Source organism: Mesorhizobium sp. CA10 (assembly GCF_020165285.1).
Lineage (GTDB): Bacteria > Pseudomonadota > Alphaproteobacteria > Rhizobiales > Rhizobiaceae > Mesorhizobium.
The window spans coordinates 1-112872 of the sequence record NZ_JAIUHV010000008.1 but is presented as its reverse complement, the minus strand read 5'-3'; the positions used below and the strand labels follow the sequence as shown (position 1 = coordinate 112872).

Here is a 112872-nt window from a genome sequence, read left to right as displayed (position 1 = left end):
AGGAATGGTAAGCGAGTACATCACCGACTTGCCGCTCTTGAAGAGCTCCATGATGTCGCGCATCGAGGCGCGCGGCTTGATGGCGTATTCGCCGGCCTTAAGCGCCGATTCATTGCCCGTGGCGCGCACGCCGAGCCGGAAGATGCGGGCATCGCTGATCAGGCTGCGGCGTTCCAGCTGGTCCGCGATCTCCTGCACGCCGGTGTTCGGCTTGATCATGAAGGTGTCGCCATTGGCGGACGGGCCGGGCTCGACGAAAGCCTGCATGCCGAAATAGAGCGCGGCACCCGAGGCGATGACCGCAAGGATAACCATGGAGAGGAAGAAGTTCAGGAACACGACGAACTGGCTGCGCGAAGCGCGCGAGCGCTTCGACGGCGGCGGCGTGCCGGCTTCCGGGCGCAACGCCTCGGCCGCAGTCTTCGGCATGATCGGCACCTTTGTGCCCTGCCGTGCGAAATCCCCGTCGCCGCCCGGATTTGTGCTCCCAGGATTTGTGCTCATGGCGCCCTACCGTCTGATCTTGCAACGAATCCCCTAGCTACAAACTAGGGGAGAATTTGGCAAAAATGACGGCAGGTGGCGGGACTGCCGGCTGGTTGTCTTTTTCTGAGCAATCCCGGGGCGGAAAGCGCTGAGCACTCTTTCCGGGATTGCTCCCGTTGGCCTTTCAGCCATTGTAGCGCTGGAACACGAGCGAGGCGTTGGTGCCGCCGAAGCCGAAGGAATTCGACAGCGCGACATCGATCTGACGCTGGCGCGGCTTGTTCGGCACGAGATCGATCGCCGTCTCGCGTTCCGGATTGTCGAGATTGATGGTTGCCGGCGCGACGTTGTCGCGGATGGCGAGGATCGAGAAAATCGCTTCCGCGGCACCCGCGGCGCCCAGCAGATGGCCGATCGACGACTTGGTCGACGACATCGAGATCTTCGAGGCGGCATTGCCGACCAGCCGCTCGACGGCGCCGAGCTCGATCGTGTCGGCCATGGTCGAGGTGCCGTGCGCGTTGATGTAGTCGACGTCGGCCGGCGAGAGTTTCGCCCGGTTCAGCGCCGCCATCATGCAGCGGAAGGCGCCATCGCCATCTTCGGCCGGCGCGGTGATATGGTGGGCATCGCCGGTCAGGCCATAGCCGGTGACCTCGGCATAAATCTTGGCACCGCGGGCCTTGGCGTGCTCCAGCTCTTCCAGGACGACGACGCCCGCGCCCTCGCCCATGACGAAGCCGTCGCGGTCGCGATCATAAGGACGCGACGCTGTTTCGGGGCTGTCATTGCGCTCGGTGGACAGCGCGCGGCAGGCGGCGAAGCCGGCAATCGACAGCCGGGTGACCGGCGCCTCGGCGCCGCCGGCCAGCATCACATCGGCATCGCCCCACATGATCAGCCGGGCGGCGTCGCCAATGGCGTGCGCGCCGGTCGAGCAGGCAGTGACCACCGCATGGTTCGGGCCCTTCAGGCCGTGGCGGATGGAAACCTGGCCCGAGACCAGATTGATGATCTGTCCGGGGATGAAGAAGGGGCTGATGCGGCGCGGGCCGCGTTCCTTCAGGATCATCGCGTTCTCGGCGATGCCGTCGATGCCGCCGATGCCGGAGCCGATCAGAACGCCGGTGGCGCACTGGTCCTCATGTGTCTCAGGCTTCCAGCCGGAATCGGCCAGCGCCTCGTCGGCGGCCGCGATGCCGTAGAGGATGAACTCGCCGATCTTGCGCAGTTCCTTCGGCTCGAGCACAGCCTCCGGATTGAAGGTGCCGTTCGAGCCGTCGCCGCGCGGAATGATGTGGGCGATCTTGCAGGCAAGATCGTCCACCTCGAATTCGGTGACGCGCCGGCAGGCGCTGCGGCCGGAGAGCAATTCCCGCCAGCTATGCTCGACGCCCATGCCGAACGGCGAAAGCAGGCCAAGGCCCGTGACGACGACACGCCTCATCGCAGGTCCTCCCCGGTTATGCCTGCGAAAGAACTCAGGCCGAGGCCTTGTCGATATACTTGACGGCGTCGCCGACGGTGAGGATGGTCTCGGCCGCATCGTCCGGAATCTCGACGCCGAACTCTTCTTCGAACGCCATGACGAGTTCAACCGTGTCGAGGCTGTCCGCGCCCAGATCGTCGATGAAGCTCGCCTGCTCCGTCACCTTGTCGGCATCGACGCCGAGATGCTCGATGACGATCTTCTTGACGCGCTCTGCGGTGTCACTCATTTGGGGCAATCCTCGTCTTAGGTTGTCTATCTTCGTTAGCGGGCGGAATGCCGCTAATCAAGCTGAAAGATGGTCTTGCGGGCAACGCAACGCCACAGGACCGGTTTTTGCCCGAACCGCCGGGTTGCGGGCCGCATTACACGAAAAATGACGGGCGTCCAAGCCGAAATGGCTGTTTTCACAGGCGCCCGCCCCACCTCAGATCATTGCCATGCCGCCGTTGACGTGAATGGTCTGGCCGGTGACATAGGCCGCCTCGTTGGAGGCGAGATAAGCGACGGCGGACGCCACTTCAACGCTGGTGCCCATGCGCCGGGTCGGGATCGCGGCCATGATCGTCTCTTTCTGCTTGTCGTTGAGCTTGTCGGTCATGGCCGATTCGATGAAGCCCGGGGCGACGCAGTTGACGGTGATGTTGCGGGTGGCGATCTCCTGCGCCAGCGACTTGGAAAAGCCGATCATGCCTGCCTTGGAGGCGCAGTAGTTGGTCTGGCCGGGATTGCCGGTGACGCCGACCACCGAGGTGATGTTGATGATGCGGCCATGGCGGCGGCGCATCATCGGATGGGTCAGTTCGCGGGTCAGCCGGAACACAGCGGTGAGGTTGACCTCGATCACCGAATCCCAGTCGGCGTCCGACATGCGCACGAACAGGCCGTCCTTGGTGATGCCGGCATTGTTGACCAGGATGTCGACGCCCTCGAGATCGGCCTCCGCTTTCTGGCCGAGCGCCTTGACCGCGTCGCGGTTCGTCAGGTCCGCCGGAAACAGTTTTACGCGGTCGCCCAATTCGCCCGCCAAGGCTTCCAGCTTCTCCACACGGGTGCCGTGCAGGCCGACGATCGCGCCCTGGCTGTGCAGCACCCTGGCGATCGCCTCGCCGATGCCCCCCGATGCGCCGGTGACGAGCGCCTTGCGGCCGGTCAGTTCGAACATATCTTCAACCTCATTTTTCCAGACGGCTGCAAGCAGTCGCGTTCCGTATACGTCATATCGTCCAAGTCACGCTAGACAAGCGTCGGACATTGGCGAAGGCCTCCTTCCCGTCGTCATCCACGGGCGGAGCGGGAGCGAAGCGGACGCGTAGACCCGAGGATCCATGCCGTGACATTGGCCGAAGGATGCAACGGAGCAGAATTCTGCACCGCGGCGGCACTTCCAAGTCACGGCATGGATTCTAGGGTCTGCGCTGCGTCGCTTCGCTCCTTGCTCCGCCCTAGAATGACGAAAACGGGGCCTCACCCCAAAGCCGCCAGCGCGGCCTCGACTTCCGCCGCCGTGCCCACGGCGCCGGTGGCGATGTCGCGGTTGATGCGGCGCGCCAGGCCCGACAACACCTTGCCTGCGCCGACTTCGTAGAGGCTCGCAACGCCGTTGGCGCCAAACCATTCCACCGTCTCTCGCCAACGCACGCGGGCGACCACCTGCTCGACCAGGCGGCGGACGATCTCATCGGGGTCGCTGGTCGGGGTTACGGTGACGTTCGAGACGATCGGAACCACCGGCGCGGATTTCGCGACACCGGCCAGCGCCTCGCGCATTATGTCGGCGGCAGGCGTCATCAGCGCCGAATGAAAGGGGGCGGAAACCTGCAGCATCAGCGCCCGCTTGGCGCCTTTTTCGGTGCACAGCTTCGCCGCCAGCTCGACCGCCGGCCTGGCGCCGGAGATCACCAGCTGGCCGCCGCCATTGTCGTTGGCGACCTGGCAGACGGAGCCGTTGCCGACCTCGCGAGCTGCCTCGGCGCAAGCGGCCTCGACGTCGGCCTGTTCCAGCCCGATGATCGCGGCCATGGCGCCCTCGCCGGCCGGCACCGCCGCCTGCATGGCGTTGCCGCGGGTCCGAAGCAGCCGCGCCGCGTCGCCGACCGAAACGAAGCCGGCCGCAGCAAGCGCGGAATATTCACCAAGCGAATGGCCGGCGACATAAGCCACCTTGTCCTTCAGCGAGAAGCCGCGCGCTTCGAGCGCGCGCATCGCCGCCAGCGACATCGCCATCAGCGCCGGCTGGGCATTGGCGGTCAGCGTCAGCGTCTCTTCCGGCCCTTCCCAGATGAGTTTCGACAGTTTTTCGCCGAGCGCTGCGTCCACTTCCTCGAAGACGCGACGCGCTTCGGGGAATGCATCGGCGAGGTCCTTGCCCATGCCGACGGCCTGGCTGCCCTGTCCCGGAAAGGTGAATGCGACGGCCATTTGAGGTCTCTCCAGAGGCTGGTTTTGTCTGCCTCTGGCGCAAGGCGGACAGCCAAGTCAAGCCCGCAGGCGTCTCTTCGGCCTGCATTTCGGTCGGAAACCCTGCTGACTGCCTGTTCCAAAAGGCCTTTTACTTGATCACACCTGATGAAAACCGCTCACGTTTATTTTGCTGGCTCTTCTTATTTCCGCCACAGGCGCTAGCTTTGCGTGACATTTCGATGACAGTGGCGTGACGCGAGTGGAAGACGCGTGACAAGGGCCGGGGAAGCAAAGTGGCAAGGATCAGGAAAGGCGCGGCCAAACCCGCGCCGCAATTTTTGGAAGACGATCCGTCCACCGGCTATCTGCCGGGACGAGCCTGGCCGACCGTGCGCTACGGCCTGTCGACGCTTCTTGCCTCAGCCCTGCTTGTATTCGCGATCGAGCTGATCGTACGCGGCGATTTCTTCGGCACGGTCGATTTCTTCATGCAGCCCTTCAAGCCCGGCTGGACCACCATCATCGTCTTCGCCCTGGTGCTGCTCGGGTTGGACGCCATACTCGGCCGAAGCCACCAGAGCCTGATGATCGTGGCGCCGCTGACGCTGGCGCTGGCCTTTGTCGGCCACCAGAAATCGCGTTACCTCGGCGACCCGCTCTATCCCACGGATTTCCTATTCGCCCGCCAGATCATGGCGCTGATGCCGCTCCTGGTGCGCGAGCGCCCGTGGACGGCCGTCATGCTGGCGGTCGGCATCGTCGGCGGTCTGACGCTGCTCGTCTACGGCTGGCGGACCTGGCGCCGGCGGGTGCCCATCCTCAGCCGCAAGGGCCGCCTGGCGCGGCTGGCGCTTGCCGTGCCGCTGCTCGCCTTCTTCGTCTCGATCATGGACTACGCCACCTTCTCGTGGACGCGCGACCGGCTGCAGATCATCCCGATTATGTGGGACCAGAAGGAGAACTACGCCTCCAACGGCTTTGCGCTGGCCTTCGCGATGAACGTGCCGATGGCGCATGTCGCGGCGCCGCCCGGCTATTCCGAGAAGACGATGGCCGCGATCCAGCGCCCCGACGTCGCCGCTTCCATGCCGGACGAGAAGCCGGATATCGTGGTGGTGATGAGCGAATCCTTCTGGGATCCGACGCACCTGCCCGGCGTCACCATCAAGCCCGACCCGATCCCGACGGTCAGGGCGTTGCGCTCCGGCTCGATGTTCTCGCCCGAGTTCGGCGGCATGACCGCCAATATCGAGTTCGAGGCGCTGACCGGCTTTTCCAACGCCTTCCTGCCGGCCGGCTCGATCCCCTATCAGCAATATGTGCGCACCCCGACCCCGTCGCTGGCGACCTTCCTGAAGAGCCAGGGTTACCGGGCGCGCGCCATCCATCCCGGCACCAACTGGTTCTGGAACCGCGGCGCCGTCTATGCCGATTTCGGCTTCAACGACTTCCGCTCCGAAGAGACGCTGCCGCCGATGGAAAAGCGCGGGCCGCTGGCTTCCGACGCGGCGATGACCGACGAGATCATCCGCGAGGCCGACACCAGCGACGATCCGGTGTTCCTGTTCGCCGTCAGCCTGCAGAACCACGGTCCTTACGAGCCCTACCGCTACTACAACCCGACGCATTCGATCGACGCGCCGATCAGTTCCTGGGCGCGGGAATCGCTGCTTTCCTATGCCGAGGGGTCGGCCGACGCCGACCGCGGCCTGCAGCGCCTGATCGACTGGGCGAAGGCCCGCCAGCGGCCGACCATCATCGCCTTCTTCGGCGACCATCTGCCGCCGCTCGGACCCGTCTATGTCGAGACCGGCTTCCTCAAGGACAATGTCGCGCCGCGCAAGGAGCCGGCGGTCGCCGCGCTCGAACACCACGATACGCCTTTGGTTATCTGGTCGAACCGCTCCGGTCCGGTCGAGAACATCGGCTCGGTGAGCCCGGCCTTCCTGCCCTATCATATCCTGACCACGGCAGGCATCAGCCACCCCTATTACACCGGCTTCCTCGGTGCGCTGCGCGAACACTACCGGGTGGTCGACCGCAACCTGCTCCTGTCGCCCGTGGGCGAAGCAACGCCGGATTGGGCGAGGCAGAAGCAGATCGATCCGAAGATCAACGATTTCCGGCTCATTCAATACGACATGATGTTCGGCAAGCGGCTCTCGGCGCCCGACTTCTTCCCCGAGACGGTGAACAGGCTGGTCGCGCATACAAGCTGAGCTGACCGGCGGTCACAGCCGATCGCGGCTATCGCAGTCCGTGGCGGGAAACGATGCTTCGATGCCGGGCCTTGGAAAGGTTTTGTCGCTGCGATTTAGACTAGACGTCAAAAGCCTGGAACGGGCTGGACCTTTCCACTCAGCCGAGCGCCAAGCGTCAAAGCGGCCGGAAAATTCTTGATCACGGCGCGCATGGCCGACGCGCCACCTGGCCCAAGCGCTATTTTCGCAATCAAGGCCGCGGCACGCAGACGGGTCGAGAATTGCCGACGCCATTCGCGTTCGTAGCGATGCCCGGCGGCGTCGCGGTCCTCGCGACGTTTGCCCGATACGATCAGTTCTCGCGCAAGCAGCCAGCCCGATTGCAGCGCCATCGAAATCCCTTCGGCGATGACAGGATGCGACTCGCCCGCGATGTTGCCGACACGGAAGATGCCCTGATCGTAACCGGCCCGGATGCCCGGATGAATCGGTCCCGCAGCCAGCCATGGGCCATCCAATTCGGCACCTGCCAGCGCAGTTCGCACGCCTCGGCACGAGGCCAGGACGTGGCGCGATACCGCATCCGCCGCCGCAATATTCCCAAAGCGCCGGCGCAGCCCGGATAGAACATCGCGGCGGATACAGCAGGAGATTGAAACCCGACCATTGTCCGCAGTTACCATCCCGCCATATCCGCCTGGGAATACCAGCAGCGGCATCAGATCGGGCGCCAGCGCGGCGCCGGTAAAATGCGCCTTGAAGCCGAAAAGGTCGGAGGGTTGGCTGGTTCTTTCAAGTTGGCTCGGAAGTTTCCCGGTTTCCCAGGATCCGTGCGCGGCAATGATGACGGGTGTGCTGAGCAGCTTCTGTTGCTGGTCGGATTCCACAGTCAGAAATTGCAAGTCATCGCGCCGGCAGATGGCGACTGCCTTGCAAGGCTGGAGGATCTCGACACCCGCACGTTCGGCAGCCTGCAGCAGGATGGTGTCCAGACGATCGCGGCCGAGCGCGCGGCCGAGACCCGTCTTGGCGCTCGGCATTCGCGCCTGCGCCGAGACATCGCCCGAAAAGAACCCGACGCGCCTTATCTCGGGGCCGGCTTCCGCGCGCCAGCTCTCGCCGACGCCCAGCTGATCGAGCAAGGCAAGGCTGGTGCCCGACATGAATTCGCCGCAGACCTTGCGGCGAGGAAATGCCACCTTCTCCACCATTGCCACCGACCAACCATGTTGGGCGAGTGCAATGGCGGTGGAACTTCCGGCAGGACCGGCACCGATGACAATTGCGTCGTGCATCATTTCGTATCGAGCGTGCTCGCGCCAACAAAACCTTGCGTAAACAGGCCTCTGCGGCCCTCCATCACGGGCGTTCCACCTGACAGTTGCCACAATTGTGAAAGTTCCGTGCCACGAAAACCGGCGCGCACACTTTGCGCTGCATCATTCAGCGTTACCGCACAGGCGCCGATCAATCGCAGAAACCCTGTCGCCAAAAGCGGCACCTTGGCTCTCAACGGCTCCGTGGCGACGAGCATCGGGGCCATCGTCATCATCCGAGAAAACAGCTCCTGCAGGCGCATGTCGTCGAAGTGGTGGAGGATAAGGTTGGCGCAAACAAGGTCGAAGGGCCTGTCCTGGGTCCAATCGAACAGATCCGCAGTCACGGGCTGCGCCTGCCAGCCCAATTCAGCGAAAGAGCTGCGCAAGTCCTCGCCTATCAAGCCGATCCTGTCGACCATGACGATCTCGACGTCGGGCCAATGGCGCGCCATCAGCCGCGCCACCGCCAGCATGAACTTTCCGTCGCCGGCGCCTATTTCGAGGATGCGCAGCGGCGGCTTTTGCACGTTTTGCCGCATCAGCGATGCCATGATCCTGGCCTGGAACATCAATGCATTGATGCGAACGAGATCGCGACGGGATGCAATTGCACGGGGATCGTCGGCCGGGAGGCCGTCAAGGAGTTCTGGCTCCAGATGCCGGATGTCCATGTCGGTCATGCGATGGATCGGAAATCTAGGCTTCAGCCGGCAATCCGGCAAATAGAATTCGGTCGTATCTTCATGGCCGCGCGCTGCCGGTCGCGGAACCCGCATTTGAACCCAACCCGGATAGCGAAGAAAGTCGGTCCCTTCATGCGAGATCGGAGGCTGATATCACAGTTTGCTAATGAGAAATATCGGCACCGCGCAATAAAATGCTCTATGCAGGCGTTTACCTTAGGAACGCTTCTCCAATTCGCAGACCTTATGAGCCCGATTGCGCTCATGCTCGGAGCTATTTTGTCCCCTCAAGCGTATCTGAACGGCATTGTCACGTGTGTCCCCGAACATGACGTGCATCGGTTCTTCCTCGGCTATGGAGCCTCGCTGCTTGAAAACGACGCGCAGCGCCTTGCGCTCTTCGAGCGAATGGTCGCTCTGGCCGGGATCGAACATCGTTATTCCTGCTTTGCGCCTGCCGACGATCCGCGCGGCGGGGCAATCGACCGCGACGGCACCTCGGTCAGAGGCTCGTTCGCCAGCACCGCAATGCGTATGCGGATGTACGAAGCCGCCGCACCGGAACTCGCGCAAAGGGCCGTCGACAGACTTCTGGCCAACGACGACCGCTCGCTGATCACGCATTTGATCGTGACGAGCTGCACCGGCTTTTCGGCGCCCGGCATCGACCTCGAGCTGGTGCAGCGATGCGGCCTGTCGACGTCGGTTGAGCGCACCATCATCGGCTTCATGGGATGCTATGCCGCCATCAACGCCTTGAAGCTGTCGCGCCACATCGTGCGATCGGATCCGAAGGCCCGCGTGCTGATCGTCAACATCGAATTGTGCACGCTGCATTTCAAGGAGGCCACGGAGCTCGAGAAGCTGATCTCGTTCTGTCTATGGGGCGACGGGTGCGCGGCCTCGCTGGTGACAGCCGAGCCGCACGGCATCCTGCTCGAAAGCTTCCACGCGATCGTGGCGGCGGAGCGCAAGGAGCTGATGAGCTGGAATATCCGCGACGACGGCTTTGACATGGTGCTGTCCGGGCAGGTTCCCGGTGCCGTCCGTGAGACGCTGCGCAACGAGCATCCGGCCATCCTCGGCGGCAGGCCCGCCAAGGAGATCGATTTGTGGGCGGTGCATCCCGGCGGCCGCTCGGTGCTCGACGCGGTCGAGCGGGCGCTCGAACTGAAGCCGGCCGCGCTCGCCGCATCGCGCGAAGTGCTCCGGCAATACGGCAACATGTCGTCGGCCACCGTAATGTTCGCGATGGCCGAAATGCTGAAGGAGCCGTCGGGCTTGCTCGGCTGCGGCATGGCGTTCGGGCCGGGATTGACCACCGAGACCATGATGTTCCGGACTGCCTGATGAAGTCGAATGCCATGCGGCACCGCGTCCGTGCTTTCGCAGCCCGTTGGCTGGTGCCCTATCTGCCGTATCCGCACTTCATGTGTGTGGCACCTCTTGACGCCGTGTTGCGCGTCCTATGGCGTGCGGGAGGCCGGCTGCCTCCCGTTTATTGGCCGCGCCTGATGCTCCTGTTCCTGATTTCGGGCATCAACACGATCGCCTCCCTGCCGGAGCGCGTGATCCTTGGGGCATGGCTGCGGCTGCGACCTCCCCGGATGGAACCGGATAACGCGCCTGTGTTCGTTCTTGGCTACTTCCGCTCCGGGACGACTTTTTTGCAGAACCTGCTGTCGGCGGACCCGGACCTGAGATCGCCGGGCTGGCCGCAGGTCCTGGCGCCTCAGACATTCGTCCTTGGCTGGGCCCTGCTGCGCTATCTTTTCGTGCCCTTGCTGCCGTTGACGCGCCTCGACGCGGTCGTGCCGGTTGGCGCCAGGCTGCCGGCGGAGGACGACTTCGCATTGAACAATCTGGGTGGAATGTCGATCCTGGCGGGACGCGCCGTGCTTCCCCGCCGGCAAACCTTCTTCAATCGATATCAGGATCTCGACTCGCTTTCGGCGCAAGAGCTGAACCGCTGGCGCTCACATCAGCTCGCTTTCGTCCAGAAGCTCACGCTCGTTGCCGGAGGGCGGCGACTTCTGCTCAAGTCGCCGAGCCACACGGCGCGCGTTCGTCACCTTTTGGAGCTGTTCCCTGGCGCCAAGTTTGTCCACATCTCGCGTTCGCCGGAAGCGGTGTTCCGGTCCAACCTTGTTCTGACGCGCGAGTTGCAGCGTGCGTTCGCCCTGCAGCCGCCGCTGCCCGAGCACGAGCAGGAAGAGATCATCGCCTGCGAATATCTCGCGACGGAGATGCACTATCTGGCTGATAGAACCCGGATTCCAGCCGCCGACCTCGCCGAGGTGCGGCTGCAGGATCTCATTGCCGATCCGACGGGCGAGATGAAGCGGATCTACCGCGAACTGGGCCTGCCATTCTCCCACGGCTGCGAGGAGCGCATGCTGCAAGTAGCCGCGACGTTCGGCAAACAGCCGCGCAACCGCCATCCCGACCTGACGGAAGGGCAGAAAGCGCGCGTAGCCCGCCTCGAACCGCTCGCTTCCAATTTCGGGCATGTGCCTGCGCTGCCTCCCGGGGCGCTCAATATTGACAGCCAACCGCGCATTGGATGACATGGCATCATGACGGCAGGCCCATGGTCATACGCAAGCTGGGCAGGTTTGGCCCGGCTGTTGCTCGTCCCTCTGTTGCTCAGCATCTGCGCCCCGCCGATCTCGGCGGTTGCCGACGAGCAAGGCGATGCGATCAAGCTGGTTGAGACCGTGCGCCAGGCGGCGCTCGTGCTCGGGCGCGGCGGGCCCGCCGAGGCGCAGCTCCGCTCGATCTCAGCGGCCTTCGACGGAAAGGGAATTGCCCAGGCTGTGCTCGGGACGCGTTGGCGCAGCGCGAGCGCCGACGACCGCGCCGCGGTGGTCGATGCGCTTCTTTATGCCATCGCACACGGGCTGGCCGACAAGCTGGAACGGACGCAGGACAAGACTTTCACCGTGCTCGGCACAAAGGCCCTGGCCAACGGCGACATACTGGTGCGCAGCGAATTCCGCCGGCAGCTCCGCGGCCCAACGTCCGTGGACTGGCGTGTCCGCCGCTGCCGCGGGCAACTCTGTATCGGCGATGTCTTTATCGACGGCGGGTCGGTGACCGTGCGGCAGCGGGACCGCATCGGCCAGATCCTCGCCGGCAATGGCGGCTCGATCCCCGCGCTTGTCGTCGATCTCAGGAAAGGCCGGGTATGACTCCTCGCCGGCGCTCATGTCCCTCCTCGTCGAATTGAGCAATGTCGGCCGCGATTTTGACGGCGGCCGCATCGTCGCCGTTGACGACGTGTCGCTCGCAATCGGGAATGACGAGACCGTCGCGATTGTCGGCCGCAGCGGCAGCGGCAAATCGACGATCCTGAACCTGGTCTGCGGGCTTGACCGGCCGACCCGCGGCGAAGTTCGGTTCGAAGGACGGGCCGTCAACGGAAGCGCTGCGTGGGCAGCAGTCCGGGCCAGCAGGATCGGCATCGTGTTCCAGAACTTTTGCCTGCTCCCCTCCTTGTCGGCGCGCGAAAACATCGAGGTGGCCCTGCTGGGAAACCTCGGCGGAGCGCAGCAGCGTCGCGCTCGCGCGCTGGAACTTCTGGCGCATTTCGGTCTTGCCGATCGCGCTATGCTGCAGCCGGCCGAGCTTTCCGGCGGCGAGCGCCAGCGCCTTGCAATTGCGCGGGCGCTCGCCAACCGTCCGAAGCTTCTTCTTGCCGACGAGCCGACAGGAAGCCTCGACGTGCAGACAAGCCAATCCGTCATGGACATCATCGGCAATGCGCATCGCGAGTTCGGGACCGCAGTGATCGTGGTGACCCATGACGAGGACGTGGCCGCGTTGTGCGGACGCCGGGTCGAGATCTCGGATGGCCGCATCCGCTCGGACAGCCGGATGGCGGCAATCTCAGCGCCCGCACCGGCATCGCGGATCGGCTAGCCCATGACGGAGCTGACCCTGCCCTTGCGCGGTCTCATCGCACGTCCGCTGCGCACTTTGCTCACGGTGCTCGGCATAGCCTTGGCGGTCGCCGGCTTCGTGGCGCTTACCGGCCTGACCGCCGGCGTCCAGCGCTCATTTGCATCGGGAATCGATGAGAACGGCGCGGATCTGGTGGTTAGCCAGCGCAGCACCTTCAATTTGGTGAGCAGCACTGTGCCCAGAGCGCTCGGCCCGGCGCTTTCGGCGGTGCCGAATGTCGAAGCGGTGTCGGGCGTTCTCCTCAACATCACCACTGCCGACGAGGACGCCAATATCGTCATGGCCGGCTGGCCAAGCGGCAGCTTCCTGTGGAAAGACGTGCCGCTCGTAGCGGGGCGGCTCCCTGTGCCGGGGGACCAGTGGCCGGTGATCCTTGGCCAATCGATCGCCGGCGCATTGGACAAGCGGGTCGGCGATACCGTCGAGCTGCAGTTCCAGCCCTATCGGATCGTCGGCATCGCGTCGTTCTCGTCCATGCTGAACCAGAACAGCGCCATCGTTCCGCTCGAGGGGCTGCAGCAGCTCCTGTCGCGGGAGGACGCCTTTACCTTGTTCGAGGTAAGACTGAAGCGCCCGCTCGACGCCGACGGCATCGCCGCTGCCCGAACCCGGCTCGTTGCAGCCGCGCCGGGATTCGTGGTCGTCGACACCGAGCAGTTCGCCAACAGCATCCGCATCTTCGATGTGCTTCGGGCGATCGCCCGCACGATTTCGCTGGTCGTCATGGCGATGGCCTCGGTTGCGGTCGCCAACACGCTGCTGATGGCCGTGAACGAACGAACGTTCGAGATTGGTGTTCTGGCGGCGCTTGGCTGGGCGCCGCGGCGGATTCTTCGGCTCATCCTCATCGAAGGCGTCTTCATGAGCGCAGCCGGCGGCGTTATCGGCATCGTTCTCGGCGCCCTGACCATGGAAGCGGCGGCGAAGACAAGGGTCGCGGCGGGGCTGATCGTGCCCTATCTGTCAGGCTGGTCGATCGCCCAGGCGCTGATCTTCGTCTTCATCGCCGGGCCGCTCGGCGCACTCTACCCGGCTTGGCGCGCCACGCGCCTTCTCCCCGCTGAAGCGCTCCGCAGGATCTGACTTGCCGTGTCGGCCGGGCAGCGCTCCGGTGCCAGCAAAAGCATCGATCTGTCGTGTAAACGAAACGGCCGGTTCGCACGTCCGCGGCATCGGCGACGCAGGCCGGGCCTTGCCTTCCTGGCGAATTGCTATATAGACCCGCGCAATCTGCCGGTCCTTGCTGGGGGCTGAACGGAGGGCCGCGGCCTTTTCGAAGGTCGCGACACGAAGCCGGAAGGGCTTCCAGCCTCCCGTGTCTCCGCTCTCGACCGTCTCGTGATGCTCCTTTCTTCCCCGCTCTTTCGCGATCGGGTCAGACAAGTTGCAGAGGCTTAGCCGCGAGGGCCGGTGAGAGAAACGAAGAAAGGCACTTAAACATAATGGCTCTTTACGAACATGTGTTTCTTGCCCGGCAGGACCTGTCGCAACAGCAGGTTGATGCGCTTGTCGAACAGTACAAGGGCGTCATCACGGCGAATGGCGGATCGGTCGGCCGGATCGAGAACTGGGGACTGAAGTCCCTCACCTACCGGGTCAAGAAGAACCGGAAGGCTTACTATACGCTGATGGACATCACCTGCCCGCCGGCCGCGCTCAACGAAATGGAGCGCCAGATGGGCCTGTCGGAAGACGTCCTTCGCTTCCTCACCATCAAGGTGGAAGCGCATGAGGAAGGCGCCTCGGCGATGATGCAGAAGCGCGAAGAGCGCTCCGAGCGCGGCGGCTTCGGCGACCGCGACCGTGGCCCGCGTTCGTTCGGCGACCGCGGTGACCGCGGCCCGCGTTCGTTCGGCGACCGTGACGGCGGCGACCGTGGCCCGCGCCGTCCGCGCGAAGGCGTTGAAGGAGGTGCAGAATAATGGTCGACATCAACCAGATCCCGACCCGGCGTCCGTTCCATCGCCGCCGCAAGACCTGCCCGTTCTCCGGCGCCAACGCGCCCAAGATCGACTACAAGGACGTGCGTCTCCTGCAGCGCTACATTTCCGAACGCGGCAAGATCGTGCCCTCGCGCATCACCGCCGTCAGCCAGAAGAAGCAGCGCGAGCTCGCCAAGGCGATCAAGCGTGCCCGCTTCCTCGGCCTGCTGCCCTACGTGGTTCGCTGAGGCCTGAAACTTCGATGCGGGCGCTTGGCGCCCGCATCCCCACCCACGGCGACGGGCGCCGCGGTTCAAGTCAAATCCCGAGTTGGGGCCGGATGGCCTCTAACTGCCAGGACAGGCAGGACAGCGACAAGAGCGGCGAGCGCCGCAAAGAGCTTCCTGACCTGTTCCAGATCATTGCGCCAGCCTTCCGGCCGGCGCCAACCGAAGGAACGAAACCATGGAAGTCATTCTCCTCGAGCGCATTTCCCGCCTCGGCCAGATGGGCGAGACCGTCAAGGTCAAGGACGGGTTCGCCCGCAATTTCCTGCTGCCGCAGGGCAAGGCGCTGCGCGCCAACGAAGCCAACAAGAAGAAGTTCGAGGGCCAGCGCGCCCAGCTCGAAGCCCGCAACCTGGAGCGTAAGTCGGAGGCCGCGCAGGTCGCCGAGAAGCTCGACGGCAAGAGCTTCATCGTGGTGCGCTCGGCCGGCGAGACCGGTCAGCTCTACGGCTCGGTGTCGACCCGCGACATCGCCGATCTGCTGATCGCCGAAGGCTTCACCGTCAACCGCAACCAGGTCGAGCTCAACCAGCCGATCAAGACCATCGGCCTCTCCAACGTGGCGATCGCGCTGCATCCGGAAGTCGAGGTCACCGTGACGCTCAATGTCGCCCGTTCGGCCGACGAGGCGGAGCGCCAGGCCAAGGGCGAGACGCTGACCACCGCCGAAGCCATCTATGGCGAGGACATCAACGACAACGCCCGGCCGGAGAATTTCTTCGACCCGAACGCCGAATTCGAAGGCGGCGAAGAGAACGCCTGATCTCTGGGCCTGATTTGGCATATCCTCCGAAGCTTCGCTTCGGTTCGCAGACGTCCAGGATTTCTGGACCAACGCCCGGGTCTTCGACCCGGGCTTTTTTGTGCCAAAAGGAACTTTTCGACACCCCATATCTTGTGCACATTACAGCGTGGCGCGTCGATTGGACGCGGGCGAGGCATTTTCGATCTGGCATTCCAGTCCGATTACCGGGTGATCCGACTGAGGGGACATTTGGTCATGAATATCCTGTTGAAACACGTTCTCGAACGCCTGGTGCGCGCCGGCGACCTCAAGGTGACCGGACCGAAGGGCGCGACGCACAAGTTCGGCGACGGCAGCGGCGAGCCGGTGCATATCCACATCAAGACCACGCATGCCGAGCGCGCAATCACCTTCGATCCGATGCTGGCGGTGCCCGAAGCCTATATGGACGGCGAGCTCGACGTGATCGAGGGCGGCGTTCTCGGCCTGATGCGCATCGCGTTCCAGAACATGGGATCGAGCGGCATCGACGTAACCTGGTCGAAGGCGATCGAGGGGCTGCGCCACGCCTTCCGCCGGCTGCAGCAGATCAACACCGCCGCGCGCTCGCGCCGCAACGTCGAACGCCACTACGATCTCTCGGGCGAGCTCTACAAGCTCTTCCTCGACGAGGACATGCAGTATTCCTGCGCCTATTTCGAACAGCCCGACATGACGCTCGACGAGGCGCAGCTTGCCAAGAAGCGCCACATCGCCGCCAAGCTGAGGCTCAAGGCCGGCCAGACGGTGCTCGACATCGGCTCCGGCTGGGGCGGGCTGGGCCTCTATCTCGCCAAGGTCTTCGACGTCGACGTGCAGGGCGTCACCCTCTCCACCGAACAGCATGGCGTCGCCACCGACCGCGCGCATGCGCAGGGCCTGCAGGACCGCGTGCATTTCGAACTCAAGGATTATCGCCACATCAACGAACGTTTCGACCGCATAGTCTCGGTCGGCATGTTCGAGCATGTCGGCGTCAATCACTACCGCACCTTCTTCGACAAGGCCGCGACGCTGCTCAAGCCCGACGGCGTGATGCTGCTCCATACCATCGGCCGTTCCGGCGTGCCGTGGGCGACCAGCGCCTTCGTCCGCAAATACATTTTCCCGGGCGGCTACATCCCGGCGATGTCGGAGGTGATGCCGGCGATCGAGAAGTCGGGCCTCGTCGTCACCGATATCGAAATCCTGCGGCTGCATTACGCCGACACGCTCAAGCATTGGGGCGAGCGCTTCGCCGCCAACCGCGACAAGGCGAAAGCGATCTATGACGAGCGCTTCTGCCGCATGTGGGAGTTCTATCTCGCCGCCTCCGAGGCGGCCTTCCGCTGGCAGGACCTGGTGATCTTCCAGTTCCAGATCGCCAAGAAGAACGACACGCTGCCGATGACGCGCGACTACATGGCCAAATGCGAGAAGGCGCTGGAGCTGCGCGATATCGGCCACCAGGAGCCGGCGGCGCCGGCGCCCTCCAAGCCGACCCGCCGCAGGAAGGTGGGGTAGCCGCGCAATGCCGCTTGCCATTGCGGCCTGACGCCACGAAAAAGGTCTCGTTCGCGAGACCTTTTTTCATGACCTACCTCATCTACACCGCAGCCGCTCTTGCCGAGATCGCCGGCTGCTTTTCGTTCTGGGCGTGGTGGCGGCTGGAGAAGTCGGCGCTCTGGCTTCTCCCCGGCCTCGTCTCGCTGGCGCTGTTCGCGTCGCTGCTGTCGCTGGTCGGCACGGATGCGGCGGGCCGCGCCTACGCCGCTTATGGCGGGATCTACATCGCCGCCTCGCTCGGCTGGCTGTGGCTGGTCGAAGGGGTGCGTCCCGACCGCTGGGATCTGGCCGGCGCTGCGCTCTGCATCGTTGGCGCCTCGGTCATCCTGTTCGCTCCAAGGGGAGCCTGAGATGGAACTGCCCGCCCCGCTCCGGCAAGGCGTCGACAGCCTCTTGGAGAAGGTGCCGCTTTCGGCGCTGAAGCAGGCGGCGCGGACGCTCTCGGAGCGCTACCGCGCCGAGCTGCGCGACGGCCGCCTGCATATGGGCGAAGACATGGCCGTCAAGGCCTATCTGGCGACGCGGCTGCCCGCCACCTATGCCGCCGTGCGCGCCAGCCTCGATGCCTTGATCGAGGTTCGCCCAGACTTCCGGCCGGCGAGCCTGCTCGATGTCGGCGCCGGACCTGGCACCATGCTTTGGGCCACGACTGACACCTGGCCTGAGCTGGAACGGGCGGTGCTGGTCGAGGCAAGCGCTGCTGTGCGCAAGGTCGGCCAGGCGCTCGCGGAAGGCGCGATCACGGCCCGCGCCGACTGGATCGCCGGGGACGCGACCATCGATCTCGACGGCATCATGCCCGCCGACCTCGTCAGCGCCGCCTATGTGCTGGACGAGATCGTGCCTTTATCCCTGCTGAGGCTCATCGACCGCCTCTGGCGGCTCACGGTCGACACATTGCTCATCGTCGAGCCCGGCACGCCCGCCGGCTGGCAGCGCATCCTTGCCGCGCGCCGCCAACTGATTGCGGCCGGCGCGCATGTTTCGGCACCCTGCCCGCACGCGGCGCCATGCCCGCTTGCTCCGCCCGACTGGTGCCATTTCGCGCGCCGCGTCGCCCGTTCGCGCCTGCATCGCCTGGTCAAGGAGGCCGAGGTGCCATGGGAGGACGAGAAGTTCATCTACCTCGCCGCCTCCCGGCAGCCCGCGCCTGCGCATTCGGCGCGGGTGATCGCGCCGCCAAAGGGGGGCTCCGGCAAGGTGGTGCTAAAACTCTGCCAGCCGGACGGCAGCGCCGGCGAGCGCCTGTTCAGCAAGCGCGACGGCGAGTTGTTCAAGGCGGCGCGACGGGCTGACTGGGGCGACACGCTGGACTGAGGGAGCGTAGGCCGATGAAATCGGGAGAAGACGTATCGTCGATGCCCGTCGCTACTTTGGAGATCAGCCGACGCGCGCGAACTTCGTCATCCACGGGCGGAGCGACGCGAAGCGGCGCGCAGACCCGAGGATCCATTCCGTGACGTTGCGCGAAGAATGAAGGCGGCGCAGAACGGAGCTCGTTCTGGCTCGCCGCGACGCTCACAGGTCACGGAATGGATCCTCGGGTCTGCGCGCGTCGCTTCGCTTCTTGCTCCGCCCGTGGATGACGACTTCACCAACGTTTCGGCTAATCTCAAAGGTGAACGCCCAAAAGAAGCAACTCGCTACTTTGGCGATCAGCGAGGACGTCCGCGATTCTTTGCGCGAGCGGATACGGCTGGTCGGTTGTGAGCGAGCGTCGGACGACAATCGGTCCCCCAAAATGTTCTTGCTTCGTTCCATAATTGCAACTAAGAATCGCCGCTTGCCGAGTCAACTGGAATCGGGCCCCCGGAATACTGTCCTGTGGATGGTTTGCCGATCCTGTGAACATTGGGGCGTCAAGCTGGTTGGACCGAGGGTGTTGCAGAAAGGTCAGCATCGAATCTTCCCGTTCTGATATCGAGGACAGCGGGATCGAAACCGGGGATATCATGGCAGAGGCGGCACTGAAATTCGGCGCGGCGGAAACGCCGCTCTATCGCGAGGCACCGAACAACATCGAGGCCGAGCAGGCGCTGCTCGGCGCCATCCTCGTCAACAACGACGCCTTCTATCGTGTCTCCGATTTCTTGAAGCCGGCGCATTTCTACGAGCCGCTGCACCGCCGCATCTTCGAGATCGCGGCCGAGCTCATCCGCATGGGCAAGATTGCGACGCCGATCACGCTCAAGACCTTCCTGCCGGCCGACGAGAAGGTCGGCGACATGACGGTGGCGCAATATGTCGTGCGCCTCGCCGTCGAGGCCGTCACCGTCGTCAACGCCACCGATTATGGCCGCGCCATCTACGACCTTGCGACGCGCCGCGCGCTGATCACCGTCGGCGAGGACATGGTCAACATCGCCTATGACGCGCCGGTCGACATGTCGCCCTCCGACCAGATCGAGGATGCCGAACGGCGGCTGTTCGAGCTTGCCGAAACGGGCCGCTATGACGGCGGCTTCGAGAGCTTCAACGATGCGGTCAAGACCGCCGTTGACATGGCCAACGCCGCCTATATGCGTGACGGCCACCTGTCGGGCATCGCCACCGGATTGCGCGACCTCGATCGCCGCATGGGCGGCCTGCAGCCCTCCGACCTGATCGTGCTCGCCGGACGTCCGGGCATGGGCAAGACCTCGTTGGCCACCAACATCGCCTTCAACATTGCCGAGGCTTACGTTCCGGCGCAGCAGGCCGATGGCAGCTTCAAGGCCGCCAATGGCGGCGTCGTCGGCTTCTTCTCGCTCGAAATGTCGTCGGAGCAGCTGGCCACCCGCATCATCTCCGAGCAGACCGAGATCTCGTCCTCGAAGATCCGCCGCGGCGAGATCACCGAGATGGATTTCGAAAAACTGGTCGCCTGCTCGCAGACGATGCAGAAGATCCCGCTGTTCATCGACCAGACCGGTGGTATCTCGATCGCGCAGCTTTCCGCCCGCGCGCGGCGTCTGAAGCGCCAGCGCGGCCTCGACCTCATCGTCATCGACTATATCCAGCTGATGCAGGGCTCCTCCGCGCGAGCCTCGCAGAACCGCGTGCAGGAAATCACCGAGATCACCACGGGTCTGAAGGCTCTGGCCAAGGAGCTCGGCGTGCCGATCATCGCGCTGTCGCAGCTGTCGCGTCAGGTCGAAAGCCGCGACGACAAGCGCCCGCAGCTCTCGGACCTGCGCGAATCCGGCTCCATCGAGCAGGACGCCGACGTGGTGCTGTTCGTCTATCGCGAGGAATATTACCTCAAGAACCGCGAGCCGAAGCTCGGCACCGAGGAATACATCAAGTGGGAAAACGAGATGAATGAAGCGCGCGGCAAGGCCGAGTGCATCATCGCCAAGCAGCGCCACGGGCCGACCGGCACCGTCAGCCTGGCCTTCCACGGCGAATTCACGCGGTTCTCGGATCTGGCGGAAGAGCATCATCTGCCGGAGAGGTTCGAGTGAGTTGAGACAGGTCTCACTCCGTCACCCCCCTCTCTGTCCTGCCGGACATCTCCCCCTCAAGGGGGGAGATTGGATGTCGCATCGGCTTTCGCCAATCGCCGACGTTGCAAGATGGGCGCCGTCGGCGAAACTGCCGATCTCCCCCCTAGAGGGGGAGATGTCCGGCAGGACAGAGGGGGGCGCTGTCCCGCCGGCCTATCCAATGTTGGGCCGTCCCTAATGGCCAAATCGCGCGTTCAGTTCATCTGCCAGAATTGCGGCTCGGTGCATCAGCGCTGGGCCGGCAAATGCGATGCCTGCGGTGAGTGGAACACGCTGGTTGAGGAAGGCACGTCCGGCGGCATCGGCTCGGGGCCGGCCAACGCGCGCAACGCCCGCAAAGGGCGTGCCGTGGTGCTGACCAGCCTGTCGGGCGACATCGAGGACGCGCCGCGCATCGTGTCGGGCATCGGCGAGCTCGACCGCGCCACCGGCGGCGGCTTCGTGCGCGGCTCGGCCCTTCTGGTCGGCGGCGATCCCGGCATCGGCAAGTCGACGCTCTTGACGCAGGCAGCCGCCGCGCTCGCCTCGAAAGGCCACCGCATCGTCTATGTCTCGGGCGAGGAAGCGGTGGCGCAGATCCGGCTGCGGGCACAACGCCTCGGCGTCGCCTCGACGCCGGTCGAGCTTGCGGCCGAAACCAATGTCGAGGACATCCTGGCGACCATCGCCGACGGCAAGCGGCCGGACCTCGTCATCCTCGATTCCATCCAGACGCTGTGGACGGACCTTGCCGATTCGGCACCGGGCACCGTCACCCAGGTGCGCGCCGCCGCCCAGGCGATGATCCGCTACGCGAAATCCACAGGCGCGGCGATCGTGCTCGTCGGCCATGTCACCAAGGAAGGCCAGATCGCCGGCCCTCGCGTCGTCGAGCACATGGTCGACGGCGTGCTCTACTTCGAGGGCGAAGGCAATCATCACTTCCGCATCCTGCGCACGGTGAAGAACCGCTTTGGGCCGACCGACGAGATCGGCGTGTTCGAAATGTCGGACAAGGGGCTGCGCGAGGTTTCCAATCCATCCGAGCTTTTCCTCGGCGAGCGCCACGCAAAGTCCGCCGGCGCCGCGGTTTTCGCGGGCATGGAAGGCACAAGGCCGGTGCTGGTCGAGATCCAGGCGCTTGTCGCACCCTCCTCGCTCGGCACGCCGCGCCGCGCCGTCGTCGGCTGGGACGGCGCGCGGCTGTCGATGGTGCTCGCCGTGCTGGAGGCGCATTGCGGCGTCCGCTTCGGCCAGCACGACGTCTATCTCAACGTTGCCGGCGGCTATCGGATCTCGGAGCCGGCGGCCGATCTCGCGGTCGCCGCGGCGCTGGTTTCGTCACTCACCGGTCTTGCCCTTCCCGCCGATTGCGTCTATTTCGGCGAAATCAGCCTATCGGGCGCCGTGAGGCCGGTTGCGCATGCGCAGCAGCGCCTCAAGGAAGCCGAAAAGCTGGGTTTTGGAAGCGCGGTGCTGCCGCTCGGCAGCGAGGAACTTGCCGGGGGAATCGGGGCCGGCGCTTTCCAGCCCACCGAGCTTGCCGACCTTGTGGCGCGCATAGCCGGCTCACGGCGCGGTCGTGCCGACGACGGGGAGTGATGCGGCTCGTCGGGCCGCAAGACAGGAAGTGGGGCGAGAACCATGCCGATTACGCTGCTTGACGGAATCCTCGTCGGCTTCACCCTGGTCTCAGCAATGCTCGCCATGGTGCGCGGCTTCTCGCGCGAAGTGCTGTCGGTGGTTTCCTGGGCAGCGGCCGCGGCTGCGGCGTTCTTCTTCTACAAGCCGGTGCTTCCCTATGTTCAGCCCTATGTCGACAACGACAAGATCGCGATGGCGGCCTCTGCCGGCATCGTCTTCCTCATCGCGCTGATCGTCGTCTCCGTCATCACCATGAAGCTCGCCGACTGGATCATCGATTCCCGCATCGGCGCGCTCGACCGCACGCTCGGCTTTCTCTATGGCGCGGCGCGCGGCATCCTGGTGGTCGCGGTGGCGCTGCTGTTCTTCAACTGGCTGGCCGGCGCCAAGGCGCCTGCCTGGATCGCCAACGCCAAGTCGCGGCCGTTGCTGGAGACGATCGGCGCCAAGCTCGAAAGCGTGCTGCCGGAAAACACCGAGGAACTGGTCAACAAATACACCCATAAGGGCACGCCGCAGGCCGGCGCACCGGCCACGACCGACCAGCCCGCGGCCGAGCCGCCGGCAGGCGACGACAACGCGCCGGCGCCTGACGACAGCGAGGGCGAGGCGCCTGCCGACAACGAGCCGGCGCCGGCCACGCCAGCGCCCGCACCGGCTCCAGCGCCGGCAAACTGATCGCGAGCCGGCCTGGCGCCGGTTGTGAATGCAAAAAAGCGTGCGTTGCGTTCGGCGATAGATCGCCTTATATGGCGGCTTTAGCGGAGCTTGAGCACCAGATGGCAGACTCAACGGCAGATGAAGGCAAGGTCCTTTCCGCCGAGGCCGACGATCATTTTCATGACGAATGCGGCGTGTTCGGCATCTTCGGCCGGCAGGACGCGGCGGCCATCGTCACACTCGGCCTTCATGCCCTGCAGCATCGCGGCCAGGAAGCGGCCGGCATCGTCTCCTATGACGGCACCCAGTTCCATGTCGAACGCCATGTCGGCCTGATCGGCGATACCTTCACCAAACAGCGCGTCATCGACAGCCTGCAAGGCAACCGCGCCATCGGCCACACGCGCTACGCCACCACCGGCGGCGCCGGGCTGCGCAACATCCAGCCCTTCTTCGCCGAGCTCGCGGAAGGCGGTCTTGCCGTGGCTCACAACGGCAACCTCACCAACGCGCTCACCGTGCAGCGCGCGCTGCAGAAGCAGGGCTCGATCTTCTCCTCGACCTCCGACACAGAGACGCTGCTGCATCTGGTCGCGACCAGCAAGGAGCGCGATTTGAATTCGCGTTTCATCGATGCGATCCGCCAGGTCGAAGGCGCCTTCTCGCTGGTGGCGATGACCGCCAAGAAGATGATCGGCTGCCGCGATCCGCTCGGCATCCGCCCTCTGGTGCTTGGCGACCTCGACGGCGCCTGGATCCTCGCTTCCGAAACCTGCGCGCTCGACATCATCGGCGCCCGCTTCGTGCGCGACATCAAGCCCGGCGAGATGGTGGTGGTCACCGCGAAGGGCATCGAAAGCATCTTCCCGTTCGAGCCGCAGAAGACGCGCTTCTGCATCTTCGAATATGTCTATTTCGCGCGGCCGGATTCCTCGGTCGAAGGCCGCAACGTCTATGATGTGAGGAAGCGCATTGGCGCGGAACTCGCGCAGGAAAGCCCGGTCGAGGCCGACATCGTCGTGCCGGTGCCGGATTCCGGCACGCCGGCCGCGATCGGCTTCTCGCAGGCCGCCGGCATTCCCTTCGAGCTCGGCATCATTCGCAATCATTATGTCGGCCGCACCTTCATCCAGCCAGGCGATTCCATCCGCCACATGGGCGTGAAGCTCAAGCACAACGCCAACCGCCGCATGATCGAGGGCAAGCGCGTGGTGCTGGTCGACGATTCGATCGTGCGCGGCACCACCAGCCAGAAGATCGTCCAGATGGTGCGCGACGCCGGCGCCAGGGAAGTGCATATGCGCATCGCCTCGCCGCCGACCAGCGCGTCCTGCTTCTACGGCGTCGACACGCCGGAGAAGTCGAAGCTGCTTGCGTCGCGCATGTCGGTCGAGGAGATGGCGGAGTTCATCCGCGTCGATTCGCTCGGCTTCCTGTCGATCGACGGGCTCTACCGCGCCGTCGGCGAGGCCGGCCGCGACAACGACCAGCCGCAATTCTGCGACGCCTGCTTCACGGGACAGTACCCCACCCGCCTGCTCGACTTCGAAGGCCACGACAATGTGCGCACGCTGTCGCTGCTGGCGAGCGGCGGGGCGTAGGCGCCCGGACTATCATTTGCCATCGCCGAGCTGTCTCGCGCCTTATGGAATCTCTCACATGACCCTCGACCTTTCCGGCCGCGTGGCGGTCGTAACCGGCGCCTCGCGCGGCATCGGCTATTTCATCGCCAGGGAGCTGGCGGCAGCAGGCGCGCATGTGATCGCGGTGGCGCGCACGGTCGGCGGGCTGGAAGAGCTGGACGACCAGATCAAGGCCGACGGCCGCGGCCAGGCGACGCTGGTGCCGCTCGATCTTGCCGACATGGCCGGCATCGACCGGCTGGGCGGCGCGATCCATGAGCGCTGGGGCAAGCTCGATATCCTGGTCGCCAATGCCGGCGTGCTCGGCGTCATCTCGCCGATCGGCCATGTCGAGGCCAAGACCTTCGAGAAGGTGATGACCATCAACGTGACGGCGACCTGGCGGCTGATCCGCTCGGTCGATCCGCTGCTCAGGCTCTCCGACGCCGGCCGCGCCATCATCCTGTCGTCCAATGCGGCGCATTCGGCGCGCGCCTTCTGGGCGCCCTACGCGGCCTCGAAAGCGGCGGTCGAAACGATGATGCGTTCCTGGGCCCATGAAACCGAGAGCCTGGCGTTGCGGGTGAACGCCGCCGATCCCGGCGCAACCCGCACCGCAATGCGCGCGCAGGCCATGCCCGGCGAAGACCCGGAGACGCTGCCGCATCCGTCCGAGATCGCCAAGCGCATCGTGCCCCTGGCAAGCCCGGAACTGAAGGAGACCGGCCTGATCTTCCAGGCCAAGCACAACCGCTTCGTCGCCTACCGGCAGCCGGAATAAAGCCTGGGTGCCTGAGGCGTCGCGACCCCTCTATTCACGGGTCTGTGAACGGGGCGGCGAAAGCGTGTGCCGCCTCGCTGCTTTCGCTGCTCCATGGGAGTTGCTAGGATCGGCCCGACTCCGACATTTCAAAGCGAGGAATTCCCATGGCTGCTACTCCCAGCGTAGCGTTGGTCTGGTATCTGGTGATCGCCGGCCCGCAGGGCGGCATGGTGGTGCTGCCCAGCACCTTCGACACCCGCGAACAATGCACCAACGCCATCACCGAATATCAGAAGCAGCCGACCCCTCAGGGCTGGGCCGTACAATGCGTGCCGAGCGCCTCGCCGTTTACCGATGAAGGGGATGCGGAAACGCCCTCGGCGCAGTAGCGCGAGGCGTCGCCTCAGCGCTGTGCGCTCACGCTCAACGCCGGCTTGCTGTTGATCGTCTGGAACACCACGCAGTAGCGCTCGGTGAGCTTGAGGAGCGAATCGATGCGCTCCTGCGGCTCGTCGGTGTCGAGATCGAATTTCAGCCTTATCTCGCGGAAGCCGACCGGCGCGTCGCGGGCGACGCCCAGCGTGCCGCGAAAATCGAGGTCTCCCTCGGCCTCGACGGTAGCGTTGCCGAGCTTGAACTCCAAGGCGGTCGCCACCGCTTTCAGCGTCACGCCGGCGCAGGCGACCAGCGCTTCCAGCAGCATGTCTCCCGAGCATAGCTCGAGGCCCGAGCCGCCGGTGGCCGGATGAAGCCCGGCGACAGCAAGCGCCCTACCGGTCTCCACCTTGCAGGCGATCGACTGGTCGTCGAGCGTGCCGCGGGCCTTCAGCGTGATCAGCGCTCGCGCGGCGTCTTCGCGATAGGCGTCCTTCAACGGGGCCTGCACGGCCTTGAGCGCGGTTGCGTCCATTGTGTTGTCCTTCCGATCAGCCTTTGATGCTTTGATAGCACTGATATGCCAGCGGAACAGCGCCCCCCTCTGTCCTGCCGGACATCTCCCCCTCTTGGGGGGAGATTGGCAGCTTCTCCGGCGGCGCCCTTTCTGCAGCGCGTGGGAGATTAGCGAGCGTGGGAGAATGGCGAAGGCCGACGCGACATCTGATCTCCCCCCTTGAGGGGGAGATGCCCGGCAGGGCAGAGGGGGGCGCGAAGGATCGCAACGTTTGCGATTGTTGTTTTGACTTCACACGCCCAGGCCATACCTATTCCGAGACCATTTCCGGAGCCCACATGCGATCCAAGCTCGTCCCCCTCGTCCTGCTGGCGCTCGCCGCCTTCGCTCAGCCCACCTTCGCCGAAGCACCCGAGCGTCCAGCCCCGACCGGCGGCGTGCTGTCGCTGCTGCCGCCACCGCAGGTGACGGAGCATTCCATCACGCTCGGCGGGCGCAAGCTGGATTACCAGGCCAAGGCCGGCACGCTGTCGCTCCTATCCGGCAAGGGCGAGGTGACGGCCGAGATCTTCTATGTCGCCTACTCGCAGCAATCGCCCGCCCCGGCGAAGGAGCGGCCGATCACCTTCGTCTTCAACGGCGGGCCCGGTGCTGCGTCAGCTTACCTGCATCTCGGCGCGATCGGGCCGCGCATCGTCGAGACCGCCGCCGACGGCGAGTTCCTGCGGCCGCCGCAGAAGCTCATCGACAACCCCGACAGCTGGCTCGACATGAGCGATCTCGTCTTCGTCGATCCGGTCGGCACCGGCTACAGCCGCGAGGCGCCGGGGCACGAGCCGAAGGAATTCTGGAGCGTCGATGCCGACGCCAGCTCGGTCGGCGCCTTCATCCGCCTTTATCTGGCGCAGAATGGCCGCACCGGATCGCCGCTCTTCCTTGCCGGCGAGAGCTATGGCGGCTTTCGCGCGGCGCTGCTTGCCCGCACGCTGCAGGAGGATGTCGGCCTCAGCCCCAGCGGCATCGTGCTGATCTCGCCGGCGCTGGAATTCATGCTGGTGCGGCCCGACCAATTCGACCAGTTGCACTGGGCGCTGGAGCTGCCTTCGCTGGCGGCAACGCGGCTGAAGGGCGACGGCGTGAGCGGCGACGCGTTGCGCGACAGGCTGGCCGAGGTCGAGCATTATGCGCTCGGCGATTACCTGACGGCGCTGAACAGCGGACTGGAGCAAGGCAGCAAGCTCGCCAGCGGGCGCATTTCGGAGATCACCGGCCTGCCGCTGGAGCTCGTTCAGCGCAATTTCGCCCGCATCCCCATCGGGCTTTTCGCCAAGGAATTCCAGCGCGCCACCGGCAAGGTTCTGAGCCCTTACGACGCCACCATCGGCACTGCCGACATCGCGCCGCAAAGCGCCCGTGAGGCCGGCCCCGACCCGGTGCTCGACCGCAGCGTTCCGGTGCTGACCTCCGCCTTCGTCGCTTACGCCCGCGACGAGCTGAACTACCGCACCGACGTCAGCTACCGGCTGCTCAATGGCGAGGTCAGCCGCACCTGGGATTACGGCACATCAGGCCAAGGCTATGCCGGTGTGATGAACGACCTGCAGCGCGCCCGCTCGCTCAACCCGGCGCTGGGTGTCGTCATCGTCAACGGCTATACCGACCTTGTCACTCCCTATCTCGCCTCGCGCTATCTGGTGAACCAGCTTCCTTCGCTGTCAGATGCCAAGCCGATCCGGCTCGACGTCGTCGAGGGCGGCCATATGATGTATCTGCGGCCCGATGGCCGACGCGCGCTGAAGGATGCGGCCTCGGAGCTTTATCAGGCGACGCAGTAAGGCCGACCGGCCTCCGGCGAACGACCTGCGCCAACGCAAGCGCTACGCTGGAGCAGCGCAGTGCAAGCTTTCGCCCCTATAGCTGGAGGAGCGGTCCCGACCGAGGCGGAACCGCCTCACGCAAACACGCTGAGCCCTTATGGCCGATGTCGTCATCCTGGAAAGCCGCGAAAGGGTGCTGGCCGGCATCCTGTTTACGGCCGCGGCCTATTTCCTGTTTTCGGCGCAGGATGCCTCGATCAAGCTCCTGGTCGCTGGCATGACGGTCTGGCAGATCATGTTCGTCCGCTCGATCACCGTGCTCCTCGCCTGCGGCGCGATCGGCGGCAGGCGGCTGTTCGCTGACACGATCGATTCGCCAATCGTCAAACCGATGCTGGTGCGCAGCGCCTTCACGCTCGCCGCCTGGCTTTGCTACTACAACGCCGCGCGCTCGCTGCAGCTTGCCGAGCTCACCACCATCTATTACGCCGCGCCGATCATCGTCACCGTGCTGTCCGTGCTGATCCTGGGCGAGACGGTGCCGCTGCTGCGCTGGCTGGCGGTGTTCATCGGCTTCGCCGGCGTCTTCATCGCCTGCGATCCGACCCGGCTCGGCTTCTCCGTGCCGGTGCTTCTGGTGCTGGCGGCCGCGGTTTTGTGGGGCATCGCCGTGGTGCTGCTGCGCAAGACGGCGCTTCAGGAGCGCACGACGATCCAGCTCGTGCTCAACAATTTCTATTTCCTGCTCTTCTCGGCCGTGCCGGCGCTGCTTTGGTGGCGCATGCCCGATTGGCGGCAGCTTCTTTTGCTTGTCAGCGTCGGGGCACTCGGCGGGGTGGCGCAATATGCGCTGTTCGAAGGCATGAAGCGCGCGCCGGTGTCGATTATTGCGCCGTTCGAATACACCTCGCTGGTCTGGGCCTTCGCGCTGGGCTACGCCATCTGGGGCGACGTGCCGCGCACGGAAGTGTTCATGGGCGCGGCGCTGATCATCGGCGCCGGCCTGCTCATCGTCGGCAACGAGCATTTCCGCAGACGGGAGCAGGCCTCATGACGGAAGGCTGTCAGGAGCAACCGGGTAGGCTGGCGCCATGACGGACACGCTCGACATGCCGGAAAAGCTTGCGCCTGCCGCCGCCGACGTGGCTGCCGAGCGCACGCTCGGCATTATCCTGGTGTCGGCATCGGCGATCGCCTTCGCGCTCACTGGCGTGCTGACCAAGTCGATCCATGCCGATCCGCTGACGATCACCTGCTGGCGCGGTTTTTTCGGCTCGATCCTGATCAGCTTCTACGTGCTGTGGCGACGGCGCCGCTCGGGCGGGCGCGAAAGCCTGAAACTCGGCTGGCGGGGCTGGCTGCTTGCGGTCGAGGGCGCCGCCGCCAGCATCGCCTTCATCTCGGCCTTCAAATTCACCTATGTCGCCAATGTCGCGGTCATCTACGCGACCTCGCCCTTCATCGCCGCACTGCTCGCCTTCCTTCTGGTGCGGGAAAAATTCCGGCTGCAGACGATGATCGCGGCGGCCATATCGCTTTGCGGCGTCGCCATCATGGTGGGCGCCGGCCTCGGCAGCGGGCACCTGTTCGGCGACGCGCTGGCGCTGCTGATGACCGCCGGCAGCGCGCTCTACATGATCATGGTGCGCGCTTTTCGCGACTCGCCGGTCGTCTGGGCGGGCGCTGTCTCGGCCTTCCTGCTTTTCGTGCTCGGCTGGTTCGTCACCGATCCGCTGGCCGTGTCCGCCCGCGACGTGGCGCTGCTTGCCACCTTCGGCTGCTCTTTCGCGCTCGCCTCGATCCTGTGGACGGAAGGCTCGCGGCTGATCCCGTCGGCGGAAGCCGGCCTGCTCGGTTCCGCAGAGGTGCCGTTCGCCATCCTGTTTGCCCTGCTGTTCCTCGGCGAAGTCCCACCGAGGGCCAGCATCATCGGCGGCGCCATCGTGCTTTGCGCGGTCTTTGCGCATGCCGGACGCGACTGGCTGAAGGTGAAATCGGCGGGTTCATAAAAATATTTCGCCGGTCACGGAACCATCATCCGCGTGGAGCATTATTGGATCGACGGGTCACCCCCCAAGTCCCCCCAAACCCCTCGACCCGTCCGACTAGAAGCCGACCCTCAAAAAGGTCGGCTTTTTCTTTGGGCGACCGGCCTCAGGACGGAAGGGCCAGGCCGCCGGCAAGCAGCTCCGCCAAGTCCCGCGCCGGGCGGGCGGCTTCGCGGCCGAGCCGGATGGCGAAATCGGCCATCGGCAGCGGCGGGAGGTCGAAATCGTCAGATACCTCGACGATGCCGGAATGGGCGAAACGCCGGGTGCGAGGCGTCAACGCGATGCCGGCGTTGACTGCGGCGCGCAGGCCGGCAAGGCTGGCGCTGCCGGCGGCGATGCGATAGCGGCGGCCGGCTGCGTCGAGCGCATTGAGCCCTGCCTCCCTGAAGCCGCAATAGGAATCGAGCAGCGCCAGCGGCACCACCTCCTGTCGCGCCGCCAGGCCTTTTTCCGAGCAGAGCCACAGCATCGGCTCGCTGATCAGGGCCGCTTCATCCGGCGATGGGGCATGGCGCATGGTGATCGCGAGGTCGAGCTGGCCTGCCTGCAACGCCGACCCGAGCTCCAGGGAGCGGCCAACGCGCAGCTCGACCCTGACGCGCGGGTGGCTGGCAGCGAAGGCCCGGAGCAGGTCCGGCAGGCCCTGATCGGCGAAATCCTGCGTCGTGCCGATGGCGATGCGGCCGCCGGCGCGCGCGCCTTTCAGCGCCAGCCAGGCTTCGGTGTGGACGGTAAGGATGCGCCGCGCATGGCCGACAAGATCCTCGCCGGCCGGCGTCAGCCCGCGTCCCCTGCCCTGCGGGATGAGCAGCGGCTCGCCGACGATTTCCTCCAGCCGCTGCATCTGCGCGGTCACCGCCGACGGCGTGCGGCCGACGGTGGATGCGGCCTTGGCGAGCGAGCCGCCGTCGACAAAGGCAAGGAAGGTTTTCAGAAGATCCGGATCGAGCGTTTCCATACTTCAATGCTATCGAACTATTTATCAAAAACAATTCGATTTTGTTGATGCTATGCCGGTGGCATGGTCCTCTCATCGTCGGCGCGAGGCGCCCAACTCGGAGGATAGAAAATGCCGATCATCAATATCAGCGTCACCGGTAAGCCGGACGCCAAGCTGTCCGCGGCAATCGCCAGGGAGGCCACCGATATCACCGCGAAACTGTTGCACAAGGATCCGACGATCACCGCGGTCGCCGTCAACTACATCGATCCGCAGCACTGGTTCGCCGGCGGCAAGTCGCTGGCCGAGCACGGCACCAACACGTTCTGGCTCGACATCAAGGTCGTCGACGGCACCAACACAAAGCTCGAGCTGGAAGCCTATCTCAAGGCGATCTTCGGGGCCTTCGGCCGGCTGCTGGGCGGAGTGCATGAGGAAAGCTACGCCTTCGTGCATGAGGTGCCGGCGGCGGCCTATGGCTATGGAGGCAAAAGCCAGGAGTTCCGTTTCATCAGCGGAAGGTTGAAGGCGGCGTAGCGCCGTCTTCCCCTTCTCCCCTTGTGGGAGAAGGTGGCCGAGCGAAGCTCGGTCGGATGAGGGGTGTTGGACGGAGCGCGGCGTCGCAAGCTAAGCGCCTCAAGAGCTGGATTTTCCAGCGCCTCATTTCTTCCAACACCCCGCATCCGTCTCGGCGCTGCGCGCCGATCCACCTTCTCCCACAACAAGGGGAGAAGGGAAAGCTCTCCGACCCCGCATTGACCTTGCCCGCACTTCCGCTACCCTCTGCCACCGAAGCGGTCGCTCAAGAGCCGCGCCCTGGAGGAGACTGGGAGAGAGCGGCATGATCCTGACCCTGGCGCTGCTGGCGGGCCTTGTCTTTGCCTGGCTGCTGATTGCCGTGATCGAGCGGTTCCGGCTCGACCTGCGCTTCACCCAGGCGCTGCTCTATGTGCCGTTCAAGCTCGCCTACCGCATCGCCGACAATCGCATGCGCATCGCCCGCAGCGCCAAGACGCCGGTCATCTATGTCGTCTGGCACCAGTCGCGCATCGAGCCGGCGCTGATGCTGTCGCTGCTTCCCGACGACACGCTGCATATCCTGGACGAGGCTTCGGCGCGCTCGCCCTGGCTGGAGCCGTGGCGCGAGCTTGCGCGTACCATCGCCTTCAACGCCGAGCATATCTTCGTCAGCCGCCGGCTGGTGCGCGTGCTGAAGGGCAAGGGGCGGCTCGCCGTCTACCTGCCGGACAATGTCGAGCCGGACGTCAAATCGTTCCGGCTGTTTCGCGCCATCACCCGCATCGCCATGCAGGCCGATGCACGCATCGTGCCGATCTTCGTTGCCGGCACGCGTGACCTGCCGGTGTCGCTGACGCCGAAGGAAAAAGCGCCGCGCCACTGGTTCCCGCGGCTTTCGATGAGTGTGCTGGAGCCAATGACCATCGCCGAGCTGGTGGCGCGCAACCCCGACATGGCATCCAACACCAACGCGCTGTTCGACCGGTTCGCCGAGGCACGGCTTTACGGCACCAATCTCGATCGCGGGCTCTTCCTCGCCATGCGCGACGCCGCCGACCGCATCGGCCCTTCGCGCCCGATCATCGAGGATGTGATTTCCGGTTCGCTCAGCTGCCGCAAGCTGTTCATCGGCGCGCGCGTGCTGGGCCGCCATTTCGAGGCGGTGACCGCGCCCGGCGAAGCAGTCGGCGTGCTGCTGCCCAATGCCAATGGCGTGGTGCTTACCTTCGTCGGCGTGATCTCCGCGGCCCGCGTGGCGGCGATGATCAACTACACCGCCGGCCCGGCGAGCGTGACCGCGGCGGTCCGCACCGCTGTGATCCGCACCGTGATCTCGTCCCGCGCGTTCATCGAAAAGGCCGGCATCGACGACATCGTCGCAGCGGTCGAGGCGGGTGGCGCCAAGATGCTGTGGCTGGAAGATGTGCGCGCCAATGTGACGACCCTGGACAAGGTTGCCGCCGCGCTTCTGTGGCGTTTGCCACTGCAGCGGCAGCAAGCCTCGAAGCCCGCTGTCATCCTGTTCACCTCCGGCTCGGAAGGCACGCCGAAGGCGGTGGTGCTGTCGAACCGCAACCTGCTTGCCAATGTCATGCAGGCCGAGGCGCGCGTCTCCGTCTCGCCGGCCGACATCCTGCTCAACGTGCTGCCGGTGTTCCATTCCTTCGGATTGACCGGCGGCACCATCCTGCCGCTGGTGCTGGGCGTAAAGCTGTTCCTTTACCCCTCGCCGCTGCACTACAAGATCATCCCAGAGATCGCCCGCAAGGTGAAGCCGACCGTGATGTTCGGCACCGACACTTTTCTGGCCAACTACGCCCGCACCGCCAAGGACGGGGACTTCTCCAGCCTGCGCTTTGTCGTGGCTGGCGCCGAAGCGGTGAAGCCCGAGACCCGGCGCACCTATCGCGACCGTTTCCAAGCCTCGATCGTGGAAGGCTTCGGGCTGACCGAGGCCGCGCCCGTGGTGGCGGTGAACACCGCCATCCACAGCCGCGACGGCACAGTCGGGCGGCCGCTGCCGGCGATCCGCATGAAGCTGGAGCCGGTCGAAGGCATCGCCGAGGGCGGCCGGCTGTGGCTCGACGGACCGAACATGATGATGGGCTATATGACCGCCGATCGTCCCGGCGAATTGCAGCGGCTGGAAAGCTGGCACGATACCGGCGATATCGTCTCGGTCGACCGCGAGGGCTTCATCACCATACGCGGGCGGGCCAAGCGCTTCGCCAAGATCGCCGGCGAGATGGTGTCGCTGGGCGCCGTCGAGATGCTGGTGCAGTCGCTATGGCCGGAAGAGCGCCACGCGGCGGTGGCAGTGCCCGACAAGAGGCGCGGCGAGCGCATCGTGCTGGTCACCACCGCTGACGAAGCCAATGCCGAGGAGCTGCGCCAGTTCGGCAAGAAGGCTGGCGCGGCCGAGCTGATGGTGCCCAACGACATCATCAAGGTGGAAGAGATCCCGGTGCTGGGCTCGGGCAAGACGGATTACATCTCGGCAAGAAAGCTGGCGATCGACCGGCTGGGGCTGAGTGCGGCGGCCTAGGGCGCAGCGCTACCCGATATCCGACGGCGGCACCTTCTCGCCTTCGCGCATGGCCCGCTTGGAATAGGCGCGCACCGACAACGGCAGGAAAAGCAGGTACCCAGCGACGGAAGCCGTCAGCGTGTACCAGGGATAGGTCATCAGCAAGAGGATGTAGAGCACGACGCCGAGGATGACCGGCAGCACCCTGTCGCCCGGCACCTTGACGCTCTTGCCCGAGTAGACCGGCAGGCGGCTGACCAGAAGGAAGGCGACCAGCACGGTGAAGCCGGTGGCGACGAAGGCGGCCGGCCGGCTGGGCTCCAGACCGAGCCGCAGGAAATAAAGATAGAGCGGCAGCATGACCAGCACAGCACCCGCCGGGGCCGGCACGCCGACGAAATATTCGGTCTGCCAGGCCGGCTGCTCGGCGTCGTCGGCCAGAACGTTGAAGCGGGCCAGCCGCATGCCGCAGGCGATGGTGAAGAGAAGTGCGGCGATCCAGCCTGGCGAGCCGGCGCGGTCGAGCAGGAAAGCATAGAGCACCAGGGCCGGCGCCACGCCGAAATTGACGATATCGGCCAGCGAATCCATCTGGGCGCCGAATTTCGAGGTCGCCTTCAGCATGCGCGCCAGTCGCCCATCGATGCCGTCGAGGAAGGCGGCAAGCAACACCATGACCACAGCGATCTCGAAGCGGTTCTCGAAGGCGAAGCGGATGCCGGATAGGCCGGCGCAGATGGCAAGCACGGTGACCAGGTTGGGCAGCACCATGCGCATCGGGATCTCGCGGATGCGCGGACCGCCGCTGGCATGGGCTTCGAATTTCTTGAACGGCGCGCCCAACGCTCAGGAAACCCTGACCAAAGGCATGACCGCGGTGCCGCCGAATTCGGCAAGCACGGTCTCGCCGCCAACCGCCGTCTGGCCGACCGCGACGCGCGGCACGGCGCCCGACGGCAGGAAGACGTCGACGCGCGAGCCGAAGCGGATCAGGCCGAAACGCTCGCCGATCGCGATCGTGCCGCCGGCCTCGGCCCAGCAGACGATGCGGCGCGCCACAAGGCCGGCGATCTGCACGGCGGCAATCGTGCCGTTCGGGCTGTCGATGACCAGGCCGTTGCGCTCGTTCTCCGCGCTTGCCTTGTCGAGCTCGGCATTGAGGAATTTGCCGGGCTTGTGCTCGATGCGCGTGATCCGGCCGCGAACCGGAGCGCGGTTGATGTGGCACGAAAACACATTCATGAACACCGAGATCCGGGTCATCTCGCCGGAGCCCAGCCCAAGCTCGCTCGGCGGCACGGCGGGGCCGACCGCCGAGACCACGCCATCGGCCGGGCTCACCACCAGCCGGTCGTCGACCGGGGTGACGCGCTCGGGGTCGCGGTAGAAATAGATGCACCATGCGGTCAGGATCAGTCCGATCCAGAACAGGATCGAGGAGAAATAGCCGAGGAACAGCGTCGCCGCGGCGAAGGCGGCGATGAAGGGGTAGCCTTCGCGATGGATCGGAACGAACGTATTCTTGACCGAGTCGAGAAGCGTCATAGGGCTTGGGGCGGTCCCTGTTTCAGGTTGCGCCTCAATAGCGGAAAGCCCCCCTCCCCGCAACGCAACAATGGGGGAGGCAGCAACGCCGGCGTGCAAGCCTAAATTTTGCTCCGGGTGTCGGAACTCGGCTCCGTCGCGCGTCCTTGGCGAGTGGACACCCAAGGAGCCCGCCAATGCCTTCGCCGAAACCGTCTGCAATGAGTGCCAAGGTCGTCACACAAGGCCTAGCCTTCGGCGAGTCGCCGCGCTGGCATGACGGCCGGCTCTGGCTTTGCAACTGGGGCACCGGCGAGATCGTCGCGGTGAACGACAATGGCCGGTGCGAGGTGATGCTTATCGTGCCGGCCGTCCTGCCCTATTCGATCGACTGGTTGCCGGATGGCCGGCTTCTGGTGGTCTCGGGGCGGGAAGGCCTGCTGCTCCGGCAGGAAGCAAGCGGGACGCTCGTCACCCATGCCGATCTGAGGCATCTGTCGAAGAACCCCTGGAACGAAATCGTCGTCGATGGGCGCGGCAACATCTATGTCAATGGCGGCGGGCCGGCACCGGCGCCGGGCGAGCATTTCGGACCGGGCACCATTGTGCTGCTCAGGCCGGACGGCGGCGTGCGGCAGGTCGCCGAGGATATCGCCTTCGCCAACGGCATGGCGGTGACGCCGGACAACAATACACTGGTCGTCGCCGAATCCCACGCGAACCGATTGACCGCCTTCGATATCGCCGAAGATGGGGGCCTTTCCAACCGTCGCGTTTGGGCCGATCTCCGGAACGACTATCCCGACGGGATCTGCATCGATGCCGAAGGCTGTGTCTGGTATGCCGACGTGCCGAACCGCCACTGTGTGAGGGTCCGCAAAGGCGGCGAGAAAATCGACAGGGTTGAGGTCGATCGCGGCTGCTTTGCCTGCATGCTGGGCGGCTCCGACGGCAGGACGTTGTTCATCGCCGCCGCCGAATGGCGTGGGTTCGAAAACATGGTGAGCGACGCCCGCACCGGCCAGGTGCTGAGCGCCGCTGTTTCGGTGCCCGGAGCCGGGTGGCCTTCCTATAGTTCGGGCACGCGCCGATAGTTGGCTATGTCGGCCTTGACGCCGAGGCGGGCGATCGTTTCCTGCGCGCTGAAGGCGATGCGCTCGTGCGCTGCCTTGACGATCGGCACCACCTTGTCGACCGCGGCCTGGCTTTCCCATTCGACCATGGTGACAAGGTTGAACTCGCCGGGGCCGGAGAATTGCTCGAGCAGGAAGTCCTGCACAAAACCCTCCTGCTGGCGCAGCAATTCATGCGTCATCCTGGCCTTGCTGAGGATTTCGTCGCGCGCTTGCGCCGGCACGACGAATTTGTCGACGCGGAAGACGCTGCCGGTGCGTTGATTGTTGGTGCTCATTTCGATCTGTCTCCACTCTTGTACGAGTTGCTTCGCAGGGGCTCAGAGACGGTTTGCAAGCTCAAGATAGGTTGAGGTCAAGGGGATTTTGCGCCTTTCCCTTCTCCCCTTGTGGGAGAAGGTGGATCGGCGCGAAGCGCCGAGACGGATGAGGGGTGCTGGAAGGAATGAGGCGAGAAAAGAATAGATGCTTCAAGCGCTTAGTCTTGTCGTGCGGCGATCCTTCCAACACCCCTCATCCGACCTCGCTTCGCGAGGCCACCTTCTCCCACAGGGGGAGAAGGGGAACAGGCGCTAGCTCACCTCCGACGTCCTTCTCCTCACAATCACCCCAAGCTCGTCGCCCTCGCGCGCGATGCGCAGGCGCTCTTCGGCTTCGGTTGCCTCGCGCTGGCGGTCCCACATCGAGGCGTAGAGGCCGTGCTTGGCAAGCAGCGCCGCATGGGTGCCGCGCTCGGCGATCTGGCCGTCCTTCAGCACGATGATCTCGTCGGCCGAAATCACCGTGGACAGCCGGTGGGCAATCACGATCGTGGTGCGGCCCTTGCTGACCAGGTCGAGGGCTGCCTGGATCTCCTGCTCGGTCTGGGTGTCCAGCGCTGAGGTCGCCTCGTCCAGCATCAGGATCGGCGGCGCCTTGAGGATAGTGCGGGCGATCGCCACGCGCTGCTTCTCGCCGCCCGACAATTTCAGCCCGCGCTCGCCGACCATCGACTTGTAACCCTCGGGCAGCTTCTGGATGAACGGGCCGATCTGGGCGAGCTCGGCCGCTTTGCGCACCTCCTCCTCGCCGGCGCCGACACGACCGTAGCGGATGTTGTAGGCGATGGTGTCGTTGAACAGCACGGTGTCCTGCGGCACCATGCCGAGCACCGCCCGCAGGCTCTCCTGCGTGACGTCGCGGATGTCCTGGCCGTCGATCAGCACCTGGCCGCCCTGAACGTCGTAGAAACGGAACAGCAGCCGGGAGATGGTCGACTTGCCGGCGCCGGACGGGCCGACGATGGCCACGGTCTTGCCGGCCGGCACCTCGAAGGAGACGCCTTTCAGGATCTTGCGGCTGGGATCATAGGAGAAATGGACGTCGCGGAATTCGACCTTGCCGGGCCCGACCTTCAAAGGCCTGGCATCCGGCTTGTCGACGATCTCCTGGGGCACGTCGAGCAGGTCGAACATATGCTCGATATCGGTCAACCCCTGCCTTATTTCGCGGTAGATGAAGCCGATGAAATTGAGCGGCACCGAAAGCTGGATCAGCATGGCGTTGATGAAGACGAAATCGCCAACCGTCTGCCTGCCGGCCTGCACCTCCAGCGCCGACATGCACATGACGATGACCGTGCCGAGGCCGAAGATGAGGCCCTGGCCGAAATTCAGCCAGCCGAGCGATGTCCAGGTTTTCGTCGCGGCGAGCTCGTAGCGTGCCATCGAGCGGTCGAAGCGCTCGGCCTCCATGCGCTCATTGGTGAAATATTTGACCGTCTCGAAGTTGAGCAGCGAGTCGATCGCCTTGGTGTTGGCGTCGGTGTCGCTGTCGTTCATGTCGCGGCGGATCGAGATGCGCCAGTCGCTCGCCTTGACGGTGAACCAGACATAGAGGCTGACGGTGACGGCGACCACCGCGACGTATTTCCAGCCATAGGTGAAGGCAAATATGCCGGCCGTGAGCGCGAATTCGAGGATGGTCGGCGCCGTGTTCAGCATAATGAAGCGCACGATGGTCTCGATGCCCTTGGTGCCGCGCTCGATGATGCGCGACAGGCCGCCGGTGCGGCGCTCGAGATGGAAGCGCAGCGACAGCTGATGCATGTGGACGAAGGTGCGGAAGGCGAGCTGGCGCACCGCATACTGGCCGACACGGGCGAACAGCGCGTCGCGCAGCTGGTTGAAGCCGAGCTGGATCAGGCGCAGCACGTTATAGGCGATGACCAGCGCCACCGGCGCCAGCAGGAAGGATGGCAGCGGCGGCGGTGTCTTCGAGCCATGGGCCAGCGCATCGGTCGCCCATTTGAAGAAATAGGGGCCGGCGACCAATGTGACCTTGGCGACGACCAGAAGCAGCGTCGCCCAGGTGACGCGGGCTCTGAGATCGGCGCGGTCGGCCGGCCACATATAGGGCCACAGATTGCGCAAAGTGGTGAGGGTGCCGGCTTCGGCGGATACGGTCTTTTCGGCCACTAGTCTTGCCTTATGGGTGAGAGGCTGGGGCAGCAGGAGTTGACGAGCTGGGTGAGCGAAGCGGAGACGCCCGCGAGGGCGTCGTGGTCGACCGCGTAGCGCGAGCGCTGGCGGTCGGTCTCGAAGCGGACGAGTCCGGCCTCGACCAGGATCTTCAGATGCTGCGAAACGGTCGACTGTGCGAGATCGAGGTGATCGACCACCTCACGGCAGGAGCAGCAGCGGCTGGCCGAGAGATGTTTCAGGATCTCGATGCGCGCCGGATGCGACAGCGCCGCCAGCCGCGCGGCAATGGCACGGCTTTCGGTGCAGCGGGTCTCGGGGGATTCGGACATCGTTCATCGGCGATAGACGATGAACGGTGAGAGGGCAAGCTAGGCGCATGGGTAGCAGCGTAATCTCCCCTTGTGGGGGAGATCAGCTAATCGCCTACTCCGTCTTCGCCGGCGCGGCTGTCATCTGCTCGCCCATGGCCTTCATGTCGGCGGCCTCGCCTTCCTTCGAAGTCGAGGGCACCTTGAACACCTGGCCTGGCCAGATGCGATCGGGATCGCGGATCTGGTCCTTGTTGGCCAGATAGATCGTCGAGAAGCGCGTGCCATGGCCGTAGACGCGGCGCGAGATGCGCCAGAGCGTGTCGTTGCGGCGGATGATGACGGAGCTGTCGGCATGTTCGAGCTTTGGCGCGACCGTTTCGGGCACGTCGGTCGAGGGCGTCGCCTCGGCAACCTTGGCAGCGCCCCCGGCGGCCGGGGCGGGCTTGGCCGCTTCGGCCGTTGCTGTGTCGGTCGTGATTTCGGCGGTCTTGGTCTCGGCCGGCTTGGCCTCGGCCGGCTTTGTCTTGCTTGGGGCGACGGCGGCGACCGACGCGCCGGCCTCGCGCTCGAACGGGACGGCAGCGCGGGCGACGACCTTGACGCCGTCATTGTCCAGGCCGTCGACATGGATAGTGTAGCTGCCGACCGGAATGTCGCGCGTCGCTTCGATCAGGAAATGCCCGTCGGCCGAAGTCTTGGCGTCGCCGAGCAGGATGGCGTCGGCATAGGCGCGCACCTTGCGGCCGGGATCGGCCGTGCCGGCGACGAAGATCTTGCTGCCGTCGATTTCGACCGCTTCGACCGCGATCTTGGGCTCCGCCGCGGCGGCCGCAGCCGGCGCGGTCGCCTGGTCTGTGGCGGCCGGCGCGGTCGCGGCCGGCGCCGAGGCCGTGCCCGATGCCGCCGGTGCGGTCGGTGCCTGGGTCGCAGGCGCCGCTGCCTGATCGGTCGCGGCCGGCGCCGCCGGCTTGCTCTCGGTCTCAGGAACGGTGATCAGTTGCGAGGCCTTGCCTGGCTCCTCGACCATGGCCAGCACCTGGCCGGTCGGGCTCTGCGGCACCGACACGACGGCGGTCTGGACCGAGGCAACGGCAATGCCGCCAACCGTCTGGCGCAGCGTGATCGTATAGTCGCCGGGCTTCAGCGGATCGTCGAGCACGACGGCGAAGGCGCCGTCGGGTCCGGACTCGGTCGAGCCGAGCACCGTGCCGCCATTCAAGATCTCGACCTTCGCGTTGGGCGCGGCGTTGCCGGCGACGACGATCGAGCCATTGCCCTCGACGCGCACGACATCGAAGGTCGGCAGTGTCGGGCCGGCGGCGGGCGCCTGGGCGGCCGGCGCCATGGCGTTGTTGGCCGGCGCCATCTTATTGGCGGGCGCCATGGTGTTGGCTGGCGCCATCGTGTTCGCCGGAGCCATTGTGTTTGAAGGAGCCTGGGGCACGCGCGCCTCTGTGCCGGTGCTCGAGGATTCAGCCGGTTTCGCATCGGTCGGCGGCAGCGTCGCGACCTGCGCCGGCTTCTGGTCGTTGATGTAAGGATCGAGCGCGCCCGAGCCGTAGGCGACCGCCGCGACGGCGACAACGCCGCCCGCCGCGAACAAAAACGCCTTAGAAGGATTGATCGCCATAATTCCGTATTGCCCCCTTAGCCACCTAACGCCCGGTCTAGCGTGTTTTCCCGAGTCCGACAAGAAAAAGCCCGTCCGCGGGCTTGACCCGGCCGACCGTCCCCATCACCAATCATCGCCATGAACACGATTCGATCCGTCTGCGTCTATTGCGGCTCGTCTCCGGGCCGCGACGAGGCCTATATCAAGGCCGGCCACACACTTGGCCGCTCGCTTGCCAAATCCGGGTTGCGCCTCATCTATGGCGGCGGCACCAAGGGCATCATGGGCGCTGTCGCCGACGGCGCGCTCAAGGCCGGCGGCAAGGTCACCGGCATCATCCCGCGCTTCCTGATCAACAAGGAGGCGACCGAGACCGCGCTCGACAAGCTCGACGAACTCTTGATCACCGACAACATGCACGAACGCAAGCACAGCATGTTCGAAAAATCCGACGCCTTTGTGGCGCTGCCGGGCGGCATCGGCACGGTCGAGGAGATCGTCGAGATCATGACCTGGGCGCAGCTCGGCCACCACCGCAAGCCGATCGTCTTCGCCAACGTCAAAGGTTTCTGGGACCCGATGCTGACGCTGATCGAGCATATGTCCGAGGAAGGCTTCATCCACACCGCGCATAAGGTGAAGCCGCTGGTGGTTGACGACCCGGAAGCGATCGTCGCCGCCATCATGGTGGCGGGCTCGTCGGTCGACGCGCCGACTGAAGGGGTGCAGTCGGTGATCGACAAGATGTAAGGGCGCGCTTAGCGGCGCTCGACGCCCTTTGCAGCCAAGATGTCGTCAACGGCCATCGACGTCAGAAATCCTGATAGCTGCTTGGCGGCTTCTGCACGCGTTGGATCGGTACTGAGGCCAATGGCGAATTCAACGTAACTTTCGAGTTCCGCCGGAAACAGACCGACAAGCGTGACCTCGGGAGCGGCGGCGAGAATCGAAGTCACGGGAATGACCCCCAACTCAGCTTCCCCACGGCCTACGGCCGCTGCTGTCTGCCCTCCCGATATGGCAACCAGCTTGGGCTTCACCTCATCTGCTATTCCCAAGCGTTCCAGCAAATCGGAGAAGTAGCCACCGCTGGTCCCTTCGCTGGCGTAGGCGACTGATCTGGCGCTCTTCAACGCATGTTCGAATGTTTCCACGGACCCAATGTCGGGCTGTCGACTGCCTGCCTTGGCCGCCACCCCCATTGCTACCCGTCCGAACGCCGCCTGGCTTCCGGCCTTGACCTTTCCCGAGACGACCAGACCCTGGATCAGGTTCGGATTGGTGATGACAAGGTCAAAAGGTTCCCCAGCCTCAATCTGCTTTTTTACTGTCGGATTGAGCTCCCACTTGGCCGCTACTGTGAATCCTGTGGCCTTTTCGAACTGGGATATGAGTGCAACCACGGCGGGACGAACCGCAATAGCACCAAAAAGTCGGACAGCGTTATTCATGGCCTAACCCGAAATCGGCCGAACGGCCTCCCTTATAATACCTAGCTAAGCCCGGACTCCATGCTCCGCGTCTGGTCAAATCGACTCGCTGAATCGCGCCAAAATCATGTCCGGAATGCACCTTTCCGCCCCATTGGAGCATGCCTGGAATTGACGTGCCGTTGCCCTACTGTCCTACGGTTCGTCTCAAATCGGCAATCGCCGCCCTCCAATCATTGCGCCGCCAGGCAAGGTGGATCTCAACGCTGCGTTTGAACCAGGGCAGGTCCCGGAAGATGATGCCGGAAGGCGCGGTCGAGCGCAGGCTTTCCTGTACCGTCGCCAAGCCCAGCCCGGCGCTGACAAGGCCAAGCGAGGTCAAGGGATCGGCGGTCTCATAGGCGATATCGGGCATGAAACCGGATTCGGCGCAGGCCGCCAGGAACTGCGCGCGGTTGGTGTCGCCAGGCTGGCGCACGACTGTGATCCAGACGCGGCCGTCGAGATGGCCGGGCGCGATGTCGGCGACAGCGGCGAGCGGATCGCCTTCCGGTATTGCAAGCGCCAGCGGCTCGCGCCGCACCAATATGCTCTCGATATCCGGATCGCCTTGCGGCGCCGGCGCATAGACGAAACCGAGGTCGAGGACGCGCTGCCTCAGATCTTCGAATTGCGCAGCCGTCCGCCGGCTGCGCAACTGCAGATGAAAATCCGGCCGCGCGCGGCGGAAATCCCGCAGCATGTCCGCGATCAGCCCCGCATGCACCGCGCCTTCGACATAGCCGATGGCGAGGCTGCCTGTGGTGCCGCTGGCAAGGTTGCGGCCGAGCTCTTCCAGCCGCGCAGCATTGGCAAGCAACGCTCGGGCTTCGGCAAGAAAGGCCCTGCCCTCGGCATTGAGATGGACGCGCTGCTTCGCCCGCTCGAACAGGGCGACGCCGAGCTGCTCCTCGAGCTGGATGATCTGCCGGCTCAGGGGCGATTGCGAGATGTGCAACTGCTCGGCGGCGCGGCCGACATTGCCGGCCTCGGCAACGGCGACGAAATATCTGATCTGGCGCAGGTCGAGCATTCTTTCGCCTCTAAGTCCTCAAAGGTCTTAACTTCATCATAATCAGTCTTTGACAGTCTGACCAGCGGGCGCGATATCTCCCGGCATCAACCAGCCATGAAAGGAGACCGCCATGCAGTTCTTTGCCCTTCTCACCCGCAACACTCAGAAGTTCGGTGACGCCGACTTCGCGCCGCTGCTGCCGCCCGAATCCGAACAGCGCAAGACGCTCTACGTCCAAGGCGCCGTGCGCCAGATCTGGAACCGCGGCGACGTTCCCGGCAGCGGCATGATGTTCGAGGCGGCAGACGAAAAGGAGGTGCGCGGCCACCTTGCCACGCTGCCGCTGATCGAGGCAGGCATGATGGACATCGCGGCCATCGTGCCGCTCAACCCCTATCCCGGTTTCGGGCCGAAGCGGTAAAGCAGCTGCGGCGGCCCACCTGTCAGCCTACCCGCGACCGAAAAGACGACTGAAAAGCCCGGGGCGCGCGCCGCTGTAGCGCTCGGGCAGAGGGCGGGTGAGCAGGAACTGTTCGTGGCCTTCGACGGTCTCGGTACCGCGATAGCTGCATTGCAGCGACCTTGCCAGCGGAACGATTTCCTTCGGCACGGAGCCGGAACCCTCGCCGTCGATCGGCACGTCCTTCGCCATCCTTAGCTCACGCGAGACTATCTCCAGACTCAAGAAGCGGTAGCCGCGCTTTTCAAGTTCGGCGCGCAGCTTCGCCAGAGAAGGCTCGGCGCCCCAGAACTCGAAGCGTGTCGGCCGGATGCGGGCATCCGCGGCGATTTCCAGCCGGAGGTCGCCTATCGCCTCGGCGGGAAGGATGAGCGGCGCCAGCGCGGCAAGCGAATGCTGTTCCAGCGTGAGCGGAAAGGCCAGCGCCTCAGCGGTCTTGCCAGCTATCCGTTCGAAACCGGCAATGTCTTCGGTCGTAAAATAGAAATCGCGGCCGCCCTCGCCATGCTGTTCGGCGATATAACAGGCTGGGCAGTTTGCAATAGCCAGATCCTGGCAAAGCTTTTCGAGGAAAGCGTAGTTTCGCTGCGATCCCTCGGGCGTCAGCAGAGCGTCTCGCGCCGGCAACTCGTCTGCGCGTGGCGCGAGCTTCAGGCGCAGGATCGGCAGCGAGGCGGCGGCCCGCAGCAGCGCCATGTTCACCCGCGTATGGATGAAGAGCTCGCCGCCATCGGGGCGGTAGCGTACCAGGGCGCGATGCGGTTCGGCCTCGCGGATGACCTCTTCCGTCTCATCGTTCGAGACCTGTTCGCCGGTGACCGGAAATTGAAGCAAAGTCATGCGATTGCCCCAAATCGCGTTGATCGAGCCATCCTGCCAGTTTGTTGCGACCTAGCCTAGATGCCTCACGGCCAGGCGTCCTGCATCGCATTCAGAGACAGCCACGCCATCGCGGGAAGCGCGACGAGCAGCGCCAGCCGCATCCCCGCGGATCGCGCTTGGTCCGGCTCGTGGCGCTGAAACCGGCGCCAGATCTGGAATGCCGCGGCGAGAATGAGCAGCGCATAGAAGCCGGCGAGCACCCAAAGGGCTGTCTGGCCGGATATCGCAATGCCGTTTTCCTCGAGCACCTTGCCGATCAGCATCACCGGCCCGGCAACGAAGAAGGCAATGGCAATGCCGAACAGGAAGCCGATCATGGCGCCCAGGAACGATGTGGCCGACATTGCCACAAGCACCGCCATCAGGATGAGCAGAGTGATGAACGCGCGCTGGCTCATGGCCGCACTCCCCGATCGAATGCCCCGCAATCTATCAGTCTGGCCTTAATTGCGCGTAACAGTTGGAATCCTTGCCAGCGCAGTCGGACGGGCCTCCCTTGCCGGCAACGGAACCGTCGCTATTGTCGGCGGCTATCCGAAACAGAGGCGAAAACTTCCATGAAACTTGGCTTTGTCGGCACGGGCGCGTTGAGCTCGGCCATTGTCGCCGGGCTGAAATCGCTGCCGGGGGAGACGACGCCGGTGGTGGTCTCGCCGCGCAACGAGGCGATAGCCGCCGAGCTTGCCGCGCGTTATCCGGACGTGCGCATCGCTACCGACAACCAGGCCGTGCTCGACGACTGCGACACCGTGATGCTGGCGGTGCGGCCGCAGATCGCGCGCGAGGTGCTGAAGGAACTGCGGTTCCGGCCGGACCATCACGTCGTCAGCCTGATCGCCACCGTGTCGCGCGAGGAGATCGCCGCGCTTGTCGCGCCAGCAGCACAGGTGACGAAAGCCCTGCCCATGCCGATGATCGCCCGGCTGCAGGGCGCGACGATCATCTGCCCGCCGGACCCGATGGCGGCGGCGTTCTTCGGCAGGCTGGGCGGGGTGATCGAGGTCGAGGACCAAAGCGAGTTCGATGCGCTGAGCGTCGTCACCGCGACCTATGCCAGCTATTTCAAATATCTCGACACGATCCACGCCTGGGTGCGCAGCCAGGGTGTTTCGGGCGGCAGGGCACGCGACTACATCACCAGCATCTTCAAGGCGCTGGCCAATGCGCCGGATACGGCGCCGGACGAAGATTTCATGCATCTTGCGCAGGACTATGCGACGCGCGGCGGCATCAACGAGCAGGTGCTGCGCGAGCTGACCGAACGCGGAACATTCGATGCCTTGGCGGACAGCCTGGAGCGGGTGCATCGGCGCATTGCGGGGAAGTAGCAGGAGGACCCAAGCGGCGATTGCCGATCACTCAGCCGGCAGCATCCGCGGCGACGGCCTCGGCGCGCTGAGCCGGTCGCCAAGCCCGACCGCTCGAACAACGCCAACTCTGCCGCGGCTTGTCATCGCGCATGCGCTTCTCCACGATTGCGGCACACGGCTGCCAAGAACCGCTAGGATCATGAGATGAGTGACACTATCCCCGCCATCGACATCGCGCCGCTGTTCGGCCCGACTTCGCCCGCACGCGACGAGGCCGACCGCCAGATCTTCACTGCTGCCTCCGGCATCGGCTTCATGACCGCGCGCGGCTTTCCGGGCGCGGAGCTTCTGACGCGCGAGCGGCGCGGCGAGCTCCTGAAGATCTTCGATTTGCCCGATGCGGAAAAGCGGAAGCTGCTGCGCTGGAATTTCGACCCGTCGAAATCGAACTATTATCGCGGCTGGTTCCCGCTGCAGCCGACCGCGGTGTCCTACAAGGAAGGCATCGACATGGGGCCGGACATCGCCCATGCCGACGCCGGGTTCGCGCCCGACGATCCGCTGCTCGAGCGCACGCCGCTTCCCGCCGAGGCCGATGTTCCAGGATGGAAGGCGGCCGCCGCGCATTACTACCGCTCGATGGAGAAGGTCGGCGCGGCACTGATGGGCTCGATCGCGCGCAGCCTCGGGCTTGAGGACGGTATTTTCGACGGCCATTTCCGGGGCGGCATCTCGACGCTCAGGCTGATCCGCTATCCGCTGCGCAGCGAGGACGGCGCGGTCGACCTGTCGAAGCCTGAATATTGGGTCATGCACAAGGGCGAGCGGCGGCTGGTCATCGGCCGTGAGCATGCCGATTCCGGCTTCGTGACACTTTTAGCGCAGGACGGCGTCGAAGGCCTGCAGGCCAGGAGCCATGCCGGCGAATGGATCGACGTGCCGCCCGCCGACGGCTCGCTGGCGGTGAATTTCGGCCAGCTGCTGGAACGCTGGACGGGCGGCGTGGTGCAGGCGACGCGCCACCGGGTGATCGCGCCGAAGACGGCGCGTTACTCCATTCCCTTCTTCTATGAGCCGCGCGTCGACGCCGAGATCGCGCCGCTGCCGATCAAAGGCGCCAGCGACTTCGCGCCGTTCCTCTATGGCGATTACCTGTGGGAGTCGGCGACCAACTTCGTCGAGATGGCCGGCGTCAAGACTTTGCGCAAGCCAAGGCGGCCGGCCGCCGCCTGAATGCCAATGCCTGCCGAGAGCGCGGCAGAAGCTCGATGATGAAATGGCGCGGGGTGGCACTGGCGCGCAACCAGCCCAGCACCGAAGGGTCGAGGAAATTCCAGTCCTTCAGCGGGCGGATGCGCGACCCGCGCCGGGGGCGGGTGAGCAGCAGGCCCTTGGCCGACAGGATCTTCACCGCTTCGCGCGCGGCCCTTCGGCTGGCGCCGAAGCGGGCGCAGATCTCTTCCTCGCCAAGCAGCGTCGCGCCGGACGAAAACAGCCCGCCGAGTATCTCGCGGCCGAGGCTGTTGGGTATGTCATCCGTCACCGATGAGGTCTGGTTGCCCGCCATTTGTCCCGGCCCGTTCGAGTCTGCCGCCGAGTGTTGCACGTGCGGGATCGACCGCACCGACTAATTGCCAGGGCGGCACAGCCCGCTTGTTAGTCCGATTTATCAGATGAATCGGTTGAATGGAGCTGGGCTTTGCTGCTAGCTGTGCGAGGAAGAATCCCGGCACCCCTGCTCAGCAACACTTTGCCGCTCGCCGAGGCCCGCAAGGTCAAACTGGCCAGCGACAAATCGCAATCGATGAAGGTGCAAATTGCGTTCGACTGATTATCTCGGCCGTCTCTTCGGCCTTGAAGGCCGGCATGCCGTCGTCACCGGCGCCAGCCGCGGGCTGGGCCTCGCTTTCGCGGAGGCGTTGGCTGCCGCGGGCGCACGCGTCACCATCGGCGGCCGCAAGGCCGACGAGTTGAAGGCCGCCGGCGACCGTTTGCGCGCCGAGGGCTACACGGTAGCGGAGTCATTGGTCGACGTGACCGACACGCAGTCGGTCGACGCGGCAATCGCGGCTTCGGAAGCCGGCACCGCGCCGATCGACATCCTGGTCAACAATGCCGGCATCCAGCGCCGCGCGCCGCTCGAGACCTTTTCCGACGCCGACTGGGACGCGCTGATGGCGACCAATCTCGACGGCGTGTTCAAGGTGAGCCGGGCGACGGTCAAAGGGATGATTGCGCGCGGCAAGGGCGTGATCATCAACGTGTCGTCGGTGCAGAGCGCGCTCGCCCGACCCTCGATCGCGCCTTACGCGGCGAGCAAGGGCGCCATCACCATGCTGACCAAGTCGATGGCCGGCGAATGGGGCCAGCACGGCGTGCGCGTCAACGCGATCGCGCCCGGCTATTTCAAGACCGAGCTCAACGCAGCATTGGTCGCCGACGAGAAATTCTCGACTTGGCTGACCGGCCGCACCCCGATGCGGCGCTGGGGCGATGTCGAAGAGTTGGCGGGCGCGGCGGTGTTCCTGGCCTCGGATGCGGCGAGTTTTGTCACAGGGCAGACGCTGCTGGTGGATGGCGGGATCACGAGCGTGTTGTAGAGGCCGCCCTCACATCACGCGGACCCGCGCCTCAAGCCAGCGGGCTCGTCTCCCCCACTGACAGATGCTGCTCGACGGGCGGATCAATCTCGGTGTCCTTCGCGAACCCGGCCAGCACCCTGTCCATCGACAGCCTGCCGGAACCGGCGAGCGCCAGGATGAACATGCCGTCGGCGATTGCCAGGTCCTTCTCGAAATGCAGCAATTCGTTCTGGCTGGCGAAGTTGGTGTGGAAGAGGCCGGCCGTCATCAGGCAGAACAGGCCAAGCCCGATCGCGCCCAACCGCGCCAGGATGCCTAATGCCACCGACAGGCCGGCGCCAAGCTGCAACGCGATGGTGGCGAGAAGCAGCGGCGTGCCGACACCGAGCGCGGCCATCGCCTTCTCAGCGCCCTCGAAATGGGTCGCCAGCTGCAGACCCTCATGCACGAAGATCAGCGACAGCAGCAGCCGGCCGGCAAGCAGGACGACGTCGCTGGCGTGAAGTCTTTCGGCAAGTTCGATCGGTGTCATGGTCTCCTCCAGTCTTTGGAAACAGGCAGTTTGGAAAATGGGCGGTCGCCCGCGCCCACACAGGTGCGCTTGAGATTGAAAGGTCGGAGCCGGCGCGAGGGAGAGAAACGCCGGCTCCGGTTTTCGGGCGCTACCGCCGTGGCGCCCAAAAGGTGGCGAGCGCTTGCGAGCCGCCTATTTCGTCACCTTGGTGTCGATCGCCTGCTTGAGGTCGGCAAGCTCCTCGCAGCCGGCAGGGCAGAGCTTTTGCAGCGAGGCGAGCTGCTCGTTGGCCTTGGCCATGTCGCCGGTCTCGACATAGAGCTCGCCCAAATATTCATGCGCGGCCTTGTGGTCTGGCTGAAGCTCCAGCGCCTTGGTGTAGTAGGTGAGCGAGGTCTGGTAGTCGCCGGTCTTGCGCAGCGTGAAGCCGAGCAGGTTGTAGACGTCGGCCTGTTGCGTGTCCTGCGCAAGGTCGCGCAGGTCGGCCAGCGCGCTTTGATAGTCCTTGGCCTCGATCTTGGCTTTTACCGCCGTCAGGTCCGGCGCGTCGGCGCCTTCGATGTCGTCCACGGCATAGGCCGGAACGGCGATGGCGATCGGGGCCGCGGTCAATACCGCAATGGCGCCAAGCACCGCGAAAAGTGCGTGTTTCATTGGAGTTGTCGCTTTCTGTTCAGGATCGGATTCAGATCAGATCTGGGTTGGGGTGAAGGCGTAGGCATTGCCGTCCTTGACGAAACTGCCTGTGCCGGGGAACGGAAAGTGCGAGCCGCAGATGCGGACATTGTCGGCGATCACCTGGTCGATAATCCGGTGGCGCGTGGCGATCGCCATCGGCCCATCCTGGTCGTAGGCGCCCTGCCATTCGGGATGCGGGGCGAGCAGCGCCGGCACATACATGGTGTCGGCCGAGACGAGGAACTGCTCGGATCCGGCATCGACATGGTAGACGGAATGGCCGGGCGTGTGGCCGGGCGCCGCCATGATGCGGATGCCGGGCACCACTTCAGCGCCGTCGTCGACCAGCTTCCAGTTCTTCCATTTCGGGAAGTTCTCGGCGATGCGCTTGCCCGCGGGCTTGCGGCCCTCGGGCAGCTTGGCCAGCCGGCTCGGATCGGTCCACCAATTATACTCGGTGGCGTTGACGATCAGCTCCGCATTCGGGAACACCGGATCGTTGGTGCCCTTTTCCATCAGGCCCCAGACATGGTCCGGATGGAAATGCGAGATCAGAACAGTGTCGATCGCCTTGTAGTCGATGCCGGCCGCCTTCATGTTGGCCGGCAGATGCGTGGCGTTGGCCTGCCACTGCCCGACGCCGGAGCCGGCGTCCATCATGATGGTGCGGCCGTTCATCTTGAGCACCACGACGGTGAGCGGGATCGGCATGAACTCCGTGGTCAGCCCCGCCTTGGCGAGTGCCGCCTTGGTGTCGTCGACCGACACGTCCTTGATGAAGGCCGGGTCGTGCGGCTTGCGCCAGATGCCGTCATAGACCGCGGTGACTTCGAGCGAGCCGACCTTGTATTTGTAGAAGCCGACCAGCGGCTCGACCGGGGTTTCGGCGTGAGCCGCGGGCGCGAATTCCAGCTTGCCGGCAATGCCGAAGGCGGCAGCGGCGGCGGCGGACCCCAGCACCATGCGACGTGTCATGTTGAACATCGGAAATCTCCTCTAATGGCTGCGGGTTGTTTCAGGTTTCAGGCGGTATGGAGAATGGCGGCGGGCCCGGTGCTGCCCTCCGCCCAGACTGCGGAAACCGGCGCCGGCCGGTCCGACTGAAGACCGACCGGCGCCGAGGAGATCAGGACTTCTGGTTTCCGACCCGGCGAGGCGTGCCTTTCCCGCCGCGATCAGAACCCGTCGCCCCGAGCTCCGGAGCGAGGACCTTTCGGTCCCGCCTGGGATCAGAACCTGCGGTTCTGACTCCTGAGCGAGGACCTTCCGGTCCCGCCGGCTCAGTGACCCCAAATGCCCTGGCCGGGCTCTTCCGCAGCAATCCTGGCCGCCGGCTTCATGGCGTGGCGGGCCATTTCGGGCCTCGCGATGGAGCCGGTGGTGGTGGTGTCGACGACGGCAGCCTGCTGGCCGCCATTCGTCCAGGAGAAGTGGTCGCTGCCGGCAAAGGCGCTGCCGGTGGCAACCAGGATGGCGACTGCGGCAACGGCGGTTCTGTTCATTTGCGTATTCCTTCCGGGTTGGTTGATGCGTGCCTTGGGAGGATGGCCTCGCTACAGCCAAGACCCGGAAGGCCCGGGCTTTATTCCCCGGGGGGCGGAAAGATTTTTTGGAGGCAACGGAAGATCGCGATTTTTGCGCGATGAACGGCCCAGTTAGCCGGCGTTAATCATGGCTTGAGTTTGTTGGCTCAAGGCAAGCCTCCAGGCCGCGAATGGCGCAACTTGAGGCGGGCATGGAAGTTCTAATTTAAGCACTTTCCTTTAACTCCGATCGATGGCGCGTCGTCCTCCGATCGACGGAGCGTCGTCCAGGAAAGCTATTCGGGTTGAATTGACCGCGACAAATTTCAACATCGGCCGTATCAGGCAGGCCGTCTTGTCTTCCGCCAACGTGCCGGCGGCGATTGCCTTCGTCGTGCTCATGATCTGCGCGATCTTCGTCGACCAGCAGAACAAAACGGTTTCCGATCAACTCACGCGCGCCGACGTCCTCTACAAAGTCAACATCATCCGCGCCAAGCTGGAAGGAAACATCAACGGCAATCTCCAGCTGGTTCAGGGCCTCGTCTCGGCCATCGTCACCGAGCCCTATATGGGGCAGCAGAGATTTGCCTCCCTGGCTGCCAATCTCTTCAAGCAGAAATCGCAGCTGCGCAACATTGGCGGCGCGCCCGATCTCGTCATTTCGCTGATGTATCCGATGGAGGGCAACGAGAAGGCGATCGGGCTCGACTACCGCAAGAACGAGGCGCAACGCCTGGCGGCGCTTAGGGCCCGCGACCAGCGCATATCGGTGCTTGCCGGTCCCGTCGATCTCACGCAGGGCGGGCGCGCCTTCATCGGCCGCATCCCTGTCTTCGTGCCGACAGCGGGGGGCGGCGATCGCTTCTGGGGCCTTGTCTCGGCGGCCATCGACATCGATCGGCTCTACGCCGCAAGCGGCCTCACCGACCCCGGTCTCGACATAGATGTGGCGCTTACCGGAAAGGATGCGCTTGGCGGTGACGGCCAGCGCTTCTTCGGCGGCGCCGACATCGTCAAGAACAATCCGGTGACGGCAGAAGTGCAGCTGCCCTTCGGTTCCTGGCAGATATCGGCAATCCCCAAGGGCGGTTGGCCGACCGTGCCGAAGAACGAGCGGGTCTTGCAGGCGCTCATGGCGCTCGCCGCTGTGCTGGTGGTGCTGCCCATCCTGGTGGCCGGACGGCTGTTCGGCGAAAGGCAGAAGAACTATGCCGAATTGAGGCGCCTGTCCGGGAGGCTGGAACTGGCTCTGGAGGCTTCGGGCATCGGCGTGTGGGAGCAAGACCTCGTCACCGACGAGCTGCTGTGGGATGATCGCGTCAATGATATCTACAGCAAGCCCGCCGACGGGAAGCCGCGCGGCTATGACGACTGGGCACTGGCGATCCACCCCGAGGATATCGCGCGGGCGCAGCGCGAGTTCGACCTTGCCGTGGCCGCAAAAGGTCCCTACTCCTCGCAGTATCGTCTGCTTCGCCCGGACGGCACCGTCCGCCATGTGCGCGCGCGTGCAAGCTACTTCCAGGACAGCGACGGCACGCCGAAGATGATCGGGGCCGAATGGGACGTGACCAGCGACGTTCTGCTCAACGAGAATCTGGTGCGTGAACGGCAATTGTCCGAATCGAAGAATGCCGAACTCAAGACCGCCAAGGCCCGCATCGAGCATGTGGCGCTGCACGATTCGCTAACAGGCTTGCCCAACCGCCGTTACCTCGACGAGATGCTGGCCAGTTCGCCCGAGGATCGCACTGCGCTGCTGCATCTCGACCTCGACCGCTTCAAGCACATTAACGACACGCTCGGCCATGCGGCGGGCGACGCCATGCTCATGCATGCCTCGAAGGTCATCAAAGCCAACGTCCGGGCAGGCGACTTCGTGGCGCGCATCGGCGGCGACGAGTTCGTCGTGGTGTGCCAGGGGCGCGATGACGACGAACTCGCCGCGCTAGCGGATCGTATCATCGATAAAATGCGCCAGCCCATCGACTATAACGGCCACCAATGCCGGTTCGGGGTCAGCATCGGGATTGCGGCGCTTAGCGGCGTCGATGCAAAGCAGCTGCTGGTCAACGCCGATCTCGCGCTCTATCGAGCCAAGAGCCGCGGTCGCAATCGTTATGAGTTCTTCAACGAAGAGCTGCAGAGCGAGATCGTCAGGACCAAGCAGACCGCGGACGAGATCCTGGGCGGGCTGGAGCGCAACGAATTCATCGCCTACTACCAACCACAGTTCGATGCCAAGACCCTCGAGATCGTCGGCGTCGAGGCGCTGGCGCGCTGGCGCCACCCACGACGCGGCATCCTCGCCCCCGACATCTTCCTCAAAGTGGCCGAGGAATTGAATGTGGTCTCGCTGATCGACCGCACGATCCTCGAACAAACGCTGGAGAATTTCCAGCGCTGGTCGCGCGACGGTCTCAACATCCCGCGCTTTTCCGTCAACGTCTCGGCACGAAGGCTGGAGGACAAAGACCTGATCAACGGCCTGCGCAAGCTGCCGATCAAGGAGGGAACCGTCTCATTCGAGCTCGTGGAATCGATTTTCCTGGACGAAAATGACGAGCTTGTCGCTTGGAACATCGAGCACATCAAGGAACTCGGGATCGACATCGAGATCGACGATTTCGGCACGGGCCATGCATCCGTCGTCAGCCTGCTCAAACTGCAACCGAGCCGTCTCAAGATCGACCGGCAGCTCGTCACGCCGATAACCGGCTCGGCGGCGCAGCGGCGGCTGGTGTCGTCAATCATCGAGATCGGCAAATCGCTCGGCATTGGCGTCGTGGCGGAAGGCGTCGAGACGATGGAACATGCGCGCATCCTGAAGGACCTCGGCTGCGACATCCTGCAAGGCTACGCATTCGGGCGCCCGATGGACGCAAAATCCTTCAGGACCTTCGCCATATCGCGCAAATGGCTGGCCACGGCATAGCGGACGATGCGAGCCGCCGTTGACAGCACCGCCGCCGGCCGCGCGGGTTGTCCAGCAACGATAGGACAGCCTTGTCGAGAGTGACAGCAGCTCTAGTCATCGAACTGTCACACCAGGCGGCAACCTCCATGGTAGGTTTGCCGTGGCCGCCCCCGCGACCCCGACCGCATCAAGAGCCGGCGAACCCGCCATGAACATCGCCCTCTCCGCCGAAGGGACCGACCTCTCGCCCTATTTGCCGGACGAGCACGGGCTGTTCTTCGTCTACCATTTCAAGGCCGACGGTAGCCGCACCAAGGATCCCGCCGAGGCGCATTGGAGCTGGCGCAGCTACCAGATCACAGACATGCGCGCCCGCCAGGAGATCGGCGCCGAGCAGGCCCTGCCGGCGCCGGTGCGCGATGCCTTCCTGTCACCCAGCCATGGCTGCCAGATCGATTTCGAAGACGACTTCCTCTATGGCGACCTGCCCGACCTCAGGCACGATTTCGCCGAGGCGCGCGGGCTCACGCATTTCCGCTTCGCCTTCAACGACAGGATGCTGATCGGCGCCCGCAAGCAGCCGCTGGAATCGGTCGACAAGATCCGCAAGCTGGTGGAGAGCGGCACGCGAAAATTCCGCACGCCGGCCGAGCTGATCGAGGCGGTGATGGGCCAGTCGCTCGACGGCATGGCGGCCGAGCTCGACAAGATGGGCGACAGGCTCGACGGCATCGAGGACCGCATCGTGTGCGATGCATGGCACAATGAGCGCCAGGCGCTGGTCGACGCGCGCCGGCAGCTGGTGCTGATCCACCGGCAGATGGCGACGCTCACCAGTCTCTTTCGCCATCTCGACCATTCGCATCGCAACGAACTGCCCGACCCCATCAACGACATGGCGACCAGGCTCTCGCACCGGGCGCACACGCTGCATCACGACGGCGAGCAGTTGCAGGCGCGCACGCGCCTGTTGCAGGACGAGCTGATGGCCAAGCTGACCGAGCAGTCGAACCAGTTGCTCTATATCCTCTCCGTCATGACGGCGGTGCTGTTGCCGATGACCATCATCTCCGGCCTGTTCGGCATGAATGTCGGCGGATTGCCGCTCGTCGGCACGCCGCTGGGATTCTGGGTGGTGACGGCGATCTCGGTCGTCATCGCCGGCATCATCTATATGTTCGTGCGACGGCTGGCGCGCGTGTAGCGCTTCAGGCGGTCGCCCGCAAATCCTCGACGATCGCGCCGGCGGCCTGGACTTCGGCTTCGTGGCCGGGCTCGCGCCACGTCTCGGCAAGTCCGGCCGCGTACCATTCGCGCATGGCCGGCAGGTCGAGCAGCCGCCGCGGATAGTTAGCCGCTTCGCCTTCGAAAGTCAGGCCGTAGGACTGCGCCCTGAAGGCGATGGGGGCGAAGAAGGCATCGACGGCGCCGAAACGGTCGCCGGCCAGGAAAGGTCCGCCGAAACGCGCAAGGCCGTCGTTCCACAAATCTCCCATACGGAAGATATCGTGCTTCAGCGCGCCGGACATCGGCAATGGCGCGACGCGCACGCCGCAGCTCATCGGGCAGTCATTGCGCATCGCGGTGAAGCTCGAATGCATCTCGGCGGCGGCCGAGCGCGCCCAGGCGCGCGCCTTCGCCTCCGCCGGCCAGATGCCCTGGTGGCGTTCGGCCAGGTATTCGACGATCGAGAGCGAATCCCAGACCGCCCAGCCGTCATCGACCAGGCAGGGCACCCGGCCGTTAGGCGAGAATTGTCGGTAGAGGTCGAAACTCGATCCGCTCGGGAACGGCGTCAGCCGCTCCTCGAAGGGAATGCCGAGGACGCGCATCAGCAGCCATGGCCGCAGCGACCAGGACGAATAGTTCTTGTTGCCGATATGCAGAACGTACATCAGTCCCCTGCCCTGTTTGACGCAACCCTAGACGGAAAGCCGTCTCGAACTTTCCCTGGACGGTTACTTTATCGCGGGCGCCGGCTGGCGGACCTCGCGGCCCCTGAACATCGACCATGAATACATCGCCAGCGCCGTCCAGATCAGCGCGAAGGCGATGGCCTGGGTGGTGCCGAACGGTTCATCGAAGATCAGCACGGCGATCAGGAACACCATGGTCGGCGCGATGTATTGCATGATGCCGATGGTGGACAGGCGCAGCAGCCTGGCTCCGAAGGCAAAGAGCAGCAGCGGCACTGCGGTGACCGGACCGCAGCCGATCAGCAATGCGGTGTCGGCACCGGTGCTGGAGATGAAATGATCCTGGCCGGTGGCGATCAGGTAGACGATGTAGCAAAGCGCCGGCACCGAAAGCAAAAGCACTTCGAGCAGGAAGCCCTGGCTGGGGCCGATCGGCAGCGTCTTGCGGAAGAAGCCATAGGCGGCAAAGGAGAAGGCGAGCGCCAGCGATACCCATGGCAATTTGCCGGCCTCGACTGTGAGCACCGTCACCGCGATCGTGGCGAGCGCCACCGCGGCGATCTGCAGCTTGTCGAGCCGTTCGCCGAGCAGCACGGCGCCGACGACGACGCTGACCAGCGGGTTGATGTAATAGCCGAGCGCCGTCTCGACGGTGCGGTCGACCGCGATCGCCCAGACATAGATGCCCCAGTTGATCGAGATCAGCACTGCTGTCAGCGCCGCCATGGCAAGGCTTTTCGGCGAGCGGATCGCCGCCTTGAAGTCGGCGGTGCGGCCGGCCCAGATGAGCACCGCCGCGGCGATCGGCACCGACCAGACGACGCGGTTGGCAATCACCTCGGCAAGCGGCAGATGCGCCACCGCCTTCATGTAGAAGGGCAAGAGCCCCCAAAGGAAATAGGCGCCAAGCGCCAGGAGGAAGCCGCGGCGGGCCTTGGCATCCTGATCGAGATCGGCTGTAGCGGTGACCATGGCCTAACGCTATGGCCCAGCGGAGCGCCCAAGACCATCACAAAATTATGATGGATCAACGGAGTTTTGGTGATGGTTCAAACGGGCTGCGCAAGTTCCTCGCCCCACGGAGTGGGGAGAGGTGGCCCGGCGAAGCCGGGACGGAGAGGGGTCAGCGCCGCGGCTGACAATCACCGCTTCGGGTAAGCATTCTGGTGACCAACCTCGCGCCCTCTCTTGCATCGACTCTGGCTTCGCGAAGGTCGCCCCCTCTCCGTCCCGGCTGCGCCGGGACACCTCTCCCCCACGTTGTGGGGGCGAGGAAGGGCGGCGGCCTACTCCGCCGCCACCAGTCCGGCCATCTCGCGGTTCTTCATCAGCTTGTAGACGATCGAATCCATCAGCGCCTGGAAGGAGGCGTCGATGATGTTTTCCGACACGCCGACCGTCCACCAGCGGGCTCCAGTGGAATCGTGCGATTCGACGAGGACGCGAGTGATGGCCTCGGTGCCGCCGTTGAGGATGCGCACCTTGAAGTCGGCGAGCTCCAGGTCGACGATCTCGTTCTGGTACTTGCCGAGATCCTTGCGCAGCGCGATGTCGAGCGCGTTGACCGGGCCGTGGCCTTCGGCGACCGACATCTTCTCCTCGCCGTCGACCTCGACCTTCACGATCGCCTCGGAGACGGTCTTCAGATTGCCGTTGGCGTCGAAGCGGCGCTCGACCATGCAGCGGAAGGAGGTGACGTTGAAGAACTCCGGCAGGCCGTGCAGCATCTTGCGGGCAAGCAGCTCGAAGGAGGCGTCGGCGCCCTCATAGGCATAGCCCTCAGCCTCGCGCTCCTTGACCACTGCAATCAGCGCGTCGAGCCGGTGATCGTTCTTCGGCACGTCGATGCCGCGCCGCTTCAGCTCGGCGAGGAAATTGGCCTTGCCGCCCTGGTCCGAGACCATGACGCGACGGCGGTTGCCGACGGCTTCCGGCGGCACATGCTCATAGGTCGCCGGCTCCTTGGCCAGGGCCGAGGCGTGGATGCCGGCCTTGGTGGCGAAGGCGGAGGAGCCGACATAGGGCGCCTGGGCTTCCGGCGCGCGGTTGAGCAATTCGTCGAAGGCGCGGGAGAGCCTGGAGATTCCGGTCAGCGCCTCGGCCGAAATGCCGGTCTCGAAACGATCGGCGAAGGCGGGCTTCAGCGAAAGCGTCGGGATGATGGAGATGAGATTGGCGTTGCCGCAGCGCTCGCCAATGCCGTTCAGCGTGCCCTGGATCTGACGCACGCCGGCCTCGACCGCGGCAAGGGAATTCGCCACCGCCTGGCCGGTATCGTCATGGGCATGGATGCCGAGATGATCGCCCGGGATGCCCTGCGCGATCACCTTGCCGACGATTTCGCGCACTTCCGAAGGCTGCGTGCCGCCATTGGTGTCGCACAGCACCACCCAGCGCGCGCCGGCATCGTAGGCGGTTTTGGCGCAGGCCAGCGCGTAGTCGGGATTGGCCTTGAAGCCGTCGAAGAAATGCTCGCAGTCGACCATGGCCTCCTTGGCCGAAGCGACCGCCGCCTCGACCGAGGTCTTGATCGATTCCAGATTCTCTTCATTGGTGCAGCCGAGCGCGACGCGCACATGATAGTCCCAGCTCTTGGCAACGAAGCAGATGGCATCCGACTTCGACTGCACCAGCGCGGCCAGCCCCGGGTCGTTGGAAGCCGAGACCCCCGGCCGCTTCGTCATGCCGAAGGCGACGAATTTCGCGCTCTCAGTGCGTTTCTTCTGGAAAAACGTCGTGTCGGTCGGGTTGGCGCCCGGATAGCCGCCCTCGACATAGTCGATGCCGAAGTCGTCGAGCAGCTTGGCGATCGCGATCTTGTCCTCGACGGAAAAGTCGATGCCTGGCGTCTGCTGGCCGTCGCGAAGAGTCGTGTCGAAGAGGTAAAGGCGTTGCTTGGTCATGGCTGTAGCTCGAAAGGCTGCGATCCTTCGCCGTGGAGAGCGACGTGCATCACTATTTCCCCGCGAACCGATCGGTCGCCCGGATCAGCCGGTCCAGTATCCCGGGCTCCGAATAGGCGTGGCCTGCCCCCTCGATGAGGTGGAAATCAGCCTTCGGCCAGGCCTTGTGCAGCGCCCAGGCATATTTCGCCGGGCACGGCATGTCATAGCGGCCGTGGACGATGGTGCCGGGGATGTCCTTCAGCTTCCAGGCGTCGCGCAAAAGCTGCCCCTCCTCCAGCCAGCCGGCGTGGACGAAATAGTGGTTCTCGATACGGGCGAAGGCGATCGCGTAGTCTTCCTGGGCGAACGGGTCGCTGGTCTCGGGCTCGGGAAGCAGCGTGATCGTCTCGCCTTCCCAGATGCTCCAGGCACGGGCGGCCTGAACCTGAGCATTGCGGTCGGAGCCGACCAGCCGCTTGCGATAGGCGGCCATCATGTCGCCGCGCTCGGCCTCCGGGATCGGCGCCAGGAAGCGCTCCCATTTGTCGGGGAACATCTCGGAGACGCCGAACTGATAATACCATTCGAGCTCGGCGCGGGTCAGCGTGTAGATGCCGCGCACGACGAGCTCGCTGACACGCTCGGGATGCGTCTCGGCATAGGCGAGCGCCAGCGTCGAACCCCAGGAGCCGCCGAACACCAACCATTTGTCGAAGCCGGCCATCTCGCGCAGGCGCTCGATATCGGCGACGAGGTGCCAGGTGGTGTTCGCCTCCAGCGAGGCGTTGGGTGTCGACTTGCCGCAACCGCGCTGGTCGAACAGGATGACGTCATAGAGTTTCGGGTCGAACAGGCGCCGGTGTTTCGGCGAGATGGTGCCGCCCGGGCCTCCATGCAGGAACACGGCGGGTTTGGCGCCCTTGGTGCCGCAGCGCTCCCAATAGACGGTGTGGCCGTCGCCGACGTCGAGCATGCCGGAATCGAACGGCTCGATCTCGGGGTAGAGCGTACGCAAGGAACCGCTGTGGATCGTCATAGTTTCAAGCCCTGCTGCGGCCAGTTGGCCGTCTCGTGGTCGGGATGCTGGAAGGAGATGATCTGCTCCTGCCGCCGATAGAAGTCGGGGTCGTCAAGGATCGGCGCCTCGAAGATCTTTTCCACCCAGGGCAGGCGAACCGCGTAATTCACCTGGATCTGCGGCGCGAGGTCGGAGCGGTCGTCGAAAGCGCCGATGGCGATCTCCAGCGAGCCGGGCTGGCGATAGGTCAGCGGCGTGCCGCAGCGGGCGCAGAAGCCGCGGTCGATGTTGACCGAGGACTGAAAGTAGCTCGGCTCCTCATGGGTCCACTCGACGCCGTCCTTCGGCACCGTCACCAGCGCGCCGAAGAAATTGCCGAACTGTTTCTGGCACATGCGGCAATGGCAGATGGACGGGCGCCCGAGCTTGCCGTGGACGCGGAAACGTACGGCGCCGCACTGGCAGCCGCCTGTTCGAACTTGATCGGTCATGGTCTTTCCTCCGGCGGCCATTGGTCGGTGTCGTGATCGGGATGCTGATAGGAGACGAGCTCGGCCAGGTAAGGCGCAGACGCGATATCGGCCATCGTGTCCTCGGACGGCAGTTTGGGGATGGCGTCGACATAGGGAAGCTTTGCTTCGATGCCCCACTGGATGGTGGGCGCGATGCCGGTCGGATCATCGAAGGCGGCGATCGCCAGTGCTGTACCATCCGGTGCCTCGAAAGTCAGCGGCGTTCCGCATTCGGCGCAGAAGCCGCGCCAGACGGCGTTGGACGAGCGGAAGCGCTTCGGCTCGCCGCGCGTCCAGTCGAGCGTGGCGCCGCGCACCGAGACCAGCGGCAGATAGAAATTGCCGCTCGCCTTCTGGCACATGCGGCAATGGCAGACCGAAGCGTCACCCAGCGCGCCCTCGACGCGGAAGCGCACGGCGCCGCACTGGCAGCCGCCTGTATAGACCGGCCGGTTGTCGAGGCTCATCGCTCACTCCTGGTCATGGGCTTACTCCGCATCATGGCAGACCGCCTCGACATTGTTGCCGTCGGGATCGAAGACGAAGGCGCCGTAATAATTGGGGTGGTAGTGCGGCCTCAGGCCCGGCCCACCATTGTCCTTGCCGCCTGCGGCAAGCGCTGCCGCATGGAAAGCGTCGACCTCGGCGCGGCTGCGGGCGGTGAAGGCGACATGCTGGGTGGATTTGGGCTTGTCCGTGCTATCGCTCAGCCAGAACACCGGCCGGTCGCGGCCATAGCCGCCAACCGTGGCGCCGCCGGTATATTCTTCCGGCACCATGTAAAGCAGCGAAGCCCCCAGCGGCGCCATCACCTTGTCGTAGAAGGACTTGGACTTTTCGAAGTTGGAGACATTGATGCCGAGATGATCGATCACGGGACGAGCTCCTCCGTTTGTGGCGCGGGCGCATCGGCCAGGCCGGCCACGATGACGATGTGCTGGCAGGCATTGTCGATATCGCGGATCACGTCGTCGTTCCAGAAGCGCAGGATGGTCCAGCCTAAAGCTTCGAGCTTCGTGCTTCGTGCTTCGTGCTGCGTCGGAAGCCGAAACTTCTTCAAGGGCGTGCTGAGAGCCGTCGATCTCGACGATCAGCTTTTTGTCGGGGCAGGCAAAGTCGACGATGTATCCTGCGATAGGCATTTGGCGTCGGAATGACAGGCCCATGAGCCTATGTGCCCTGATCTCGTTCCAGAGCTTCAGTTCGGCATCAGTCATTGCCTTGCGCATCTTGCGCGCATTGCCGCGATTGGCGGGAGATACCCGATGATGGGTCATCGCGAGGCCCCCCTCTCTGTCCTGCCGGACATCTCCCCCTCAAGGGGGGAGATTGGATGTCGCCTAGCCTTTCGCCAATCGCCAACGTTGGAGATGGGACGCTGTCGCCGAAGCTGCTGATCTCCCCCCTTGAGGGGGAGATGCCCGGCAGGGCAGAGGGGGGCGCCTCGCGCCAACCTCTCCACTAAAGGAACATCCGTCCTCACCGCTTGATCTCCCAGGTCGTCACGCGCTCGCCGGTAACCGGATCCTTGCCGTCTTTCAGCTGCACCCCCTGTGCCAACAGCTCTTTGCGGATTCGATCACCCTCGGCCCAGTTCTTGGCAGCGATAAACTCCAGACGATCCGCGATCGCCTTTGCCACCGCCGCCTCGTCCACCTTGGCCGCGCCCGTATCGAAGCCGAGGAAGGCCAGCGCGGTCTTCAGCGAAGCGGCGGCAGTATTCTTATTGGCACCGGTGTGCTCAACCGCCTCGCCGGCGAGCTGCGTCAGCCGCTGGAAGGCGGTGTAGGTGGCGAGGTCGTCCGACAGCGCTTCCACCACCTCGGCCGGCAATTCTTCTGCCGCCACAGGCGCGAGGTCTGCCGCGCGCTTCCATTTGCGCAGCGTGTTTTCGGCTTCCTCAAGCTTGCGCACGGAGAAGTCGATCGGCTCGCGGTAATGCGTCATCAGCATCGCCAGCCTGAGCACCTCGCCCGGCCAGGCGCGGCTGCCGAAAGTGTCGGTCTCCAGCAGCTCATGGATCGAGAAGAAATTGCCGAGGCTCTTCGACATCTTCTGGCCTTCGACCTGCAGGAAGCCGTTGTGCATCCACACATTCGCCATGACCCTGGTACCGTGGGCGCAGCGCGATTGGGCAATCTCGTTCTCGTGGTGCGGGAAGATCAGGTCCAAGCCGCCGCCATGGATGTCGAAGACCTCGCCAAGATAGGCGGCCGACATGGCCGAGCATTCGATGTGCCAGCCGGGCCGGCCCCTGCCCCACGGGCTCTCCCAGCCGGGCTCTTCCGGGCTCGACAGTTTCCACAGCACGAAATCGCCGGGGTTCTTCTTGTGCGCGTCGACAGCGATGCGCGCGCCAGCCTGCTGCTCGTCGAGATTGCGCTTCGAGAGCTCGCCATAGTCCGGCATCGAGGCGGTGTCGAACAGCACCTCGCCGCCGGCGACATAGGCGTGGCCGCGCTCGATCAGCTGCCGGATCAGCGACAGCATGTCGGCCTTGCCGTCGGCCCGCGGCGCGACGAACTCGGTGGCGCGCGGCTCGTAGGTCGGCTCAAGGCAGCCAAGGGCCGCGACGTCCTTGTGGTATTGGTCGGCGGTTTTCTCGGTGACCTTGCGGATCGCGTCATTGAGCGACAGCTTTCCGGCCGCGATGTCGCCGCCGAAGTCGCGCAGCGCCCTGGCATTTATCTTGTCGTCGACATCCGTGATGTTGCGCACATACGTGACATGGCTTTCGCCGTAGAGATGGCGCAACAGACGGAAGAGCACGTCGAAGACGATCGCCGGACGCGCATTGCCGATATGGGCAAAGTCGTAGACGGTCGGGCCGCAGACATACATGCGCACGTTGTGCGGATCGATCGGAACGAAAAGTTCCTTCGCCCGCGTCAGCGTGTTGTAGAGGCTGAGGCCCTTCGATGCGTCCGACATGCGGTTCCCGGTCCTTAATTTGGGTTCACTGGAACCGGCTCTGCGCCGACGGCGCAAATCAGGCTCCAGCCTGCTGGCCGGGGCGTTTTTTCCGATCTGGGGAAAGATGAGGCGAAAACGTCCGGACCAGCGCGAGGCTAGCCAATAATGCAAATGCCACAAATGGCGAAAGACGTTTTCATGGGCGGCTTTATCGCGCCGGCGGGTGTTGCCGTCAAGTCGCTCCGCTCAGGAAACATGTCGTTGGGTCACAGGTAAAGACAGGCCGAAACATTTTATTAAACATGTCGGCACAGTGATGAAACATTCGCCGACTAGACCGCCAGAAGTCACGATTTGGTCGGAATCAGCCGACAAACGCTGAACACGAAACCGTTATCAGGGAGAGAATCATGGCTCGCACCAAGCAGGAACAGGACCGACAAACGCAGCCGGCTCTCGCCAGCCACTACCGCGCGATCGGCCCGGCGGCCATCGTCGCAGCGCTTCTTCACACCGCGAAGAAGAAGAAGCCGACGCAGAAGATCGTCTCGCCGCGCGCCGCCTGACAAGAACGACCGGCACGGTCCCCGATCATGGGGACGCCGGCGATGAGGGCGCAAACAAGCGCCCTGGAGATGAAGGCCCCAAAGCAGCCTCTCGAGGCGAGCAGCCTTCGCTAAAAGAGCGTCATTTGGTTTTCGTCCGCGCCGGGCTTCTGGCGCCTGGGCTTCTCGGCCTGTGGCCCGACGACGCCCCGTTCCTGAATCTCGGGCCCGGTGTTGGCGACCTTGTTGACCAGGTCTGAAACCGGAATCGCCTCGAAGAAATCGGGCTCGGCAGGTTTCAGCAGATCGAGCACGTCGCGCGGCTCCTGCGTGCGGCAATCGAGCCAGCGGGCGAAGTCGCACTCCTCGATCACCACGGGCATGCGGTCGTGGATATGGGCGATGCCGGCATTGGCCTCGGTCGTGATGATCGCACCGGTGTCCATCTCGGAACCGCCAGGTTCGGAGTAAGTCTCGATCAGGCCCGCGAAGGCAATCACCCCACCTCGCTTCGGCCGGATCCAGTAAGGCTGGCCCTTCTTGCCGCCCGACTGCTGCCATTCGTAAAAGCCGGAGGCCGGCACCAGAGCACGGCGGTGGCGCATGGCGGTTTTGAACGAAGCCTTTTGCAGCACGCCTTCGGAGCGGGCGTTGATGAGCAGCGGAAACGCCTTGGTGTCCTCGACCCAGGCAGGAATCAGGCCCCAGCGCACCAGCATCGCCTGACGATCCGGCAGGTTCGAGCCCGGCTCCCGCCGCGGCCCGGCAAGCGCCATAAGCACCGGCTGCGTTGGCGCGATGTTGTAGCGCGCCGGAAATTCCTCCAGTTCCGCCAGGCCGAGCAAGGCGGCGGTCTGGTCCGGCGTGGCGGTCAGGGCAAAGCGTCCGCACATGGATCTGGGTTCTTCGATTGACGTGCCACGAAAGTGGCGATGGAACCGCCAGGCTGCAACGGCTAAAGCTGGATTCGCCCAATCGATCCACAAAAGGCTGCAGAAAGATCGGCACGCATGGAACAGCGCAAGATCATACCGGCCGTTTCCGTCGCCGTCGTGCGCGGCGGCACCGTGCTTCTGGTCAAGCGCGCGCGGGCACCGTCGCAAGGGCTCTATGCCTATCCCGGCGGCAAGGTCGAGCCGGGCGAAACGCTGGCGGAGGCCGCTGCGCGCGAATTGCTGGAAGAGACCGGGCTCAAGGCGACAGGCTACCGGCCGCTGCGCGACATCCATATCGACGGCCATGCTGAAAACCACGCGGTCGACTACCTGCTGACCGTGTTCGGCGCTGCCTATGCCGGCGGCGAGCCCGTTGCCAGCGACGATGCCGAGACCGCTGCGTTCTACACGCTGGCGGAAATGGCAGGAATGCCGCTGGCGGGCGACGTGTTCTCGGTCGCCGAGGAATTGCTTGGGTCAGCGCAAGACACAAGGCGGTGAGCATCCAGAATGGCCTTGCAGGCGACGAAATGTTTCGCCACAAAGCCCTGCCCTTTCACCGCAAGGCTTTGATGACCCGCGCTCCCGCTTTTCTCGCCGCGTGCCTCGCCGTCAGCATGACCGTCGCAGCGTCCCCAGCGCCCGCCGCCGAGGCGCCTTTCGAGCCCGGGCTGATGCGGCTGGCGGAAGTTCTGGGATCGCTGCACTTCCTGCGCAACCTGTGTGGCGAGAAGGGCGACAAGTGGCGGGTCGAGATGGAAAAGCTGCTCGAATCGGAAAATCCCGATCCTGACCGACGCGCCCGCTTCATCGCCTCGTTCAACCGCGGCTACCGCTCCTTCAGCGGCACCTACACGCGATGCACGCCTTCGGCGACCGAGGCCATCGCCCGCTACATGAAGGAAGGCGAGACGCTGTCGCGCGACATCGCTTCCCGCTACGGGAATTGAGACCGGCTCGACCGCCGCGCGTTTTGCCCAGATTTGTTGCGGGCAATCGGCGCCAACGTGACGTGCCTTATTGTGTCCTGTCCCGCTCTGGTGCAATCATGTGTTGCACTTGCGCAACAGTATTAATGAAACGTTAGCGCGCAGTTGTGGAATTAACTCAAACTGAAGGTTTCGATGCCCCAAGCCGGTCTAATCGGCTAAGCTTGGCATCAATTGAGGGCAGTCTCGCCCGGAATGTGGATTTCGACCGTAAAAATGTCGTATTTACAAAGACTTAATTGAGACTGCGGACGAACTGACAGACCAAGCCGGATCCCTCGTCGGATCGACGCTTGTAGAAAGTGGATATCGCAATGGAACATGGTGTCAGCGACATCGACGCTTTGGTCAGGGAAGAAAAGCGGCTGACTGCCGTGGAGAGCCACAGCGAAGCGTGGGCCGAGGGCCTGTCGGCGGGCATCGAACCGGAAATCATCGCCGAAGCGGCGCTGGAGACCGCTTTCGGCGAGATGTTGCGCGCCAATGGCGAGACCTCGGCGCTTGCCCTGCTCGACCGCATGCGGGAAAAAGTGATTGCCGGCGCGTTCGAGCCGGAACGGCTGAAGCACTAGCCACCCGTTTTGACAGCGACTTTTTGATAGTGACTTTTGACGCGCCGTTTGGGCATCATGTCCATGCGCTCGGACATTCAATGTGCCGGCCGGACCGAGCCCGGGAACCATGGAGAGGCAAGCGGTGAGATTTTCGATGTCAGGTCGGCCGCGCGGGCTGGCCCTCAGCATCCTGATCGCCGCCTCCTGCCTGGCGCTGCCTCTGTGCCTTACCAGCACGCCTTCCTACGCGCTGAGCGAGATTCAGCGCGAGGACGTGCCTTCGCCGGTCACCCCGCCCGCCAATAGCGACAGCGCCGCGCCCGGCGCTGCCGTGCCGATGCCGGAGCCGCCCGGCACCAAGCCCGCGGACGGCCAGCCGGCCGACGACACCGACAAGTCGGAGCCGGAGACGCCGCCCGCCAATGGCGGCATCACCAGCCCGCGCGCAGACCCTGACGCGCCGCCGCCCGCGGTCGTCTACGACCTCAACACGCTTCCCGAACCAGTCAAGCGCATGCACGGGCTGCTCATCGAGGCCTGCCGGACCGGCGACATCGAGAAGCTGAGGCCGCTGATCGGCAAAGGCGATTCCATGACGCAACTGTCGCTGGGCGACATCGATGGGGACCCAGTCACCTTCCTCAAGAGCCTTTCGGGCGACGGCGACGGCCAGGAAATCCTCGCCATCCTGGAAGAGGTGCTTTCGGCCGGCTACGTCCATGTCGACACCGGTACGCCGCAGGAACTCTATGTCTGGCCGTATTTCTTCGCGCTGCCGCTCGACAAGCTCGATGCCAGGCAGCGCGTCGAATTGTTCAAGCTGGTCACCGCCAGCGACTATGACGACATGAAGCAGTTCGGCGCCTACATTTTTTACCGCGTCGGCATCACGCCGACGGGACAGTGGCTGTTCTTCGTCGCCGGGGATTGAATTTCGCCCTTACTCGGTAAGGCTGGCGGGACAGCGCCCCCCTCTGCCCTGCCGGACATCTCCCCCACTTGGGGGGAGATCAGATGTCACGCCGGCTTTCGCCAATCACCAACGCTGTGGGGCGAGCGAGGCGCCGAAGCTGCCAATCTCCCCCCTCGTGGGGGAGATGTCCGGCAGGACAGAGGGGGCGCGAAGAAACACGATCATAGCGGATCGTCCTATTGCCGAGGATTGTTGCGATGGCTCAGGCAGTGGTCAGAAGGATGCCGTGACCGAATTCGTCGGTCAATTTCATGATAAGCCGCTTCTCACGCGCCGTAAGGCGCTTTTGATCGACAAAGCGCCAGTCGCGTTCGTAAAGCGCAAAGGCCTCTTTCGCGGGAATAGGGCGCGCGACATCGCGGTTCCAGGCGAGCGCCTGGAGCTCAGGAAACTCCGCAGGAATGATCGGCGCAATATTCGCGGTCATAGCCCACTCAAGTAATGCAGAGCGCTTAACAAATCCAATGTCGGCGGGATCAGGCGGGCAGCGCCTCGGAGAACTCCACCGCCCTGCCCTGGCCGGGTGTCGCGATCTCGCCTTCCCACATGACGCGCGTGCCGCGCACAATGGTGCCGACCGGCCAGCCGGTGACCTCTTTGCCGTCATAGGGCGTCCATCCGGCCCTGGAGCCGGCCTGCGCATTGGTAATGGTCTCGCGCCGCTTCATGTCGACGATCGTGAAATCGGCATCGTAGCCGGCGGCGATGCGGCCTTTCCTGGCCATGCCGAAAATGCGCTGCGGACCATGGCTGGAAAGGTCGACGAAGCGCTGCAGGCTGAGCCGGCCGGCATTGACGTGGTCGAGCATGATCGGCACCAGCGTCTGCACGCCGGTCATGCCGGACGGCGAGGCCGGATAGGGCTTCGCCTTCTCGGCCAGCGTGTGCGGCGCGTGGTCGGAGCCAAGGACATCGACGATGCCCTGCGAAATGCCGTGCCAGACGCCTTCACGATGGCGTGGCGCCCGCACCGGCGGGTTCATCTGGATGAGCGTGCCAAGCCGCGCATAGTCGTCGGCGCTCAGCGTCAGATGATGCGGCGTGGCCTCGCAGGTCGCGACATCCTTGTGCTGCTCGAGGAAGACGATCTCCTCGGCCGTCGATATGTGCAGCACATGGATGCGCGCACGCGTCTGCCTGGCGATGCGCACCAGCCGCTCCGTGCAACGCAGCGCCGCGATCTCGTCGCGCCAGACGGGATGCGACGACGGATCGCCGTCGACGCGCTCGCCGAGCCGTTCGCGCAGGCGGAACTCGTCCTCCGAGTGGAAGGCGGAGCGGCGGCGGGTGTTGCGCAGGATCGAGGCGACGCCTTCGTCGTCCTGGACCAGAAGGTCGCCGGTGGACGAGCCCATGAACACTTTTATGCCGGCCGCGCCCGGCAGCCGTTCCAGTTCGCCGACATCACGAGCATTGTCGCGCGTCCCGCCGACCCAGAAGGCGAAGTCGCAATGCATGCGGCCGGTAGCGCGGCGCACCTTGTCGGCAAGTGCTGCCTCGCTGGTGGTCAGCGGATTGGTGTTGGGCATTTCGAAGACGGCGGTGACGCCGCCCAGCACCGCGGCGCGGGAGCCGGTTTCCAGATCCTCCTTGTGCTCCAGCCCCGGTTCGCGAAAATGCACCTGGCTGTCAACGACGCCCGGCAGGATGTGCAGGCCCGTGCAGTCAATGGCTTCGCCGGCCGAAGCTTGGCCGAGATCGCCGATCCGCGCGATGCGTCCGGCCTTCACGCCGATGTCGCGCCGTCCCTCGCCGTCATGGTTGATCACCGTGCCGCCTGTCAGGATGAGGTCGAAGGTGGTTGCCATGGGCAGGTCCAATCTCTTGCGGGGGGAGTGTGGCCGGCTTACGTAATGACCGGACGTTTTGCAAGATCAGGCCGATTTCACGCCCATGCCCTTTGCCCAAATCAAAGACCGCGCGCTCGTTTCCGTGTCGGGCCCCGATGCCGAGCATTTTTTGCAGAACATCCTCACCACCGATCTCGACATGCTTGCGCCCGGTGAGGCGAGACCCGGCGCACTGCTTTCGCCGCAGGGCAAGATCCTGTTCGATTTCCTGGTCTCGCGCGCCGGCGACGATGGCTTCCAACTGGAATGCCGGGCCGACATCGCCGACGACTTCGTGCGCAGGCTGATGCTTTACCGGCTAAGGGCAAAGGCCGAGATCGCCAAGCAGGATCAGGTGCTTGTCACAGTCGCATGGGGTGATGATTCAACCGCCTCACGTTCTGATTCAACAGCGCTCTCCGACACGCGGTTTCAAAATATCACGGTTACGCGCACTTATGGCGGCGAGGCGCGGGACGGCGGCGACCCGAATGGCTGGCTGAACATGCGCATCGGCAACGGCATTGTCGAAAGCGGCAGCGACTACCAGCTTGGCGATGCCTTCCCGCATGACGTGCTGCTCGACGAGACGGGCGGCGTCGGTTTCAAGAAGGGCTGCTATATCGGCCAGGAAGTGGTCTCGCGCATGCAGCATCGCGGCACCGCGCGGCGTCGTGTGCTAATCGCTTCGGCCGACAGCCCCCTGCCCGCCGCCGGGACCGAGCTAACCGTGGCCGGCCGACTGGTGGGCACGCTCGGGTCTGTCGGCCACCGGACCGGTCTCGCCATTGCCCGCATCGACCGCGTCAAGGCGGCGCTGGATGCCGGCGAGGCGATCACGGCGGGCGAGATTCCGGTAAGGCTCGCCATTCCCGCCTGGGTGAAGTACACCTTCCCTGAAGGTGCGGCCAGCGCGGAGGAGGCCTGATGGCGGCCGACCGGGCCGGCGCGCCGCCGCGCGCCTGGCAACGCATGCTTTCCGGCCGGCGGCTCGACCTGCTCGATCCCTCGCCGCTGGACATCGAGATCGCCGATATCGCGCACGGGCTCGCCCGCGTCGCGCGCTGGAACGGCCAGACCAGAGGCGAGCACGCTTTCTCGGTGGCGCAGCATTCGCTGCTGGTCGAAGCTCTCTACGGTGAACTGGTGCCTGCAGCCCCGGCCGAGGCGCGGCTCGCGGCGCTGCTGCATGATGCGCCGGAATATGTCATCGGCGACATGATCTCGCCCTTCAAATCGGTGATGGGCGGTTCCTACAAGGATTGCGAGCTGCGCCTGCAGCGCGCGATCCATCTGCGTTTCTCGCTGCCGGCGGAACTCGCCGCCTCCTTGCGCAACGACATCAAGCGCGCCGACCAGATCGCCGCCTATTACGAGGCGACGCTGCTGGCCGGCTTTTCGACCGCTGAGGCGACCGAGTATTTCGGCCGGCCGCGCGGCTTCTCCGCCGATAGCTTCGACTTCACGCCAAAATCCGTGACCTGGGCGCAAACAGCTTTTCTCAGGCGTTTCAAGACGCTGGAAGCCAGGCGCCAGTCGTCGCGCGCGGTCAATTCCACCTCTTGATAGAACGCTAAATTAACCGGCGAGCAGGACAGTATTCGCGTTCGGTCACGATCCGAAGGCGTGCTCATGCCCGGCGCACATGTCAAGACTGGTTCGTTCGCCGGCAAGCGAAAAGCGGCCGGTGTTGGCCCGGTGCGACGAATAGCCGAAGAACTTCGCGCGCAGAACGAGCGCTTCGCGGCGGCTGTCGAGAATATGTCGCATGGCCTGTGCATGTTCGACGCCGATGAGCGGATGATTATCTGCAACCGCAACTACATCGAGATCTTCCGCCTGGACGCCAAAGTGGTGAAGCCCGGCATTCGTTTCTTCGATATCCTGCAGCACAGCGTCGACATCGGCGTCGCCGCGCAGAGCGCCGACGAGCTTTACGCCATCCGCAAGCCTTACATCGACGGCGCCAAGCCTTCGACCTACGAGGAAATTCTGTCGGACGGGCGCATCATCGTCATTTCGCACCGGCCGATCGCCGTCGGCGGCTGGGTGTCGATCTACGAGGATGTGACGGAGCAGCGGCGCGCCGAAGCCGAGTTGAAAGAGCAATACCGCCGCTTCGACGCCGCGCTCGCCAATATGTCGCAAGGTCTGCTGATGTACGGCGCCAACGGCAGGATGATCGTGCGCAACAAGCGTTTTCTGGAGCTCTTCAACGTCACCGCAGCGGATTTCCCGCTCGGGACCACCCATCGCGATGCGCTCGAGCGACTGCTGCAACTCGGCGTCTACACCGAGCTTGACGTCGACAGCGAGGTCGCCAAGGCGGAGGCCAGCCTGAAGGCGACAAAAATGCATTCGACGTATCGCCAGCTTACCGACGGCAGGACGGTCCTGGTCGTGCGCCAGACGATGCGGGGCGGCGGCTGGGTGGCGACGTTCGAGGATGTTACCGAGCGCCGGCGCGCCGAAGAGCGCATGACACATCTTGCGCATCACGACACGCTGACCAACCTGCCCAACCGCTCGATGTTTCGCGAGAAACTGGATCAGGCGCTCGGCGAGACCAAGGCCAAGCCGCTGGCGATCTTTTCGCTCGACCTCGACCGCTTCAAGGCCGTCAACGACACGTTCGGCCACCCGGCCGGGGACTGGCTGCTGAAATGCGTCGCCAAACGGCTGCAGCATGCCGTGCGCGGCAGCAAGGACGTGGTGGCGCGCTTCGGCGGCGACGAATTCGCCATCATCCAGTCGAGCATCAAGAGCGTCGCCGACGCCGAAAAGCTCGCCAAGCGCATCGTCGAGATCGTCGGCAAGCCCTATCGCGACAAAGGGCGCGAGATGCATGTGGGCGTGAGCCTCGGCATCGCGCTCTATCCCGGCGACGGACATGATGCCGACACGCTGCTCACGAACGCCGACATGGCGCTCTACCGGGGCAAGAGCGAAGGGCGCAACGTCTATCGCTTTTTCGAGCCGGGTATGGATGCGCTGATGCGGGAGCGCCGGGCGCTCGAGGCCGATGTCGAAGGAGCATTTTCCAAGCGCGAATTCGAGCTGGATTTCCAGCCTATCCTCGACATCGGCTCCGGCAAGATCGTCGGCGCGGAAGCCCTGATGCGCTGGCGCTCGCCGGCGCGCGGCCTGATATCGCCGGAGACCTTCATTCCCGCCGCCGAGGAGACCGGATTGATCGTGCAGCTCGGCGACTGGGCGCTGCGCAAAGCCTGCAACGTCGCGGCCAATTGGCCGCGGAATATGCGCATGGCCGTCAATGTCTCGCCCGCGCAGATCAAGAGCGGCGGCTTCGCGCGCAGCGTGATCTCGGCGCTCGCCTTTTCCGGCCTCCCGGCCGACCGCCTGGAGCTCGAAATCACCGAGACGGTGATGATGGACGAAAGCGACGCGGTGCAGACGACGCTGAGCCAGTTGCGCGGTCTCGGCGTGCGCATCGCGCTCGACGATTTCGGCACCGGCTATTCCTCGCTCGGCTACCTTCGGCGCTTCCCCGTCGACAAGATCAAGATCGACCGCTCCTTCATCCGCGATCTCGACAAGCGCGACACGGCGGCGATCGTGCGCACGGTGATCGGGCTCGGCGCCGAGCTCGGCATCACCGTCACCGCCGAAGGGGTCGAGACCGAAGCGCAGCTCGATATGCTTCGCAAAGCCGGTTGCGGCGAGGCGCAAGGCTTTCTGATCGGCGTGCCGGCCAAGGCGTCCGACATTGGCAGGCTGCTGCGCTCGCAGGCGCTGTTGCGCCAGTCAGGCTGAGGACCAAAGCGCGTCGCACCAAAGGTCGGGCGACGCGCTTCAAGTCAGCGCAGCGTCTCGATGTATTTCTCGTGGAAAGAGACATAGCCTGGCTCGACCACCTTGAGGTGCCGCTCGATCAGACGGTGAAATTCCGGCAGCTGGTGGAACGGCACGCCGGGATAGGCGTGGTGCTCGGCATGATAAGGCATGTTCCAGGCGAGCTTGCGCACGAACCAATTGGTCAGCGTCGTGCGGGTGTTTTCCAGCATGTTGGCGACAAAGGGACAGCGGCCGTGCTCGGCCAGCAGATAGAGCCTGAGGAACGGCTGGCCGAGCAGCGCCGGCACGATCCAGACATAGAGTACCACAGATAACTTGAACCAGACCGCAAGCGCCAGCAGGACGACATAGAAGGCGATCATCACCCTCGCCTCGGCCTTCACTTTCGGCAAGCCCTTCGGCGGCACGTAAGTGTCGCGGCAGCGCCCCATTGCATTGGTGTAGAGCGTCTTGAAATGCCCCCACCACACCGGCAGCCCGGAGACGTGGACGATGTATTGTCGCATCGTCTCAGGCTTCGGGAATGCGAGTTCCGGATCGTTTTCGGGATCCTGGGTGAAGCGGTGATGGGCGAAATGGAAGTAGCGGAACCAGTCGGCCGGCAGCGCGAGCGCCAGGCTGCAAAAGCGCGCGACGGTATCGTTCAACCACTGCGTTTCGAACGCCGTCCTGTGCACCGTTTCATGCAGCAGCGTGAACAGGAAGACGATCAGGATGCCCTGCGGCAGCATCAGGACCGGCCAGAAACGCACCTTGGCCGCGATCAGCGCGCCGAGGAGGATGATCGCGCCGAGATGGAGCGCGAACTGAACAAGGGCCGGCCCATCCGATTTGCCGGTCAGCCGACTGCGCTCCTCATTCGTCAGCGAGGCTATCACGGAGCGATGGTCGATGGCTGCGTCGTGGTCGATTGCGTTCATGAGATCACGATACCCAGAAACAAACCTCTCGAAAAACGAGGATTTCTGCGAAATAGGTAAGGTAATCCTCTCTCTTTCGGATTGTCATGGCCGCCCTTCGCTCCTTGCGCGGACCGACTGAGGACCGACCGGCGCATCTTTCCCATCCTGGCGCAACTGCTTCGAGGCGACGGGGAAGCGAAGCGGACCACGCAATGCAGAGCGGTCTCTCCGCGTATTCGTCGCGGGCAGCGCTCGATCTCGCCATTTCAGGGCTGGGCATGGCGCTAGCGCAAGGCGCAAGGCGCCGACTGCGCCCAGGCGCTGGAAGACGGCCGGCTGGTCCGGCCCGTTGCCAGATCGCTGGAGTTGCGCCAGCCCTACTGCCCGACGATCCCGGAACGCGGCGCCGGACGCGATATCGTGGCGGCGTTCCGCGAATGGCTGATTGGGGAATGCGTGCGCGCGGTTGGATCGCCGGCGCTTGGCGCCGCAACTCAGCGCCGTCTTTGACCGAATTGGCCAGGGGCACGACGCGGCGGCTCGGGTATGATTGCCTGCTGAGCCGGTTCGGCACGCGGTCCGTGGGCAAATCCACCCGGCACGAACCCAAGCACGATTATGGCGGCGATGAAGCTGTATTGCAGGATGTCAAAGGCCGGCGGCGGAAGACTGCCGGGAAGAACTGAAATTGCAAGCTTCGGCGCAAGAACGCCGAACCCTACCGCGGCCGGCCAACCAATGTCGCGCACGCGGGCGAATACCATCCAAATGATCGCGACGATGGTGGCAAAGCCCATCGCCACAAGGATGGAGATATAGACCGTGCCGATGGCGGAGCTCTTTGCCTCCATAGCGAGCCCTCTGGCGACCATGCCGGAAGCAAGTTGCTCGGCGGATTTCGGCTTATCGTGCATCCCATAGTCCGGCGTCCTCAGTTCCTCGACAAAGGACTTTTGGCTCAGGGCCATACTGTTGCCGTCTACCGCATAGATCTGCCTTTGAATGTTCTCTTTGGTCCCGACCAGAAAATGCTGGATAGGGTCCTTGGCAAAATCAAACCCGATCAAGAAGACCAAAAGAACGAGGTAAAGAATTTGGCCGCAATTGCCCGATTGAAACAGCCTGATCATCTTTTTAGAGCCTCTGGGCAATCCACAATATACGCGGAATAGCAAGCCGGGCTTAAGACGCAGTTAGGCAGTTCTGCGCAAATTGAAGAAACGGCGGGCCAGGATATTCGCTTAGAGATGCCCGGCCAGCGCCGCAACCATGTCCTTGCTCGTCGCCACTGGAACGATCTCGAACTCGACGAGGTCGTTCCACTCGATGGCCCAGCGCTGCAGGATCGTGACGTCATCGGCCTCCACCAACATGAAGCAGCGGCTCATATCGGCCGCGATCCAGGAGTGGTGGACAACGAGCTCATCGGGCTTCAGCCGGCCCTTGTCGCGGAAGCGGCGATAGATCTCCTTGCGGTCCGCGCCATGAAAGTCCTCGATCACTAGGAACAGCATTTGTTTCCCTCGGTTTGAGTGATTGCGAATTGGGGAATTGAGGAACTGGGGAACTGGGGAACTGAGGAACTGAGGAACTGAGGAACTGAGGAGATTAAGAAATGATGGGCTGATGACGCAAAGACAGATGGTTCCGCCAGACACTCCATTCTTCAGTTCTTCAGTTCTTCAGTTCTTCAGTTCTTCAGTTCTTCAGTTCCCCAGTTCCTCTTCTCCCGCCGCTACTTGTCCGGCCTTTCCAGGCGCTCCAGGAACCACTGCGTCAGCCGCACCCAGAGCTCGTCCTTCTCGCCGGAATCCTCCCAGCCATGGTCGAGGTTGGGATTGTCGTTGACCTCGATGACGAAGACCCCGTCCTTGGTCTCCTTGAGGTCGACGCCGTAGAGCCCGTCGCCGATGCATTTTGCCGCCCGCACCGCCGTCTCGACGACATGGGGCGGCGTCTGCTTCAGCGTGAACGTCTTGATGCCGCCCTGGTCGGGCTTGCCGCTGGCCTTGTGGTTGACGATCTGCCAGTGCTTTTTCGCCATCAGATAATGCACGGCAAACAGCGGTTGGCCGCCGAGCACGCCGACGCGCCAGTCATATTCGGTGGGGATGAATTTCTGCGCGATCAAGAGATCGGAATCGTCCAGCCATTCGGTCGCGAGCTTGGTCAGCTCGGCCATGTTCTCGCATTTCTTGACGCCGCGCGAGAAAGACGAATCCGGGATCTTCAGCACCAGCGGAAAACCCAGTGTCTGCGCCGCCACCTCGAAGTCGGAGGTACCGGCAATCATCACCGTCGGCGGCACCGGCACTTTGTTGTAGGTCATCAGCTCGTTGAGATAGACCTTGTTGGTGCAGCGGATCATCGACAGCGGATCGTCGATCACCGGCATGCCTTCCTGCTGGGCGCGGCGCGCGAAGCGGTAGGTGTGGTTGGAGATCGCCGTGGTCTCGCGGATAAACAGCGCGTCGTAGTTGGCGAGTTTGGCGAGGTCCTTCCTGGTGATCGGCTCGACCTCGACGCCCATCTTCTCGGCGATTCTCGCCCAATAGCGCAGCGAGGAAATCTCCGACGGCGGCAGTTCCTCATGCGGGTCGACCAGCGTCGCGAACGTGTAGCGCGCCGGCGTGCGGCCCTTGGTGTCGCGCCATTCGCGGTTGGTGTAAGTGTCCAGGCACTGCAGGAAGAACTCTTCCTCATCCTCGGACATGCGGGCAAGCGGCAGGAAGCCGATCTTGCGGATCGAGGCCCATTCGGCGCTGTCCTTGATATGGACCTCGAGCGCCGGCGCGCGGAACCAGTCGAACAACAATTTGGCGAAACGATCCCATACTTTCGACGGGCCGATGCCGAAGAAGATCGCGACCTTGGCCGGAAAAATCCCGCCGAGATCCTTGCGGCATTTGTTCAAGGCAAGCTCGAGCTCCGGCAGAGCGTGCTCGTAGAGCTTGCGCTCCGAAAGGTCGATCATGGTCTCGACGGTCGGGATCACCCTGTGGCCGCGCGAGCCCGCGAGAAGCGAGGCGTAGTAGCCGCGGCTCTGGTAGCCGTAATTGTTCGACAGGTTGATCACCTTCGGCCGCTGGCCGCGGAACAGCGCCGGATGCGCGAGATAGTCGCGGTTGGTGATGATCTTGTGGGGTGTGGCCACCTGATCGAGATCGTTCTGCCTGCCTGTCAGGATAACCCAGGTCATTGTCTCAGCGTTTTCCCAGAGTGATGGCGGCGCGCAAACCGTCGCGGCCGAACTGCGCCATATTCATGAAGATGTCGTAGGGCACCGGAATGTTCGCGGCATCGAGGATCGTTTCCTGCCTTTCATCCTCGACCCAGGGATCGTGGATCAGGATATGGTCGCCATCGTCGCCGATGGCCAGCACCCAATGCGGCACCTTCTTGCCGAACATCAGGAAGCCACTGATCAGGACCACAACCAGCTTGCCCTCGGCAAGGGCGTCACGGATGTCGCCGATGCCGAACGGACGGTAATTGACGGGGATGCCGTAGAGTTCGGCGCGACGGCGGAAATCGACCTGGGCAAGCTCCATCACCCGGCGCTTGTCCTCGCTCCTCACCGACTGCAGGAACAACGCGCCGTAAAAGGAGACGAATATCTCGGCCGCAAGTCCGCTCTCATAGCCGGCGACCGCCAGGCCGAAAGGCTCGCAGCCGCCAGGGCCGGACATCATGAAGACAGTGGTCGCCTCGCGCCACAGGCGGATTTCCATGACCGGATCAGGCACGAAGCCAGGATCGAAATTGGCCATCGCCATCATCAGGCAGCAAGGGCCGCAGGTGAACTCGCAGGTCTGCTGGTAGAACGGCACCCTGGTCGCGGTCGGGGTGTCGCCGCGCAGCGTCTTTTCGTAGCGCAGCGCCGTGGCACCATCCTCGTAATATTCGGGCTCGCGGCCCAGTTTTCGATAGCCGGCCTGCTCGTAGATACGAATGGCGCGATCGTTGTCCTCGCGCACTTCGAGGCGCAGCAACAGCCGGTCGTGCTCGAAGGCCGCGTCCTCGGCGGCCGCCAGCAGAAGGCGGCCGATACCGAGCCGACCGAAGAATGGGCCGACGGCGATGGAATAGAGCCGCGCCACTCCGCTGCCCTTGCGAAACAGCACCACCGCATAGCCGGCGACACGGCCCTCATTCTCAGCGACCAGCATCTCGGCGGTTTCGCGTTCGATGAACTGGCGGAAGGAGCGGCGCGAGAGCCTGTCGCCCGGAAACACCGCCTTCTCGATGGCGGCGAGGTCATCGACGTCTGACGCACGGGCCTTGCGGATCTCGGCAGGCATGCGGGCTTGGGAGAACCTCGATTGGATTAAAGAAAGCGGCCCCGGTGGATGCGTCGCGAACACCGGCCGGACCGCCAGTATTCATCAAGCGCTATCGCTCCTTGATTAGGGCTGAATTGTGACAGTTTCCGCCCCGGCTGGAAAGGGCAAAGCGTTTGAACAGGACTGCCGTTCAAAGGGCTGCCGGCCGCCGAAAAAGGCAGCCGGTTCAGCTCGATATGCCTGCCACGAGCTGGCCATAAGCGGTTTTTGCGACATCCGACAGCCGCTCCGGCGGCAACGAGCCGACGACGGCGCAAGCATAGCCTTTATCCAGCCAGTAGACCGCCTCCGGTTCGCCCCCCTCGGCAGTATAGGTGCCCTTGGACGTCGCCGACGATTCGGCGGTGACGAAGAGCGAGATGCGCTCGCCCTTGGCGTCCTCGTAGAGCAGCATCGCCGCCTTGCCTTGGCCGCCGGCCGGCAGCAGCCGGCCACCGACCAGTTGGAAGCCCTCGGCCGCCAGGTCGGGCGCGACCAGCTTCAGCCCGACTCGGTTCGACAGCCAGGTCTGGAGATGGTCCTTGTCGCTTGCCGGGACCTCGACGGCATGGCGCTTCTCGGCGGCGTACAAGACATGGGCAGCGATCGCCTGCTCGGCGAGCTGGTCGTCGCCGTCGTCGCCGCGGCTGACGCTGTCGATGCCGGCGACATAGCCGCCGAGGCCGCCCACAGCGAGCACAACGGCGGCTGCGGCCGAGAGCCACCAGCGCGAGCGCCAGGGCGATGCTTTTGCAGGCGCCTCGCCAAGCACGACCTGCCGCAGCCTTGCCGGCACCGGCTCTTCCATCACGCCGGCCAGGGCGGCGCGCATGGCGGCGCGGTCGGCGATGTAGCGCGCGGACTTTGCCTTCATCTCGGGATTGGCTTCGAGCCAGGCGTCGTAAGCCATGCGCTCCTCGCCCGGCAGCTCGCCATCGAGGGCCATATGGATATCGCGTTCGGAAAAATCGCTGCGGGTCATTTTTCGACGATCCTTATCGAGCGGCGGCGCGATGTGTCGTCGAGCAATCCTCGCAATTCCTCGCGGCCGCGCGCGATGCGCGACATCAGCGTGCCGGCCGGCACGCCAAGGATGTTGGCGGCCTCGGCATAGGAAAAGCCCTCGATGGCGACCATCACCAATGCCGCGCGGCGATCGGGGCTGATCGCCTGCAAGGCATCCATAATCTCGCGCGAGGCGATGGTCTCGACCTGATCGGCGGGCGCGGCTTGGGCCTCACCGGCTTCGAGAGGCAGTATCGCCGCCTCGCCTCGCCGGTTGACCTTGCGCATCTGGTCGATGAACAAGTGATGCATGATCGTAAACAGCCACCTCCGGGGGCTCTCTCCAGTCTGCCAGTTGTCGAGCCGCACGAGCGCCCGCTCCAGGCAATCCTGGACCAGGTCGTCGGCGGAATCGCGCTCGCGCAGCAGCGAGCGCGCATAGCGCCGCAGCCGCGGTATTTCGCTCAGGATCGCTGCCTTCTTGTCGTCCATGACCGCTTGTTTCGAGGTCGCTTTCCATCCGGATAGAACGCGCCTTTGCGGCGCGGTGCAAGCAGTCAGCGCGAAGCGGCCCAACCGCTGCGGTTACCCAAGCATATTCAAAACGATGGCGCAGGCCGGTTTATTCCCGACTCAAAGTGCGCAGGACGGATTGTGTTTAATTACGTAATATAGCTATACTAGGTATATCACGTATGAGGTGACCAATGAAGCAATTCACCTTTTCAGATATGAACCGCGCGTCGGGCGAAATCCTCGAAACGGCGATGATTGAGCCCGTCGCTCTCACAAAACGCGGCAAGGAGAAGCTGATCATCCTATCGGCCAGACAATACCGGCAACTCGTCGGTTCGTCTCATGCCGCCGCTTACACGCTGGAGGGCGCACCGGACGAGGTCCACGACGAACTGATGTCGGGGTTGGAAGCCATCATAGTCGGTGATGAGCCGGATGTTTAAACCCGGCGACCTGCTTCGATACCACTATTTGTGGGCGCGGCAGGCCGATGCCGGTGAGGAATCCGGCCGCAAGGCGCGCCCTGCCTGCATCGTGGTCAGAGCGCCGACCGCGCCGGCTACGCTGTTCCTGTTCCCGCTTACGTCGCAGCAACCCGACGCGACCCGCACGTACATTGCAGTCAGTGAGATCGAGTGTCGGAGGGGCGGCCTCGATTTTCCGTCATGGCTGATCCTCGACGAGTACAACCGGGTGCGGACCGACGAAGCTTACGACCTCGTCACGGTGAAACCCATCGGTTCTTTCAGTCCAGCATTCGTTCGAAAGATTGCTGGCCGCATCAAAGAGGCAGCCGACCAGCGCCGGCTGCGCGGGATCGTTCGAAAATAGCCGCAACGACCCAAGGAGCTCCAGCCTCTCACGCTTCCCTCGCCGCCCTTGTCAGCAGCCGCTGATAGAACAGCCCTATCCCGATCAGCACGGCACCCAGACCGATGAAGGACAGCGCGCGCAGCACGCCTTCGAGTTCCGACATGTCGAAGAGGAAGACTTTCAGCACCGCAACCGCGATCAGCGCCGCCGACGCGATGCGCAATACCTGCGATTTCAGCCGGACGCCGGCGGCGAGCAGCGCCACGCCGATGACCAGCCAGAGCGCGGAGTAGGTATAGGTCTCGAGCTGGCCGAGCCCGCTCCACAGGGCGATGAACTCGCCCTTGAACAGGCGGCGCACCGAGAGCGTGGCATAGGCGAAGGCAAGCAGCGCGGCGATCAGTGCGAGCATTGCCGCATACCATCGCGGGCGCTTGTCGCGGACATAGAGTGCCAGCGCCCCGGCGGCGACCGCCGGCAGCAGATAGGCGAGAAACAAAAGATTGAAGACGGGAACCGTGCCGGTCGACTCGTCCGTCAGCAGCGGGTTCAGCACGACGAAATGCTGGACGGCGATCAGGCCGGCCGAAACCACGCCGGCGGCCATCGAGCCATAACGCAGGACCGAGCTCGGCGAACGCATGTCGATGGCGACCAGTATGGCGCCGGCGCCGAGCGCGATCAGCGTGTAGATCGCCTGTTCGGCAAGAGTGACTGTGCCGGTGTCGATGACGCCGCCATGCATGGCATGGCGCACCAGCATGGCAATGGTGAGCAACGCGAACAGCGCGGAGGCCGCCTCCATCGCAAGACGCGGCCGGCCATTGGTGGTGCGGGCGAGCTGCCAGGCGGCGAAACCGAAGGCGAGCGCCGGCACGCCATAGCCCGGCAGCAGCCAGTTCAAGACCGGCGTCCTGGCGAGAGACGCCGCGCCGACGATGGTCGGATCGAAGGCGACGCGGCCGAGCACGGCGACCGCCGCGCCCACCGCGATCCAGCCCAGCACGGGGTAGGTGCGCCGGCGCGTTGCCAGCGCCGGGACGACAGCGGCGGCGCCGAGCAGCAGGGTCGTCCAGCCGGAGCCGAAGGCCATGTGCAGCATCAGCAGGCCTGCGACGCCGGCGCCGCCGAGCGCGAATGACACGGCCGGGCCGCCGGCCAGCGGCGGCTCCTCGGCGCGCGCGATCCATTCGCCCCCGGCGGCGAAGGCAAGCGCCAGCAACAGGGCCGGCAGCGCATAGCCGAGATCGCGGTCGATATCGCCGAAGGTCAGCCACAGCGCCAGAAGCACCACCAGCGGTGCAATGACGCCCCAGGCCGCCCAGCAGGCCGCGCGCACTGGAGCGGCAGCGGCGAAGCGGCGTGCCGCCCAGAAACCGGCGGCGAGGAAGATCATGCCGAGCGCGACGCCGATGCGGAAAGTCAGCACGTCGGACGACGCCAAAGGCTGAGCGTCGAGCCCGACATCGAGCGCATCCGCCCCGATCGAGGCGGGCGGGATGATACCCAGATAGATCATCACGGTCGCGATGCCGGCGGCAAAGACGAGCGGAAGCGCGCGCGGCCGGTAGAGCGCCGCCGCGACCAGCGCGGCCAGCAGGATCGCCCCGTGCAAGGCATCGCCGGCACTGGCAAAGGCCGGATCGACGGACAGGCCGAGCGCGCTCAAGGCGATGAAGAAGCCGGGAACGATCGAAGGCCAGTCGAAGCCGCGCGCCGTATCGTCGCGGCCAGTAACCAAGAAAAGGCCGAGCCAGACGAAAGCCAGCACGGCGAGCGTCGCCAGGCTGATGAACAGGACGGCGGCGAGGTTCACCTCCGGCGCGTCGACCATATAGAGAATGGTCCAGACGCCGGCGCCGGCAAAGGCCGCGGCGACCAGCGCCCTCCAGTCGCGGATGCGGGCGATTGCCGCCGTGGCGGCAAGCACGATCGCGAGATAGACGAACAAGGCCCAGGGATTGGGTGCTTCCGAGGCGACCAGCGCCGGCGTGACCATGGCGCCGACGAGGCCGATGCCGGCCAACGCCAGGCCATGCAGGAGCGAAGCGCCAATGGTCGCGACGCCGATGACGCCAAGCAGCGCGAAAGCCGTCGCCGGACCGATGAAGCCATAGATGGCGTGCGCCGCGTAGACCGTGCCGAACAGGATGAAGGCGCCCGCCCCGGTCAGAATCGCGGGGATGTAGGCGCCGGCGGCGCCCTGCACCGGCACCCTGAAGCCGGTGCGGCGGATGAATTCGGCGCCGGCAATCAGCACCAGGCCGAGGATGCCGGCCATGGCGAGGCGCACGCCAGGGCCGAAAATGCCGGCCTCGATGGTGTAGCGGATCAGGAACAGGCCGCCCAGCGCCAGCGCGATGCCGCCGACCCAGACTGCCCAGCGAGTGCCCAGCGCTGTTTCGACATCGGTTTGGCGCGCCGCCTTGGGGGCCTCGGGAGATCCGGCCGCGGGCGTCTCGGCTATGGTGGCGGGTTGCGCCGGTGCGGCGGATTGCACCGGGGCCGCCTTGCCCTTCGTCCAGGGTCCGGCCACGGCCTCGCCTTCGGCGGTCTCGGGCGTCTCGACGACCTCCTCGGCCACGGTCGCGCCATCCGCCAACGGCGCGGCAGGCGCCGCGGCTGCCTTGGTCTCCTCGGGAAGACTTTCCTGCGCGGCGTCCGCCGCGCTGGGCGCCGACAGCGGAGCCCCAGACTGCACCAGGCCGCGCAGGATACCGAGCTCGCGCTCGACCAGCGCGATGCGGTTCTGCTGTCGTGAGACGATGACGAAAAGAGCTATGACGGCGGCAATGGCGATCAGGCTGAAAAACATGGCGGTTTCCCCCAAAACCAGGCCAGTCGTGGCCAATAAATGCGGCAATGAGACGGCTGGTGCAAATCAGCGTCCTGCCAGCTAACAAGATCGAGCATGTTTCGTCGCCGATTGCCAGCAACTTGCCGGTTTGTCCAATGCCAAACCGCCGAAGCGGCTGACGGGAGTCTGTGAACGCGGCCGTGAAATACTCGTGCTATTCTCGCGCGATCGAAGAAATGCCGTGAGGTGACCGATGCCGCAACGAAGCGCCGGCCTGCTGATCCATAGGCGAGCCTCAGGTGTGTTCGAATTTCTGCTCATTCATCCTGGCGGACCTTTCTGGTCCAGAAAGGATGAAGGCGCGTGGTCAATCCCGAAGGGACTGATCGGCGACAAAGAGGACGAGCTCGAGGCCGCCAAGCGTGAAGCCGAAGAGGAGCTTGGGGTCGCCATCGACGGCGATTTCCAGCCGCTCGGCAGCTACAAGCAGCCGGGCGGCAAGATCGTCATCGCGTGGAGCGTCGAGGCCGACATTGATGCCAATGCCGTCAGGAGCAACATGTTCACCATGGAATGGCCGCCGAAATCGGGGACCATGAAAGCGTTTCCCGAAGTCGACAAGGCCGGCTGGTTTTCGCTGCCCGAAGCTGGCATCAAGATTCTCAAGGGCCAGCGCCCCATGCTCGATGATTTCCTGGAGCGGCGGGGCGCGGATTAGGCGGTTGCCTCTGCTATCCCGCCTGGCCGGCAATCGCCTTCACCGCCGCATGGTGCCGGCGCAGCGCGGCCAGAAAGCCGGCGCGGGCATCGGGCGGCTCGAGGCCGCGCGGCTCGTAGACATGGCGGGTGAAGAAGAAGCCGCTCAGCCGGAAGGCGTCTTCCAGTGCTTCCGCATCGGCGCGCAGGCCGGAGCCGCGCTGCAGGAAGGCGGGAAGCGCCAGCATCTTGTCATGCCAGGGCGCGCCGGCGCTGCGCGAGACGGCGCGTCCGGATTTCGGCGACACATAGGCGAGATCCTGCCTTGAGCCGGTCGCCGCGCAATTGCTGAGATCGAGGCCGAAGCCCAGTTCGTCAAGGATGAGCAGTTCGAAGCGCGCCACCAGCTCGCCAGCCGCATCGGCATCGCCGAGATGGGAGATCATCACGGCAAGGGCCTCGTAAAGGCCGCCATGGGCATCGCGCTCCGGCAGCAGCCTCAGATGCGCGGCCATGGTCTGCAGGCCGTAGACGGCAACCGCACTGTCCATCAGCCGCGCCGCGTTCATCTCGATCGCCTCGGCCTGAAAGATGCCGAGATGCTCGTCGAGCCGAGCCCGCCACAAAAGGTCGACGCGGTTGCCGGGCTGCAGCACCGGCTGCTGCTTGCGCGAGCGCCCTCCCCGTACAAGGCCGAGATGACGGCCATGCGCGCGCGTCATCACCTCGAGGATGGCGCTGGTTTCGCCATGCCTGCGAGTGCCGAGAACGATTCCCTCGTCGCGCCATTCCATAATACGAGCTTTTCACCCGTTGGGTCGCGAAATCAAGAGAGGGAAGAGTTGTACGCATGATGTGCGTACGCTATATTTGACGTAAAGGAAGATACCCATGCCCAAAATAGCTACCGACAAATCCGAGCGTTTCAACATCCGCATACGGCCGGCGCAAAAGGCCATGATAGCTCGCGCGGCGGCGCTGTCGAACAAGGATATGACCGACTTCATCCTCGACAAAGTGCTGCCCGAGGCTGAGGCCGTGATCAAGGCGGTCGAGAAAATTGAGGTCTCCGAGCACGATTTCAAGCGTATTCTCGATTTGCTTGAGCATCCGCCTAAGCCCAACGCGAAGTTGCGGGCTGCCATCGCAGCGCTTCCTGACACCATATGACGCTGCCAGGTTGGCACGAGGAGCCGATTTCGAAATCGCATGATCGTGCGTCCTTCGACTGCGGCGACGAGCAGATGAACGATTTTCTGCGGCGCTTCGCCAGGCAGAGCCATGAGCAAAACGCATCGAAAACGTTTTGTGCTGTCGACGGCGCAAATCCAAGCCGCATTCTTGGCTTCTATACGATCGCTCCGTCCGCCGTTGCCCACGAGCAAGTGCCAGCGACCCTGACCAAGGGGCTCGCCCGACATGAAGTGTCCGGTTTCAAGCTTGCCCGCCTTGCAACCGATCTGACCGTGACCGGACAAGGGCTCGGTGGCCAACTCCTCGCCGCAGCGGCCTTGCGCTGCCTGCGGGTTGCGGCCGAAAGCGGCGGCCTCCTGCTGATCATCGATGCCAAGAGCGAGCGCGCCGCTAGCTGGTACCGCGGATATGGAGCCGAGCCACTTTTGGAGCGGCCGCTGACGCTTGTGATGCCACTGGCGTCCTTTGCAGCTGATTTCAGCGGCAAAGGCCTATTGTAGTCCCGTAACCCAGCGCCGATGATCGGCAAGCACCGCGTCGATCACGCGGCGCTGCCTTTCGGCCTCTGCCTGGTTGGCGTCGTGGCCGGCGACGGTGATCAGCGCCTTCCACAGCGCCCAGCCGCGACCACGCGCCCAGGTGGCGTCATCGACGGCAATGCGGGTGCGAAAAGCCTCGCGGCTTTCGCCTTCGAAGAACGTCCAGCTTATAGCAAGATCGCAGGATGGGTCGCCGATGCCGCAGGTGCCAAAATCGATGACGGCGCTCAAGCTGCCGTCCTCGACCAGAAGATTGCCCGAGGCGACATCGCCGTGGAACCAGACCGGCGAGCCATGCCAGGTGGCGGCGAGTGCCGCGTCCCACACGGTGGTCGCGGCTTGCGTGTCGATCCGGCCTTCGAGCGCGGCGATGGCCTGCCGCGCCTCGCCGTCATAGACACTCAGCGATCCACCGCGATGGAAATTGTGCTGGCCGGGCGCGGGCCCGTCCGTCGGTTCGATGCCCCTCAAAGCGACAAGGAAATCAGCGAGCGCGACGGCAAACGCGGGGAGATCGGCAATGCGTGCATTCCTCGCCGTCTCGCCCTCGATCCAGCGATAGACGGACCAATGCCAGGGATACCCCGCCGCCGGCTCGCCCATGGCCAATGGCGTTGGAATGGGCAGCGGCAGGAGCGGCGCAAGTTTCGGCAGCCAGCGATGCTCCTTCTCGACCTGCAGCGAATAGGGGGCCGCGCTTGGCAGCCTGATGGTCATCTCATCGCCAAGATGGAAGGTGCGGTTATCCCAGCCGCCGAACTCGACCGGGCTGACCGGCAGATGCCGCCATTGCGGAAACTGTGCATCGACCAGCCGGCGGACGAGATCGGTATCGATGGTTATCTTTGGATTATGCAATGTCGCTGGCCCGTTGCCGGGTCCTTCTACGCGGCATGCATCAATGGGGAAACTCCAGCCCCATCTCGCGGTAGCGCTCGGGGTCGTCGCCCCAGTTCTCGCGCACCTTCACAAACAGGAAGAGGTGCACCTTCTGCTCCAGAATGCCAGCGATCTCCATCCGCGCGGCTTGCCCGATGGCGCGGATCGTCTCGCCCTTGTGGCCAAGCACGATCTTCTTCTGGCTGTCGCGCTCGACATAGATGACCTGCTCGATGCGCACCGAGCCGTCCTTCTTCTCTTCCCATTTCTCGGTCTCGATATGCGAGGAATAGGGAAGTTCCTGATGCAGTCTCAGATAAAGTTTTTCGCGCGTGATCTCGGCCGCGAGCTGGCGCATCGGCAGGTCGGAGATCTGGTCCTCCGGATAGTACCAGGGACCGGCCGGAAGCGTCTCGGCGAGATAATCGAGCAGGTCCTTGCAGCCGGAGCCGGTCAGCGCGGAGACCATGAAAGTGCGCTTGAACGGCACGCGTTCGTTCGCGGTCGCGGCCAGGGCGAGAAGCGTTTCCGGCTTGACGCGGTCGACCTTGTTGAGAACCAGAAGCATCGGCTGCCTGACGTCCTTCAGCCGGTCGAGGATGGCATCGGCATCGCCCTTGATGCCGCGCTCGGCGTCAATCAGCAGCACTACGACATCGGCATCCTTGGCGCCGCCCCAGGCGGTGGTCACCATCGCCGTGTCCAGCCGCCGCTTCGGCTTGAAGATGCCCGGCGTGTCGACGAAGACGATCTGCGCGTTGTCATGCGTGGCAATGCCGCGCACGATGGCGCGGGTGGTCTGCACCTTGTGGGTGACGATCGACACCTTGGCGCCGACGAGCTGGTTGACCAGCGTCGACTTGCCGGCATTTGGCGCGCCGATCAGCGCTACGAAACCGGAGCGCGTCGCGGGGACTTGAGTGGTTTCCGTTTCTGTCATGCCGCGCTCCATACGCCTTCGCGCAGCAAAAGAGTAGCCGCCGCGGCCTGCTCGGCCTCGCGCTTGGAGCGGCCGCTGCCGACGGCGGGCGCGAAAGAGCCGACTTTTACGCTGACCGTGAACACTGGGTCGTGGTCCGGTCCGTCACGGCCGTCGATATGGTAGGCGGGCACGGCGCCGGCGGCGGCCTGATGCGCCCATTCCTGCAATTCGGTCTTGGCATCGCGGCGGGCAGCGCGCATCGCCTGCGAGCGCGGCTGCCAGTAGCGGTGGATGAACGCGCGCGCCGCGTCCATCCCGCCGTCGAGATAGAGCACGGCGATCAGCGATTCCAGCGCATCGGCGCGCAGATTGGTGCGCTTGCGGCCCTCGAGATTGCGCACATCGGAACCGGCGCGCACCAGTTCCGGCAGGCCGATCTGTTCGGAGATTTCCGACAGCGCCTCGGCATTGACCAGCGCGTTGAGGCGCAGCGAAAGCTCGCCTTCGGCGGCATCGGGAAAGGAGGCGAGCAGCATGTCGGCCACGACGAGGCCGAGAACGCGGTCACCCAGGAATTCGAAACGCTCGTAGTCGACGCCGGCATGGGTCGAACGGGCGCTGGCATGGGTCAGCGCCCGCTGCAGGCGCTCGCGGTCGGCGAAGACATGGCCGGTGCGCTCGACAAGCGCTTCGGCAAGGGCATCGGCGGTCAAACGCTTGCTGGCCGCCATCGCTCTAGTGGACGAAATGGAACAGGCGCCCGGCGCGCATCAACGACGGCCATTTCCATATCTCGAGCGGGCTCGCCTTGCCGGCGATCGAGAAGAAGATGAGGTTGGCGCGGCCGACAAGGTTCTCGGCCGGCACATAGCCGACGGCAAAGCGGCTGTCGGAGGAATTGTCGCGATTGTCGCCCATCATGAAATAGTGCCCAGGCGGCACGACGAATTCGCGCGTGTTGTCGCCGATCGAATCGGAATTGATGTCGAGCGTGTCGTAACTGACGCCGTTCGGCAGCGTTTCGCGGTAGACATCGATCGGCCGGTTTTCTTCGGTGACATCGGGATTGTCGATCTGGCCGGTCTTCACGCGCGGCACGCCGACGTCATTGATGAAAAGCTGGCCGTCCTTCACCTGAATCTTGTCGCCGGGCAGGCCGACGACGCGCTTGATGTAATCGACCGACGGATCCGGCGGGAACTTGAACACCACCACGTCGCCGCGCTTGGGCTCGGAACCCCAGATGCGGCCCGAGAAGAGATCGGGACCGAAGGGCAACGAGTAACGCGAATAGCCATAGGCCCATTTGGTGACGAAGAGATAGTCGCCTTCGAGCAGCGTCGGCCGCATCGAGCCGGACGGAATGGAGAAAGGCTGGAAGAGCAGCGTGCGGATGACGAGCGCGAGCAGCAGAGCCTGGATGATCACGGAAAAGGTCTCACCAAGCCCGCCGGATTTCTTCTGCGATTTTTCAGCCACGCTCATGTCGTCCTCGATTGTGCGATGTTGGTATAGAGTCTCGGCGGGCGCTGGGCAACGTCATGCCGCTCGTGGTCAGATGGAATCAATGTGGCGCTTGTTCGGCGGGCACTGCCTCGATGATCACAAAGGCTTGAGCAAGCGGGAAATCGTCGGTGATGGTGAGATGGATGACGGCGCGGTGGTCTTTCGGCAGGATTTGCTCCAGCCTGGCCGCGGCGCCGCCGGTCAGCGCCATGGTCGGCGCGCCGCTCGGCAGGTTGACCACGCCCATGTCGCGCCAGAACACGCCCTCGGCCATGCCGGTACCCAACGCCTTTGCGCAGGCCTCCTTGGCGGCGAAGCGCTTGGCATAGGAAGCCGCGCGGGCGGCACGCGCCTCCGACTTGGCCTGCTCGACCTCAGTATAGATGCGCTGGACGAAGCGCTGGCCGTGCCGCTCCAGCGATTTCTCGATACGTCTGATGTCGATCAGGTCGCTGCCGATGCCGATGATCATTCCGCCGGCACTTCCCGTCCGCCCTGCCGCGCTTTCTTCTCGGCACGCTCGGCCATGCGCTTCCGGCGCTGCTCGCGAAACACCGTCATGCCCCAGCGGGTGATGGCGTAGAACACGAGCCCGAAGACCAGGCCGAGCGGCACCGCGCCGATCAGCATCGGCTCCAGAATGGGGTGCCAGAGCTTGGCGAAGGAAAGCTTGTGCATCATTTCGCCCAGATGCTCGGGCGGGCCATGCTTCGGCAGATGCTCATGCAGCAGCAGCTTCCCGGTCTCCCAGGACGCGCCCCACAAAAGCGGGAAGGTCAGCGGATTGCCGAAGAACACCGCGCCGAGTGCTGCCGCGACCAGATTGCCGGCGATGATCCAGCACAGCACGGCGGCGACGATGAAGTGGAAGCCAAGTGGGAAAAAGGAGGCGAAAACGCCCGCGGCGACGCCGGCGGCGACGGAATGCGGCGTCGCCTTCAGCCGCAGGATGCGTTTGGAGAAATACTGCACGGAACGCGAGAACGAGCGGCGCGGCCAAAGATAAGTACGCACCTGTTCCAGGAAGCCATCAGGCTCTCGGCGTCGAAAAAGCACTCTGTTCCAGTTCCCGGTCCAATACGCGCTGCCCCTACCCACCGGGTCGCGCAAACACATCTTGCGCTTCGAGGGCGCAGAAAGGCAACAAGCTTTGATATAGCGACGACCGGTCCGCGCAACAACGAACGCCGCCGCGATGGTCTGCCGCAGTCTTTAACAACAGCGTCATTCTGGCGAAACTGAGGAAAACAACCCGGATGCGGAGCCGATGATCACCATTAGACCGGCGCGGGCGGAGGACGCCGGGGCGCTGCCGCGGATCGAACAGTCCGCCGGGCTGGCGTTCCGCGCCATTGCGGAACTGGCGTGGCTCGCCGACGGCGACAACATCAGCGTCGAGCGGCATCGCGCGCTGATCGCCGCCGGCGCATGCTGGATTGCCGCAGACGAGAAGGACCGGCCGGTCGGCTTCCTGAGCGCCGGGATCGAAGGCGATGCGCTGCATATATGGGAGTTGGACGTGCGCCTCGACCGGCAGGGCCAAGGCATCGGCCGCGCCCTGCTCGAACAGGCGGTCGCGGACGCCGGGCGGCGCGGACTGGCCGCGGTGACGCTGACCACGTTTCGCGCCGTCGCCTGGAACGCGCCCTTCTATCGGAAGGCCGGATTTCGCATCCTGGAAGACGCCGAGATTGACGAACGGCTGGCAAGCCTGCTCGACGACGAGGCCAGGCACGGCATGGCTTCGGACCAGCGCTGCGCCATGCGGCTCGATCTCAGCCGGGTTGATACTCGCTGACCTCGACCAGATTGCCGTCCGGATCGCGGAAATAGACCGACATCATGTTGCCGCGCGCGCCGGTGCGTTCGACCGGACCGACTTCGATCGCCACGCCATTGGCCTCGAGGCTGGCCTGGATCTCGGCAAGCGGCACTGCCGCCACGAGGCAGAAATCGCCGGAACCCGGCGTCGGCGCCTTGGCCTTCGGCTCGAAGGTGCGACCGACTTCGTGCAGGTTGATCTTCTGCGAGCCGAACAGAAGCGCGGTCGGCCGGTTCGGTTCGTCGAGCCGCCGCATGCCGAGCACCCGCCGGTAGAAATCGCAGGTCGCTTCCAGCGAGCGGACCGTCAGCACGAAATGGTCGATCCTGGCGATCATGGTCGCCTCGTCGCACGTCTCCGGCAAAGAGATTCAAGCGACGCGCTCAGGTGCTTGTTTTCATACATTGCGATGTCAGAGGTTGCGGCTTCCCGGCTTAACGGCTGGAATCGCGGCGAGTTCCGGCGGCAGGCGGTCGGCGGGATAGGCCGGCACTTCATATTCGGCAAGCGCGATCAGCGGCACGCCAACATCGGTCTTGCCGGCCGAACGATCGATGATGCAGGCGGCCGCCACGACCTCGGCGCCAAGCTCGCGCAGGCAGTCGATGGTCTCGCGGATCGACAGGCCGGTGGTGACGATGTCCTCGACGATGACGACGCGCGAGCCCTTGGCAATCTCGAAGCGGCGCAACCTGAACTCGCCCCCTTCCCGCTCGACCCAGATCGCCGGGACACCGAGATGACGCGAGGTTTCATAGGCCGGGATCAGGCCGCCGATGGCCGGGCCAACGACGTAGTCGATCCCGCCCGGCACCGCCTTGCGGATCTTCTCGGCCAGCGCTCTGCACAGGCGCTCGGTCTTGTCGGCATGCATGAACACGCGGGCCTTCTGCAGGAAGACCGGACTGCGCAGGCCGGACGTCAGGATGAAATGACCTTCGAGGACGGCGCCGGCCTCGCGGAAAATACCCAGCACTTCGTCGGTGTTCATTGTTCGGTCCCCCTTGGCGAATGGTGAATGGTGGTGAGAGCACCTTCTATTCACTATTCACTATTCACTATTCACTATTCACTATTCACTATTCACTATTCACCCATTCACACGCCGCGCATCGCTGACGCTCGAATTGTCCTTGAGCTGCGACAGCAGCCGGTTGAGGTGCTTGAGATCCCAGACCTCGAGATCGATCAGCATCTCGGTGAAATCGGGTGCGGTGCGTATCATCGACAGCGTGTGGATGTTGGCATCGTTGGATGCGACGACCTGGGCGATGTCGGCCAACGAACCGGGCGCATTGATGGCGGTGACCGAGATGCGCGCCGGAAAACGTTCCTTGGTGCGCTCGTCGATGTCCCAGCGCACGTCGATCCAACGCTCGGGCTGGTCGTCGAAGGCCTGCAAAGCCGGCGACTGGATCGGATAGATGGTGATGCCGGTGCCGGGCTGGATGATGCCGACGATGCGATCGCCGGGCACAGCGCCCTCCGGCGCGAAACGCACCGGCAGGTCGCCGCGCACACCGCGGATCGGCACCGCGCCGTCGCGCTGCTGGTCCTTGTCCTTCTTGGCGGCGCGGGTGCCGGGCATCTGGAAGAGCATGCCGGCGGCGTTGCGGATCTTCGACCAGCCCTCCTCGCGCTGCTTGGGCGCCGCGACGGTGACACGCTCGTCCTTATAGTCGGGGAAGACCGCTTTCATGACATCGGTGGAACTCAGCTCGCCGCGGCCGACCGAGGCCAGCACGTCCTCGATGTCCTTGCGCGCCAGCCGGTGCAGCACCGGCTTCAGGCTCTCCTTGGTGAATGTCTTGCCGGCGCGCTCGAAGGCTCGTTCCAGGATGCGGGCTCCGAGGCCGGAATATTGCTTGCGGATCGCATTCTTGGTGGCGCGGCGGATGGCGGCGCGCGCCTTGCCGGTGACCACGACCGATTCCCAGGCGGCGGGCGGCACCTGCGCCTTGGAGCGGATGATCTCGACCTCGTCGCCGTTCTTGAGCTCGGTCATCAACGGCATGATGCGGCCGTTGACCTTGGCGCCGACGCAGGTGTCGCCGACATCTGTGTGGACGGCATAGGCGAAGTCAATGGGAGTAGCGCCGCGCGGCAGCGCGATCAGCATGCCCTTAGGCGTGAAGCAGAACACCTGGTCCTGGAACAGCTCCAGCTTGGTGTTCTCGAGGAAATCCTCGGGATTGTCGCCTTCGGCCAGTTGCTCGATGGTTCGCCGCAGCCAGGCATAGGCGTTGGTCTCCCTGGAGATCGCATGGCCCGCGCCGTTCATCTTGCCGCCAGTATCCTTGTAGATCGAATGCGCGGCGACGCCATATTCGGCGATCTTGTTCATCTCCCTTGTGCGGATCTGCAATTCGACGCGCTGGCGCGACGGGCCGACGATGGTGGTGTGGATCGAACGGTAGTCGTTCTGCTTGGGCGTCGAGATGTAATCCTTGAAGCGGCCGGGCACCATCGACCAGGTGGTGTGAATGGCGCCAAGCGCGCGGTAGCAGTCGTCGACCGAATCGACCACGACGCGGAAACCGAAGATGTCGGAGAGCTGCTCGAAGGAGAGCGCCTTGGCCTCCATCTTGCGGAACACCGACCACGGCTTCTTCTGCCGGCTCTTCACGCTCGCCTTGATGTCGTGTTTTTCGAACAGGCCCGACAGCGCCGTCTCGATCTCCTGCAGGACGCCCCTGTTGCGCTCGAAAATCTCGGCAAGCCTTGCGGTAACGGCGCGGTAAGCCTCCGGATTGATGTAGCGAAAGGCTATTTCCTCCAGCTCCTCGCGCATGCCTTGCATGCCCATGCGCCCGGCTAGCGGCGCATAGATCTCCATCGTCTCCTCGGCGATGCGCAGGCGCTTGGCTTCCGGCATATGGTCGAGGGTGCGCATGTTGTGCAGGCGGTCGGCGAGCTTGACGAGCAGAACGCGGACGTCCTCGGAGATCGCAAGCAGGAGCTTGCGCAGGTTCTCCGCCTGCTCGGCCTTTTTCGAGACCAGATCGAGCTTCTTCAGCTTGGTGAGCCCCTCGACCAGCTTGCCCATCTCGGGGCCGAAGAGCTCGTCGATCTCAGCGCGCGTCGCGGTCGTATCCTCGATCGTGTCATGCAGCAGGGCAACGGCGATGGTCGCCTCGTCCATATGCATGTCGGTGAGGATGGCCGCGACTTCGAGGGGATGCGAGAAATAGGGATCGCCCGAGGCGCGCTTCTGATGGCCATGCTTCTGCATGGCATAGACGTAGGCCTTGTTGAGCAGCGCCTCGTTGACGTCAGGCTTGTAGCGCTGGACGCGCTCGACAAGCTCATACTGACGCATCATGGGCGGGATCTCGCGGTGCTGAAATGATTGATGCGCCGCACCGACGTGCGACGCATCTCATAGATAGCCACGAAACCTAAGATACGGAAGTCCTGGATGGTTGATCCAACCCGGACAAAAGCACTTAGTAGTCGTCGCTCTTTTCCGGCGGCACCAGACCTTCGATGCCGGCGAGCAAGTCTTCCTCGCTCATGCGGTCGAAAGTGACGTTCTCCTCGGCGTCGTCGGCGTCGGCGGCAACGGCGGTCGCGCCGGTCTGGTCGGCAATTGCCTCGCCCTCGGCTTCCGGCTCGTCGACCTCGACATGCTTCTGCAGCGAGTGGATCAGGTCTTCCTTGAGGTCGTCGGGAGACAGCGTTTCGTCGGCGATCTCGCGCAGCGCGATGACCGGGTTCTTGTCATTGTCGCGCGGAACGGTGATCTGCGCGCCCTGGCTGATCTGGCGGGCGCGATGGCCAGCGAGCAGCACGAGTTCAAAACGGTTGTCGACCTTGTCGATGCAATCTTCAACGGTTACGCGGGCCATGGACTGCCCCTTTCATGCGATGGATTTGATGGAAAGCTGGCGCGCTCCATAACGCGAGCGCGGCCGAAATACAAGCTTTATGGCGCCAGCGTCAGCTTGGCGGGCCGTTGCCCGGCTCATCATCGCGCCACGCCGTGAAGCTACCCACATAGTGGCGATCACAATTGCTTGCAACACAGGGCCATGCCCTTGGATATCCACAAATTGCACGTTATCTCGGAGGTGACGGTACAAAGGTCCATTTGCCGGACCTCTTCGTCAAACGCTTTTAGACGACAAAAATTTTCGAAAGGAATGTTTTTCAATGTTCGATCCCCGTGAAAAGATCGCTCTTTTCATCGACGGCGCCAATCTCTATGCCACGTCCCGCGCGCTGGGCTTCGACATCGACTACCGCAAGCTCCTGTCGAGCTTCCAGAAGCGCGGCTACCTGCTGCGCGCCTACTATTACACCGCGCTGGTCGAGGATCAGGAATATTCATCGATCCGGCCGCTGATCGACTGGCTCGATTATAACGGCTTCAAGGTGGTGACGAAGCCCGCCAAGGAATTCACCGACTCGACCGGCCGCCGCAAGATCAAGGGCAACATGGACATCGAGTTGACCGTCGATGCGCTGGAGCTCGCCGATGTCGTCGACCACTATGTCATCTTCTCCGGCGACGGCGACTTCCGCACGCTGGTCGAAGCGCTGCAGCGGCGCGGCCGCAAGGTATCGATCATCTCGACGATGGCCTCGCAGCCGCCGATGATCTCCGACGATCTGCGCCGCCAGGCCGATCATTTCATCGACCTGATGACGCTGAAGAGCGAAGTCGGCCGCGATCCGTCCGAGCGGCCGGCGCGCCGGCCAGAACCCGCCGAAGTCGACGAGGAAGATTATTGATGGCGGCGGCCTTGACCGCCGTGCCCTCGCCCGAACCCAGCCGTGACTGCCCGCTTTGCCCGCGGCTGCATGATTTCATCGCCGCCTGGCGCGAGCGTGAGCCCGGCTGGTTCAACGCGCCAGTGCCGACCTTCCTGCCGCCGGAGGGTGAAGATTCAGTCCGCCTCCTGATCGTCGGGCTGGCACCCGGCCTGCGCGGCGCCAACCGCACGGGGCGCCCCTTCACCGGCGACTATGCCGGCGACCTGCTCTATGGCACATTGATCGCGCACGGTTTTGCGCGCGGCGAATTCAAGGCCAGGCCCGATGACGGCTTGCAACTCGTCGGCACGGCCATCACCAATGCGGTGCGCTGCGTGCCGCCGGAGAACAAGCCGGTGGGCGCCGAGATCGCCACTTGCAGAACTTTTCTCAAGCCGACGATTGCGCGCTTTCCCAACCTGCGTGCCATCCTGACGCTGGGTGCGATCGCGCATCAGTCGACGGTGCGGGCGCTGGGCGAGCGCGTCGCGGCCTTTCCGTTCCGCCATGGCGGGAGGCAGCAAGCCGGCGGCATCGCCTTGTTTTCCAGCTACCATTGCTCACGCTACAACACCAATACGGGCGTGCTGACGCAGGAGATGTTCGTCAGCGTGTTCAAGGAGATTGCGGCGTTCCTGAAGAGCTAGATTCAGGCGGCTTCCTGTCGGTCTGACAGCCACTCATACCGGCAGCAGCGCATCCGGCTTCACGTCGCCGATGGAGGTATAAGTGTGCGTCTCCTTCACTCCCGGCAGCGCGAGAATGACCCGCGTCAGGAAATCCTGATAGGCGGCCATTTCCGAGATGCGCGCCTTTACCAAATAGTCGAAGCCGCCGACCACCATGTGGCACTCGAGAACCTCGGGCGCCTTGGTCACCGCCTCGGCGAAGCGCTCGAAAATATGCGGCGCCGTGTGATCGAGACGCACCTCGATGAAGACGAGCGTACCGCGTCCGATCTTTGCCGGATTGAGCACGGCCCTGACCGCGGTGATGTAGCCTTCCCGAAACAGCCGCTTCACCCGTAGGCTGGTGCCGGTCGGCGAGAGGCCGACACGCGCCGCCAGATCAAGTGTGGTGCGACGCCCATCTTCTTGCAGCAATCGCAGGAGATTGCGGTCGACGCCGTCGAGGTCGCTTGCTTCAGCATTCACGCTAGATCTGCCTCTAATCTGCGAGTTTCACTTAAATTTCGAGAAAAGAGCGTATTTTGCCATGGGCTTTTCGGCAATAGCCTGCGCTTTCATCGCTTTGTGCGGAGATGATCTTCGATGGCGATGTCACGACGGCGGCGGAACATGGCGGACGCGCGAGACTCAGGAAACTCCAGGCTGGCGATCATCGCGGGCCTCACTATGATCGGCATCTACGCCATCCAATTCGTCGCCGCCCGCTTCAGCCTCAGGGAGCATCTGACGGCGACGGATCTGGCCGCCTTGCGCTTTGGCGGCGCAGGGGTGGTCTTTCTGCCGATCGTCTGGCGCGGCGGCTTTGTAAGCATGAGGGCGCTTGGCTGGCGACGGGCCCTGGCATTGGCGGCGCTGGCCGGATTGCCTTATCCGCTGATCATCAATTGGGGCCTGACCTATGCCCCTGCCGCCCATGCGGCCGCGCTTTGTCCAGCGTCGATCGTCTTCTTTTCGTTCCTGCTGTCACGCATCGTCTTCAATGACGGCGCTTCGCGGCAACGGACCATCGGTGTCCTCGCGATTGTCGGCGGCCTGTCGCTGTTCATCGCGCCGGCGCGCGACGGCACCGGCGGCGTTCTCTTCGGCGATATGCTTTTCATCGGATCGGGCCTGATGTTTTCGGCCTATGCCGTTCTTGTCAGGCGCTGGCGTGCCGATCCCGTCACGGTGACGGCCGCGGTGGTGCTCCTGTCCTGCCTGCCGCTGCCGGCCCTCTATCTCGTCGCGCAGAGCCATATCCATGTCGCGGCCGCCACGGAAATCATCAGCCAGATCGCGATCCAGGGGATTCTGGCCGGCGCGGCAGCCATGTTCCTCTATACTTATGTCGTCGGGCAGTTGGGGCCGCAGACGGCATCGCTGTTCCTGCCCGGCATACCCATCGCCACCGTGGCTGTCGGCATGGCGGTACTCGGCGAAACGCCGATGACGATCCAGTTCGCAGCCATTGCCATCATGGCCGCCGGGATGGGCTTGTCAGCGATCGGAGGGCGGATTGCCAATAGACGCCTTAATGCACCGGCGCCGGGAGGATCGTAAGCCTTCAGCGGTACGGCAAGCGATTCAAGGACCGGCAATTCAAGGCGTCGGCGCAAACAACCTCGCCAGCGTCTCGCGGCTGCCTTTCAGGACGTTGAGATCGACATCGCCTTCGATGCCGTCGACGCGGCCCATATTGTGATACTGCCAGTAGATCCAGTCGTTCTCGCGCGGCCTCATCGCCAGCGAACGCAACCAGCGCCGGCGGTTAAGAATGCTGCCGGAATAGGCGTCTGCCGCCTCGTCGGTCAGATAGAAAATCGCCTGCTTGCCGAATGCCGTCTCGACCGGACCGAGGAATGCAGCAAGCTCGGTGTTCAGTTGCTCGGGCGACGGGCGCTGCGGACAATTGCCGCCGAACTCGATGTCGACCACCGGCGGCAGAAGCGGCTCGCCGCGCGGCACTACCGACATGAAGTTCTTCGCCTGGTCGGCGCCTGGCCGGCAGAAGGTGAAGAAGTGATAGGCGCCGACCGCCAGGCCGGCCGCGCGGGCCTCGCGCAGGTTGATGGAGAATTGCGTATCGACATGGGTGCCGCCTTCGGTCGCCTTGATGATGGCGAAGGCGACATCGTCGGCGGCGACGCGAGGCCAGTCGATCTTTCCCTGATGATGCGAGACATCGACGCCACGGATCGGGAATTCCTCGCGATCCGGGGAAAAGCCGCGGAACCAAAAGAAGGCGCCTGTCACGACGGCACTGGCGACAAGCGTGACGGCAAGGCCCCAGAAAACAATCCGCTTCCCCAAGACCATCCCCTGTCGGAAGGTGCCCCGACCGGAGAACCGGCCGGCGGCTCTTTTTCAGGTGGCCGGCGCTGCCAGCCCTGAAGGCTCAGCCGCGCTCCTTCAGCAGCCGGCCCTTCTCGCGCGACCAGTCGCGCTGCTTCTCGGTCTCGCGCTTGTCGTGCAGCTTCTTGCCTCGGGCAACGGCGAGCAGCAGCTTGGCGCGGCCGCGGTCATTGAAATAGATTTTCAGCGGCACCAGCGTCATGCCTTCACGCTCGACGCTTTGCGAGAGCTTTGCCATCTCGCGCTTGGAGACCAGCAACTTACGACGGCGGCGCGGCTCGTGATTGAAGCGGTTGGCCTGCAGATATTCCGGCAGATAGGAATTGATCAGCCAGATCTCGCCGCCCTCAGCCGAGGCGTAGCTTTCCTGGATGTTGGCCTGGCCTTGGCGCAGCGACTTGACCTCGGTGCCTGTCAGCACCAAGCCGGCCTCGATCGTGTCGAGCACCTCGTAGGAAAAGCGCGCCTTGCGGTTTTCCGCAACGGTCTTGTTGTTGGGATCGGCTTTCTTGACTTGATTCATGACGTCCAGAGTCTGTTTCGAAACTCGCTCCTGCGAGTCAGGTGAAGGTGTCAACAGAGCGCTGCGCGTTTTCTAAACGCGCAAAGGACGCTCTGCAGCCCGACTTTGCGCATGGTCCTTTCCGAAAGCGGATGCTTTCGGGGCCATGCGCGGAACCGGAGCGGAGCGTACATATAGTACGTTAGCACCGGAAGCGCAGGTGGCGCCTTCAGATGGCCGCAGGAGTAGAGTTTCCGAACGGGCTCGCTAATTAATCAAGCCGGCGTGCTTGAGCGCCGCGTCGAGCTTCTCGGCGGTCGAGGACTCGACCGTCACCAGCGGCGAACGGACCACGTTCTCGACCTTGCCCAGCTTCGACAGCGCGTATTTGGCGCCGGATACGCCAGGCTCGATGAAGATCGCCTTGTGCAATTGCAGAAGCCGGTCCTGCAGCTCGAGCGCCTTGGCGCTGTCGCCGGAAAGCGTCGCTTCCTGGAACTCGGAGCAAAGGCGCGGCGCGACATTCGAGGTGACCGAAATACAGCCGACGCCGCCATGAGCGTTAAAGCCGAGCGCGGAGGCATCCTCGCCGGAAAGCTGGATGAAATCCTTGCCGCAGGTCATGCGCTGCTCGGAGACGCGCTCGACCTTGCCGGTCGCGTCCTTGACGCCGGCAATGTTCTTGAAGTCGTGGCGCAGCCTGCCCATCGTCTCCGGCGTCATGTCGATCACCGAACGCGGCGGGATGTTGTAGATGATGATCGGCAGCCTGGTCGCCCTGGCGACGGCCGCGAAATGCTCATAGAGGCCGCGCTGCGTCGGCTTGTTGTAGTAAGGCGTGACCACAAGGGCGGCATCGGCGCCGGCCTGTTCGGCATACTTCACCAGGCCGACCGCTTCCTCGGTGTTGTTGGAGCCCGCGCCGGCCACCACCGGCACCCTGCCCTTGGCTATCTCGATGGCGACCTTGACGACATGGCGGTGCTCCTCATGCGACAGCGTCGGCGACTCGCCGGTGGTGCCGACGGGAACGAGACCCTTGGTGCCCTCGGCGATCTGCCATTCGACAAACGAGCGAAAGGCTTTCTCGTCGAAGCGCCCGCTCTTTTCGAACGGTGTCACGAGCGCAGTCAGCGAGCCTCTCAGCATGTCGTCCAAACTCCTTGGAACTTTGTCGGTTTATGCATGTCGTCTTCCCAAAACCGGTTTCCGCTTCTGGGCGACATGCATCGGTGTTTCATCAGATCGGTCAGTTGCGCGCCTTCTACCCCAAAGCGAAGCCGCGCACCATAGTCTCGACATGGTTCAGCGGCAAGCATCGGCGTAATGCCAGTGTCGTGGTTTCGATGTTCGCTAGAGGTTGATATCAGGCTCGGGGCGAACCTCGAAAACCAAAACGATACTGGATTCGACAGTTGGCTGGTGTCCTGCGATTCTGAAATTCGCGCCGCGCCCGATATCAAGGTCATGCGAATTTCAGAATCGGGATACCAGCAAGCGCCATTCGAACGGCCTCGATAACCTTTTGTTTACGAGCCCTTCACGACCTAAGTCTAGGCTTCGCATCGGGTTCTCAATGCCCGCGCCTGCTGGCGATGTGCTAGGATCATAAAATGCCGACGAGGCGGCCCCATCTTTTCGCGCTGTTGGGCGCGATCGTCGCGCTGACGCCTACCATGGCGATCGGTGGCAGCGTCGACGCGCGCGCGACGGCCTCGATTCCGGCGCCAGATGCGCCGCAGGCGCCGGGCCAAACGCCGATTGCCCCCGACATAGCGCAACTGAAGAGCGGGCTCGATGCGCTTGCCGCCAACAACATCGTTGGCGCGCGCAATGCGCGCGACACGCTGCCCGCCGCCTCGCTCGACCGGCACATCCTCGCCTGGGCGATCGCGCTTTACGGCGGCGACCAGGTGCCGAGCGGCGAGATTGCCGACGCCGCCAAGATGCTGCCTGGATGGCCGGGCACGATCGCGCTACGCAAGAACAGCGAGCGCGCGCTCTATCGCGAAAATCCGCCGCCGCAAGTGGTGGTGCAGGCCTTCGGCCGCAGCCAGCCGCTGACGCCTGAGGGCGTCATGATCCTCGCCCGCTCGCAAGTGGCGCTTGGCAACCAGGCCGCGGCGCGGTCGGTGCTGGTACCCTTTTGGCGCACGGAAAAACTGGAAGCGAAGGATGAGGCAGCCGTCATCAAGGAGTTCGGCACGCTGATCCCGGCGGCCGACCATCGCTACCGCATGGAGCGCATGTTTTATGCCGACCGGCCGTCGTCGGCGCTGCGGGTCGCCGGCCTCGCCGGCGCACAGCCGCTGGCGGATGCCTGGGCGGCGGTCGACAAGGGCGACAAGAACGCCGCCAAGCTGTTGAAGGCAGTGCCCGCAGTGCTGCGCTCCGCCGGCTATTTCTTCGCCGAGGCGGAGTATCTGCGAAAGCAGCAGAAATTCGCCGAAGCCGCTGCTGCCGTGATGAAAGCGCCGACGAATCGCGATTCGCTGGTCGACCCCGATGCCTGGTGGGTCGAACGCCGCGTGCTCTCGCGCGAGCTGGTCGACCAAGGCGACATGAAGACTGCCTACAAGATTGTCTCCATGCACGCTGCCGAAAGCCCGCCGAACGCCGCCGAAGCCGAGTTCCATGCCGGCTGGTACGCGTTGCGCGGTCTCAACGATCCGGCGACCGCCGCCAGGCATTTCACGCGCATCACCGAGCTCGCCCAGGGCCCGGTGTCGCTGTCGCGCGCCTATTACTGGCTCGGCCGGGCGGCGGAAGTCGGCGGCCCGGGAAGCGCCAAGGACTATTTCACGCGCGCGGCCAGCTACGGCACGACCTTCTATGGCCAGCTCGCCGGCGAGCGCGTGGGCTTGAGGACCCTCAACATCGCCTATCCGAAGCCGAGCGCGGCCGACCGCCAGAGTTTCGACGGCCGCGAAGCGGTGAGCGCGATCAAGCGGCTGCAGGAAGCGGGCTATGACCGCTACGCCGAGACGCTCTACCGCGACCTTGCCGGCCAGCTGACCAGCCCGGGCGAACTGGCGCTGCTAGCCGTGCTGGCCGAAAAGCAGGGCAACCATTTCATGGCGCTGAAGGTCGGCAAGATCGCCGCCCAGCGCGGCATCGATGTCGGCGCGCTTTCGCATCCGCTGGGCGTCATTCCCGATTCGGCCAACATTTCCGGATCCGGCAAGGCGCTCGCCTATGCCATCGCCCGCCAGGAAAGCGAGTTCAATATTGGCGCCGTTTCCAGCGCCGGCGCGCGCGGCCTGCTGCAGTTGATGCCAGGCACCGCCAAGCAGTTGGCAAAAAAGGCCGGCATGAATTTCTCGCAGGCGCGGCTGACGACGGATGCCGGCTATAACGCGACGCTGGGCTCGGCCTTCCTCGGCGAGCAGCTCGACCGTTTCGGCGGCTCCTATGTGCTGACCTTCGCCGGCTACAATGCCGGCCCGAACCGCGCCGCCCAATGGGTGGCGAAATACGGCGACCCGCGCGGCAAGGACGTGGATGCCGTCGTCGACTGGATCGAGCGGATTCCCTACACAGAAACAAGAAGTTACGTGCAGCGTGTGATGGAGAATTACGAGGTCTACAGGATGCGTATTTCAGGCAAATACGACATCGTGGGGGATCTCGTGAACGGACGAAGCTGAGGTTCTTCCTTCTCCCCTTGTGGGAGAAGGTGGCCGAGCGAAGCTCGGTCGGATGAGGGGTGTTCCAGCTTGGCGGTATGTTTGAAATCGCCGCGGTCTCATTCCTTCCAGCACCCCTCATCCGTCTCGGCGCTATCGCGCCGATCCACCTTCTCCCGCAAGGGGAGAAGGAAAGGGCTTCCCATTTGACGATCCCTGCCCTCGTCTGTAGCTGTCGGTCACCTCAACGAGGAGCAGCGTTCCGATGGCGAGCGGCGAAGGTTTCTCCGACTTCTTCTACGCCGCGCCAGACGGCCTGAAACTCCACGCCCAGATTTATGGCGAAGCGAATGCCGGCAGCTGGCCGGTCGTCTGCCTTCCCGGACTCACCCGCAACGCCCGCGACTTCCATGAACTGGCGCTTTACCTTTCAACCAAGGCGGCAAGGCCGCGCAAGGTCGTTGCCTTCGACTATCGCGGGCGCGGACAATCCGACCGCGATCCCGATATCAGCCACTATAATGTCGGCGTCGAAGCCGGCGATGTCCTTGCCGGATTGTCGGCGCTCGGCATCGAGCAGGCCGCCTTCGTCGGCACGTCGCGGGGCGGCCTGATCATCCATGTGCTCGGCGCATTGAAGCCCGCCGTGCTGAAAGCCATCGTGCTCAACGACATCGGCCCGGTAATCGAGGCAGCGGGCCTCGCCCATATCCGCTCCTATCTCGACCCGGCGCCGAGACCGAAGACATTCGCCGAGGCGGTGGATGCTCAGCGCAGCGTGCATGGCGCCGATTTCCCGGCGCTCACCGACGCCGACTGGCTGCGGATGGTCCGGGCAATCTGCCGCGAGACGGAGGCCGGCTGGCTGCCGGATTTCGATCCGGCGCTGGTCGACACGTTGGTCGGCATCGATTTCAGCAAGCCGCTGCCGGACCTGTGGTCGCAATTCGACGCTTTAGCCACCGTGCCGCTGCTTGCCATTCGCGGCGGCAATTCAAAACTATTATCCGCTGCGACCGTCGAGGAGATGGGAAGGCGGCATCCCGGCATGGAGACGATCACCGTCGAAGGTCAGGGACACGCGCCCTTTCTGGAAACCGGCACTCTGCCGCGGGAGATTGCGGATTTCCTCGATCGGGCAGAGCGCAAATCAAAATGAAGTAAAGCCCGAGACTAACTCAGTCTCAGGCCTTCTCGATGAAATATAGATTCGCCGACGCGCGGCGCGTGCCTATTTGCCCTTCGAGCTCTTGCGGCGCGCCTTTGCCGGCTCCAGTCGGCTCTCCTTGCGAGCGGCTTTGCCAGGTGACGGCGCGGTCAAGGGGGAGGCAAAGACGGAGTTCTCCGCGGCGCTCGGCGCCTGGTCGCCGCGTGGCTTCTCGAGAACGACGACGCAGCCATCGAGATCGTTGGTGGCGAGGTGCGCGTAACGCATGGTCATCGACAGCGTCTGGTGGCCGAGCCACATCTGCACGCGCCTGATGTCGATACCGCCCTGGACAAGGCGCGAAGCGCAGGTGTGGCGCAGGATATGCGGTACCACCTGTTCATCGGCGCCAAGACCGACTTCCGCTTTCGCTTCGTTCCAGATGGCGCGGTACTGCGCCTGGCTGAGCTTGGTGAACGGACCCTTCGGCCGGCGACCCTCGGTGGTCGGCGGCAGCTTGATCACCTCCTTGACCCGTTCGGTCATCGGGATGGTGCGGCTGCGGCCGGATTTCGTGATCCAAAATGAGACGCGGTGCTCCTGGATGTCGTTCCAGATCAGGCCGAGCGCCTCGCCTAGGCGGCAGCCGGTGTCGACCAGGAAAACGGAAAGTCTGTAAGCATCCTCGCTGCGGCTCTTGATGGCAGCGAACAGCCTTGTCTCTTCGTCCCTTTCGAGGAAACGAATCCGTCCCGCCCGCTCCTTCTGGCGGCGGAACTCGGGCAGGCTGTGGATATCTCCCATCTTATGCGCCTTACGCAGCAGCTTGCTGAGTGCAGCCATCTTGCGATTGATGGTTGCATTGCTGTTCCCGCGCTGGCGCAATGTGCCGATAAGATTGTCCAGGGTGTTCTGGTCAAAGGTGCTGAAACGCTCTCCCAGAAGGATCTCGTCTATTTCACCGATGAAAGAGCTGACATTGTATTTATGCCGCCCATCATCCCAGAGTATATCCCGGTATGCTGCAAAGAGTTCCCCGATCCTGTGCGATTTTACTTCCCGGATCTTGTCGTAGGTGTACCTAAACTTCGAATTCTGAGAAGAAAATACCGCAAAATGACCAGAGGCCTCGGCCTCTTGAACCGCTTCGTTCGACATTTTTAGCCACACCCCCTGTGGTTAAGCTTTCAGCCCTAACCGTTCGGAGATGTCCTTTCAAGAGTTTTCGAATCTTGCGGCCGACCACATCCGCCGGTGGCGGATCCCACAAAGTCGCTCCACAGACCCGATCAGCTTACCGTTTCACCCCCATCCTTTCGTTTGCTTCGACCAATCGCGAAAACAAAACGGCCCGGGCGTGGAGACGCCCGGGCCGGATTCCAATTGTAACAGTCCAGCCCTTAGAAGGAGCGCTGGAAGCGGAGCATGCCGCCGATGGCATCGTCGTTACCAGCAGAGATACCGGTCCAGTTGTGGTTCGTGCCAAGGGTATCGACTTCGTCGATTTTGCCTGCATTGACGTAGTCGACTTCGGCCGTAACCGTGAAGCCGGGAACGATGTCGTAGGCGATGTTGGCGGCGATGCCGAGGTTCTCACCTTCGTCATACGAGACCTGAGCGTTGAACGAGGTCTTCTCGTTGAACTTGTAGGTGCCACCGCCCCACACTGCCCAGTTTTCGTCCCACTGCTTGTAGAAGCCGCGACCGCCGGCTGCGAAGGTATAGGTCGGGTCACTGTAGTTGTCATCGGTGCCGTAGCCGCCCATGATGAAGAGCGACAGCGCGTCGTTGACGTTCACGTCCAAACGAACCTTGCCGGCAACTTCTTCATAGTTGCTGTCATAGGCGACGACGCCGGTGATAGCGCCCCACCCTTGAGTCCACTTCACGCCCCCGACGACATGCGGAACGTAGCTGTCGATCGTGCCCACGCCGTAGGAACCGTCCGTGCCACCGCCCGCGCCTTCTTCGAGCGAGACCACGGCCGAGAAGCCGTTGCCAGCGTCGAAGTAGTACTGGACGACGTTGGTGTCGAAGTCGCCGTAAGGAACCAGGGTATCCTGGATGACGTTGCCGGCGTAGCCGATGAACGTGTTGAAGGCCGATTCGTCCTTACCGACGCGAAGGCCGCCGAGCTGGATCCAGGCGAAGTTCAGCGAAGTGCCCTTGTTGAAGGCCGGATTGACGCCGAAATCGTCGTTGGTCGGATCACCAAGGTCGGCGTTGCGGTTGCCGAAGTTCCAGCGGGTCTCGACGTAGGTCTTCAACGTGCCGAGCTCGGTTTCCTGGCCGGTCCACAACTTCAGCGTGAAGCGGGCATTCTTGTAGAAGGTGTCGTTGCTGTCGCCGTCCTCAACATCGCGGGACGTCGCGCCGTCGAACGAGCCGACGTCGCCGACGCCGATGTCGTAACGGACATAGCCGCCGATGCGCAGGCAGGTTTCGGTGCCGGGGATGTAGAAGTAGCCCGAGCCGTAGACGTCGCAGATCTTGACGTATTCAGCCGGTTCCGGCTCGGCGACGGTCACAGCGTCGGCGGCGCGAGCACCGGAAACTGCGATCAGGGCCGCAGCTGAGCCGAGAAGAAGGCTCTTGATGTTCATTTTCTGACCTCCAGTCAAAAGTTAAAAAACGGGTCTGGGTATTTTTTGCTGAAGGACAGCGTTCCCTGCCCCATCCCCACTACCGAAAAAGATGCGCACCGCGCCGCTCCTTCGAAGATGACCTTTACCCAGGCGGCGGCTGCGTTCAACCACGATCGTATCGGCGAAAGCCCGATCCAGACGCTATCCCCGGATGTTGTTGCACAAATGACACGATTTGGCCTCACTCCGAAAGCTCTCGTTAACCATCGAGGCCCGCCGGACGAACGAATCTGGCGGTTAACGGCCGGAATTGCGGCGTCCCGGCGAGTCGCCCTGCCCGGTTCTTGCCGCAGAATCGCCTTGCGAAGGGAGGCTTGTTGCGCACAGCGCAGGGGAGGATGGCGGAGAGGATGGGATTCGAACCCACGAGAAGCTTTTGACCTCTACTCCCTTAGCAGGGGAGCGCCTTCGACCACTCGGCCACCTCTCCGTCGCGCCGCTGGATAAAGAAAAGCGTGGGCACAATCAACAAGCCGGCGCCATAATCGCCGAAAAATCGTTAGGCCGGCAGCTTCTGAAAGCGGTGGAGCATCGGCATCGCATCGGCCCAGACGAGGCGAATCGTGACTTACTAGGCCTTTTCGAGCCAGCAGAGGCGCCTTCATTGGAGCGCCATCGTAGACCGGAAACCGGACACGCAATCACCGGCAGGCGCCCTTCATCACGCTGCACGGGGCGAAAAAGAGCGCAATAACAAGGCATTGCCCATAATCTTGGCCGAGAGTCCACATCGCTTGCGTTCGATTCTGACTGGAGGTCAGAAAATGAACATCAAGAGCCTTCTTCTCGGCTCAGCTGCGGCCCTGATCGCAGTTTCCGGTGCTCGCGCCGCCGACGCTGTGACCGTCGCCGAGCCGGAACCGGCTGAATACGTCAAGATCTGCGACGTCTACGGCTCGGGCTACTTCTACATCCCCGGCACCGAAACCTGCCTGCGCATCGGCGGCTATGTCCGTTACGACATCGGCGTCGGCGACGTCGGCTCGTTCGACGGCGCCAAGTCGTTCGACCATGAGGACGGCGATGAGCAGAGCACCTTCTACAAGAACACCCGCTTCACGCTGAAGACCTGGACCGGCCAGGAAACAGAGCTCGGCACGTTGAAGACCTACACCGAGACCCGCTTCAACTTCGGCAACCGCAACGGCTACCCATCGGCAGACGATCCGACCACGGCAGCGGATGAATTCAACAGCAATCCTGCCGGCAACAAGAACGTTTCGCTGAACTTCGCCTGGATCCAGCTCGGTGGCCTCCGCGTCGGTAAGGACGAATCGGCCTTCGATACGTTCATCGGCTACGCCGGCAACGTCATCCAGGATACGATCGTCCCCTATGGCGACTTCGACACCAACGTCGTCCAGTACTATTTCGACGCCGGCAACGGCTTCTCGGCGGTGGTCTCGCTGGAAGAAGGTTCGGGCGTCGTCGGCACGATCGACAGCTACGTTCCGCATGTCGTCGGCGGCGTGAAGTGGACTCAAGGGTGGGGCGCCATCACCGGCGTCGTTGCTTACGACAGCAACTATGAAGAAGTCGCCGGCAAGGTTCGCCTGGATGTGAATGTCACCAACGAACTGTCGCTGTTCGGCATGTTCGGCTATGGCAGCGACGACAACCTCAACGACCCGACCTATGCCATCGGGGCCGGTGGTCGCGGCTTCTATAAAATCTGGGGCGGCAACTGGGCATTCTGGGCCGGCGGCACCTACAAGTTCAACGAGAAGACCTCGTTCAACCTCCAGGTGTCGGGTGACGAGGACAAGAACTACGGCGTGGCCGCGAACGTCGCTTACGACATCGTCCCCGGCTTTACGGTCACGGCCGAAGTCGATTGGGATCACTTCGGCAAGTTCGATGATTGGGTTTCGGGTGCCGACGTCGTCAACTTCACCGGCGCCGACAAGAAGAACAGCGTCGGCGGTCTGCTCCGCTTCCAGCGCTCGTTCTAACAGGCATTGCCTGATCGAAATCGATAACCCGGCGGGCAACCGCCGGGTTTTTCTTTCTCCCTTCCAGCACCCCGGCACCGTTTGCACAAAGCGCTGCATTCGGCGCGATCGCCGGAATTGCACGCTATCGGAGCCTTGGAGACTGAGCACTCAGCGCAGAGAGCGCTATGGCTCGGCGCGAATTGCTACTGGTCAAACCTCAGCAAGATCTCCCAATGCTTCGATCAGAGGTTGGATCTCGCTCTCGTAATTCTTCCATCGCTTGACGGACGACTTGTAGATCGGCTGACGAACCTGCCAGCGACTGTAAGTATTTACCGAGCGGTCCTTGTCAAAGAAACGCAGGCAGGCATCGTCCCAAGGCAGCCCGAGATAATCTATCAAGCGGCGCGACTGCTCCTCCTGATTTTCAATCAATGTTTCATACCGGTTTTCGAAGATGCGACCCGGAAGAACCTTCTTCCAGTGTCGCAACAGGCGATCGTACTCCCTGTAGTAGAGCCCCAGCGTCTGAAGATCAGCGCTATAGCTGTGCGCTTTGCTGAATTGCAGAACAAAGCAGGAGACACAATTGTCGATGGCATCGCGGCGGCAATGAATGATGCGTGCATTGGGAAAAAGAATGCCGATCAGGCCGATCAGCTCGAAATTGTGAGGCATCTTGTCGACGATTCGAAGCGAATCGGGAGCCCGCTCGCGCAGATAGGCAAGATGCTCTGCTGCTAGCGTCTTGGTCAGTTCGGGGGTAATCGTCGCGATCGATTTGCCGAGGTCTGTGTCGGAGTTGCCTTTGAGACCGATCCCATTGGCCATTCGGCTGAGCTTGCTGAGCTCGCCGGCACCGTGAACACCAGGATGGCTGGCACAGATCTGCTCGGTCAGCGTCGTACCCGAGCGAGGCATGCCGACAACGAATACAGGCACCTCCGAGGGATTGCCTTGAGCGGCCATTGAAGCCACCAGCTCCGGTGTGAAGGTTTCGATCATGACATCGACCCAGCGACGGTAGTTTTCCAAATTGAATTTATGGCCCCCGGCTTGATTTCCCTTCTTGAAGTGATCCATCGCCTCCCTGTAGCGACAGAGGTCGTTAAGCAGCGTCCCTGCAGCGTGATGGAGTGCCGCCGCTCCTTCCGCTCCATGGGCCGGGTCTCGAAGCTCCGCTAGAATTTGCCGCGAGCTCCGGCGGCTCTTCCGTGAATTTACGCGTCTGCACCAATGCACTGTAGGCAGCCGGTACCGCGATCCGCCGCTCTATCGCCTCTTTCAAATGAACCGCGGCTTCGTCCATACGGCCGAGGCTTGCGAGCGCGCGGGGCAACCCCAACAGGGCCAGAGGATGATCCCGGTCGATCTTGAGCGCCTTCTCAAAGAGCGGCAGCGCCATTTCTCCCTTGTCAAACGCATTGTAAGCATCACCCAAGGTACAAAGCGCCTCCACCAGATCCGGCTTCAAATCAAGAGCGTGCTGAATGTGCCTGATTGCCGGCGTAAATTCGCTGAGCTGCAAATAGGCTTCGCCGAGGCTAAGGTGGTAATAAGGATTTCGCGGGTCCTCTGCGACCGCACGGGCAAAATATCGCAGTGCCTTCTCGTTATCGTATCCGATGCCGAGGGTTCCCAGGATGTAGAAAGCCAAAGGGTGGTTTGGTGTACGCGCCAGAACCTTCAGGCAGAGTTCCTCGGCCTCCGGCAATTGCTCGGCTTTTTGCAGCTCGAGCGCCCGCCGCAACAGCATATCGTCCGCATGCGCTCGCGATGGACCGGCCTGCGTCTTGGCTTTCGGCAGCGCAGCGTTCGGTGGCAGCGCCTTAGCCGAGGGTTGCGTCCTGAGATGCTTTGCCCAAGCGGCCGGCAATCGGTTGCTCATCCTGCCTCGCTAGCAAAAGCGGCAGGCAGAATCCAGCGATGCGTCGTCCGCATCGAACTCGAGGCCAACAGCAACGCCTGCCGCTGCGTCCACCAGCCCCATGCAAGCGGCAAACCTCGCAAAAGATGACGCCGGCTGGCGGTCAAGCCAGTCAATTTCAGCTTGCCATCCAACTTGCACCTTTCCCCCGCTCACGCTAGCAAGAACGCCTCTTCCACGCGAGCCTGTGCCATGCTTCGTCGCCCTTCCCTCGCGCCAATCATCGGCGCGCTTCCCACAACGGTGCCGTTCGTTGGCCCGGAGGCCCAGGAGCGCGAGCGCGGGCGGCCGTTCCGCGCCCGCATCGGCGCCAATGAAAGCAGCTTCGGGCCTTCGCCGCGCGTCATAGCCCGCATGGAAAGCGTTGCCCGCGACCAGTGGATGTATTGCGATCCCGACAATTACGAATTGAAAGTGGCGGCTGCCGCGCATCACGGCGTGGCCGTCGAAAACGTGGTCGTGGGCGAAGGCATCGACGGCCTGCTCGGGCTGGTGGCGCGCATGTATGTCGGCCCTGGCGATGCGGTGGTCACCTCGCTTGGCGCCTACCCCACCTTCAATTTCCATATCGCCGGCGTCGGCGGTCGCCTGGTGACGGTGCCCTATGCCAATGACAAGGAGGACCTGGATGGCCTTCTCGCCAAGGTCGCGAGCGAAAAGGCGCCGCTGGTCTATCTTTCCAATCCCGACAATCCGATGGGAAGCTGGTGGGAGGCGCCGGATGTCGTCCGCTTCATCGAGGCGCTGCCTGAAACCACCATGCTGGTGCTGGACGAGGCCTATGGCGAGTTGGGACCGGCCTCGGCGCTGCCTGCGATCGATGCCGCTCGGTCGAACGTCATCCGCATGCGCACCTTCTCCAAGGCTTACGGCCTGGCCGGCATACGCTGCGGCTACGCCGTGGCGGAGGCGGAGGTGATCCGCGACTTCGAGAAGATCCGCAACCATTATGGCGTCAGCCGCATGGCGCAGGTCGCAGGCCTCGAGGCGCTTGCCGACCAGGATTACCTGCGCTCGGTCGTGGCGCGGGTGGCGGCAGGCCGTGAGCGTATTTCAGCCATTGCCAGGCAGAACGGCCTGAAGCCGTTGCCGTCTGCGACCAATTTCGTCACCATCGACTGCGGCCGCGACGGCGCCTTCGCGCTGAAGGTGATGCAGGGCCTCCTGTCGCGCGACGTGTTCATCCGCAAGCCGATGGTGCCGGTGCTGGACCGCTGCATCAGGGTCAGCGTCGGGCTCGACCATGAGCTCGACATCTTCGCCGAGGAGCTGCCGGGCGCGCTGGCGGAGGCGCAAGGGAACTAGGATGTGTTGATATTCAGGTGATGCCAGCCTGCAAATGCTGGTTTTCTGCGCTTCCGGTGCTCACGGACCCAATGTCCGCTCCGCTCCGGCCTTCGCCGGCCAAAGCCCTCATAAGTGTCTCGGCTCTATGAAGGCTACGGCCGGCGTAGGCCGGTTCTCGAAAGCCACCATTTTCGGCTTGGCCTCACCTGAATCTCAACACACCCTAGCCCAAGCCCCTGTTGCCTTTGCCCTTTGCTGTGCCAGATTCCGCCAAGCGCAACGCGGAGCACAGGCAATGCAAGGCGAGCATAGAACCGTTCGGGCGCGCGTTTCCGGTACGGTTCAAGGTGTGAGTTACCGCGTCTGGGCGCGCGCAGAAGCGATGCGTCTCGGGCTGACGGGTTGGGTGCGCAACGAGCGTGACGGCTCGGTCACCGCGCTGATCGCCGGCGCCGATGGTGCTGTCACGGCGATGATCGAACGCCTGTGGCAAGGGCCGCGGGGCGCGCTCGTCTCGAATGTCGAGGTCGAGGAGGCGGCCGAAGAGGCGCCCTTGGATTTCCGGATCATCGTGTAGTGGCACTGCACAGGGACCGCCGGCTCTGTTTGCATTGGCAGGGGCATGCGTTCGTGATTGGCCGAAACGCGCAATGGCGATCGTCATTCCAGGGCGGAGCAGGAGCGAAGCTCCGTCGCGAAGACCCTGGAATCCATTCCGTTACCTTCGCCAGGGAGTGCAACGGAGCAGAATCTGCACCGCAGCAACGCTTCCAAGGTAACGGCATGGCAACTGTGTTCACGCGAATGCGGTTTTGTCGCGAATGATAGCGTTGAGGACGACCAGGAGCTTCCTTG

Annotated in this window: 114 protein-coding genes, 1 tRNA gene and 3 pseudogenes (1 of these 118 only partly in view); 55 read left to right on the top strand and 63 right to left on the bottom strand. The window is 64.0% G+C overall.

Annotation, left to right across the window (positions count from 1 at the left end):
* From mltG to fabD, 5 genes are all read right to left on the bottom strand, one after another.
* Positions 1-429, bottom strand: partial view of an endolytic transglycosylase MltG gene (mltG, locus tag LB535_RS17885; RefSeq protein WP_224633140.1) — the start only. The gene continues 762 nt to the left of window position 1, outside the view; only the first 429 of its 1191 coding nucleotides appear in the window; the start codon lies at positions 427-429; the stop codon falls past the left edge of the window.
* Between the two features lie 241 nt (positions 430-670).
* Positions 671-1933 carry a beta-ketoacyl-ACP synthase II gene (fabF, locus tag LB535_RS17880; RefSeq protein ID WP_095767010.1) on the bottom strand — a complete coding sequence of 421 codons (1263 nt, stop codon included), beginning with the start codon at positions 1931-1933 and terminating at the stop codon, positions 671-673.
* A 34-nt stretch (positions 1934-1967) separates the two neighbouring features.
* On the bottom strand, positions 1968-2204 hold the full coding sequence (locus LB535_RS17875) for an acyl carrier protein (protein WP_006203723.1): 237 nt from the start codon (positions 2202-2204) through the stop codon (positions 1968-1970).
* A gap of 198 nt (positions 2205-2402) precedes the next feature.
* Complete coding sequence (gene fabG / locus LB535_RS17870) at positions 2403-3140, bottom strand: 3-oxoacyl-[acyl-carrier-protein] reductase (RefSeq protein WP_140783695.1); 738 nt, start codon at positions 3138-3140, stop codon at positions 2403-2405.
* Between the two features lie 302 nt (positions 3141-3442).
* Complete coding sequence (gene fabD / locus LB535_RS17865; RefSeq protein ID WP_224633139.1) at positions 3443-4396, bottom strand: ACP S-malonyltransferase; 954 nt, start codon at positions 4394-4396, stop codon at positions 3443-3445.
* Positions 4397-4671: 275 nt separating this feature from the next.
* On the opposite strand from fabD, the gene LB535_RS17860 reads away from it, so the two are divergent.
* Positions 4672-6597, top strand: coding sequence for an LTA synthase family protein (locus LB535_RS17860; RefSeq protein ID WP_224633138.1), 1926 nt, complete (start codon positions 4672-4674; stop codon positions 6595-6597).
* 107 nt (positions 6598-6704) lie between these two features.
* Here LB535_RS17860 and LB535_RS17855 read toward each other — a convergent pair whose 3' ends face one another.
* Both LB535_RS17855 and LB535_RS17850 read right to left on the bottom strand, forming a co-directional pair.
* Positions 6705-7877 (bottom strand): NAD(P)/FAD-dependent oxidoreductase, encoded by a 1173-nt coding sequence (locus LB535_RS17855; protein WP_095767006.1) that lies wholly within the window; start codon positions 7875-7877, stop codon positions 6705-6707.
* A complete protein-coding gene (locus LB535_RS17850; RefSeq protein WP_224633137.1) occupies positions 7874-8578 on the bottom strand; it encodes a class I SAM-dependent methyltransferase in 705 nt (234 codons plus the stop codon). Before LB535_RS17850 ends, LB535_RS17855 begins: the two co-directional genes overlap by 4 nt.
* 63 nt (positions 8579-8641) lie before the next feature.
* Between LB535_RS17850 and LB535_RS17845 the strand changes: the two genes are divergently transcribed.
* From LB535_RS17845 to LB535_RS17760, 18 genes and pseudogenes are all read left to right on the top strand, one after another.
* Positions 8642-9931 (top strand): type III polyketide synthase, encoded by a 1290-nt coding sequence (locus LB535_RS17845; RefSeq protein WP_318012308.1) that lies wholly within the window; start codon positions 8642-8644, stop codon positions 9929-9931.
* Positions 9931-11148, top strand: a complete 1218-nt coding sequence (locus LB535_RS17840; protein ID WP_224633136.1) for a sulfotransferase family protein — start codon at positions 9931-9933, stop codon at positions 11146-11148. Before LB535_RS17845 ends, LB535_RS17840 begins: the two co-directional genes overlap by 1 nt.
* Positions 11149-11157: 9 nt before the next feature.
* Positions 11158-11772: an ABC transporter substrate-binding protein gene (locus tag LB535_RS17835; RefSeq protein WP_224633135.1), complete on the top strand. Its 615-nt coding sequence runs from the start codon at positions 11158-11160 to the stop codon at positions 11770-11772.
* Positions 11720-12232: pseudogene (locus LB535_RS29065) on the top strand (ABC transporter ATP-binding protein); the annotation flags it as partial. The gene LB535_RS17835 and the pseudogene LB535_RS29065, both read left to right, overlap by 53 nt.
* 93 nt (positions 12233-12325) lie before the next feature.
* Positions 12326-12502: a hypothetical protein gene (locus tag LB535_RS17825; RefSeq protein WP_224627788.1), complete on the top strand. Its 177-nt coding sequence runs from the start codon at positions 12326-12328 to the stop codon at positions 12500-12502.
* Positions 12503-12505: 3 nt separating this feature from the next.
* A complete protein-coding gene (locus tag LB535_RS17820) occupies positions 12506-13627 on the top strand; it encodes an ABC transporter permease (protein ID WP_224633134.1) in 1122 nt (373 codons plus the stop codon).
* Positions 13628-13986: 359 nt separating this feature from the next.
* Positions 13987-14466: a 30S ribosomal protein S6 gene (gene rpsF, locus LB535_RS17815; RefSeq protein ID WP_224633133.1), complete on the top strand. Its 480-nt coding sequence runs from the start codon at positions 13987-13989 to the stop codon at positions 14464-14466.
* Positions 14466-14714, top strand: a complete 249-nt coding sequence (gene rpsR, locus LB535_RS17810; RefSeq protein WP_006203718.1) for a 30S ribosomal protein S18 — start codon at positions 14466-14468, stop codon at positions 14712-14714. The genes rpsF and rpsR overlap by 1 nt, the downstream gene beginning before the upstream one ends.
* Positions 14715-14931: 217 nt before the next feature.
* Positions 14932-15516: a 50S ribosomal protein L9 gene (rplI, locus tag LB535_RS17805; RefSeq protein ID WP_095767000.1), complete on the top strand. Its 585-nt coding sequence runs from the start codon at positions 14932-14934 to the stop codon at positions 15514-15516.
* A gap of 237 nt (positions 15517-15753) precedes the next feature.
* On the top strand, positions 15754-17040 hold the full coding sequence (locus LB535_RS17800; RefSeq protein ID WP_224633132.1) for an SAM-dependent methyltransferase: 1287 nt from the start codon (positions 15754-15756) through the stop codon (positions 17038-17040).
* 68 nt (positions 17041-17108) lie between these two features.
* Positions 17109-17432, top strand: coding sequence for a YnfA family protein (locus tag LB535_RS17795; protein ID WP_224633131.1), 324 nt, complete (start codon positions 17109-17111; stop codon positions 17430-17432).
* Between the two features lies 1 nt (position 17433).
* Positions 17434-18399, top strand: coding sequence for a small ribosomal subunit Rsm22 family protein (locus tag LB535_RS17790; protein WP_224633130.1), 966 nt, complete (start codon positions 17434-17436; stop codon positions 18397-18399).
* Between the two features lie 635 nt (positions 18400-19034).
* On the top strand, positions 19035-20525 hold the full coding sequence (locus tag LB535_RS17785) for a replicative DNA helicase (protein ID WP_095766996.1): 1491 nt from the start codon (positions 19035-19037) through the stop codon (positions 20523-20525).
* Between the two features lie 219 nt (positions 20526-20744).
* A complete protein-coding gene (gene radA / locus LB535_RS17780; protein ID WP_224633129.1) occupies positions 20745-22148 on the top strand; it encodes a DNA repair protein RadA in 1404 nt (467 codons plus the stop codon).
* Between the two features lie 42 nt (positions 22149-22190).
* Positions 22191-22868, top strand: coding sequence for a CvpA family protein (locus LB535_RS17775; protein WP_140636064.1), 678 nt, complete (start codon positions 22191-22193; stop codon positions 22866-22868).
* A gap of 101 nt (positions 22869-22969) precedes the next feature.
* A complete protein-coding gene (gene purF, locus LB535_RS17770) occupies positions 22970-24451 on the top strand; it encodes an amidophosphoribosyltransferase (protein ID WP_224544086.1) in 1482 nt (493 codons plus the stop codon).
* Between the two features lie 58 nt (positions 24452-24509).
* Positions 24510-25253 (top strand): SDR family NAD(P)-dependent oxidoreductase, encoded by a 744-nt coding sequence (locus LB535_RS17765; protein WP_224633128.1) that lies wholly within the window; start codon positions 24510-24512, stop codon positions 25251-25253.
* 146 nt (positions 25254-25399) lie between these two features.
* A complete protein-coding gene (locus LB535_RS17760; RefSeq protein ID WP_041008353.1) occupies positions 25400-25624 on the top strand; it encodes a hypothetical protein in 225 nt (74 codons plus the stop codon).
* A gap of 14 nt (positions 25625-25638) precedes the next feature.
* On the opposite strand, the gene LB535_RS17755 is transcribed toward LB535_RS17760, so the two are convergent.
* Positions 25639-26145, bottom strand: a complete 507-nt coding sequence (locus LB535_RS17755; protein ID WP_224607236.1) for an OsmC family protein — start codon at positions 26143-26145, stop codon at positions 25639-25641.
* A gap of 320 nt (positions 26146-26465) precedes the next feature.
* Between LB535_RS17755 and LB535_RS17750 the strand changes: the two genes are divergently transcribed.
* From LB535_RS17750 to LB535_RS17740, 3 genes are all read left to right on the top strand, one after another.
* On the top strand, positions 26466-27962 hold the full coding sequence (locus tag LB535_RS17750; RefSeq protein ID WP_224633127.1) for a S10 family peptidase: 1497 nt from the start codon (positions 26466-26468) through the stop codon (positions 27960-27962).
* Positions 27963-28101: 139 nt separating this feature from the next.
* The gene (locus LB535_RS17745; protein ID WP_224633126.1) at positions 28102-28998 is read left to right on the top strand and encodes a DMT family transporter; all 897 of its coding nucleotides are present in this window, start codon (positions 28102-28104) and stop codon (positions 28996-28998) included.
* 37 nt (positions 28999-29035) lie between these two features.
* Positions 29036-29953, top strand: coding sequence for a DMT family transporter (locus LB535_RS17740; protein ID WP_224633125.1), 918 nt, complete (start codon positions 29036-29038; stop codon positions 29951-29953).
* Between the two features lie 145 nt (positions 29954-30098).
* Here the strand turns inward: LB535_RS17740 and LB535_RS17735 are convergent, their stop codons facing one another.
* Positions 30099-30953, bottom strand: coding sequence for a LysR substrate-binding domain-containing protein (locus LB535_RS17735; protein ID WP_224633124.1), 855 nt, complete (start codon positions 30951-30953; stop codon positions 30099-30101).
* Positions 30954-31064: 111 nt separating this feature from the next.
* Here LB535_RS17735 and LB535_RS17730 point away from each other — a divergent pair, with 111 nt between their 5' ends.
* Both LB535_RS17730 and LB535_RS17725 read left to right on the top strand, forming a co-directional pair.
* Positions 31065-31472: a tautomerase family protein gene (locus LB535_RS17730; RefSeq protein WP_224633123.1), complete on the top strand. Its 408-nt coding sequence runs from the start codon at positions 31065-31067 to the stop codon at positions 31470-31472.
* Between the two features lie 304 nt (positions 31473-31776).
* Positions 31777-33999 carry an AMP-binding protein gene (locus LB535_RS17725; protein WP_224633122.1) on the top strand — a complete coding sequence of 741 codons (2223 nt, stop codon included), beginning with the start codon at positions 31777-31779 and terminating at the stop codon, positions 33997-33999.
* A gap of 9 nt (positions 34000-34008) precedes the next feature.
* Here the strand turns inward: LB535_RS17725 and LB535_RS17720 are convergent, their stop codons facing one another.
* Entirely contained in the window at positions 34009-34824 is an 816-nt protein-coding gene (locus LB535_RS17720) for a CDP-alcohol phosphatidyltransferase family protein (protein ID WP_095766986.1), read from the bottom strand.
* A gap of 3 nt (positions 34825-34827) precedes the next feature.
* Positions 34828-35565 carry a phosphatidylserine decarboxylase gene (locus LB535_RS17715; RefSeq protein WP_318012317.1) on the bottom strand — a complete coding sequence of 246 codons (738 nt, stop codon included), beginning with the start codon at positions 35563-35565 and terminating at the stop codon, positions 34828-34830.
* Positions 35566-35702: 137 nt separating this feature from the next.
* On the opposite strand from LB535_RS17715, the gene LB535_RS17710 reads away from it, so the two are divergent.
* Complete coding sequence (locus LB535_RS17710) at positions 35703-36599, top strand: SMP-30/gluconolactonase/LRE family protein (RefSeq protein WP_224633121.1); 897 nt, start codon at positions 35703-35705, stop codon at positions 36597-36599.
* Here LB535_RS17710 and LB535_RS17705 read toward each other — a convergent pair.
* The 4 genes from LB535_RS17705 to LB535_RS17690 form a co-directional block, all read right to left on the bottom strand.
* Complete coding sequence (locus LB535_RS17705) at positions 36575-36916, bottom strand: antibiotic biosynthesis monooxygenase (RefSeq protein WP_224633120.1); 342 nt, start codon at positions 36914-36916, stop codon at positions 36575-36577. The genes LB535_RS17710 and LB535_RS17705 overlap by 25 nt on opposite strands.
* Positions 36917-37210: 294 nt before the next feature.
* On the bottom strand, positions 37211-39094 hold the full coding sequence (locus LB535_RS17700; protein WP_224627567.1) for an ABCB family ABC transporter ATP-binding protein/permease: 1884 nt from the start codon (positions 39092-39094) through the stop codon (positions 37211-37213).
* Positions 39094-39429: an ArsR/SmtB family transcription factor gene (locus tag LB535_RS17695; protein WP_224525066.1), complete on the bottom strand. Its 336-nt coding sequence runs from the start codon at positions 39427-39429 to the stop codon at positions 39094-39096. The genes LB535_RS17700 and LB535_RS17695 overlap by 1 nt, the downstream gene beginning before the upstream one ends.
* A gap of 94 nt (positions 39430-39523) precedes the next feature.
* Complete coding sequence (locus LB535_RS17690; RefSeq protein ID WP_224633119.1) at positions 39524-41041, bottom strand: LysM peptidoglycan-binding domain-containing protein; 1518 nt, start codon at positions 41039-41041, stop codon at positions 39524-39526.
* Between the two features lie 120 nt (positions 41042-41161).
* Between LB535_RS17690 and LB535_RS17685 the strand changes: the two genes are divergently transcribed.
* Positions 41162-41773: a TIGR00730 family Rossman fold protein gene (locus LB535_RS17685; protein WP_095766979.1), complete on the top strand. Its 612-nt coding sequence runs from the start codon at positions 41162-41164 to the stop codon at positions 41771-41773.
* Between the two features lie 8 nt (positions 41774-41781).
* Here the strand turns inward: LB535_RS17685 and modA are convergent, their stop codons facing one another.
* Positions 41782-42474: a molybdate ABC transporter substrate-binding protein gene (gene modA, locus LB535_RS17680; RefSeq protein WP_224544102.1), complete on the bottom strand. Its 693-nt coding sequence runs from the start codon at positions 42472-42474 to the stop codon at positions 41782-41784.
* Between the two features lie 166 nt (positions 42475-42640).
* Positions 42641-43525, bottom strand: coding sequence for a LysR family transcriptional regulator (locus tag LB535_RS17675; RefSeq protein WP_224633118.1), 885 nt, complete (start codon positions 43523-43525; stop codon positions 42641-42643).
* 112 nt (positions 43526-43637) lie between these two features.
* Here LB535_RS17675 and LB535_RS17670 point away from each other — a divergent pair, with 112 nt between their 5' ends.
* On the top strand, positions 43638-43928 hold the full coding sequence (locus LB535_RS17670; RefSeq protein ID WP_095766977.1) for a muconolactone Delta-isomerase family protein: 291 nt from the start codon (positions 43638-43640) through the stop codon (positions 43926-43928).
* Between the two features lie 27 nt (positions 43929-43955).
* On the opposite strand, the gene LB535_RS17665 is transcribed toward LB535_RS17670, so the two are convergent.
* Together LB535_RS17665 and LB535_RS17660 are read right to left on the bottom strand one after the other, a co-directional pair.
* On the bottom strand, positions 43956-44807 hold the full coding sequence (locus tag LB535_RS17665) for a hypothetical protein (RefSeq protein ID WP_224633117.1): 852 nt from the start codon (positions 44805-44807) through the stop codon (positions 43956-43958).
* A gap of 65 nt (positions 44808-44872) precedes the next feature.
* Positions 44873-45247, bottom strand: coding sequence for a hypothetical protein (locus LB535_RS17660; RefSeq protein ID WP_224633116.1), 375 nt, complete (start codon positions 45245-45247; stop codon positions 44873-44875).
* Positions 45248-45406: 159 nt separating this feature from the next.
* Here LB535_RS17660 and LB535_RS17655 point away from each other — a divergent pair, with 159 nt between their 5' ends.
* Positions 45407-46177, top strand: a complete 771-nt coding sequence (locus LB535_RS17655; RefSeq protein WP_224633115.1) for a pyrroline-5-carboxylate reductase — start codon at positions 45407-45409, stop codon at positions 46175-46177.
* 186 nt (positions 46178-46363) lie between these two features.
* The gene (locus tag LB535_RS17650; protein ID WP_224633114.1) at positions 46364-47392 is read left to right on the top strand and encodes an isopenicillin N synthase family dioxygenase; all 1029 of its coding nucleotides are present in this window, start codon (positions 46364-46366) and stop codon (positions 47390-47392) included.
* On the opposite strand, the gene LB535_RS17645 is transcribed toward LB535_RS17650, so the two are convergent.
* Positions 47352-47726, bottom strand: coding sequence for a FadR/GntR family transcriptional regulator (locus LB535_RS17645; RefSeq protein WP_224627554.1), 375 nt, complete (start codon positions 47724-47726; stop codon positions 47352-47354). The two genes, LB535_RS17650 and LB535_RS17645, sit on opposite strands and share 41 nt — an antisense overlap.
* A 250-nt stretch (positions 47727-47976) precedes the next feature.
* Between LB535_RS17645 and LB535_RS17640 the strand changes: the two genes are divergently transcribed.
* Positions 47977-48759 (top strand): glucose 1-dehydrogenase, encoded by a 783-nt coding sequence (locus LB535_RS17640; protein WP_224633113.1) that lies wholly within the window; start codon positions 47977-47979, stop codon positions 48757-48759.
* A 31-nt stretch (positions 48760-48790) separates the two neighbouring features.
* Here the strand turns inward: LB535_RS17640 and LB535_RS17635 are convergent, their stop codons facing one another.
* From LB535_RS17635 to LB535_RS17620, 4 genes are all read right to left on the bottom strand, one after another.
* The gene (locus LB535_RS17635) at positions 48791-49273 is read right to left on the bottom strand and encodes a DoxX family protein (protein ID WP_224633112.1); all 483 of its coding nucleotides are present in this window, start codon (positions 49271-49273) and stop codon (positions 48791-48793) included.
* A 174-nt stretch (positions 49274-49447) separates the two neighbouring features.
* Positions 49448-49909, bottom strand: a complete 462-nt coding sequence (locus LB535_RS17630; protein WP_224633111.1) for a tetratricopeptide repeat protein — start codon at positions 49907-49909, stop codon at positions 49448-49450.
* 36 nt (positions 49910-49945) lie between these two features.
* A complete protein-coding gene (locus LB535_RS17625; RefSeq protein ID WP_224633110.1) occupies positions 49946-50917 on the bottom strand; it encodes an MBL fold metallo-hydrolase in 972 nt (323 codons plus the stop codon).
* Between the two features lie 296 nt (positions 50918-51213).
* Positions 51214-51435, bottom strand: a complete 222-nt coding sequence (locus tag LB535_RS17620; RefSeq protein WP_224633109.1) for a DUF680 domain-containing protein — start codon at positions 51433-51435, stop codon at positions 51214-51216.
* A gap of 421 nt (positions 51436-51856) precedes the next feature.
* On the opposite strand from LB535_RS17620, the gene LB535_RS17615 reads away from it, so the two are divergent.
* Both LB535_RS17615 and LB535_RS17610 read left to right on the top strand, forming a co-directional pair.
* Positions 51857-54394 (top strand): EAL domain-containing protein, encoded by a 2538-nt coding sequence (locus tag LB535_RS17615; RefSeq protein ID WP_224633269.1) that lies wholly within the window; start codon positions 51857-51859, stop codon positions 54392-54394.
* Between the two features lie 190 nt (positions 54395-54584).
* Entirely contained in the window at positions 54585-55580 is a 996-nt protein-coding gene (locus tag LB535_RS17610; RefSeq protein WP_224633108.1) for a transporter, read from the top strand.
* A gap of 4 nt (positions 55581-55584) precedes the next feature.
* Here the strand turns inward: LB535_RS17610 and LB535_RS17605 are convergent, their stop codons facing one another.
* From LB535_RS17605 to cysS, 9 genes and pseudogenes are all read right to left on the bottom strand, one after another.
* Complete coding sequence (locus LB535_RS17605) at positions 55585-56271, bottom strand: glutathione S-transferase (protein WP_224633107.1); 687 nt, start codon at positions 56269-56271, stop codon at positions 55585-55587.
* Between the two features lie 63 nt (positions 56272-56334).
* Positions 56335-57264 carry an EamA family transporter RarD gene (gene rarD / locus LB535_RS17600; RefSeq protein ID WP_224633106.1) on the bottom strand — a complete coding sequence of 310 codons (930 nt, stop codon included), beginning with the start codon at positions 57262-57264 and terminating at the stop codon, positions 56335-56337.
* A 314-nt stretch (positions 57265-57578) separates the two neighbouring features.
* Entirely contained in the window at positions 57579-59195 is a 1617-nt protein-coding gene (cimA, locus tag LB535_RS17595; protein WP_224633105.1) for a citramalate synthase, read from the bottom strand.
* A gap of 52 nt (positions 59196-59247) precedes the next feature.
* Positions 59248-60213 carry a prolyl aminopeptidase gene (pip, locus tag LB535_RS17590; protein ID WP_224633104.1) on the bottom strand — a complete coding sequence of 322 codons (966 nt, stop codon included), beginning with the start codon at positions 60211-60213 and terminating at the stop codon, positions 59248-59250.
* Complete coding sequence (locus tag LB535_RS17585) at positions 60210-60686, bottom strand: GFA family protein (protein WP_095767181.1); 477 nt, start codon at positions 60684-60686, stop codon at positions 60210-60212. Before LB535_RS17585 ends, pip begins: the two co-directional genes overlap by 4 nt.
* Positions 60683-61174, bottom strand: a complete 492-nt coding sequence (locus LB535_RS17580; RefSeq protein ID WP_095766961.1) for a GFA family protein — start codon at positions 61172-61174, stop codon at positions 60683-60685. The genes LB535_RS17585 and LB535_RS17580 overlap by 4 nt, the downstream gene beginning before the upstream one ends.
* 21 nt (positions 61175-61195) lie before the next feature.
* Positions 61196-61582: a VOC family protein gene (locus tag LB535_RS17575; protein WP_224605357.1), complete on the bottom strand. Its 387-nt coding sequence runs from the start codon at positions 61580-61582 to the stop codon at positions 61196-61198.
* Positions 61579-61984 (bottom strand): annotated as a pseudogene (locus LB535_RS17570) (endonuclease domain-containing protein). The gene LB535_RS17575 and the pseudogene LB535_RS17570 overlap by 4 nt, the downstream one beginning before the upstream one ends.
* Positions 61985-62186: 202 nt before the next feature.
* Complete coding sequence (gene cysS, locus LB535_RS17565; RefSeq protein ID WP_224633103.1) at positions 62187-63638, bottom strand: cysteine--tRNA ligase; 1452 nt, start codon at positions 63636-63638, stop codon at positions 62187-62189.
* Positions 63639-64030: 392 nt separating this feature from the next.
* Between cysS and LB535_RS17560 the strand changes: the two genes are divergently transcribed.
* Positions 64031-64186 carry a hypothetical protein gene (locus LB535_RS17560; protein WP_095766957.1) on the top strand — a complete coding sequence of 52 codons (156 nt, stop codon included), beginning with the start codon at positions 64031-64033 and terminating at the stop codon, positions 64184-64186.
* A gap of 110 nt (positions 64187-64296) precedes the next feature.
* On the opposite strand, the gene LB535_RS17555 is transcribed toward LB535_RS17560, so the two are convergent.
* Positions 64297-65058, bottom strand: coding sequence for an SOS response-associated peptidase (locus LB535_RS17555; protein WP_224633102.1), 762 nt, complete (start codon positions 65056-65058; stop codon positions 64297-64299).
* Between the two features lie 117 nt (positions 65059-65175).
* Between LB535_RS17555 and LB535_RS17550 the strand changes: the two genes are divergently transcribed.
* The 4 genes from LB535_RS17550 (at position 65176) to LB535_RS17535 (ending at position 67574) form a co-directional block, all read left to right on the top strand.
* Positions 65176-65601 (top strand): NUDIX hydrolase, encoded by a 426-nt coding sequence (locus tag LB535_RS17550; RefSeq protein WP_224633101.1) that lies wholly within the window; start codon positions 65176-65178, stop codon positions 65599-65601.
* A gap of 71 nt (positions 65602-65672) precedes the next feature.
* A complete protein-coding gene (locus LB535_RS17545; protein ID WP_224525208.1) occupies positions 65673-66050 on the top strand; it encodes a TIGR02301 family protein in 378 nt (125 codons plus the stop codon).
* A 353-nt stretch (positions 66051-66403) separates the two neighbouring features.
* Positions 66404-66661: a hypothetical protein gene (locus LB535_RS17540; protein WP_040984202.1), complete on the top strand. Its 258-nt coding sequence runs from the start codon at positions 66404-66406 to the stop codon at positions 66659-66661.
* Between the two features lie 124 nt (positions 66662-66785).
* The gene (locus tag LB535_RS17535; RefSeq protein WP_224525117.1) at positions 66786-67574 is read left to right on the top strand and encodes a hypothetical protein; all 789 of its coding nucleotides are present in this window, start codon (positions 66786-66788) and stop codon (positions 67572-67574) included.
* Positions 67575-67818: 244 nt separating this feature from the next.
* On the opposite strand, the gene LB535_RS17530 is transcribed toward LB535_RS17535, so the two are convergent.
* On the bottom strand, positions 67819-68043 hold the full coding sequence (locus LB535_RS17530; RefSeq protein WP_224525119.1) for a hypothetical protein: 225 nt from the start codon (positions 68041-68043) through the stop codon (positions 67819-67821).
* A gap of 49 nt (positions 68044-68092) precedes the next feature.
* Positions 68093-69424, bottom strand: a complete 1332-nt coding sequence (locus tag LB535_RS17525; RefSeq protein WP_224633100.1) for a dihydroorotase — start codon at positions 69422-69424, stop codon at positions 68093-68095.
* Between the two features lie 85 nt (positions 69425-69509).
* On the opposite strand from LB535_RS17525, the gene LB535_RS17520 reads away from it, so the two are divergent.
* From LB535_RS17520 to LB535_RS17510, 3 genes are all read left to right on the top strand, one after another.
* On the top strand, positions 69510-70373 hold the full coding sequence (locus LB535_RS17520; RefSeq protein ID WP_224525123.1) for a YgfZ/GcvT domain-containing protein: 864 nt from the start codon (positions 69510-69512) through the stop codon (positions 70371-70373).
* On the top strand, positions 70373-71011 hold the full coding sequence (locus LB535_RS17515) for a YfbR-like 5'-deoxynucleotidase (protein ID WP_224525126.1): 639 nt from the start codon (positions 70373-70375) through the stop codon (positions 71009-71011). Before LB535_RS17520 ends, LB535_RS17515 begins: the two co-directional genes overlap by 1 nt.
* Positions 71012-71077: 66 nt before the next feature.
* Positions 71078-73219, top strand: a complete 2142-nt coding sequence (locus LB535_RS17510; protein WP_224525130.1) for a putative bifunctional diguanylate cyclase/phosphodiesterase — start codon at positions 71078-71080, stop codon at positions 73217-73219.
* A 44-nt stretch (positions 73220-73263) separates the two neighbouring features.
* On the opposite strand, the gene LB535_RS17505 is transcribed toward LB535_RS17510, so the two are convergent.
* The 7 genes from LB535_RS17505 to LB535_RS17475 form a co-directional block, all read right to left on the bottom strand.
* Entirely contained in the window at positions 73264-74154 is an 891-nt protein-coding gene (locus tag LB535_RS17505) for a fatty acid desaturase family protein (RefSeq protein ID WP_318012316.1), read from the bottom strand.
* 503 nt (positions 74155-74657) lie between these two features.
* Entirely contained in the window at positions 74658-75293 is a 636-nt protein-coding gene (locus tag LB535_RS17500) for a hypothetical protein (RefSeq protein WP_224633098.1), read from the bottom strand.
* A gap of 111 nt (positions 75294-75404) precedes the next feature.
* Positions 75405-75677: a DUF3303 domain-containing protein gene (locus LB535_RS17495; protein WP_224627528.1), complete on the bottom strand. Its 273-nt coding sequence runs from the start codon at positions 75675-75677 to the stop codon at positions 75405-75407.
* Between the two features lie 221 nt (positions 75678-75898).
* Complete coding sequence (locus LB535_RS17490; RefSeq protein ID WP_224525143.1) at positions 75899-77362, bottom strand: RimK family protein; 1464 nt, start codon at positions 77360-77362, stop codon at positions 75899-75901.
* A gap of 4 nt (positions 77363-77366) precedes the next feature.
* Positions 77367-78464 (bottom strand): GNAT family N-acetyltransferase/peptidase C39 family protein, encoded by a 1098-nt coding sequence (locus LB535_RS17485; protein WP_224633097.1) that lies wholly within the window; start codon positions 78462-78464, stop codon positions 77367-77369.
* Positions 78465-78672: 208 nt separating this feature from the next.
* Complete coding sequence (locus tag LB535_RS17480; protein ID WP_095766943.1) at positions 78673-79467, bottom strand: anti-sigma factor family protein; 795 nt, start codon at positions 79465-79467, stop codon at positions 78673-78675.
* On the bottom strand, positions 79464-79982 hold the full coding sequence (locus LB535_RS17475) for an RNA polymerase sigma factor (RefSeq protein ID WP_224525150.1): 519 nt from the start codon (positions 79980-79982) through the stop codon (positions 79464-79466). Before LB535_RS17475 ends, LB535_RS17480 begins: the two co-directional genes overlap by 4 nt.
* A 215-nt stretch (positions 79983-80197) precedes the next feature.
* Between LB535_RS17475 and LB535_RS17470 the strand changes: the two genes are divergently transcribed.
* Both LB535_RS17470 and LB535_RS17465 read left to right on the top strand, forming a co-directional pair.
* Complete coding sequence (locus tag LB535_RS17470; protein WP_224525153.1) at positions 80198-80449, top strand: prevent-host-death protein; 252 nt, start codon at positions 80198-80200, stop codon at positions 80447-80449.
* Positions 80442-80837 carry a hypothetical protein gene (locus tag LB535_RS17465; protein ID WP_224525155.1) on the top strand — a complete coding sequence of 132 codons (396 nt, stop codon included), beginning with the start codon at positions 80442-80444 and terminating at the stop codon, positions 80835-80837. Before LB535_RS17470 ends, LB535_RS17465 begins: the two co-directional genes overlap by 8 nt.
* A 28-nt stretch (positions 80838-80865) precedes the next feature.
* On the opposite strand, the gene LB535_RS17460 is transcribed toward LB535_RS17465, so the two are convergent.
* Complete coding sequence (locus LB535_RS17460; protein WP_224633096.1) at positions 80866-83634, bottom strand: DUF2339 domain-containing protein; 2769 nt, start codon at positions 83632-83634, stop codon at positions 80866-80868.
* Between the two features lie 235 nt (positions 83635-83869).
* Between LB535_RS17460 and LB535_RS17455 the strand changes: the two genes are divergently transcribed.
* Complete coding sequence (locus LB535_RS17455) at positions 83870-84334, top strand: NUDIX domain-containing protein (RefSeq protein ID WP_140842497.1); 465 nt, start codon at positions 83870-83872, stop codon at positions 84332-84334.
* Positions 84335-84347: 13 nt separating this feature from the next.
* Here LB535_RS17455 and recO read toward each other — a convergent pair whose 3' ends face one another.
* Positions 84348-85106, bottom strand: coding sequence for a DNA repair protein RecO (recO, locus tag LB535_RS17450; protein ID WP_224633095.1), 759 nt, complete (start codon positions 85104-85106; stop codon positions 84348-84350).
* Between the two features lie 97 nt (positions 85107-85203).
* Between recO and LB535_RS17445 the strand changes: the two genes are divergently transcribed.
* Positions 85204-85482, top strand: a complete 279-nt coding sequence (locus tag LB535_RS17445; protein ID WP_224525163.1) for a DUF1778 domain-containing protein — start codon at positions 85204-85206, stop codon at positions 85480-85482.
* On the top strand, positions 85479-86006 hold the full coding sequence (locus tag LB535_RS17440; protein WP_224525165.1) for a GNAT family N-acetyltransferase: 528 nt from the start codon (positions 85479-85481) through the stop codon (positions 86004-86006). The genes LB535_RS17445 and LB535_RS17440 overlap by 4 nt, the downstream gene beginning before the upstream one ends.
* Here the strand turns inward: LB535_RS17440 and LB535_RS17435 are convergent.
* From LB535_RS17435 to LB535_RS17410, 6 genes are all read right to left on the bottom strand, one after another.
* Positions 85998-86903: an aminoglycoside phosphotransferase family protein gene (locus LB535_RS17435; protein WP_224525169.1), complete on the bottom strand. Its 906-nt coding sequence runs from the start codon at positions 86901-86903 to the stop codon at positions 85998-86000. The genes LB535_RS17440 and LB535_RS17435 overlap by 9 nt on opposite strands.
* Positions 86904-86943: 40 nt before the next feature.
* Positions 86944-87876, bottom strand: a complete 933-nt coding sequence (gene era, locus LB535_RS17430) for a GTPase Era (protein ID WP_224525172.1) — start codon at positions 87874-87876, stop codon at positions 86944-86946.
* Entirely contained in the window at positions 87861-88595 is a 735-nt protein-coding gene (gene rnc, locus LB535_RS17425; protein ID WP_411969587.1) for a ribonuclease III, read from the bottom strand. Before rnc ends, era begins: the two co-directional genes overlap by 16 nt.
* Positions 88582-89331 carry a signal peptidase I gene (gene lepB, locus LB535_RS17420; RefSeq protein WP_095766934.1) on the bottom strand — a complete coding sequence of 250 codons (750 nt, stop codon included), beginning with the start codon at positions 89329-89331 and terminating at the stop codon, positions 88582-88584. Before lepB ends, rnc begins: the two co-directional genes overlap by 14 nt.
* Positions 89332-89410: 79 nt before the next feature.
* Positions 89411-89824: a holo-ACP synthase gene (acpS, locus tag LB535_RS17415; protein ID WP_224633093.1), complete on the bottom strand. Its 414-nt coding sequence runs from the start codon at positions 89822-89824 to the stop codon at positions 89411-89413.
* Positions 89821-90408, bottom strand: coding sequence for a DUF2062 domain-containing protein (locus tag LB535_RS17410; RefSeq protein WP_224633092.1), 588 nt, complete (start codon positions 90406-90408; stop codon positions 89821-89823). Before LB535_RS17410 ends, acpS begins: the two co-directional genes overlap by 4 nt.
* 211 nt (positions 90409-90619) lie before the next feature.
* Between LB535_RS17410 and LB535_RS17405 the strand changes: the two genes are divergently transcribed.
* Entirely contained in the window at positions 90620-91150 is a 531-nt protein-coding gene (locus LB535_RS17405) for a GNAT family N-acetyltransferase (protein ID WP_224633091.1), read from the top strand.
* On the opposite strand, the gene LB535_RS17400 is transcribed toward LB535_RS17405, so the two are convergent.
* The 4 genes from LB535_RS17400 to rpoZ form a co-directional block, all read right to left on the bottom strand.
* A complete protein-coding gene (locus LB535_RS17400; RefSeq protein ID WP_224633090.1) occupies positions 91128-91511 on the bottom strand; it encodes a VOC family protein in 384 nt (127 codons plus the stop codon). The genes LB535_RS17405 and LB535_RS17400 overlap by 23 nt on opposite strands.
* A gap of 75 nt (positions 91512-91586) precedes the next feature.
* Complete coding sequence (gene pyrE, locus LB535_RS17395; RefSeq protein WP_224633089.1) at positions 91587-92165, bottom strand: orotate phosphoribosyltransferase; 579 nt, start codon at positions 92163-92165, stop codon at positions 91587-91589.
* 99 nt (positions 92166-92264) lie between these two features.
* Positions 92265-94496, bottom strand: a complete 2232-nt coding sequence (locus tag LB535_RS17390) for a RelA/SpoT family protein (protein ID WP_095766930.1) — start codon at positions 94494-94496, stop codon at positions 92265-92267.
* A gap of 124 nt (positions 94497-94620) precedes the next feature.
* On the bottom strand, positions 94621-95022 hold the full coding sequence (gene rpoZ / locus LB535_RS17385) for a DNA-directed RNA polymerase subunit omega (RefSeq protein WP_095766929.1): 402 nt from the start codon (positions 95020-95022) through the stop codon (positions 94621-94623).
* Positions 95023-95326: 304 nt separating this feature from the next.
* Between rpoZ and LB535_RS17380 the strand changes: the two genes are divergently transcribed.
* Positions 95327-95908, top strand: a complete 582-nt coding sequence (locus tag LB535_RS17380) for an NYN domain-containing protein (RefSeq protein ID WP_095766928.1) — start codon at positions 95327-95329, stop codon at positions 95906-95908.
* The gene (locus LB535_RS17375) at positions 95908-96576 is read left to right on the top strand and encodes a uracil-DNA glycosylase (protein WP_224633088.1); all 669 of its coding nucleotides are present in this window, start codon (positions 95908-95910) and stop codon (positions 96574-96576) included. The genes LB535_RS17380 and LB535_RS17375 overlap by 1 nt, the downstream gene beginning before the upstream one ends.
* A 33-nt stretch (positions 96577-96609) precedes the next feature.
* On the opposite strand, the gene LB535_RS17370 is transcribed toward LB535_RS17375, so the two are convergent.
* Positions 96610-97083, bottom strand: a complete 474-nt coding sequence (locus tag LB535_RS17370) for an Lrp/AsnC ligand binding domain-containing protein (protein WP_224525181.1) — start codon at positions 97081-97083, stop codon at positions 96610-96612.
* Between the two features lie 144 nt (positions 97084-97227).
* On the opposite strand from LB535_RS17370, the gene LB535_RS17365 reads away from it, so the two are divergent.
* A complete protein-coding gene (locus LB535_RS17365) occupies positions 97228-98157 on the top strand; it encodes a DMT family transporter (protein ID WP_224633087.1) in 930 nt (309 codons plus the stop codon).
* A 39-nt stretch (positions 98158-98196) separates the two neighbouring features.
* Here the strand turns inward: LB535_RS17365 and LB535_RS17360 are convergent, their stop codons facing one another.
* From LB535_RS17360 to dapA, 3 genes are all read right to left on the bottom strand, one after another.
* Positions 98197-98913: a GH25 family lysozyme gene (locus LB535_RS17360; protein WP_224633086.1), complete on the bottom strand. Its 717-nt coding sequence runs from the start codon at positions 98911-98913 to the stop codon at positions 98197-98199.
* A 79-nt stretch (positions 98914-98992) separates the two neighbouring features.
* Positions 98993-99472, bottom strand: a complete 480-nt coding sequence (smpB, locus tag LB535_RS17355; RefSeq protein ID WP_224633085.1) for an SsrA-binding protein SmpB — start codon at positions 99470-99472, stop codon at positions 98993-98995.
* A gap of 246 nt (positions 99473-99718) precedes the next feature.
* Positions 99719-100600, bottom strand: coding sequence for a 4-hydroxy-tetrahydrodipicolinate synthase (gene dapA, locus LB535_RS17350; RefSeq protein ID WP_224633084.1), 882 nt, complete (start codon positions 100598-100600; stop codon positions 99719-99721).
* A 464-nt stretch (positions 100601-101064) separates the two neighbouring features.
* Here dapA and LB535_RS17345 point away from each other — a divergent pair, with 464 nt between their 5' ends.
* Together LB535_RS17345 and LB535_RS17340 are read left to right on the top strand one after the other, a co-directional pair.
* Positions 101065-103098 (top strand): lytic transglycosylase domain-containing protein, encoded by a 2034-nt coding sequence (locus LB535_RS17345; protein ID WP_224633083.1) that lies wholly within the window; start codon positions 101065-101067, stop codon positions 103096-103098.
* Between the two features lie 244 nt (positions 103099-103342).
* Entirely contained in the window at positions 103343-104236 is an 894-nt protein-coding gene (locus tag LB535_RS17340) for an alpha/beta fold hydrolase (RefSeq protein WP_224633082.1), read from the top strand.
* A gap of 72 nt (positions 104237-104308) precedes the next feature.
* Here LB535_RS17340 and LB535_RS17335 read toward each other — a convergent pair whose 3' ends face one another.
* The 3 genes from LB535_RS17335 to LB535_RS17325 all read right to left on the bottom strand — a co-directional run bounded on the left by LB535_RS17335 (position 104309) and on the right by LB535_RS17325 (position 107299).
* Entirely contained in the window at positions 104309-105382 is a 1074-nt protein-coding gene (locus LB535_RS17335) for a tyrosine-type recombinase/integrase (RefSeq protein ID WP_224633081.1), read from the bottom strand.
* 242 nt (positions 105383-105624) lie between these two features.
* A complete protein-coding gene (locus LB535_RS17330; RefSeq protein WP_224633080.1) occupies positions 105625-106827 on the bottom strand; it encodes a porin in 1203 nt (400 codons plus the stop codon).
* Between the two features lie 381 nt (positions 106828-107208).
* A tRNA-Ser gene (locus tag LB535_RS17325) sits at positions 107209-107299 on the bottom strand.
* A gap of 334 nt (positions 107300-107633) precedes the next feature.
* On the opposite strand from LB535_RS17325, the gene LB535_RS17320 reads away from it, so the two are divergent.
* A complete protein-coding gene (locus LB535_RS17320) occupies positions 107634-108821 on the top strand; it encodes a porin (protein WP_224633079.1) in 1188 nt (395 codons plus the stop codon).
* 192 nt (positions 108822-109013) lie between these two features.
* Here the strand turns inward: LB535_RS17320 and LB535_RS17315 are convergent.
* Positions 109014-110691: pseudogene (locus LB535_RS17315) on the bottom strand (tetratricopeptide repeat-containing sulfotransferase family protein).
* 231 nt (positions 110692-110922) lie between these two features.
* Here LB535_RS17315 and LB535_RS17310 point away from each other — a divergent pair.
* The 3 genes from LB535_RS17310 to LB535_RS17300 form a co-directional block, all read left to right on the top strand.
* Positions 110923-112035: a pyridoxal phosphate-dependent aminotransferase gene (locus LB535_RS17310; RefSeq protein ID WP_224633078.1), complete on the top strand. Its 1113-nt coding sequence runs from the start codon at positions 110923-110925 to the stop codon at positions 112033-112035.
* Between the two features lie 277 nt (positions 112036-112312).
* Positions 112313-112594, top strand: coding sequence for an acylphosphatase (locus LB535_RS17305; RefSeq protein WP_224633077.1), 282 nt, complete (start codon positions 112313-112315; stop codon positions 112592-112594).
* Positions 112595-112651: 57 nt separating this feature from the next.
* Positions 112652-112872: hypothetical protein (locus tag LB535_RS17300; RefSeq protein WP_224633076.1), on the top strand; the 221-nt coding region annotated here is incomplete at its 3' end.

Coding starts and splice junctions, on each gene's coding strand:
- LB535_RS17480 (WP_095766943.1), bottom strand. CDS start 79,467: ATGACCCGCAGCGATTTTTCCGAACGCGATATCCATATGGCCCTCGAT.
- LB535_RS17725 (WP_224633122.1), top strand. CDS start 31,777: ATGATCCTGACCCTGGCGCTGCTGGCGGGCCTTGTCTTTGCCTGGCTG.
- LB535_RS17485 (WP_224633097.1), bottom strand. CDS start 78,464: ATGCCTGCCGAGATCCGCAAGGCCCGTGCGTCAGACGTCGATGACCTC.
- LB535_RS17340 (WP_224633082.1), top strand. CDS start 103,343: ATGGCGAGCGGCGAAGGTTTCTCCGACTTCTTCTACGCCGCGCCAGAC.
- LB535_RS17330 (WP_224633080.1), bottom strand. CDS start 106,827: ATGAACATCAAGAGCCTTCTTCTCGGCTCAGCTGCGGCCCTGATCGCA.
- LB535_RS17560 (WP_095766957.1), top strand. CDS start 64,031: ATGGCTCGCACCAAGCAGGAACAGGACCGACAAACGCAGCCGGCTCTC.
- LB535_RS17495 (WP_224627528.1), bottom strand. CDS start 75,677: ATGCTGTTCCTAGTGATCGAGGACTTTCATGGCGCGGACCGCAAGGAG.
- LB535_RS17755 (WP_224607236.1), bottom strand. CDS start 26,145: ATGGACGCAACCGCGCTCAAGGCCGTGCAGGCCCCGTTGAAGGACGCC.
- LB535_RS17760 (WP_041008353.1), top strand. CDS start 25,400: ATGGCTGCTACTCCCAGCGTAGCGTTGGTCTGGTATCTGGTGATCGCC.
- LB535_RS17670 (WP_095766977.1), top strand. CDS start 43,638: ATGCAGTTCTTTGCCCTTCTCACCCGCAACACTCAGAAGTTCGGTGAC.
- LB535_RS17500 (WP_224633098.1), bottom strand. CDS start 75,293: ATGATCAGGCTGTTTCAATCGGGCAATTGCGGCCAAATTCTTTACCTC.
- LB535_RS17785 (WP_095766996.1), top strand. CDS start 19,035: ATGGCAGAGGCGGCACTGAAATTCGGCGCGGCGGAAACGCCGCTCTAT.
- LB535_RS17730 (WP_224633123.1), top strand. CDS start 31,065: ATGCCGATCATCAATATCAGCGTCACCGGTAAGCCGGACGCCAAGCTG.
- rarD (WP_224633106.1), bottom strand. CDS start 57,264: ATGGTCACCGCTACAGCCGATCTCGATCAGGATGCCAAGGCCCGCCGC.
- lepB (WP_095766934.1), bottom strand. CDS start 89,331: ATGAGCGTGGCTGAAAAATCGCAGAAGAAATCCGGCGGGCTTGGTGAG.
- LB535_RS17820 (WP_224633134.1), top strand. CDS start 12,506: ATGACGGAGCTGACCCTGCCCTTGCGCGGTCTCATCGCACGTCCGCTG.
- LB535_RS17735 (WP_224633124.1), bottom strand. CDS start 30,953: ATGGAAACGCTCGATCCGGATCTTCTGAAAACCTTCCTTGCCTTTGTC.
- era (WP_224525172.1), bottom strand. CDS start 87,876: ATGGAGCGCGGCATGACAGAAACGGAAACCACTCAAGTCCCCGCGACG.
- LB535_RS17585 (WP_095767181.1), bottom strand. CDS start 60,686: ATGACCGATCAAGTTCGAACAGGCGGCTGCCAGTGCGGCGCCGTACGT.
- cimA (WP_224633105.1), bottom strand. CDS start 59,195: ATGACCAAGCAACGCCTTTACCTCTTCGACACGACTCTTCGCGACGGC.
- modA (WP_224544102.1), bottom strand. CDS start 42,474: ATGAATAACGCTGTCCGACTTTTTGGTGCTATTGCGGTTCGTCCCGCC.
- LB535_RS17850 (WP_224633137.1), bottom strand. CDS start 8,578: ATGACCGACATGGACATCCGGCATCTGGAGCCAGAACTCCTTGACGGC.
- LB535_RS17530 (WP_224525119.1), bottom strand. CDS start 68,043: ATGACCGCGAATATTGCGCCGATCATTCCTGCGGAGTTTCCTGAGCTC.
- fabD (WP_224633139.1), bottom strand. CDS start 4,396: ATGGCCGTCGCATTCACCTTTCCGGGACAGGGCAGCCAGGCCGTCGGC.
- LB535_RS17310 (WP_224633078.1), top strand. CDS start 110,923: ATGCTTCGTCGCCCTTCCCTCGCGCCAATCATCGGCGCGCTTCCCACA.
- LB535_RS17665 (WP_224633117.1), bottom strand. CDS start 44,807: ATGACTTTGCTTCAATTTCCGGTCACCGGCGAACAGGTCTCGAACGAT.
- LB535_RS17705 (WP_224633120.1), bottom strand. CDS start 36,916: ATGAGCACCAACAATCAACGCACCGGCAGCGTCTTCCGCGTCGACAAA.
- LB535_RS17625 (WP_224633110.1), bottom strand. CDS start 50,917: ATGTTCAACATGACACGTCGCATGGTGCTGGGGTCCGCCGCCGCCGCT.
- LB535_RS17545 (WP_224525208.1), top strand. CDS start 65,673: ATGACCCGCGCTCCCGCTTTTCTCGCCGCGTGCCTCGCCGTCAGCATG.
- LB535_RS17405 (WP_224633091.1), top strand. CDS start 90,620: ATGATCACCATTAGACCGGCGCGGGCGGAGGACGCCGGGGCGCTGCCG.
- LB535_RS17635 (WP_224633112.1), bottom strand. CDS start 49,273: ATGACACCGATCGAACTTGCCGAAAGACTTCACGCCAGCGACGTCGTC.
- LB535_RS17580 (WP_095766961.1), bottom strand. CDS start 61,174: ATGAGCCTCGACAACCGGCCGGTCTATACAGGCGGCTGCCAGTGCGGC.
- LB535_RS17825 (WP_224627788.1), top strand. CDS start 12,326: ATGGACATCATCGGCAATGCGCATCGCGAGTTCGGGACCGCAGTGATC.
- LB535_RS17540 (WP_040984202.1), top strand. CDS start 66,404: ATGGAACATGGTGTCAGCGACATCGACGCTTTGGTCAGGGAAGAAAAG.
- LB535_RS17615 (WP_224633269.1), top strand. CDS start 51,857: ATGATCTGCGCGATCTTCGTCGACCAGCAGAACAAAACGGTTTCCGAT.
- LB535_RS17690 (WP_224633119.1), bottom strand. CDS start 41,041: ATGGCGATCAATCCTTCTAAGGCGTTTTTGTTCGCGGCGGGCGGCGTT.
- LB535_RS17320 (WP_224633079.1), top strand. CDS start 107,634: ATGAACATCAAGAGCCTTCTTCTCGGCTCAGCTGCGGCCCTGATCGCA.
- LB535_RS17650 (WP_224633114.1), top strand. CDS start 46,364: ATGAGTGACACTATCCCCGCCATCGACATCGCGCCGCTGTTCGGCCCG.
- LB535_RS17440 (WP_224525165.1), top strand. CDS start 85,479: ATGACGCTGCCAGGTTGGCACGAGGAGCCGATTTCGAAATCGCATGAT.
- LB535_RS17335 (WP_224633081.1), bottom strand. CDS start 105,382: ATGTCGAACGAAGCGGTTCAAGAGGCCGAGGCCTCTGGTCATTTTGCG.
- LB535_RS17790 (WP_224633130.1), top strand. CDS start 17,434: ATGGAACTGCCCGCCCCGCTCCGGCAAGGCGTCGACAGCCTCTTGGAG.
- LB535_RS17375 (WP_224633088.1), top strand. CDS start 95,908: ATGGCGGCGGCCTTGACCGCCGTGCCCTCGCCCGAACCCAGCCGTGAC.
- LB535_RS17380 (WP_095766928.1), top strand. CDS start 95,327: ATGTTCGATCCCCGTGAAAAGATCGCTCTTTTCATCGACGGCGCCAAT.
- LB535_RS17840 (WP_224633136.1), top strand. CDS start 9,931: ATGAAGTCGAATGCCATGCGGCACCGCGTCCGTGCTTTCGCAGCCCGT.
- LB535_RS17695 (WP_224525066.1), bottom strand. CDS start 39,429: ATGTCCGAATCCCCCGAGACCCGCTGCACCGAAAGCCGTGCCATTGCC.
- LB535_RS17675 (WP_224633118.1), bottom strand. CDS start 43,525: ATGCTCGACCTGCGCCAGATCAGATATTTCGTCGCCGTTGCCGAGGCC.
- LB535_RS17655 (WP_224633115.1), top strand. CDS start 45,407: ATGAAACTTGGCTTTGTCGGCACGGGCGCGTTGAGCTCGGCCATTGTC.
- smpB (WP_224633085.1), bottom strand. CDS start 99,472: ATGAATCAAGTCAAGAAAGCCGATCCCAACAACAAGACCGTTGCGGAA.
- LB535_RS17490 (WP_224525143.1), bottom strand. CDS start 77,362: ATGACCTGGGTTATCCTGACAGGCAGGCAGAACGATCTCGATCAGGTG.
- pyrE (WP_224633089.1), bottom strand. CDS start 92,165: ATGAACACCGACGAAGTGCTGGGTATTTTCCGCGAGGCCGGCGCCGTC.
- LB535_RS17685 (WP_095766979.1), top strand. CDS start 41,162: ATGAACACGATTCGATCCGTCTGCGTCTATTGCGGCTCGTCTCCGGGC.
- purF (WP_224544086.1), top strand. CDS start 22,970: ATGGCAGACTCAACGGCAGATGAAGGCAAGGTCCTTTCCGCCGAGGCC.
- radA (WP_224633129.1), top strand. CDS start 20,745: ATGGCCAAATCGCGCGTTCAGTTCATCTGCCAGAATTGCGGCTCGGTG.
- LB535_RS17795 (WP_224633131.1), top strand. CDS start 17,109: ATGACCTACCTCATCTACACCGCAGCCGCTCTTGCCGAGATCGCCGGC.
- LB535_RS17550 (WP_224633101.1), top strand. CDS start 65,176: ATGGAACAGCGCAAGATCATACCGGCCGTTTCCGTCGCCGTCGTGCGC.
- fabF (WP_095767010.1), bottom strand. CDS start 1,933: ATGAGGCGTGTCGTCGTCACGGGCCTTGGCCTGCTTTCGCCGTTCGGC.
- fabG (WP_140783695.1), bottom strand. CDS start 3,140: ATGTTCGAACTGACCGGCCGCAAGGCGCTCGTCACCGGCGCATCGGGG.
- LB535_RS17835 (WP_224633135.1), top strand. CDS start 11,158: ATGACGGCAGGCCCATGGTCATACGCAAGCTGGGCAGGTTTGGCCCGG.
- LB535_RS17620 (WP_224633109.1), bottom strand. CDS start 51,435: ATGAACAGAACCGCCGTTGCCGCAGTCGCCATCCTGGTTGCCACCGGC.
- LB535_RS17345 (WP_224633083.1), top strand. CDS start 101,065: ATGCCGACGAGGCGGCCCCATCTTTTCGCGCTGTTGGGCGCGATCGTC.
- LB535_RS17455 (WP_140842497.1), top strand. CDS start 83,870: ATGCCGCAACGAAGCGCCGGCCTGCTGATCCATAGGCGAGCCTCAGGT.
- LB535_RS17520 (WP_224525123.1), top strand. CDS start 69,510: ATGCCCTTTGCCCAAATCAAAGACCGCGCGCTCGTTTCCGTGTCGGGC.
- LB535_RS17875 (WP_006203723.1), bottom strand. CDS start 2,204: ATGAGTGACACCGCAGAGCGCGTCAAGAAGATCGTCATCGAGCATCTC.
- LB535_RS17390 (WP_095766930.1), bottom strand. CDS start 94,496: ATGATGCGTCAGTATGAGCTTGTCGAGCGCGTCCAGCGCTACAAGCCT.
- LB535_RS17775 (WP_140636064.1), top strand. CDS start 22,191: ATGCCGATTACGCTGCTTGACGGAATCCTCGTCGGCTTCACCCTGGTC.
- rplI (WP_095767000.1), top strand. CDS start 14,932: ATGGAAGTCATTCTCCTCGAGCGCATTTCCCGCCTCGGCCAGATGGGC.
- LB535_RS17765 (WP_224633128.1), top strand. CDS start 24,510: ATGACCCTCGACCTTTCCGGCCGCGTGGCGGTCGTAACCGGCGCCTCG.
- LB535_RS17400 (WP_224633090.1), bottom strand. CDS start 91,511: ATGATCGCCAGGATCGACCATTTCGTGCTGACGGTCCGCTCGCTGGAA.
- LB535_RS17305 (WP_224633077.1), top strand. CDS start 112,313: ATGCAAGGCGAGCATAGAACCGTTCGGGCGCGCGTTTCCGGTACGGTT.
- pip (WP_224633104.1), bottom strand. CDS start 60,213: ATGACGATCCACAGCGGTTCCTTGCGTACGCTCTACCCCGAGATCGAG.
- LB535_RS17465 (WP_224525155.1), top strand. CDS start 80,442: ATGTTTAAACCCGGCGACCTGCTTCGATACCACTATTTGTGGGCGCGG.
- LB535_RS17630 (WP_224633111.1), bottom strand. CDS start 49,909: ATGAAACACGCACTTTTCGCGGTGCTTGGCGCCATTGCGGTATTGACC.
- LB535_RS17745 (WP_224633126.1), top strand. CDS start 28,102: ATGGCCGATGTCGTCATCCTGGAAAGCCGCGAAAGGGTGCTGGCCGGC.
- LB535_RS17610 (WP_224633108.1), top strand. CDS start 54,585: ATGAACATCGCCCTCTCCGCCGAAGGGACCGACCTCTCGCCCTATTTG.
- LB535_RS17855 (WP_095767006.1), bottom strand. CDS start 7,877: ATGATGCACGACGCAATTGTCATCGGTGCCGGTCCTGCCGGAAGTTCC.
- rpsF (WP_224633133.1), top strand. CDS start 13,987: ATGGCTCTTTACGAACATGTGTTTCTTGCCCGGCAGGACCTGTCGCAA.
- LB535_RS17555 (WP_224633102.1), bottom strand. CDS start 65,058: ATGTGCGGACGCTTTGCCCTGACCGCCACGCCGGACCAGACCGCCGCC.
- LB535_RS17740 (WP_224633125.1), top strand. CDS start 29,036: ATGACGGACACGCTCGACATGCCGGAAAAGCTTGCGCCTGCCGCCGCC.
- LB535_RS17360 (WP_224633086.1), bottom strand. CDS start 98,913: ATGGTCTTGGGGAAGCGGATTGTTTTCTGGGGCCTTGCCGTCACGCTT.
- dapA (WP_224633084.1), bottom strand. CDS start 100,600: ATGCTGAGAGGCTCGCTGACTGCGCTCGTGACACCGTTCGAAAAGAGC.
- rpoZ (WP_095766929.1), bottom strand. CDS start 95,022: ATGGCCCGCGTAACCGTTGAAGATTGCATCGACAAGGTCGACAACCGT.
- LB535_RS17515 (WP_224525126.1), top strand. CDS start 70,373: ATGGCGGCCGACCGGGCCGGCGCGCCGCCGCGCGCCTGGCAACGCATG.
- cysS (WP_224633103.1), bottom strand. CDS start 63,638: ATGTCGGACGCATCGAAGGGCCTCAGCCTCTACAACACGCTGACGCGG.
- LB535_RS17660 (WP_224633116.1), bottom strand. CDS start 45,247: ATGAGCCAGCGCGCGTTCATCACTCTGCTCATCCTGATGGCGGTGCTT.
- LB535_RS17445 (WP_224525163.1), top strand. CDS start 85,204: ATGCCCAAAATAGCTACCGACAAATCCGAGCGTTTCAACATCCGCATA.
- LB535_RS17645 (WP_224627554.1), bottom strand. CDS start 47,726: ATGGCGGGCAACCAGACCTCATCGGTGACGGATGACATACCCAACAGC.
- LB535_RS17750 (WP_224633127.1), top strand. CDS start 26,466: ATGCGATCCAAGCTCGTCCCCCTCGTCCTGCTGGCGCTCGCCGCCTTC.
- LB535_RS17475 (WP_224525150.1), bottom strand. CDS start 79,982: ATGGACGACAAGAAGGCAGCGATCCTGAGCGAAATACCGCGGCTGCGG.
- LB535_RS17365 (WP_224633087.1), top strand. CDS start 97,228: ATGGCGGACGCGCGAGACTCAGGAAACTCCAGGCTGGCGATCATCGCG.
- LB535_RS17605 (WP_224633107.1), bottom strand. CDS start 56,271: ATGTACGTTCTGCATATCGGCAACAAGAACTATTCGTCCTGGTCGCTG.
- LB535_RS17510 (WP_224525130.1), top strand. CDS start 71,078: ATGCCCGGCGCACATGTCAAGACTGGTTCGTTCGCCGGCAAGCGAAAA.
- LB535_RS17460 (WP_224633096.1), bottom strand. CDS start 83,634: ATGTTTTTCAGCCTGATCGCCATTGCCGCCGTCATAGCTCTTTTCGTC.
- LB535_RS17710 (WP_224633121.1), top strand. CDS start 35,703: ATGCCTTCGCCGAAACCGTCTGCAATGAGTGCCAAGGTCGTCACACAA.
- recO (WP_224633095.1), bottom strand. CDS start 85,106: ATGGAATGGCGCGACGAGGGAATCGTTCTCGGCACTCGCAGGCATGGC.
- rpsR (WP_006203718.1), top strand. CDS start 14,466: ATGGTCGACATCAACCAGATCCCGACCCGGCGTCCGTTCCATCGCCGC.
- LB535_RS17525 (WP_224633100.1), bottom strand. CDS start 69,424: ATGGCAACCACCTTCGACCTCATCCTGACAGGCGGCACGGTGATCAAC.
- LB535_RS17470 (WP_224525153.1), top strand. CDS start 80,198: ATGAAGCAATTCACCTTTTCAGATATGAACCGCGCGTCGGGCGAAATC.
- LB535_RS17845 (WP_318012308.1), top strand. CDS start 8,642: ATGGCCGCGCGCTGCCGGTCGCGGAACCCGCATTTGAACCCAACCCGG.
- LB535_RS17800 (WP_224633132.1), top strand. CDS start 15,754: ATGAATATCCTGTTGAAACACGTTCTCGAACGCCTGGTGCGCGCCGGC.
- acpS (WP_224633093.1), bottom strand. CDS start 89,824: ATGATCATCGGCATCGGCAGCGACCTGATCGACATCAGACGTATCGAG.